General features: G+C 65.0%; 95 protein-coding genes, 2 tRNA genes and 1 CRISPR repeat array (2 of these 98 cut by a window edge). Of the genes, 41 read left to right on the top strand and 56 right to left on the bottom strand.

Going from position 1 to position 115,343, the window contains the following annotated elements:
* Positions 1–811, top strand: the final stretch of a protein-coding gene (locus SVXhr_RS10730; protein ID WP_275737193.1) for a DUF2070 family protein. It extends 1,046 nt beyond the left edge of the window; 811 of the gene's 1,857 nt are visible here — the last part of the coding sequence; its start codon lies beyond the left edge, outside the window; the stop codon is at positions 809–811.
* A 163-nt stretch (positions 812–974) separates the two neighbouring features.
* Here the strand turns inward: SVXhr_RS10730 and SVXhr_RS10735 are convergent.
* A tRNA-Ser gene (locus SVXhr_RS10735) sits at positions 975–1,059 on the bottom strand.
* A gap of 126 nt (positions 1,060–1,185) precedes the next feature.
* On the opposite strand from SVXhr_RS10735, the gene SVXhr_RS10740 reads away from it, so the two are divergent.
* A complete protein-coding gene (locus tag SVXhr_RS10740; protein ID WP_275737194.1) occupies positions 1,186–2,133 on the top strand; it encodes a MoxR family ATPase in 948 nt (315 codons plus the stop codon).
* A gap of 1 nt (position 2,134) precedes the next feature.
* Here the strand turns inward: SVXhr_RS10740 and SVXhr_RS10745 are convergent, their stop codons facing one another.
* Genes SVXhr_RS10745 through SVXhr_RS10755 form a run of 3 tightly spaced genes read right to left on the bottom strand, consistent with a single transcriptional unit; the run spans position 2,135 to position 5,417 of the window.
* A complete protein-coding gene (locus tag SVXhr_RS10745; protein ID WP_275737195.1) occupies positions 2,135–2,626 on the bottom strand; it encodes a hypothetical protein in 492 nt (163 codons plus the stop codon).
* Positions 2,626–4,539, bottom strand: coding sequence for a DUF58 domain-containing protein (locus SVXhr_RS10750; protein WP_275740938.1), 1,914 nt, complete (start codon positions 4,537–4,539; stop codon positions 2,626–2,628). Before SVXhr_RS10750 ends, SVXhr_RS10745 begins: the two co-directional genes overlap by 1 nt.
* Before the next feature lie 5 nt (positions 4,540–4,544).
* A complete protein-coding gene (locus SVXhr_RS10755; RefSeq protein ID WP_275737196.1) occupies positions 4,545–5,417 on the bottom strand; it encodes a DUF4129 domain-containing protein in 873 nt (290 codons plus the stop codon).
* Positions 5,418–5,596: 179 nt separating this feature from the next.
* On the opposite strand from SVXhr_RS10755, the gene SVXhr_RS10760 reads away from it, so the two are divergent.
* Positions 5,597–5,833 carry an HTH domain-containing protein gene (locus SVXhr_RS10760; protein ID WP_275737197.1) on the top strand — a complete coding sequence of 79 codons (237 nt, stop codon included), beginning with the start codon at positions 5,597–5,599 and terminating at the stop codon, positions 5,831–5,833.
* Positions 5,834–5,850: 17 nt separating this feature from the next.
* Here the strand turns inward: SVXhr_RS10760 and SVXhr_RS10765 are convergent, their stop codons facing one another.
* The 9 genes from SVXhr_RS10765 to SVXhr_RS10805 all read right to left on the bottom strand — a co-directional run bounded on the left by SVXhr_RS10765 (position 5,851) and on the right by SVXhr_RS10805 (position 16,065).
* Positions 5,851–6,342, bottom strand: coding sequence for a hypothetical protein (locus tag SVXhr_RS10765; protein ID WP_275737198.1), 492 nt, complete (start codon positions 6,340–6,342; stop codon positions 5,851–5,853).
* Positions 6,342–8,264, bottom strand: a complete 1,923-nt coding sequence (locus SVXhr_RS10770; RefSeq protein WP_275737199.1) for a DUF58 domain-containing protein — start codon at positions 8,262–8,264, stop codon at positions 6,342–6,344. The genes SVXhr_RS10765 and SVXhr_RS10770 overlap by 1 nt, the downstream gene beginning before the upstream one ends.
* The gene (locus SVXhr_RS10775; protein ID WP_275737200.1) at positions 8,261–9,166 is read right to left on the bottom strand and encodes a DUF4129 domain-containing protein; all 906 of its coding nucleotides are present in this window, start codon (positions 9,164–9,166) and stop codon (positions 8,261–8,263) included. The genes SVXhr_RS10770 and SVXhr_RS10775 overlap by 4 nt, the downstream gene beginning before the upstream one ends.
* 33 nt (positions 9,167–9,199) lie before the next feature.
* Positions 9,200–10,819, bottom strand: a complete 1,620-nt coding sequence (locus tag SVXhr_RS10780) for a hydantoinase B/oxoprolinase family protein (RefSeq protein ID WP_275737201.1) — start codon at positions 10,817–10,819, stop codon at positions 9,200–9,202.
* On the bottom strand, positions 10,816–12,810 hold the full coding sequence (locus SVXhr_RS10785) for a hydantoinase/oxoprolinase family protein (protein WP_275737202.1): 1,995 nt from the start codon (positions 12,808–12,810) through the stop codon (positions 10,816–10,818). Before SVXhr_RS10785 ends, SVXhr_RS10780 begins: the two co-directional genes overlap by 4 nt.
* A 37-nt stretch (positions 12,811–12,847) precedes the next feature.
* Positions 12,848–13,771 carry a thiamine-phosphate synthase family protein gene (locus tag SVXhr_RS10790; RefSeq protein WP_275737203.1) on the bottom strand — a complete coding sequence of 308 codons (924 nt, stop codon included), beginning with the start codon at positions 13,769–13,771 and terminating at the stop codon, positions 12,848–12,850.
* A 165-nt stretch (positions 13,772–13,936) separates the two neighbouring features.
* Positions 13,937–14,932, bottom strand: a complete 996-nt coding sequence (locus SVXhr_RS10795; RefSeq protein WP_275737204.1) for an aldo/keto reductase — start codon at positions 14,930–14,932, stop codon at positions 13,937–13,939.
* Between the two features lie 120 nt (positions 14,933–15,052).
* The gene (locus tag SVXhr_RS10800) at positions 15,053–15,211 is read right to left on the bottom strand and encodes a hypothetical protein (RefSeq protein WP_275740975.1); all 159 of its coding nucleotides are present in this window, start codon (positions 15,209–15,211) and stop codon (positions 15,053–15,055) included.
* A gap of 780 nt (positions 15,212–15,991) precedes the next feature.
* Positions 15,992–16,065, bottom strand: a tRNA-Tyr gene (locus SVXhr_RS10805).
* 150 nt (positions 16,066–16,215) lie between these two features.
* On the opposite strand from SVXhr_RS10805, the gene SVXhr_RS10810 reads away from it, so the two are divergent.
* The 3 genes from SVXhr_RS10810 to ftsZ all read left to right on the top strand — a co-directional run bounded on the left by SVXhr_RS10810 (position 16,216) and on the right by ftsZ (position 18,384).
* Entirely contained in the window at positions 16,216–16,752 is a 537-nt protein-coding gene (locus tag SVXhr_RS10810) for a zinc-ribbon domain-containing protein (protein ID WP_275737205.1), read from the top strand.
* A 225-nt stretch (positions 16,753–16,977) separates the two neighbouring features.
* Positions 16,978–17,166 (top strand): ribbon-helix-helix domain-containing protein, encoded by a 189-nt coding sequence (locus SVXhr_RS10815; protein ID WP_015790139.1) that lies wholly within the window; start codon positions 16,978–16,980, stop codon positions 17,164–17,166.
* 3 nt (positions 17,167–17,169) lie between these two features.
* Entirely contained in the window at positions 17,170–18,384 is a 1,215-nt protein-coding gene (gene ftsZ / locus SVXhr_RS10820; RefSeq protein ID WP_275737206.1) for a cell division protein FtsZ, read from the top strand.
* A gap of 24 nt (positions 18,385–18,408) precedes the next feature.
* Here the strand turns inward: ftsZ and SVXhr_RS10825 are convergent, their stop codons facing one another.
* Both SVXhr_RS10825 and SVXhr_RS10830 read right to left on the bottom strand, forming a co-directional pair.
* Entirely contained in the window at positions 18,409–19,368 is a 960-nt protein-coding gene (locus tag SVXhr_RS10825; protein ID WP_275737207.1) for a TIGR00269 family protein, read from the bottom strand.
* A gap of 34 nt (positions 19,369–19,402) precedes the next feature.
* On the bottom strand, positions 19,403–20,095 hold the full coding sequence (locus SVXhr_RS10830; protein ID WP_275737208.1) for an alpha/beta hydrolase: 693 nt from the start codon (positions 20,093–20,095) through the stop codon (positions 19,403–19,405).
* Positions 20,096–20,171: 76 nt separating this feature from the next.
* Here SVXhr_RS10830 and SVXhr_RS10835 point away from each other — a divergent pair, with 76 nt between their 5' ends.
* The gene (locus SVXhr_RS10835) at positions 20,172–20,825 is read left to right on the top strand and encodes a hypothetical protein (protein ID WP_275737209.1); all 654 of its coding nucleotides are present in this window, start codon (positions 20,172–20,174) and stop codon (positions 20,823–20,825) included.
* A gap of 21 nt (positions 20,826–20,846) precedes the next feature.
* Here SVXhr_RS10835 and SVXhr_RS10840 read toward each other — a convergent pair whose 3' ends face one another.
* Positions 20,847–21,635, bottom strand: a complete 789-nt coding sequence (locus SVXhr_RS10840) for a class I SAM-dependent methyltransferase (RefSeq protein ID WP_275737210.1) — start codon at positions 21,633–21,635, stop codon at positions 20,847–20,849.
* A gap of 48 nt (positions 21,636–21,683) precedes the next feature.
* The gene (locus tag SVXhr_RS10845; RefSeq protein WP_275737211.1) at positions 21,684–22,514 is read right to left on the bottom strand and encodes a deoxyribonuclease IV; all 831 of its coding nucleotides are present in this window, start codon (positions 22,512–22,514) and stop codon (positions 21,684–21,686) included.
* A gap of 156 nt (positions 22,515–22,670) precedes the next feature.
* Here SVXhr_RS10845 and SVXhr_RS10850 point away from each other — a divergent pair, with 156 nt between their 5' ends.
* Complete coding sequence (locus SVXhr_RS10850; RefSeq protein ID WP_275737212.1) at positions 22,671–23,579, top strand: serine/threonine-protein kinase RIO2; 909 nt, start codon at positions 22,671–22,673, stop codon at positions 23,577–23,579.
* Between the two features lie 174 nt (positions 23,580–23,753).
* On the opposite strand, the gene SVXhr_RS10855 is transcribed toward SVXhr_RS10850, so the two are convergent.
* The 15 genes from SVXhr_RS10855 to SVXhr_RS10925 form a co-directional block, all read right to left on the bottom strand.
* Positions 23,754–25,592: a hypothetical protein gene (locus SVXhr_RS10855; protein WP_275737213.1), complete on the bottom strand. Its 1,839-nt coding sequence runs from the start codon at positions 25,590–25,592 to the stop codon at positions 23,754–23,756.
* Positions 25,593–25,724: 132 nt separating this feature from the next.
* On the bottom strand, positions 25,725–28,667 hold the full coding sequence (locus tag SVXhr_RS10860; protein ID WP_275737214.1) for a glycoside hydrolase family 9 protein: 2,943 nt from the start codon (positions 28,665–28,667) through the stop codon (positions 25,725–25,727).
* Positions 28,668–28,765: 98 nt separating this feature from the next.
* Entirely contained in the window at positions 28,766–31,786 is a 3,021-nt protein-coding gene (locus SVXhr_RS10865) for a fibronectin type III domain-containing protein (protein WP_275737215.1), read from the bottom strand.
* A complete protein-coding gene (locus tag SVXhr_RS10870; RefSeq protein WP_275737216.1) occupies positions 31,758–31,928 on the bottom strand; it encodes a hypothetical protein in 171 nt (56 codons plus the stop codon). Before SVXhr_RS10870 ends, SVXhr_RS10865 begins: the two co-directional genes overlap by 29 nt.
* 6 nt (positions 31,929–31,934) lie before the next feature.
* Entirely contained in the window at positions 31,935–35,087 is a 3,153-nt protein-coding gene (locus SVXhr_RS10875; protein ID WP_275737217.1) for a fibronectin type III domain-containing protein, read from the bottom strand.
* A 5-nt stretch (positions 35,088–35,092) separates the two neighbouring features.
* The gene (locus SVXhr_RS10880; protein ID WP_275737218.1) at positions 35,093–38,767 is read right to left on the bottom strand and encodes a fibronectin type III domain-containing protein; all 3,675 of its coding nucleotides are present in this window, start codon (positions 38,765–38,767) and stop codon (positions 35,093–35,095) included.
* Between the two features lie 6 nt (positions 38,768–38,773).
* On the bottom strand, positions 38,774–40,732 hold the full coding sequence (locus SVXhr_RS10885; protein ID WP_275737219.1) for a cellulase family glycosylhydrolase: 1,959 nt from the start codon (positions 40,730–40,732) through the stop codon (positions 38,774–38,776).
* A gap of 124 nt (positions 40,733–40,856) precedes the next feature.
* Complete coding sequence (locus SVXhr_RS10890; RefSeq protein WP_275737220.1) at positions 40,857–42,647, bottom strand: PKD domain-containing protein; 1,791 nt, start codon at positions 42,645–42,647, stop codon at positions 40,857–40,859.
* A gap of 163 nt (positions 42,648–42,810) precedes the next feature.
* A complete protein-coding gene (locus SVXhr_RS10895) occupies positions 42,811–45,279 on the bottom strand; it encodes an endo-1,4-beta-xylanase (protein ID WP_275737221.1) in 2,469 nt (822 codons plus the stop codon).
* A 35-nt stretch (positions 45,280–45,314) separates the two neighbouring features.
* On the bottom strand, positions 45,315–47,579 hold the full coding sequence (locus SVXhr_RS10900; RefSeq protein WP_275737222.1) for an endo-1,4-beta-xylanase: 2,265 nt from the start codon (positions 47,577–47,579) through the stop codon (positions 45,315–45,317).
* Positions 47,580–47,754: 175 nt separating this feature from the next.
* Positions 47,755–49,407 carry a sialate O-acetylesterase gene (locus SVXhr_RS10905; protein WP_275737223.1) on the bottom strand — a complete coding sequence of 551 codons (1,653 nt, stop codon included), beginning with the start codon at positions 49,405–49,407 and terminating at the stop codon, positions 47,755–47,757.
* A gap of 88 nt (positions 49,408–49,495) precedes the next feature.
* Entirely contained in the window at positions 49,496–50,968 is a 1,473-nt protein-coding gene (locus SVXhr_RS10910) for a hypothetical protein (RefSeq protein ID WP_275737224.1), read from the bottom strand.
* Positions 50,969–51,263: 295 nt separating this feature from the next.
* Positions 51,264–53,573, bottom strand: coding sequence for a fibronectin type III domain-containing protein (locus tag SVXhr_RS10915; protein WP_275737225.1), 2,310 nt, complete (start codon positions 53,571–53,573; stop codon positions 51,264–51,266).
* 54 nt (positions 53,574–53,627) lie between these two features.
* The gene (locus SVXhr_RS10920) at positions 53,628–55,739 is read right to left on the bottom strand and encodes a cellulase family glycosylhydrolase (protein ID WP_275737226.1); all 2,112 of its coding nucleotides are present in this window, start codon (positions 55,737–55,739) and stop codon (positions 53,628–53,630) included.
* 412 nt (positions 55,740–56,151) lie between these two features.
* The gene (locus tag SVXhr_RS10925) at positions 56,152–57,225 is read right to left on the bottom strand and encodes a TrmB family transcriptional regulator (RefSeq protein ID WP_275737227.1); all 1,074 of its coding nucleotides are present in this window, start codon (positions 57,223–57,225) and stop codon (positions 56,152–56,154) included.
* A 243-nt stretch (positions 57,226–57,468) separates the two neighbouring features.
* Here SVXhr_RS10925 and SVXhr_RS10930 point away from each other — a divergent pair, with 243 nt between their 5' ends.
* Entirely contained in the window at positions 57,469–58,059 is a 591-nt protein-coding gene (locus SVXhr_RS10930; protein ID WP_275737228.1) for a 50S ribosomal protein L15e, read from the top strand.
* 176 nt (positions 58,060–58,235) lie between these two features.
* Here the strand turns inward: SVXhr_RS10930 and SVXhr_RS10935 are convergent, their stop codons facing one another.
* Together SVXhr_RS10935 and SVXhr_RS10940 are read right to left on the bottom strand one after the other, a co-directional pair.
* Entirely contained in the window at positions 58,236–58,844 is a 609-nt protein-coding gene (locus tag SVXhr_RS10935) for a 30S ribosomal protein S7 (RefSeq protein ID WP_275737229.1), read from the bottom strand.
* Between the two features lie 2 nt (positions 58,845–58,846).
* Positions 58,847–59,275, bottom strand: coding sequence for a 30S ribosomal protein S12 (locus SVXhr_RS10940; protein ID WP_008523925.1), 429 nt, complete (start codon positions 59,273–59,275; stop codon positions 58,847–58,849).
* 212 nt (positions 59,276–59,487) lie between these two features.
* Here SVXhr_RS10940 and SVXhr_RS10945 point away from each other — a divergent pair, with 212 nt between their 5' ends.
* Together SVXhr_RS10945 and SVXhr_RS10950 are read left to right on the top strand one after the other, a co-directional pair.
* Positions 59,488–62,220, top strand: a complete 2,733-nt coding sequence (locus SVXhr_RS10945; RefSeq protein WP_275737230.1) for a methyl-accepting chemotaxis protein — start codon at positions 59,488–59,490, stop codon at positions 62,218–62,220.
* A gap of 156 nt (positions 62,221–62,376) precedes the next feature.
* Positions 62,377–62,769, top strand: a complete 393-nt coding sequence (locus SVXhr_RS10950; RefSeq protein ID WP_275737231.1) for a hypothetical protein — start codon at positions 62,377–62,379, stop codon at positions 62,767–62,769.
* Between the two features lie 35 nt (positions 62,770–62,804).
* Here SVXhr_RS10950 and SVXhr_RS10955 read toward each other — a convergent pair whose 3' ends face one another.
* Entirely contained in the window at positions 62,805–63,071 is a 267-nt protein-coding gene (locus SVXhr_RS10955) for a hypothetical protein (protein ID WP_275737232.1), read from the bottom strand.
* Positions 63,072–63,177: 106 nt separating this feature from the next.
* Between SVXhr_RS10955 and SVXhr_RS10960 the strand changes: the two genes are divergently transcribed.
* Positions 63,178–63,477, top strand: coding sequence for a hypothetical protein (locus SVXhr_RS10960; protein WP_275737233.1), 300 nt, complete (start codon positions 63,178–63,180; stop codon positions 63,475–63,477).
* An 18-nt stretch (positions 63,478–63,495) separates the two neighbouring features.
* On the opposite strand, the gene cruF is transcribed toward SVXhr_RS10960, so the two are convergent.
* Genes cruF through crtI form a run of 3 tightly spaced genes read right to left on the bottom strand, consistent with a single transcriptional unit; the run spans position 63,496 to position 66,835 of the window.
* Positions 63,496–64,377, bottom strand: a complete 882-nt coding sequence (gene cruF, locus SVXhr_RS10965; protein WP_275737234.1) for a bisanhydrobacterioruberin hydratase — start codon at positions 64,375–64,377, stop codon at positions 63,496–63,498.
* Positions 64,378–64,400: 23 nt separating this feature from the next.
* Positions 64,401–65,279, bottom strand: coding sequence for a prenyltransferase (locus SVXhr_RS10970; RefSeq protein ID WP_275737235.1), 879 nt, complete (start codon positions 65,277–65,279; stop codon positions 64,401–64,403).
* Positions 65,276–66,835 carry a phytoene desaturase family protein gene (gene crtI, locus SVXhr_RS10975; protein ID WP_275737236.1) on the bottom strand — a complete coding sequence of 520 codons (1,560 nt, stop codon included), beginning with the start codon at positions 66,833–66,835 and terminating at the stop codon, positions 65,276–65,278. Before crtI ends, SVXhr_RS10970 begins: the two co-directional genes overlap by 4 nt.
* A 92-nt stretch (positions 66,836–66,927) precedes the next feature.
* Here crtI and SVXhr_RS10980 point away from each other — a divergent pair, with 92 nt between their 5' ends.
* The 11 genes from SVXhr_RS10980 to SVXhr_RS11030 all read left to right on the top strand — a co-directional run bounded on the left by SVXhr_RS10980 (position 66,928) and on the right by SVXhr_RS11030 (position 76,493).
* Positions 66,928–68,073, top strand: coding sequence for a hypothetical protein (locus SVXhr_RS10980; RefSeq protein WP_275737237.1), 1,146 nt, complete (start codon positions 66,928–66,930; stop codon positions 68,071–68,073).
* 154 nt (positions 68,074–68,227) lie between these two features.
* Entirely contained in the window at positions 68,228–69,001 is a 774-nt protein-coding gene (locus tag SVXhr_RS10985; protein WP_275737238.1) for a hypothetical protein, read from the top strand.
* A gap of 73 nt (positions 69,002–69,074) precedes the next feature.
* A complete protein-coding gene (locus tag SVXhr_RS10990) occupies positions 69,075–69,752 on the top strand; it encodes a hypothetical protein (protein WP_275737239.1) in 678 nt (225 codons plus the stop codon).
* 152 nt (positions 69,753–69,904) lie between these two features.
* A complete protein-coding gene (locus SVXhr_RS10995; protein WP_275737240.1) occupies positions 69,905–70,774 on the top strand; it encodes a ZIP family metal transporter in 870 nt (289 codons plus the stop codon).
* Positions 70,775–70,896: 122 nt separating this feature from the next.
* Complete coding sequence (locus SVXhr_RS11000; RefSeq protein WP_275737241.1) at positions 70,897–73,338, top strand: DUF5059 domain-containing protein; 2,442 nt, start codon at positions 70,897–70,899, stop codon at positions 73,336–73,338.
* A gap of 159 nt (positions 73,339–73,497) precedes the next feature.
* Positions 73,498–73,881 carry a hypothetical protein gene (locus SVXhr_RS11005; protein ID WP_275737242.1) on the top strand — a complete coding sequence of 128 codons (384 nt, stop codon included), beginning with the start codon at positions 73,498–73,500 and terminating at the stop codon, positions 73,879–73,881.
* Between the two features lies 1 nt (position 73,882).
* The gene (locus SVXhr_RS11010; RefSeq protein ID WP_275737243.1) at positions 73,883–74,101 is read left to right on the top strand and encodes a helix-turn-helix transcriptional regulator; all 219 of its coding nucleotides are present in this window, start codon (positions 73,883–73,885) and stop codon (positions 74,099–74,101) included.
* A gap of 2 nt (positions 74,102–74,103) precedes the next feature.
* Positions 74,104–74,958 carry an ABC transporter ATP-binding protein gene (locus SVXhr_RS11015; protein ID WP_275737244.1) on the top strand — a complete coding sequence of 285 codons (855 nt, stop codon included), beginning with the start codon at positions 74,104–74,106 and terminating at the stop codon, positions 74,956–74,958.
* Entirely contained in the window at positions 74,955–75,611 is a 657-nt protein-coding gene (locus SVXhr_RS11020) for a hypothetical protein (RefSeq protein ID WP_275737245.1), read from the top strand. The genes SVXhr_RS11015 and SVXhr_RS11020 overlap by 4 nt, the downstream gene beginning before the upstream one ends.
* A gap of 82 nt (positions 75,612–75,693) precedes the next feature.
* Positions 75,694–76,008 carry a ribbon-helix-helix domain-containing protein gene (locus tag SVXhr_RS11025; RefSeq protein WP_275737246.1) on the top strand — a complete coding sequence of 105 codons (315 nt, stop codon included), beginning with the start codon at positions 75,694–75,696 and terminating at the stop codon, positions 76,006–76,008.
* Positions 76,005–76,493 carry a hypothetical protein gene (locus tag SVXhr_RS11030; RefSeq protein ID WP_275737247.1) on the top strand — a complete coding sequence of 163 codons (489 nt, stop codon included), beginning with the start codon at positions 76,005–76,007 and terminating at the stop codon, positions 76,491–76,493. The genes SVXhr_RS11025 and SVXhr_RS11030 overlap by 4 nt, the downstream gene beginning before the upstream one ends.
* Positions 76,494–76,721: 228 nt before the next feature.
* On the opposite strand, the gene SVXhr_RS11035 is transcribed toward SVXhr_RS11030, so the two are convergent.
* The 7 genes from SVXhr_RS11035 to SVXhr_RS11065 all read right to left on the bottom strand — a co-directional run bounded on the left by SVXhr_RS11035 (position 76,722) and on the right by SVXhr_RS11065 (position 81,739).
* Positions 76,722–76,931, bottom strand: coding sequence for a hypothetical protein (locus SVXhr_RS11035; protein ID WP_275737248.1), 210 nt, complete (start codon positions 76,929–76,931; stop codon positions 76,722–76,724).
* Between the two features lie 132 nt (positions 76,932–77,063).
* A complete protein-coding gene (locus tag SVXhr_RS11040) occupies positions 77,064–77,453 on the bottom strand; it encodes a hypothetical protein (RefSeq protein ID WP_275737249.1) in 390 nt (129 codons plus the stop codon).
* A 207-nt stretch (positions 77,454–77,660) separates the two neighbouring features.
* Positions 77,661–77,984: a transcription factor S gene (locus tag SVXhr_RS11045; RefSeq protein ID WP_015790098.1), complete on the bottom strand. Its 324-nt coding sequence runs from the start codon at positions 77,982–77,984 to the stop codon at positions 77,661–77,663.
* A gap of 45 nt (positions 77,985–78,029) precedes the next feature.
* Positions 78,030–78,770 (bottom strand): hypothetical protein, encoded by a 741-nt coding sequence (locus SVXhr_RS11050; protein ID WP_275737250.1) that lies wholly within the window; start codon positions 78,768–78,770, stop codon positions 78,030–78,032.
* Positions 78,767–79,687: a hypothetical protein gene (locus tag SVXhr_RS11055; RefSeq protein WP_275737251.1), complete on the bottom strand. Its 921-nt coding sequence runs from the start codon at positions 79,685–79,687 to the stop codon at positions 78,767–78,769. The genes SVXhr_RS11050 and SVXhr_RS11055 overlap by 4 nt, the downstream gene beginning before the upstream one ends.
* 75 nt (positions 79,688–79,762) lie before the next feature.
* Positions 79,763–80,599: an HTR-like protein gene (locus SVXhr_RS11060; protein ID WP_275737252.1), complete on the bottom strand. Its 837-nt coding sequence runs from the start codon at positions 80,597–80,599 to the stop codon at positions 79,763–79,765.
* Between the two features lie 69 nt (positions 80,600–80,668).
* Positions 80,669–81,739 (bottom strand): hypothetical protein, encoded by a 1,071-nt coding sequence (locus tag SVXhr_RS11065; RefSeq protein ID WP_275737253.1) that lies wholly within the window; start codon positions 81,737–81,739, stop codon positions 80,669–80,671.
* A gap of 139 nt (positions 81,740–81,878) precedes the next feature.
* Between SVXhr_RS11065 and SVXhr_RS11070 the strand changes: the two genes are divergently transcribed.
* From SVXhr_RS11070 to SVXhr_RS11090, 5 genes are all read left to right on the top strand, one after another.
* The gene (locus SVXhr_RS11070; RefSeq protein WP_275737254.1) at positions 81,879–82,508 is read left to right on the top strand and encodes a ferritin family protein; all 630 of its coding nucleotides are present in this window, start codon (positions 81,879–81,881) and stop codon (positions 82,506–82,508) included.
* Between the two features lie 110 nt (positions 82,509–82,618).
* A complete protein-coding gene (locus SVXhr_RS11075) occupies positions 82,619–83,656 on the top strand; it encodes a saccharopine dehydrogenase NADP-binding domain-containing protein (protein WP_275737255.1) in 1,038 nt (345 codons plus the stop codon).
* A 76-nt stretch (positions 83,657–83,732) separates the two neighbouring features.
* Positions 83,733–84,500 carry a molybdopterin-binding protein gene (locus SVXhr_RS11080; RefSeq protein WP_275737256.1) on the top strand — a complete coding sequence of 256 codons (768 nt, stop codon included), beginning with the start codon at positions 83,733–83,735 and terminating at the stop codon, positions 84,498–84,500.
* A 141-nt stretch (positions 84,501–84,641) separates the two neighbouring features.
* A complete protein-coding gene (gene uvrB, locus SVXhr_RS11085) occupies positions 84,642–86,699 on the top strand; it encodes an excinuclease ABC subunit UvrB (protein WP_275737257.1) in 2,058 nt (685 codons plus the stop codon).
* A 51-nt stretch (positions 86,700–86,750) separates the two neighbouring features.
* Complete coding sequence (locus tag SVXhr_RS11090) at positions 86,751–87,782, top strand: alpha/beta hydrolase (RefSeq protein WP_275737258.1); 1,032 nt, start codon at positions 86,751–86,753, stop codon at positions 87,780–87,782.
* Positions 87,783–87,826: 44 nt separating this feature from the next.
* Here SVXhr_RS11090 and SVXhr_RS11095 read toward each other — a convergent pair whose 3' ends face one another.
* Positions 87,827–88,795, bottom strand: coding sequence for a beta-ribofuranosylaminobenzene 5'-phosphate synthase family protein (locus SVXhr_RS11095; RefSeq protein WP_275737259.1), 969 nt, complete (start codon positions 88,793–88,795; stop codon positions 87,827–87,829).
* Positions 88,796–88,888: 93 nt separating this feature from the next.
* On the opposite strand from SVXhr_RS11095, the gene SVXhr_RS11100 reads away from it, so the two are divergent.
* The 3 genes from SVXhr_RS11100 to ilvD all read left to right on the top strand — a co-directional run bounded on the left by SVXhr_RS11100 (position 88,889) and on the right by ilvD (position 92,325).
* Positions 88,889–89,641, top strand: coding sequence for a DICT sensory domain-containing protein (locus SVXhr_RS11100; protein WP_275737260.1), 753 nt, complete (start codon positions 88,889–88,891; stop codon positions 89,639–89,641).
* A 156-nt stretch (positions 89,642–89,797) separates the two neighbouring features.
* A complete protein-coding gene (locus SVXhr_RS11105) occupies positions 89,798–90,307 on the top strand; it encodes a hypothetical protein (RefSeq protein ID WP_275737261.1) in 510 nt (169 codons plus the stop codon).
* 278 nt (positions 90,308–90,585) lie between these two features.
* Positions 90,586–92,325: a dihydroxy-acid dehydratase gene (gene ilvD / locus SVXhr_RS11110; protein ID WP_275737262.1), complete on the top strand. Its 1,740-nt coding sequence runs from the start codon at positions 90,586–90,588 to the stop codon at positions 92,323–92,325.
* Between the two features lie 172 nt (positions 92,326–92,497).
* Positions 92,498–93,969: a CRISPR direct-repeat array (repeat unit 30 nt; unit sequence GTTTCAGACGGACCCTCGTGGGGTTGAAGC).
* 25 nt (positions 93,970–93,994) lie between these two features.
* On the opposite strand, the gene SVXhr_RS11115 is transcribed toward ilvD, so the two are convergent.
* Positions 93,995–94,645: a helix-turn-helix domain-containing protein gene (locus tag SVXhr_RS11115; RefSeq protein ID WP_275737263.1), complete on the bottom strand. Its 651-nt coding sequence runs from the start codon at positions 94,643–94,645 to the stop codon at positions 93,995–93,997.
* Positions 94,646–94,725: 80 nt separating this feature from the next.
* Here SVXhr_RS11115 and SVXhr_RS11120 point away from each other — a divergent pair, with 80 nt between their 5' ends.
* Complete coding sequence (locus SVXhr_RS11120; RefSeq protein ID WP_275737264.1) at positions 94,726–96,375, top strand: NADH-quinone oxidoreductase subunit D; 1,650 nt, start codon at positions 94,726–94,728, stop codon at positions 96,373–96,375.
* Between the two features lie 139 nt (positions 96,376–96,514).
* On the opposite strand, the gene SVXhr_RS11125 is transcribed toward SVXhr_RS11120, so the two are convergent.
* The 8 genes from SVXhr_RS11125 to SVXhr_RS11160 all read right to left on the bottom strand — a co-directional run bounded on the left by SVXhr_RS11125 (position 96,515) and on the right by SVXhr_RS11160 (position 103,578).
* The gene (locus tag SVXhr_RS11125) at positions 96,515–97,945 is read right to left on the bottom strand and encodes an MATE family efflux transporter (RefSeq protein ID WP_275737265.1); all 1,431 of its coding nucleotides are present in this window, start codon (positions 97,943–97,945) and stop codon (positions 96,515–96,517) included.
* 267 nt (positions 97,946–98,212) lie between these two features.
* The gene (locus SVXhr_RS11130) at positions 98,213–98,902 is read right to left on the bottom strand and encodes an urease accessory UreF family protein (protein ID WP_275737266.1); all 690 of its coding nucleotides are present in this window, start codon (positions 98,900–98,902) and stop codon (positions 98,213–98,215) included.
* Complete coding sequence (locus SVXhr_RS11135; RefSeq protein ID WP_275737267.1) at positions 98,899–99,576, bottom strand: hypothetical protein; 678 nt, start codon at positions 99,574–99,576, stop codon at positions 98,899–98,901. The genes SVXhr_RS11130 and SVXhr_RS11135 overlap by 4 nt, the downstream gene beginning before the upstream one ends.
* On the bottom strand, positions 99,576–100,481 hold the full coding sequence (locus tag SVXhr_RS11140) for an urease accessory protein UreD (RefSeq protein ID WP_275737268.1): 906 nt from the start codon (positions 100,479–100,481) through the stop codon (positions 99,576–99,578). Before SVXhr_RS11140 ends, SVXhr_RS11135 begins: the two co-directional genes overlap by 1 nt.
* Positions 100,481–101,104 (bottom strand): urease accessory protein UreG, encoded by a 624-nt coding sequence (gene ureG, locus SVXhr_RS11145; RefSeq protein ID WP_275737269.1) that lies wholly within the window; start codon positions 101,102–101,104, stop codon positions 100,481–100,483. Before ureG ends, SVXhr_RS11140 begins: the two co-directional genes overlap by 1 nt.
* Entirely contained in the window at positions 101,101–101,493 is a 393-nt protein-coding gene (locus SVXhr_RS11150) for an urease subunit gamma (RefSeq protein ID WP_275737270.1), read from the bottom strand. The genes ureG and SVXhr_RS11150 overlap by 4 nt, the downstream gene beginning before the upstream one ends.
* Positions 101,490–103,196, bottom strand: a complete 1,707-nt coding sequence (gene ureC / locus SVXhr_RS11155; protein WP_275737271.1) for an urease subunit alpha — start codon at positions 103,194–103,196, stop codon at positions 101,490–101,492. Before ureC ends, SVXhr_RS11150 begins: the two co-directional genes overlap by 4 nt.
* Positions 103,189–103,578 carry an urease subunit beta gene (locus SVXhr_RS11160; protein ID WP_275737272.1) on the bottom strand — a complete coding sequence of 130 codons (390 nt, stop codon included), beginning with the start codon at positions 103,576–103,578 and terminating at the stop codon, positions 103,189–103,191. The genes ureC and SVXhr_RS11160 overlap by 8 nt, the downstream gene beginning before the upstream one ends.
* Positions 103,579–103,987: 409 nt before the next feature.
* Between SVXhr_RS11160 and SVXhr_RS11165 the strand changes: the two genes are divergently transcribed.
* The 5 genes from SVXhr_RS11165 to SVXhr_RS11185 are packed head-to-tail and all read left to right on the top strand — an operon-like array spanning position 103,988 to position 108,910.
* Positions 103,988–105,274: an urea ABC transporter substrate-binding protein gene (locus tag SVXhr_RS11165; protein ID WP_275737273.1), complete on the top strand. Its 1,287-nt coding sequence runs from the start codon at positions 103,988–103,990 to the stop codon at positions 105,272–105,274.
* Positions 105,275–105,277: 3 nt separating this feature from the next.
* Positions 105,278–106,234 carry an urea ABC transporter, permease protein UrtB gene (gene urtB / locus SVXhr_RS11170; RefSeq protein ID WP_275737274.1) on the top strand — a complete coding sequence of 319 codons (957 nt, stop codon included), beginning with the start codon at positions 105,278–105,280 and terminating at the stop codon, positions 106,232–106,234.
* Between the two features lie 2 nt (positions 106,235–106,236).
* Entirely contained in the window at positions 106,237–107,436 is a 1,200-nt protein-coding gene (locus tag SVXhr_RS11175; protein ID WP_275737275.1) for an urea ABC transporter permease, read from the top strand.
* The gene (locus tag SVXhr_RS11180; protein WP_275737276.1) at positions 107,433–108,212 is read left to right on the top strand and encodes an ABC transporter ATP-binding protein; all 780 of its coding nucleotides are present in this window, start codon (positions 107,433–107,435) and stop codon (positions 108,210–108,212) included. The genes SVXhr_RS11175 and SVXhr_RS11180 overlap by 4 nt, the downstream gene beginning before the upstream one ends.
* Positions 108,213–108,214: 2 nt before the next feature.
* Positions 108,215–108,910, top strand: coding sequence for an ABC transporter ATP-binding protein (locus tag SVXhr_RS11185; protein ID WP_275737277.1), 696 nt, complete (start codon positions 108,215–108,217; stop codon positions 108,908–108,910).
* A gap of 5 nt (positions 108,911–108,915) precedes the next feature.
* Here SVXhr_RS11185 and hypF read toward each other — a convergent pair whose 3' ends face one another.
* Positions 108,916–111,216, bottom strand: coding sequence for a carbamoyltransferase HypF (hypF, locus tag SVXhr_RS11190; protein ID WP_275737278.1), 2,301 nt, complete (start codon positions 111,214–111,216; stop codon positions 108,916–108,918).
* An 83-nt stretch (positions 111,217–111,299) separates the two neighbouring features.
* On the opposite strand from hypF, the gene SVXhr_RS11195 reads away from it, so the two are divergent.
* The 4 genes from SVXhr_RS11195 to SVXhr_RS11210 form a co-directional block, all read left to right on the top strand.
* Positions 111,300–112,472 carry an MFS transporter gene (locus SVXhr_RS11195; protein WP_275737280.1) on the top strand — a complete coding sequence of 391 codons (1,173 nt, stop codon included), beginning with the start codon at positions 111,300–111,302 and terminating at the stop codon, positions 112,470–112,472.
* Positions 112,473–112,584: 112 nt separating this feature from the next.
* Positions 112,585–113,763, top strand: a complete 1,179-nt coding sequence (locus SVXhr_RS11200) for an MFS transporter (RefSeq protein WP_275737281.1) — start codon at positions 112,585–112,587, stop codon at positions 113,761–113,763.
* Between the two features lie 221 nt (positions 113,764–113,984).
* Positions 113,985–114,467, top strand: a complete 483-nt coding sequence (gene nrdR, locus SVXhr_RS11205) for a transcriptional regulator NrdR (RefSeq protein WP_275740940.1) — start codon at positions 113,985–113,987, stop codon at positions 114,465–114,467.
* A protein-coding gene (locus SVXhr_RS11210; RefSeq protein ID WP_275737283.1) for a ribonucleoside-diphosphate reductase subunit alpha crosses the window boundary here: on the top strand, positions 114,464–115,343 show its beginning. Its footprint extends 1,568 nt past the window's final position; 880 of the gene's 2,448 nt are visible here — the first part of the coding sequence; it begins with the start codon at positions 114,464–114,466; its stop codon lies beyond the right edge, outside the window. Before nrdR ends, SVXhr_RS11210 begins: the two co-directional genes overlap by 4 nt.

The following is a 115,343-nucleotide window of genomic DNA, read 5'->3' on the forward strand; positions in this document are numbered from 1 at the left end:
GGCGACGCCGGGCGAGCGCCTCCAGGAGGGTGATGCGACGCTCACCGGCCAGGCGTTCGGCGACCACGCGCTCGCGACCGTCACCTACTCGCCCGGGTACGCCGACGACATCGAGTACGCTGTCGGGCTCTCGGCCGCCGCCGAAGCCCGGAACGGCCACCTCTCGGAAGTGATGCTCGTCGACGCCCACAACTGCAACAACGGTCTCGAAGGCCAGAACCTGGGCCACGTCGTCCCCGGCGGAGAGCGATCGTTCGACCTGATCCACGGGGCGGACCGCCTGGGCGATCGCCTCGAAGCGGCCAAGCAGGGAACGCTTCGCCTCGGGACGGCCCACGACGAGACGCCCTGGGAACCCGAAGACGGGATCGGCCCGCTCGGTGTCCGTGTGGCTGTCGTGGCAGTCGACGGGCAAACGACGGCCTACGTCCTGGTCGACGGCAACAACATGGAACCCGGTCTCCGGGAGGCGATCGTCGACACTGTCGACCAGGTTGATCTACTGGAGGTGATGACCTCGGACACCCACGTCGTCAACACAGTCGAAGCTGAAAACCAGGTCGGTGACGAGATTCCAGGCGACGAATTGATCGACGTGATCGACACGCTGGTCGGGGACGCCCTCGACGACCTCGAACCCGTCGAGGCCGGGATGGCCAGCGAAAAAGCCAAAGTGACGGTCTTCGGGACGGATCGAACCGAAACGCTTGCGAGCACCGCCAACGCCGTCGTCTCGATGGGCGGCGCGCTCGCCGGCATGTTCACCGTTGCGGTCGTCACGATCAGTCTCCTGCTGTTCCTCCTGACGTGAGCGACGGAGCGCTTCGCTCGGCAGGTTGTGGCGAGAAAAACGCCGAGGGAGCGATTTGAACTACGTCCAGAGGGTCCTGCTCGGCCTTCGGCCTGCGCGGGCTACCTCTGGCCTCATTCAAATCTCCGAAAGCGTTTCCACTCGCGTATTTGCTCGTGGAAAACGCCGAGGGAGAGATTTGAACTCTCGAGTCCGTGAGGACACCTGCTCTCGAGGCAGGCGCCTTGGCCAGGCTAGGCTACCTCGGCTTACCCTCCGGTAGTTCGGGTCCGTGTTTATCGGTTTCGATCTGGACGCACCACGGCAGGCCGCCGCCGGCGATCCCGACAGGCCCCACCACGAAAACTAAGGGCGCGTGGAGCGATCATCGGTCCATGGATGTCTCCGAGGCGAGCGATACGTGTACTCGGCTGCTGGACGAACTCGAATCGGCGATCATCACCGATCAGGAGTTCCTCGAAACGGTCTTTCTGGGCGTGCTCGGTCGCGGGCACGTCCTGCTCGAAGACGTGCCCGGCACGGGCAAGACGCTGACTGCCCGAAGTCTCGCGGAGGCGCTCGGCCTCTCCTTTTCGCGCGTCCAGTTCACCCCGGACCTGCTCCCGACTGACGTCACCGGGACTCACATCTACAACGAGCGCGATCGGACCTTCGAGTTCAGCGAAGGCCCGATCTTCGCCAACGTCGTCCTGGCCGACGAGATCAACCGCGCCCCGCCGAAAACCCAGTCGGCGCTGCTGGAAGCCATGGAGGAGGGCCAGGTCACCGCCGGCGGCGACACCTACCAACTCCCGGATCCGTTCTTCGTCATCGCGACCCAGAACCCCGTCGAGATGGAAGGAACCTTCGAGTTGCCCGAAGCCCAGGTGGACCGCTTTGCGATCAAAGCGACGATGGGCTACCCCGAACTCGATGGCGAAGTCGAACTCCTCCGACGACGGGCCGGTCGCGACGACCAGAGCCCCTCGGTCGAGACGGTGCTCGACGCCGAATCGGTAACGGCGCTCCGGCAGGTTCCCGAAACGATCCGGGTCGAGGAGGACTTGCTGGAATACATGGCGGAAATCACGCGGGCGACACGCGAACACCGCCACGTCGAGGTCGGCGTCTCGCCGCGTGGCACCCAGCGGTTGTTCGAGATCGTGCGGGCGCGAGCGACGATTTCGGGCCGGGAGTACGTCACGCCGGACGACGTCAAGCGGGTCGCCCGGCCGGCACTGGCCCACCGGCTAGTACTCACGCCCGACGCCAGAGTCGACGAAGTGCCCAAAACAGCCGTGATCGACCGGGTTCTCGAAGACGTTCCCGTCCCGACGGTCTGACTCAGGCACGCATCGCGAGCAACACCAGCCCACCGCCCCCGAGGAAGGCGACGAGCGCGACGAGGGGCTGACCGCCGGTCGAGACCAGAAACGTCCCGTAGACGAGCACCATGGCGACCGCGCCGACGAACGTCGAGCCAGCCCCATGGATGACGATCGAGCGGACCATCGTGGCATCGGATCCGAGTTGGCGGGTCACGTTGATCGATTGCTCGCCGATATCCCACCCCAGGACGGCCCCGAGAATCCCGACGAGCAACAGCCCCGGCGAGAGCGAGGCCGCGCCGGCGACTACGACCGCGGCGAACTGCAAGAGGGCACCGAGCCCGAGTACGCGCTGGGAGCCGCGTGCGGTCCCGACGACGGCGATCAGGCCACCGGCGAACGCAAGCAGACCGGCAGACGGAACGAGGGACAGGGCCAGGGCGGCGATTGTGACCGCCCCGCCGGTCAACAGAAGGGCAAACCGGGGTGGGCGGATCGCTTCATCCATCACGACCACCGCCGTCCAGCGTTCGTCAGCGCAAGCGCGAGCGATTCGTCGCGGTCCCAGTCGACCACGCGAACGTTGGCACCGCGAAGCTCCGAGAGCCGCTTGCGACGTTCGAGACGTGCGAGCGTCCGTCCCGGGGTCCCGCTGCCGGAGGAATCCGGACTGATGATCGTTACCGGGTGCCCGCTCGCCTGGAGCTGTCGAACGACCCCGACGACCTCGTCGTCGACCAGCGGCGAAAACACGAGCAGCTGACTGTCAGACGGCAGTCGCTTCCGGAGCGCGGGCAGATTGATACGCTGGTAATACGGGAGCGTCGGCGGCGACGGGGCGAAGGCCTCGTCGGTCCCAAGCATGTCGTGGAGGCGCGCGAGATGCGTGTGACCGGCCCCCGGTGAGAGCCAGCATTGCCGGGGCGACAGGGCGGCAAGCCCGACCCGGTCGTCGGCAGCCAGCAGCGCCGACGCGAGTTTCGCAGCGGCGAGGACGCTCCGGTCGACAGCCGACGGCGAATCGTCGTCGCTGGCGACGTAGGCCTCCCGACGGGCATCGATAACCAACACGACCGTCGCCGCACGCTCCTCGTGGAACTGCAGCGTCGCCAGGCCCTCGCCACGGGCGGCCCGGCTCCAGTCGATGCGTGTCAGTGGATCGCCGCTGCGGTACTCCCGGACCGAGTGAAACTCCAGACCGCTCCCGGCAGAGTCAGTCAGGACGCGGCCGACGTGCATCGAGGCGTGCTTGCGAAGCGGGACCGACAGATCCAGCGCCGAGGCGACGTCGTAGGTAACCGATTGATCGCCGTCGACGTCGGTTTCCGCGACCCGTTCGAGCGTGCCCGGGAGGTTGCGCGAGACGAGAAACGCATCCTCGAAGGTGTGGTTCCCACGCACGCCACTGAGCGTGTAGGTGTATTCCATCGTCGCGCCGGGCCGGAGTGCGGTCCCGTGGCGGGGACTGTTGTCCTCGACAGTGAGGTCGGCGGGCACACCATCGACAATCCGAAGATCGGGGATGAGTTGCTCGCCGACGTTCTCGACTTCGACGGTGACGGACACGGAATCGCCGGGATGGGGATCGGTCGGCTGGATATCCCGGTCGATCCGAACCTCCGTCGAGGGCGACGAGCCGGCGACTGCATAGGCACCGAGGCCCGACAGGACAGCCCCACACAGGACCAGTCCGGGCTGGCTGAGGAGCACACCGAAGCCGACCGTCGTCAACGCCAGTGCCGTCAGTCCGTGCCACCGATCGGTCGCATGATCGCCCGGCTCCGTCGGCTCCCGGTCTTCGGATCTGTCCGGAATCTCGCCCCAGGAGACCTCCTCGCCGGCGAGACCCGCGAGTTGCTCGATCGCACTGACGATCCGACGCTGGAGCACCGGCGTCCCACTGACGAACGACGACACGCGATCGCGAACGCTGGTTCGTTGCCCCGAAAACAGCGCGACTGCGTCGGGGTCGTCGCTCCACGTGCCGGCCTGGAGTTGTTCGTCGACGTCCGCCCCATCCCCCTCGAACACAGCCTCGGCAACCGCCCGAATACGATCCTTGGAGGTACTCTTGACCTGCAGTCGGCCCATGGCGTTCTCCGCATTCTTGATGAGCATCTCGTCGAAGTCATCCCCCGGCACCGAGACCGTCGTCCGGCGTTCGACAGGCGGGGTCTCGGCGGTATCAACCGACGAAAGTGCGCGCTTGAACCACCGACGGGCAGCGAAGAACAGCAACGCCGCCCCGATGGCCATCACGACGAGATACTCCATCGAGAGCCCGCTCCCGACCCCCGGTGCGATCAACACCACGAAGCCGGCGGCAACCGCGAACACGCCGAAGACGCTCAGAAACCGCCGCAGCCCGACCGCCGAGGCCTCGTCAGTCTCGTCGTCGGGACGGCGGGACCGGGCGCGCATCCGGCTCACGTCTCATCACCAGCATAGGTCGACTCGATCCGTCGCAGCGCTTCGGTCGCCCGGCGTTCACGTTGCTCGGAGACGGACGCGTCGCCGTATCGAACGTCCTCGAACAGCCGTGTGAGTTCCTCGACGTCCCGGGGTTTCATCCCGGCCTCGATCGCCGCCTCGGCGAACTCGCCGGGCGTCGTGGACTGCCGGTTCGGGACCGCAAGCGCCGCAGTCATATCCACCCAGGCGCGGTAGACCACATTCGAAGTCGACGCTGTCCCGTCGGCGAGTTGGTCGGCCGCACGGCCGGCCGCGGCACCGACAGGCGTCAGTGTCTCCGGCGTGACGTCGTCGTCTTCGGATTCGGCTTCCGGTTCGGCGGGAGTCTCATCGGTCGACAGTCCGAACAGAACGACGAGCGCGAGCAACGCGACAAGCCCGATTGACCCCAACAGGAACGGCGACGGCGGCGCGGACTCGATAGCTTGGGGCCCAAACCCGCCAGCGCCACCCGGGATGCCAATACCAGTGTCCTCTGCGAACCCGAAATCGCCGCCCTCGCCACTCAGCGCCGAAATCACCTCCATGAACAGCCAGAAGGCGAGACCGGCCAGGACGACGGCAGACACGATCGTGATGAGATCACGAACGCTGAGAACGTAGACGGCAACGGCCGTAGTGAGCACGAACAGTCCCAGGAACAGGATCTGCACGACCGGGCCAACATCGGGGAGCGGCGACGAATCGATATCCTGCGGGTCGTCGGCCTGAAACAGGGTCGTGGAGTTCCCCTCGATGGAAAGCAGACTTCCCCCACCCTGCGCGGCAGGGCTGGTCAGCGTCCCGGCGGCGAACGCGAGCGCGAGCGCGCCAACGACGCCCACCATTACGACACCTACCGTCCGACGATCGACTTGCACTATCGGGGGCTAATCGATCGATCAATGTGAGTGTTGTCCCCATGCGAATAGCGCCCGCTATCGAAGCCACCCCACCAGCCACGCGGAAGGAACGACTGGGCTGGTACGCCACAAGAGAATAAATACGATCACGCCGAAAGACACGTATGAGTGAATCAGGACGCGAAACAGAATATACCGTCGAGGCGGTGACGGACATCTTCAGCGACCGGAGAGATTACGCCGAACCGCTGACGGCAAGCGAGGTCGCCGACACGCTGGGCTGTTCGCGCCGGACAGCACTGAACAAATTACACGAACTAGAGGAGACGACGGATCTGACGTCGAAGAAAGTCGGCGGGCGCTCTCGCGTATGGTGGATTCCCGTCCACGTCGACGGGTGAGATCACTGCGTCGCGTCTCAGAGGCGCGTCCCAGCCAGGACGGCCACGCCACCCCCCAACAGGAGGACGAGCGCGAGCAGGGGGCGACCGCCACCGGCCAGTTGATAGAGGCTGGAGATGCCGCCAAAGAGGAGGGTTCCGACGAGTACCGTCCCGGCTGCATGGACCACCAGCGGACGCGTCCCGCTGGCTGTCGTCCGTAACTGTTCGGCGACGGTGATCGCCTGTTCGCCGAAATCCCAGCTGAGAACGACCGCGAGCGACGCGGCGAGGACGAGTGCGATCCCAAGCCCGCCGAGGGCAGCCACGATCACAGCGCCGAACTGGACGGCGACGCCGATCCCGAGGGTGGCCCGTGATCCCCGCCGGACCCCCACGATCACCCCCGCGCTACCGACGACGGCCGCCAGTCCCGCGACCGGGACGGGACTCGTGGTCACGACGACGAGGATCCCAGCCGCGACGGCCGGGACGCTCAGCCGCCGGGTCGGCGTGGCCGGCCCCGCCATCACGACCACCTCCGGCCGGCCGCCGTCAGGGCCAGCGCGAGCGGTTCGGACTCATTCCAGTCGACGACGCGAACGTCGGCCTCGCGCAGACGCGAGAGGCGCAAGCCGCGTTCGATCCGGGCCAGCGTCCCGCCCGGCGTTCGCCCGCCCGTCGGGTTCGGGCTGATCACCGTCGTCGGATGGCCGCTCGCCTGGAGTCGACGCACGATATCGACGAGTTCGTCATCACAGACCGGCGAGAACACCAGCAGCTGGGCGACGCTCGGGAGTCGCTTCCGGATCGATTGCAGCCGGATCGCCGGCTTGAACGACTGGTCCGGCGGCCGCGGGCCGAACGCCTCCGCGTTCGCGAGCACCTCATGAATCCGTGTCCGGTGGGTGTGCCCGGAACTCGGTGCCACCCAGCACTGGCGGGGGGACAGCGCCCCCAGACCAACCCGGTCGTCGGCATCGAGCAACGCCGACGCGACGTCCGCCGCCGCGAGAACGCTCCGATCGACGGCTGACGGGGCGTCCGCGTCCGAAGCGATGTAGGCTTCCGCCCGAGTATCGACCAGCATGACGACTGTCGCCGATCGCTCCTCACGGAACTGTAGCGTCGCCAGTTCCTCACCGCGGGCCGCCCGACTCCAGTCGATCCGGTTGAGCGGATCGCCGGTCCGGTACTCCCGGACCGAGTGGAGTTCGATACCGCTGCCGCCGACGTCGGTGAGTACCCGCCCGACGCTTCGGGAGGTCTGTTTGCGCAACGGAACCGAGCGATCCATGGCCGCCGTCACGTCGTAGGTGACGGACGCGTCGCCCGCGGCAGTGACGTCCGCGACGCGTTCGAAGGTCCCCGAGAGGTTCCGGGTGACGAGAGACACGGCACCGAACTCGTAATGCCCCCGAACCGCCTCGACCCGGTAGGCGTACGTCGCCGTCGCGCCCGGTCTGAGCGCAGTCCCGTGGCGCGGCGAGCCGTCCGTGACCGAAAGGCCGTCCGGGACGCGATCGATAACCCGGAGGTCGGGCACGAACTGATCGCTCTCGTTTTCGACCTCGACGGTCACCCGGACAGTCTCACCTGGCGTCGGCTCGACGGGTTCGATCGAACGGGAGAGCCGAATCGAAGCCGTCGGTGGCGATCCCGCCGCGGCATAGACGCCAACGCCGCCGAACAGTGCGCCCGCGAGCAGCAGGGCCGCCGAGCCGAACACGACGCCCACGCCGACGGCCGTCAGCGCCATCGGCTTGAGTATTCGAAAGCGGGCGGTCGGCCCCAAGCCGGGTTCCGAGGGGATGATCGTCGATGTCTCCGCCGGTTCGTCGAGTTCGACCGACGCGCTCTCGCCATCGTAACGCGCCGCGAGTTCCGCGACGGCGGCGTTGACGCGACGCTGAAACGCCGTCTGTCCGGTTCTGGCGGCTGCCAGCCGGTCCGTCAGGCCCGCCGCAGTCTCGCTGTCGCCGTCCGCCAGCAGCGCCCCAGCCGCGTCGTCGCTCCAGAAGCTGTCGACCGACTCCGTCTCGGAGTTGCCACGCTCGCGGTCGCGGATCCGCTCAGCGACCGATTGCAGGCGATCGACGACCGCCTGTCTGGCTCGCAACCGCGTGATCGAAGCGACACGCCGATCGGCGATCGTCCGATCGAACGCCCCGCCCGGAATGGAGATCGGCGTGCGATCCTCGACTGCCGGTGGCGTCGCCGATTCGATCGGCGTAAGCACGAGTCCGATCCAGTACCGCAGACTGGCCGCCAGGATGACGACGCCCAGTAGCGTCACGAACCCGTATCCGAGTCCCGTCTCCGACGCGAGCGACGGTCGGACGATCGTCACGACACCGCCGAGGACCGCAAGCAGGCCGATCACACCCAGAACGCGCCCGATGCCCGGAGCGTGTCCGGTGCTTTCGACACCCGCCCCGTCGGCAGCGGTCACGACTGCTCACCCGCGTAGGTCGCCTCGATACGTTCCAATGCCGCCCGAGCGCGTTCGGCCCGCGCTTGAGAGACCGACGCGTCGCCGTAGCGCACGTCCTCGAACAGCCGGGTGAGTTCACGAACGTGCTCGGGATCCATGCCCGCATCGACGGCCGCATCGGCGAACTCACCGGACGTCGTCGTTTCCGGATCCGCGACCGCGAGGGCGTCGGTCATCTCGATCCAGGCCTCGTAGACGGCATTGTCCGCGGGACCCTCCGAGGCCGCGATGCCGGCGGCGGCACGACCGGCTGCCTCACCCAGCGAAACAAGTCGCTGCTCGCCCGCTGATTCGTCCGCATCGTCCGCCGGGATATCGATGGCCGTCTCGTCGCCCGAGCGTGCGAACAGGACGCCGACCGTGACCAGTATCACGAGTATCCCCGCACCGAGCAAATACGGTGAGAGGCCGCCGCTTCCCGGTGGCGCTGATTCGCCGGTCGACAGCGACATCCCGGTCTCGTTAGCGACGGTTCCGTTCATCGAAAAGATCGTGCCACCCATCCCGACGTTGCCCATGAGCAATCCGATGACCGCGCCGGGTATCACCACTGCCAGAGCCCCCAATACGATACGGACGAGTTCCTCCGTATCGAGGAGTAGCAAGCTGGCCAACAAAAACACCACCGCTGAGACAGCCAACGCGGTCCAGAGCACGTCGAGATACAGCGACGGGATCGGTAGATCGAGTGTCCCGCTGAAGAGTTCACCTTGCGGGTGCTCCCCCGACCCGAGATTGATCCACCCCGCCGAAGCTTCCTCCCCTGCCGGATCCGTCAGCATCGCTGCCGAAACCACCAGCGCAAGGACGCCGATCAATCCGACGACGAAGACGGCAACCGTGCGGCGATCAGCCCGCATTGTACGGATGTTCAAATCGGACGGCCATGAGTGTTATCCATTCCCAGAGTCGTCCACATCGGTTGGGCCCCTGACTACGGCACCGTAGCCACCGCCACCCGGCGTCAAAACGGTCACGACGGTGCCGGCCCCAACCTCGCGAGTGACCTTGGCCTCGACCGCCGCGCCGTCGATCAGGTTCCGACCGGTCGCCCCGTCACCGCCGCCCGCTCGGCCCGCCGGCGCGTGTCGCCGTCGCTCGGTCAGCAGCGACACCGTCGCCGCCGTCTCGACGCGGATCGACCGCCGGAGACCATCACCGCCCGCGCACTCGCCCTCGCCGCCGCTCCCCCGCCGGATCGAGTACGCCTCGACCCGAAGGGGGTAGGCCGCTTCGAGGGCCTCGACGGGCGTGTTCTCCGTGTTGGTCATGCCGACCTGCACGCCGTCGGCCCCGTCGGCGTCGGCTGTCGCGCCCCCTCCCCCACCGATCGTCTCGTAGTAGGTGAAGGTGGGCGAGCCGATCACGAGGTTGTTCATCGTCCCCTGGCCTGCCGCCGGGACGCGCTCGGGGGCAGCCTCGCCGATGGCCGCAAAGACCACGTCCGCGACGCGCTGGCTCGTCTCGACGTTGCCGCCCACGACCGCCGCCGGCGGGTCTGGGTTCAACAGCGAGCCCGCCGGCGCACTGACCGAGACTGGATCGTAACAGCCCTGGTTTGGCGGCACGTCCGGGTCGGTCACACACCGGACGACGAAGTAGACCGCGCTCTTCGCGACAGCGAGCGGCGCGTTGACGTTGCCCGCGACCTGCTCCGCGGTGCCGGCGAAGTCCACATCCAGGTGCTCGCCGTCGATCGTCACGGTCACCTCGATCGGGATGTCCGCGTCGGTGATCCCGTCCCCCTCGAGGACGTCGCTCGCCCCGTAGCGGCCGTCCGGCAGGGCCGCGATCTCGCTCTCGACGCGCTCGCGTGAGTACTCGATGACGGCGTCGAAAGCGTCCCTGAGTCGGTCGCCATGCTCGGCGAGCAGGTCGCCGATCCGTTCGGCACCGCGGTCGTTGGCCGCCCGCTGGGCGCGCAGGTCCGCCCGGCGCTCGTCGGGATTGCGGACGTTCGCGAGCAGCAGGTCCTCGACCTCCGCCCGCAGATCCCCGCGCGCCACGAGGCGCGTCGGGGGGATCACCAGCCCCTCCTGGTAGACGTCCCGCGCGCCGGCGGGCATGCTGCCGGGGGCCATCCCGCCCACGTCGGCGTGGTGGGCCCGGGAGGCGGCGTAGGCCACGATCTCGCCTCCGTCTCGCGGGCGCGGCCCGCTCGATCGTCCCGCGGCGTCGGCTCCCTCGCGGGAGATCGGCGAGACCATCGTCACGTCCGGAAGGTGGGTCCCGCCGGTGTAGGGGTCGTTCAAGACGAACACGTCGCCGGGGTCGGGATCGCGCTCGCGCACCGCCGCGACGGCGTCGGGCATCGCCCCGAGGTGGACCGGGATGTGCTCGGCCTGGGCGAGCAGGCGGCCGTCGGCGTCGAATATCGCCGTCGAGCAGTCCCGGCGCTCGGCGATGTTCGGCGAGTACGCGCCACGGATCAACACGTCGCCCATCTCCTCGGCGACGCCCGCAAGCTGGTTGCGGACGATCTCGAGTTCGATCGCGTCGAGTCGTTCGCTCACGCCGACCCACCTCCATCGAGGACGAGCGTCCCACGATCGTCCACCGAGCCCGTCCAGCCCGGCGGTACGACGACCGTGCTCTCGCCACCCGCGACGACGGCCGGTCCATCCACGGACGCACCGGCGGAAAGCCCCTCGCGATCGTACACCCGCGTCTCCCGATAGCGACCTTCGAAGGAAACGCGCCGCGTCGTCCGGTGTGGATCGTCCGTGCCCGCGCTCGACAGCGGCGGCTCCTCTCCAGGGATCGTCGCAGTCGTCCGGAGGGTGACGAGTTCGACCGGCTCGTCGGGGAGTCGATAGCCCCGGACGCGCTCGTGGGCGGCGTGGAAGCGATCCCGCATCGCCGTCGGATCGAACGGGTCTGTCGCGGGGGCAGTCACCTCGTAGCTCTGGCCGGCGTACCGGAGGTCGGCCTCGCGCTCGATCGTCGCGCGGTCGGGGTCGCTCGCGTCCCCGAGAACGCTCGCCTCGAGGTCGTCGTATCGCGCCTCGATCGTCGCAACGTCGGCCGCCGCAAGCCGGGTCCGGTGGGTGCGGGCGGCGTCGTGGGTCTCGTCGGCGGCGAGCAGCCCGTACGCCGAGAGGACGCCGCTGGCCGCCGGGACGAGGACGCGTTCGATCCCGAGGCGATCGGCCAGCGCGGCGGCGTGCATCGGCCCCGCGCCGCCGAAGGCGACGAGCGAGAACGATCGGGGGTCCTGGCCGCGCTCGACCGTCACCGACCGGATCGTCCGCGTCATCGTCGCGTTCGCGACGCGGTAGATCCCCCGGGCCGCCGCCACCGGCCCGTCCAGGTCGGCCTCGCTTGCGAGGTCGGCCAGCGCCGCCTCCGCAGCGTCGGCGTCGAGGTCGAGAGCGCCCAGCGATTCCCCGCCGAGATAGCCCAGCTGGAGGGCGGCGTCCGTGACCGTCGGCTCGGTGCCGCCGCGGCCGTAGCAGGCCGGGCCGGGCTCGGCACCCGCGGATTCCGGGCCGACCCGGAGCGCCCCGCCCGCGTCCACCCAGCCGACGCTGCCGCCGCCGGCCCCGACCGTCTCGACATCGACCATCGGCACGCCGACCGGGCGCTCGGCGATCGTCGCGTCGGTGGTTCTGGCCGCCGTGCCGTCGGTCACCAGGCCCACGTCCGCGGAGGTCCCGCCCATGTCGAAGGTGACCAGCCGATCGGCGTCCGCGACGGTCGACGCGCCGACGACGCCCGCTGCCGGCCCCGAGAGCAGCGTCGTCACCGCGTGCTCGCGGACGGTCGCCGCCGGGGCGATCCCGCCGTTGGATTGCATGACCCGCGGGGCGGGCAGTCCCCGCTCGCGTGCCCGCTCGGTCAGCCGACCCATGTACGCGTCGATGACCGGCGTCACATAGGCGTCCGCGACAGTCGTGGCGGTCCGCTCGTACTCCCGGAACGTCCCGAGCACCTCGTGACTCGTCGAGACCGACCACTCGCCCGCCGCTTCCAGGGCGTCGGCGACCGCCCGCTCGTGCTCGGGATGGGCGTAGGCGTGCAGGAGAGAGACCGCCACGCTCTGGACGTCTTCGGGGATCGAATCGGCGAGTGCCCGGACGGCGTCGGGATCGACCGCGCGCTCGACGCCCTCGGGCGTGGTACGCTCGTCGATCTCGAAGCGTCGGGCAGGCGGGACCAGCGGCTCGGGCTTCCTCGCGTCGAGGTCGTACAGCGCCGGCCGGTCCTGGCGGCCGATCGCGAGGACGTCCGCGAACCCCTCGGTCGTGACCAGCGCCGTCGTCGCTCCCGCCCCCTCGAGCATCGCGTTGACCGCCGCCGTCGTCGCGTGGCGGAACCGATCGACGGCCGCGACGTCGATCCCGGCCGATTCACACGCCGTTTCGATCCCCGCGAGGACACCTTCGCTCTGCTCGCCCGTCGTCGGGACCTTGGCCGTCGTGAGCGTCCCGTCGGCGATCAGTACAACGTCGGTGAACGTCCCCCCGACGTCGACGCCCAGCCAGGTCACCTCGCCCGCGTTCATGGCTCCAGGTCGGGGCAGCGACGGGGTAAACCCTCGGTCACGACCCGTCCTCGGCGTTGGCCACCAGCTCGATGGCCAGCCGGGTCGCCGCGACGGCGTCAGTGCCGAAGACGTAAGTGATCGGCTCGATCCCGAACGCCCCCTCGTGGTAGATGACCGGTGGAACCGCCCCTCGTTCGCGGAATGCGCTTTCGAGGCGCTCCGGGCGGTCGTCGTAGCCGGCGTCGAACGCGAGGGGGTCGATCCCGCGATCGCGGGCAGCATCGAGAACGGCCTCGTCAGTCGAGAGATTCAGGGCTGCCCGGACCGAAGCGTCGACACTGTTGGCTGCCAGGATCGTCCGGGCGACGTGCTCCGAGCCCCCGAACTCCGGGTTCGCGGGCACGTCGATCCGGCCGCGCATCGCATGGACCCGACCCGGGACGGCCGCCACGTCGAGTTCGTCGTCAGGCTCGGGCAGCGCCATCCCGACGTTCGTCCCGACGTTGGGGACGTACCCGACCATCACACTTGCATCGGCCAGGAGTCGCGTCGCCTTCCGGACGGCCGAGAGGACGGCCCGCTCGTCGGCGACCGACTCGTCGTAACCGCGCACGCAGAGATCACATCCGAGTCCCGCAAGCGCAGGGACCTCTTCCTCGTGGATCTCACAGATCGGTCCGCGATCCTCGAACGCCCGGATTACCGCGAGCAATTCCCCGAGCGCCTCGTAGGCATCCATCGACTCCTCGGTGAATCCAGTCGCAATACGGTCGACCGCGGACTGCATGCGCGGCTCCTCGCTGAATCGCTTCTCAGTCGTAACCTCGCCGCCGACGTACTTGCTGACCGCCGCCTGCGTGACCCCGAGGTGGTCGGCGATCTCCTGTTGAGTGAGGCCGCGATCGGCCAGTTCTGTGGCAAGCATCGCCCGGGCCGTCGGGAGAAACCGATCGACGACGATCTCGCTCGGCAATCGCATGCCCGGGGTTTCGATATCCCCCGATATAAGCGACCGCCTTGCGAGTCTCGTGTGCACACTCGGCATGGTACGCGAACCCATCCCTTCTGTATCGCAACATACAATTCATATCTGCGTTATAACACGTCACGCTACCGGCCAATTAGACAAAGATTTGTTAGAAACTCACCAGCGATGGTGAACGTCGTCGGAGACGAACTCCTCGTAGATGTCTCGAACCGCGCCGTGGATCTCGTGGCTCAGCGGTTCCATCTCGGCGGCTGCGACGTTGTCCCGGATGTGTTCGGGCGAAGTCGAGCCCGGGATCACCGTGGAGACGGCGTCGTGATCGAGGATCCACCGCAGCGCCATCTGGGCCAGGGTCATGTTCTCGGGGACGTGCTTTTCGACAGCCTCGACAGCATCGAGGCCCCGCTCGAAGGGCAGGCCCGCGAACGTCTCGCCGCGGTCGAAAGCTTCGCCCTCGCGGTTGAAGTTCCGGTGGTCGTTCTCGGGGAACTCGGTCTCGCGGTCGATCGCTCCGGTCAACAGCCCCGACGCCAGGGGGACGCGGACGATCACGCCCACGTTCCGGCGCTTGGCTTCCTCGAAGAACAGTTCCGCAGGGCGCTGGCGGAACATGTTGAAGATGATCTGGACGGTCTCGACGCCCGGGTACTCGATGGCTTTCAGCGCCTGTTCGACTTTCTCGACGCTGACGCCGTAGTGAGCGATCTTCCCGCGCGCTTTGAGGTCGTCCAGCGCGTCGAAGACATCAGGTTGGTAGTAGACCTCGTTGGGCGGACAGTGCAACTGGAGTAGATCCAGCGTCTCCGTGCCGAGGTTCTCGCGGCTTCGATCGACGAACCGCTCGAGGTTCTCGGCGTTGTACCCCTCGGCGGTGTGGGGTTCGAGACGCCGACCGGCTTTCGTCGCGACCACGACGTTCTCGCGGTCGTAGTCAGATTCGTCCAGAACGGCCCCGATGTGTTGCTCGCTGGTTCCATCGCCGTAGACGTCAGCCGTGTCGAGGAAATCGACGCCCGAATCGAGGGCTGTCCGGACGACCTCGCGGCCGGCCTCGTCCTCGACATCACCCCAGGCCGCGCCACCGATGTTCCAGGTGCCGAGTCCGATCTCCGTGACCTCGTAGCCGGTCTGGCCGAGTGGTCTCGTCTGCATAGTTCGAGGCGATGTTGGGTCTCAGCCCACTTGTAGCGACCGCTCCAGGTCGCCCGCGTCTGATCGGACAAACCGCTAGAAACCACACACTCGGCCGGCGACTGTCGAGAACGACCCGCCTCAGGCCTCGACCCACTTCACGTGACGAACGTCGTAACACCCACATTCCGGGCACGCGTGGTACTGGACTGAAAACCGCGTCTCACAGGACAGACAGATGTAGGGATCGACGGCTGCCTGCCCCTCCCGATCCCTGCTGAAGACACCCATTGGGACCACGGCTAATCTAGCGTGACCGGCCACCAAAAAACGATGCGATCGTTCATCCGGGTGGATCACCACTCCGTCTGTCGGTCGGGCCGCAGCGGCCAACCGGCTACTCACCCCCGGTATATATTGGATCAAATGGTCATATATCACATACTATTTTTCGCTGAATTGGAGAAACAGGTCCCTCCCTGTGGTCCGTCAGAGCCGCGAGGATCGGCCCGGATCGCCGACGGTGTCGCGCTCGACCAGCCACAATCGGGCAACCGACACCACAGCGTGTCAATACGTCCCAGATAGCAAGCCTTGGGTCGGTGATCGGTGGGGAGAGTGGAAAACAGACAACGCGACAGTCGATGGCCGGAGTTATTACCAGATTACTCAGAAACCACGTGGCGCTCTCGCCGGCGACCGCCCCGATGACCTGCAACTCAGTGACGAGCAGGATCCGGCGCTCGGTAGTCGAGACTCCCACAAGGTTCGAGTCTCGCAGTCCCCCACCCCGATTTGAACAGATGCCAGACGTTCCGGGGCTGCGACTGGCGTGTTCAAATCGGGTCAAGATGAATTTTTGACTGCTCACGTTGTTCGCAAAAGGGCTGCTCGCGGCTGCGCCGCTCGGTAGTCGAGACTCCCACAAGGTTCGAGTCTCGCAGTCCGCCCTCCCCGATTTGAACTCGCCGAGACAGTCCGGGCATGCGACTCGCTTCGCTCGTCGTTCCGGGCTGTGACTCGTCTGCTCAAATCGGCTCAGGATTGACTTTTGACTGCTCACGTTGTTCGCAGCAAAAGTCCGCCCTCCCCGATTTGAACGGGGGGCAAGTCGATCTACAGTCGACTGCTCTACCAGTCTGAGCTAAGGGCGGGCGTATCAGGACATTGGTCGGGTGTCGGACTTAACGGTTGCCATTCGGAACGAAATCCGGGCCCGACAGCCGCGTCCGATCGCGGCAGACGCACGTCAGACAGTCACGAAGATTGAAGTAGGCTGGCTGTCAACGAGTATGACAGGCCGTATGAGCAAGATCACGTTCCGCGCTGACGACGACCTCGTCGCGCAACTGGAAGCGTTCGACGCCTCCAAGAGCGAGGTCATGCGCGAGGCGCTCCGGACGTACCTCGAAGATGGGGACCGACAGCCGTCCGACTCCGAGCCGGAGCCCGAACCGGCGAGCGCCGAGGAGAGCCTCGACGACCTCATCGTGGAACGTGTCGACGCGGTACTCGCGGACCGACTCGGGGAGCGAAGGCAACCCCAGCCACAGGACGTCAACGTGAACATCTCCCTGGAGGACGCCGTCGCGTCCCAGTCGGCAACGCCGACAACGTCGGACGCCGAAGAGTCGACGGACACCGTCACCGAACGAAGCACCGAGCGGACGTGCTCCCAATGTGGCGAAACGGTGTCTGACGACCACGTCTACTGTCCCAACTGCGGCGAGAAAGCTGCCCGGCGTGTGTTCTGTGAGTGTGGCGACGAACTCCGCTCGGACTGGTCGTTCTGTCCGAGCTGTGGCAGGCGGACGGCGGCGGCTGACGTGCTCGATCCGTGAACGCGACGTAAACGCTGTTTAACCAGCGTTTTCGAGCGTTTACATCCAAACGTCTTACACTCGGGGAAACTTTTATAATGATTCAGTCTGTGGTACGGTATGCGTAAGACGAGTCGTCTTACACCGCGACGCCCCGTGCGTCACCGGCCGCCCTCTGGCGGTTTAATGGTGTAAGACAGGCGGACGTGCCATACCCTCGTCTTACCCAAAGGGGAACGATAACATATGGAGCGTGTGACACTACGGATTCCGAAGCAACAGATCGAGGAGGTCGAACGAATGGTCGAGACGGGGGAGTACCCCAACCGGAGTGAGGCGATCCGGTCGGCCGTTCGAGATATGCTCGCCGAGCAAGATACGGCAAAGGAACGTCCGTCCGAGAAGCGCAAGCGTCGGACGTGGGCAAAGGTGTAGACGATGCAGGACATCGTCAACTCCGCCCTGAAACACGAGGAGGAAGAACAGCGCGAGATGGACGCCGAGGGCGACGAGTTCGGCGATCCGCGGATCGTGATCGTCGGCTGTGGCGGCGCGGGTAACAACACCGTCAATCGCCTGTACAACATCGGCGTCGACGGCGCGGATACGATCGCGCTGAACACCGACAAACAGCACCTCAAGATGATCGAGGCCGACACGAAGATCCTCGTCGGCAAATCCCTGACCAACGGGCTCGGGGCCGGCGGCGACCCCTCGATGGGCGAGCGCGCCACGGAGATGGCCCAGGGCACGATCAAGGAAGTGCTGGGCGACGCCGACCTCGTGTTCGTGACGGCGGGCATGGGCGGCGGGACCGGCACCGGCGCGGCCCCCGTCGTCTCGAAGATTGCCAAGGAGCAGGGCGCGATCGTCGTCGGCATGGTCTCGACGCCCTTTAACGTCGAGCGCGCACGGACGGTCAAGGCCGAGGAGGGACTGGAGAACCTCCGCAACGAGGCCGACTCGATCATCGTCCTGGACAACAACCGGCTGCTCGATTACGTCCCGAACCTCCCGATCGGCAAGGCCTTCTCGGTGATGGACCAGATCATCGCCGAGACGGTCAAGGGCATCTCCGAGACCATCACCCAGCCGAGCCTGATCAATCTGGACTACGCGGACATGTCCGCGATCATGAACCAGGGTGGCGTCGCGGTGATGCTCGTCGGCGAGACCCAGGACAAGAACAAGACCCAGGAAGTGGTCTCAGACGCGATGAACCACCCACTGCTCGATGTCGACTACCGCGGAGCGAGCGGCGGACTGGTCCACATCACCGGGGGACCGGATCTCACCCTCGACGAGGCCGAGGGCATCGCGAGCAACATCACGGATCGCCTGGAGGCCAACGCGAACGTCATCTGGGGAGCCCGCATCGAGGACGACTACAAGGGCAAGGTGCGAGTCATGGCGATCATGACCGGCGTCCAGTCCGCACAGGTCCTCGGGCCGACGACCCAGAAACAGGCCAACAAGTCCCGCGCCGCGATCGAAGATGTCGACGTGAGCGAGGAGACCTTCGACGCGAGCGCGAACGTGGACACTGACTTCGGCGGCGGATCGGACGCTGGTGGCCGGAGTTTCGGTGAGACTGACGGCGGCCGCAACGAAGTCGAGAAGAACAACGGACTCGACGTCATCCGGACCGACTGAGTCCAGCGACTTTCTGCGTTTCTCTCAGCCCTCGAGAGCGGTCAGTAACTGGCACTTCCGGCAGCGACCGCCGGTCGTCGGCGCACCGCAGGTGTCACACGCGTCGTACGCACTGTCATCGGCGTCGGCGCGTTTTGCTGCATACCGTGCCAACTGCTCGTAGCCAGCCATGATCGAGTGACGCGTCCCCGGATGGGTTTCCTCCATCGAGTACAACAGCTCCTGGATCTCACCGCGGAACGATTCCGATGCGTGTGGACATTCGGTGATGTGCGCGGGCAGGTCGGCCAGGCGGGCGTATAGCGCGACCTCCTTCTCCGGAACGTCCCGCAGCGGCTTGGCACGCGGGACGTGCTTGTCGGTCAGCGAGCGCTCGGGCATGGGTCCGAGGCTGGCGTCGAAGTGCTTGGCCATCTGGTCGACGTCACCCTCGAAGAAGTTCATCAGCGCCGTCTCGGCCTCGTCGTCGAGGTTGTGGCCAGTCAACAGGAGATCGGCATCGTACTCGTCAGCATACCGCGAGAGGAGGTCCCGGCGGAACACGCCACAATAGGCACAGGCAGCCATGTTCTCGGGGTCATTCTCGACGACCTCGTCCATCCGGACGCCGAACTCCTCGCTGTAGCTGACGGTCTCGTGGCGGAGGCCGAGGTCCTCAGTAAGCGCCTCGGCGGCGTCGAGACTCTCGTCACGATACCCTTTGATTCCTTCGTGGATAGAAAGGGCAACGAGTTCGATCCGCGGGTCCTCGGCGAAGGTTTCGGCCAGGAGTTGGGTGAGGACCACGCTGTCTTTCCCGCCGGAAAGGCCGATCAGCCACGTCACCGGCTCCTCGGGCGTCGCATCCCGAGGGACGAGACCGTCCTCGCGGATCCGCCGGCGGAGTCGTTTCTCGACCGAGCGCCGAAAATGGTCCTCACAAAGGTGAGCTCCCGAGTAGGCGGCATGCATGACGGCGTCGCCACCGCATCTGTCGCAATCCATTCGCTCCGGGGTAGCGGAGGGGCACGGTTGACCGTTACGGCTCTAACGCGGTGGCCCCGGACTCGATGGCGTCCAGGACGAGTGGAAGGTACTCCTCGCGCACCGTCGAGGAGAACAGTTCGTGCCCGCCGTCGTAGGGGACGCGATTGGCCGCCGGCGCGCGTTCCTGTATCGCGGCCGGGCTGACAACTTGGTCGTCGGGAGAAAAGAAGACGACGGCGTCGGATCGGAACGACGGCAACGCCGCCTGTGCCCGTCTGATTTCCCGGAGAAACGTCGGCGCGACGGCGTCGGGGGCGTCGGCCAGTTGGTCCCCGGAAGCGAGCGTACCGATAGCCTCGGCGTCGATTCCCGTCGGGAAGAGCGGACGGGCGATCGGAAGCCGTGCGAACAGCCTGGCGAGGGGACCGTCCTGGTCCTCGTGGATCCCCCACCAGGGACTGAGATAGACCCGGGTGTCCGGCCCGGTGAGGAACGCACCGATGAGCCCGCCCGTGCTGTGGGTGAGCAGCCGATACGACGACAGCGTCGCGACGTACTCGGCGACCGGCTGGAGGTACTCGGCGTCGAAGTCGGTGATCGTCGTCGGGATCTCGATCGCGTGGACGCGATACCCAGCCTCGACGAGGTGATCGATCAGCCAGCGGACGGTCCCGTGTTCGGGCTTGTTCCCCCACCCGAGGACGAACACGAGGTCAGGCCCTGTCCCGTAGACCGCTGTGTTCATAGTTCACAATCGGGGAGTGTCGGCAAAAAGCCTGCGCGGGGTAACCGTTTTCGCGCCGCGAGCGGTAGCCCCGACGATGACTGAACTCGACCGTGCGGCTGCGGTCGATCGTCTCGAAACGCTGCTGGAGACGATCGAAGACGAGACAATGCCAGTCCCGGTCACAGAAGTGTGGGTGTACGGCGATCTCGCGCTCGGCGTCGATCCGGTCGAGCGCCTCGACGTCTATCTCACGAAGGACCTCCTCTTTGGCCAGGCCGACGACCGTGCGGCCGAATTGAACGACCGCTTGGGCGTCGACGGGATCGGTGAGACGGTCCGGGCCGAGTGGGCACGCGAGTACCCGGAGGCCGTGCGGGCAAACCCCAGCGGCCACGTCGCCCCGGAGAAGTGTCTCGGGGCTCACCTCTTGAGCGAGGACGAACCGGTCCATCTCGAAGTCTGTAACGCCTCCTTCGAGGACAACGTCACCCAGCGACTCGAGGGCGCACTCGCCCGGGAATCCTACGAACACATTCTCGATCCCCGAGGGGTCTGCCTGTGGATCGACGGCGAACGGTCGGCCGACGCCTTCGAGAAGCTCCGGGACGGAGAGTACGCTTTCCCGCCGCTTTCGGGCGCACTCGAGATGCTCGGTGCCGAGCCAACGGTCGCCAAAGAGGCAGCCAACGCCGTCGAAACGTACCGGGAGCGCGAGGACGGCGTCAGCGTCCGTGGCGACGTGGTCTGATGGACTGTCGGCGTCTCCCACTCAGATCTGACCCACCGCGACGTAGAAGGGGACGGTCTCCGTCCGCTCGTAGGTCCGATCAGCCATCTGTTCGATGACGTCGCGGCCCATCTGGCGCCACCGCTGTCGGAGACGGTCGTACGCTTCCGTCGAGAGCCCGCCGTCGAGCAACGTCTCTCGGTCCGTGGCGATCCCCGAACCGCTGGCCTTTCGACGGGCTGATTCGACATCGGCCTCGTCATACGGCGGCGAGATCGTGCGGGCGTGATCGTAGCGGGTGATCTTGACCGACGCCAGGCCGGCATCGGCAAGTAGCGACTCCACGTCCGACCCAAGTGTGACATCGGTGTCGACGCCGGCGAGATACCGATCGCGAGCCTCACCGGCGAGCGCCGATTCGCCGTCGACGGTCGACTCGACCGTCACGCTCCCGTTGTCCGGTTCGATCACCGCGACCGAATCCCGAGAGACACGGGCAAACTCCCGAACGGCGTCGACTGGTTCGGGGAGGTTGATCAGGAGTGCCTGACAGACCACCAGATCGAAGGTGTCGTCGGGAAAGGGGAGTCGGAACGCGTCACCGACGACTGCCGGTCCCTCCACGTGGTCGAGGAGTTGCGGATCCGCATCGACGCCGACTACATCGCCCGGCGTTTCCTCGCGGAGAACCCTGGTGAGCGCGCCAGTGCCGCTGCCCACGTCCAGCACCCGCTCGCGGGTTGACAGATCCAGGGCGGAAAGCGCTTCACGCGAGTCCGCCCACATGCCGCGGCGGGTGTGCGTGAGGTACTCGGCGTCGAACCGGCGCATACCGGTGATATCCCACGGGCGTCAAAAAGGTGCTCGAAACGTCCCGTGTCAGGCCTCGCGAAGCTCGCGTGCGCGTTCGACGTTCCAGGCGAAGCCCCGACCGTCCTCGGTCGGCGTCTCCAGGACGAACGGCAACTCCCGCAACGCGTCGTGGTTGACGACGGCCGCGATGCCCGCCTCGCCGATCTCACCCTCGCCGAGGTGGGCGTGTTCGTCCTTGTTCGTCCCGCAGGCGTGCTTGGAGTCGTTGAGGTGGAGACATTCGAGCGTGTCAAGACCCACCTTCTCGTCGAAGTCGGCGACGGTCTCCTCGACGGCGTCGGGCGTCGAAAGGTCGTACCCGGCGGCGAAGAGATGGGCCGTGTCGAGACAGATGCCGAGGTCCTGCTCGCTCGCCTCCAGGACCGTCGCGAGGTGCTCGAAGTCGCCGCCGAGTTTGGTCCCGCTGCCGGCGTCCGATTCGACGAGGACAGTCACGTCCTCGGGAACGTCGAGTTCGTCGAGTGCGCTGGCGGCGTTCGCCAGTCCCTCCTCGACGCCCGCGCCCGTGTGGGCACCGAGATGGACGTTGACGTACTCGATGTCGAGTGTCGCCGCGGCGTCGACCTCCTCCTGGAGACTCGCGATCGACTTCTTCCGAAGGTCGTCCTTGGGCGTACAGAGGTTGACCAGATAGGACGCGTGGATGACCCACGGTCCGACATCGGCTTCGATCGATCGCTCTCGGAAGGAGTCGGCCTCGCTGTCCTCGATCGAGGGTTCCTGCCAGACCTGCGGTGAGTGTGAGAAGATCTGGCCGCAGTTGCCGTCGTATTCGAGCTGTTCCTCGACAGCGTTGGAAACGCCGCCGGCAATGGAGGTGTGAGCGCCGATTTGCATATCTCGACCCTCGGCCCTGCCGGACATAGGCGCTTCGACGGTGACAGTCCGGCGGTTGCCGCGCTAACTGGACTTCGTATATCGAAATGCGATTTAATGCCGGGTGAACGCAACGACACGTCGGGCTTTTGCCGGGCAAACCCCTACCGGACTCTAATGGTCTCGAACGTCGCCCCGGTGATAGCCGAGCTCGAGCCGGAGGACTTTCATCTTCTCTCGGGGATCGAGCAGGGAATGCGGTTCTCGGAGTGGGTTTCCCGAGAAAAGATACCCGAATTCGCGAGAATGACCGTCGAGGACGTCGATTACCGACTCGACCGGTGTGAGGACCGGGGGTTAATCGAGCGAAAGACGATCCAGTACCAGGGATTTTCACTGACGTTCGAGGGCTATGACGCACTCGCGTTACACACCTTCGCCGAGCGCGAGTCGATCCAGGGAGTCGGTTCGAGTCTTGGTGTGGGCAAGGAAAGTGACGTCTACGAGGTCCAATCGTACAAGCCCCTGGCGCTGAAGTATCACCGCGAAGGCTATACGAACTTCCGGGAAGTGATGCGCGAACGCGAGTACACCGCCGATCGCGAGCACGTCTCCTGGCTGTACACCGCCCGGAAGGCCGCCGAACGCGAGTATACCGCGCTCGAAGAGCTATACCCCGGGGTAAGCGTGCCGAGACCGGTCGATCACAACCGTCACGCGATCGTGATGGAACGCATGGACGGCGTCGAACTCTCACGGACGAAACTCGAAGACGAACAGGTACGCCCGGTCCTGGATCTGATTCTCGACGAAGTCCAGAACGCCTACGAGGCGGGGTACGTCCACGCCGACATGAGTGAATACAATATTTTCGTCGGGGAGAGCGGCGTCACCGTCTTCGATTGGCCACAGGCCGTCCCGACAGAGCACGAAAACGCCCGCGAACTGCTCGAACGCGACGTCACGAATATTCTTGGGTACTTCACCCGGAAATACCCCCACGCGATCGAGGACGTGGAGGACACGACAGTCGCCGCTGCCATCGCCGAAGGGCGCTTCGACTCGATCGATTCGGACGAAACCTGAGAATTCGCCTATTGCTGCCGTCGAGCAGCAGTTACCACGGAGAAGAGTCCGACCCGCGCCACACGCATAAATCATTATTGGCTATATCAAATATGCCGCCGTCCCTGAGGCAGGGGAGGAAAACTGTGGGAAAAGTGGAATCTGTTTGCTGGGCGCGGTATGACCCGTCGACGATCAGTTCGGGACCCGATATTTCAGGTCGATGGCGTCGATGAGCCGGTCGTTCCGGCTGAGGTTGGTCTCCAGTTCGACGTGCAACGAGTCCAGCATCGTGTCGACCAGGTCCTGGCGCGCCGAGGACGAGGACCACTGCTCGGGGTTCGCGGGCGTCCCGATCTCCATGGCGACCTGCTGGTTCGGGTAGATCGTCCGCATGTGGTAGGGCTCGTCGTGATTTGCACACCGGACGGCGTAGGCCGACATGCCCTCGTAGTCGGGATGGTTGACCTCGATCACGTCGCGCTGGGGATGGCCAAGCGACTGACTCGGGCGGTGGGGGTTGTTCCAGTGGCCGTCCGCGAGGTTCGCGGCGTCACCCGACGGGCCGAGCCACGTGATGACCATCCCGTCCTGGAAGTACGGCACCTCGCTGGTGTTCTTCAGGACGATGTACTGGTTCCAGTAGCCGCCGCCGTTCTCGTGGATCTCGACGGACGCCTCCATCGGCGCGTTGGCAGTGAAGCCGTCGCCGCCAAGCGACTCGCCGGTCCGCGGGTCGACCTTGTCGGCCACCATCTCGTGGATGGGGTTGTCCGGGTTGTTGACGACGTCCTCTGGCAGGTCAGCCGAACTCCCCCACTCGCGGCTGTCGTCGTACTCCGGCTGGTCGTGGACGCGGTCACGCACGCGGACCTCGTCAGGCTGGTACGTTCGGGCGTCCGTCGGCCAGCGGTCCTGGATGAACTGATCGGGACCGTTCGTCGCTTGGGTCGGGCCGGCGGTCTCGTCCCAGACGTTGTCGGGGTCGTCGTGCGTGCCGGGGTCTTCGGTCTCGTCCGGCAACAGCGCGAGCCGCGGGAGGAGTTTCACGGTCGCGTGGGCGGGGAAGTCGTTGTCGGCGAGTTGCTGGACGTAGGGCAACGCCTGCGTGCCGAGTTGATCGAGGGTCAGCGACCCGTCGCTGATGTTGTTCTGGACGGCCTCGACGTCGTAGTTGAACTCCTCGGCCTTCTCGGCGTCCGTCCACGCCTGGCCGGTCGAGGACGTCTCGCCGGGCAGGTAGTCCGTGAAGTCCCGTGGGACGTAGTACGGATCATCGAAGTGTTCGTACAGTTCGGCGACCGTCGTGCTGCCAGTGATGTCAGACGGCAGGGTATCAGGCTCCGGCGGCCGGTCCGGGAACGGCACGTCCCAGGTCGGCTCACCGTCGTCATCGTCCGGTTCCGTCTCCGTCGGCGTGTCCTCTGGCGTCTCCGTCGGCGTGTCTGCGGGCGTTTCAGTCGGCGTGTCTTCGGGCGTCTCCGTCGGTGTCTCCGAACCGTCGTCGTCCGGGTCGGTCGTCACCGCGATCCGATCGATCTCGACGGCCCCTGAGGCCCCCTGCCAGAAGTTGAACCTGACTGCCTGTGGACTCGCCAGGTCAGCACCGACCGATTCAAGATCGATCGAGACGGTCGAGTAGTCGGTGCCGATCGAGTCATCCGTCAGGTTTTCCAGCAGATCCGAGGCGCCGCCGATCTTGAGCATGAAATCCGACTGCTCGCCGCCCTCGTCCCCACGGATTCGAAGCGTGAGATACTGGTAGTCGTCGATCGACTGGGAGACGTTGCTCCCGAACCAGCCGGCGTTGTCGTACTCCAGACGAAGCGCGCCGTCCTCGACCTCGCCCGACCCGCTCCCGTTGGCGAAACTCCCCGCATCCGCCCAGTTGCCGAGGTCGTTGGAGCCCGGATAGGTCCCCCCGTCGAACGAATGGACGACCAGCGGCGAATGTTCCTGGCCCAGGACTGACGTCGCCAGACCCAGGCTTCCGAGTGCGATGCTCCCTTTCAATACAGTCCTTCGTTTGACCATACCAGATGATAATAACCTTCTATTATTAAATAAACATCACGAACGAGGAGAATTTCCACCATAAATTAATAGACTGGTCGAATCCGAGACACCGAAACCCTGGATTTACGCTATAGAGCGGTCAAGACACGCCTACTCGAAGCGCACCGCCTCGATTTCGAGCGTGCTATTGCCTCCTTGCCAGAAGTTGAGCCGGACCGCAAGCCCCTCGGCGGTGGGGTCGATACCGGCCGACTCCATGTCGATCGCAACGTCGGTAACACTCGTTCCGATCGAATCGTCAGTCAGGTCTGACAGATATCCGCGCGTGCCGCCGACATCGACGATGAACTCCTCGCCCTCGCCACCGTTGGCACCGCGTACGCGCAAGACAAGTGTCTCGTACTCCTCGACACGCCGGTTGATCTGCTCCTGATACCACCCGCCGTTGTCGTACTCAAGCACCAGGGCACCGTCTTCGACATCGCCGCTCCCGTTCTCGAAGGAACCGGCCCCACACCACTGGCCGAGGTCGTTGCGATTGCTCGACCACGCCGGGTCGCCGTCGTAGTCGTTGACGACCAGCGCCTCGGTGGGTTGGTCCTCGTTCCCGCTGTCGTCTGCGTCGTCGGTCGTCACCTCGACGGACACGGTATCGGACTCGTTGCCGGCGCCGTCGACGGCCGAGACGCCGATCTCGTAGGTCGTCTCGGCGTCCAGTTCCTCGACGGTCGCCGTCGTCGTTTCGGCCTCGACCTGCTGATCGAAGTCGCCCGCAACGGAGACGGTGTAGTGATCGAGGCCGCTACCGCCCTCGTCGCTGGCGGCCCCCCACTCGATATCGGCCGAGGACGCTGTCGTCTCGACCACGGAGAGGTTCGAGGGAGCCGTCGGAGCGGTCGTGTCGTCGGGCTCGGACTCGGACTCACCCGGAAGCTGGCCGTAAACCAGTTCGCCGTCGAGGTAGACGGGGATCGCCTCGGTGACGGTCGCCTCCTCGCCGATGTCCTGGAAGCTCGGATCGTTCGATGGATCCCAGTTGCTCTCCCAGTTGTCGTCCTGTTCGGCGATCATCGAGATCTGAATCTCCCGTGCGCCATAGATCTGGTTGCCCGACCAGTCGAGTTCGATGTAGTAGATACCGGCATCCTCGTCCCAGGCGATCGGCCCCGAGACGTCGGCCGACCCATCGCCCATGGTTGATTGCTGGTCGTACTGGACCTCGACCGAGACGGCGTCGATCGACTGGCCGGCGTCGCGCAACTCGCTGACGTCGATGAAATAGCGGGCGCTGAGGCCGTCCTCGCGATGGGGCGGGTGGATCGATTCGTTGTGGATCGTCACTCGAACCTGTGTCCGGTCGGCGTTCTCCTGGAGGACCTCTCCCTCGGCGTAGTAGGCGTCGATCGGCTCCTCACCCGGCGGGAACTCCGCGACTGGCTCGCCGGTATCCTCGTAGAAGGTGTTGAACCCCGCGAGCGCACCGACCAGCCCCGCGTTGAAGTCGATCGCGACCTCGTTGTAGACGTAATCCGAGGTCTCGTCGACGTGGGTGTCGTCCTCGTCGGGCCCGCCGACCAGGGCACCCCACAGCGTGTGGCGATGCTCTTCGGGTTCCTCCATGCTGTTCTCTTTCGAACCGTGGGCAGCCCGGTGGTGGGGATGCTCGGCGTGGTCGTCGGTGAACCCGACGATCAGCGAGTAGCCGAAGGGGTTGTCACCCATGATGTAGTTCATCTGGGTCGCCGCCCAGTCGGTGAACGCGACCGCCTTCTCGGTGTCGCGGTACTTCCGGTAGACCATCGCCTGGAACTGCGCGGCGGCGTTGTACCGGGCCGACCCCCACGTGTTGAGCACGGTGAACCCAGCATCCGACGTCGAGGCGTAGTTCGTATCGTTGTCGTCTTCATGCTCGACCGAACCGCCCGAAAGATACTCCAGGTTCCAGCGGGCGATCTGCCAGTGCTCGGGGTCGTCGGTGATCGGCGCGAGTTTGAGGAAGACGCCGCCCCAGACCGTGTCCCAGGAGTGGACCCAGATGTTCTGCCAGTCGTCGTCGGTCGAGTCGATGATCTCGCCGAAATACCCAGTGTAGGTTCCCGAATCGTCGGTCGCGAGGATGTCATCCAGATACGCGTCGTCCTCAGTCGCGATGTGCAACCAGACCGCCGCCCAGGAGAGTTCGTCCTCGTCGTAACTCGAGTCGTAGAAACCCCCGTCGTACCCAAGTCCGCGGTTCTCGACGGCGAAGTCATACAGTGCCTTTGCGGTTTCGAGACACTCCGCCGCGTACTCCGAATCCTCGGACTCCAGGACGAGCGAGGTAATCGTCAGCGCCGCGGCCGCCCCGGCGCACTGGTCGCTGGCCGGATCCTCCGGCGTGGCGAAGTAGGCTGGCCGGGGGTACTCCTCGGATGACTGGAGTTCCGGCGGCCCCCAGTAGTTGTGGTCGATACTCCCCTCGCCGACGTGATAGCAGAAGGCGACGACGTTGCCTTCGTCATCCCGGAACGTCGACTTCAGGAAGTAATCGGCGAAGTGCCGCAGGATGTCGACCATGTGGTCGTAGACCCCCACGTCCCGGAAGGCGTCCTCGAACTCGTAGAGCGCCCAGGAAAGCGTCGAGGCGCTGTAGGACTGGGGGAGCCCGAACTTCATGTGGTCGCCGGCGTCGTGGAAGCCACCGCTGACGTCGACCGTCCCCGTCCCATCGGGATCGAGTACGTCGCTGTACTGATCGATAAAGCTTCCAGAGAGGTTCGTCCCGCCATCCTCGGTCGCCTCCGCGAGCGGGATCTTCGTGTCCGAAGGGTGGCACTCGCCGCGCCACTGGAGGCGATCGCCCATCGTCGTCGCACCACAGCGATTGGCGTCATAGAAGTACAGTGACTGCTGGAGCGCGTGGGCGTAGTCGAAGCCCAACTCAGTCTGTGCGGCTGCTCGGGAGACCACGCTCGGCGTGGCCACGTCCGTCCCGAGCGCGACCGATCCCGCGCCCAGTCCCATCGCCGCAAGCAGGTCCCGACGGAACAGATCGGTGTCCCGGTCAGTTTTCGTCCGCCCCATTCCCCGTGAGTTCGCGTCGTGTTCTGTCATGGATATCGTGTCGTTGGTTGTGCCACCGGACCCTGGGCCGTCATCACCCCATCCCTAACGGGCCCGGTCCGGTGGCGTCTGATCGAACGGTTCGATGTCTATTCGAGTCGGATCTCTTCGATTTCGAGCGTGCTCGCACCTCCTTGCCAGAAGTTCAGGCGGATCGAGAGTCCCCCGCCCGACGGATCGATCCCGGCCGCGTCCATGTCGATCGCGACGTCAGTGACACTCGTCGTGATCGAGTCGTCGGTCAGATTCGCGAGCAGGTCGCGCGCACCGCCCATGTCGAAGAGGAACTCGCTCTCCTCGCCGCCGTTCGCCCCGCTGACCCGCAACACGACCGTCGAGTAGTCGCTGACGTCTTGCTGGACCTGTTCGACGAACCACCCGGCATTGTCGTATTCGAGGACCAGCGCGCCGTCCTCGACGGCACCGCCTCCGGCAGTGCCATTCTGGAACGACCCGGCCCCGCACCACTTGCCGAGGTCGTTGCGATTGCTCGACCACGACGGGTCGCCGTCGTAATCGTTGACGACCAGGGCGTCTTCGGGCGGTGCTTCGTCCTCGTCGCCATCGCCGTCATCGCCTTCGCCGTCGTCGGCCTCGTCGGTCGTGGCCTCGACGGTCGCCGTCGCCGACTCGTTGCCGGCCGTGTCGATCGCCGAAACCCCGACCTCGTAGGTCGTCGCGGCGGTGAGGCCGTCGATCGTCGCCGTCGTCGTCCCTGCCTCAACCGCCTGATCGCGGCTCCCGTCGACGTAGACGGCGTAGGCGTCGACACCCGTGCCGGCGTCCGAAGCGCCACTCCAGGCGACGTCGATCGACGTGGCCGTCGTCCCATCGACCGAGAGGTCCCTGGGGACAGTCGGCGGGGTCGTGTCGTCGCCGGCGTCGGTCGTCACGTCGACAGTCACCGATTCGGACTCGTTGCCTGCCCCATCGACGGCCGAGACGCCGATCTCGTAGCTCGTCTCGGCCGCGAGATCCGCGATCGTCGCCGACGTGGTCCCGACCGGAACCTGCTGATCGAGACTCCCGTCGACGTACACCGCATAGTGATCGAGTCCGCTCCCGCCCTCGTCGGTCGCGGCGTCCCACGCGATCTCGGCGGATGACGGCGTCGTCGTGGTCACTGAGAGGTTCGAGGGAGCAGTCGGCGGGGTCACGTCCTCGCCGCCGTCGCCGCCAGTGAACTCGATCCAGTCGAAGTTCCAGCCGCTGGTCTCGACGACGATCCGGATGACGTGCTCGCCCTCGGGGAGGTCGACCTCGCCGACACGGATCTCCTCGAAGTTCTCCCAGCCGCCGGTCGGCCAGACGTTCTGTGTCGCCACCTCGGCGCGGTCGACCTCGATCCGGAGGTCGCCACCCGAATCAGCACCGTTGGCAACCCGAACGGTGGCCTCGTAGCTACCACCGGATTCGACGGTGACAGTGTACTCGAGCCACTCGCCGGTCTCGGTGTAGCCGACGTTGTACCCCGACTCGACGGCCGTCCCGATGTCGACGCCCGTCTCGCGGTAGTCGGCCCCGGCCTCGTTCGTGGATCCCGTATCGTAATAGGCGATTCCCTGGCCACCCTCGTCAAAGTCCTCGGCCTGGATGCGGCCCGGGAGTTCGTGCTCGACGAACGCCGACTGGCCGGCGTCGGTGGCGATCGTTTCGGCGACCGTCGTCGTCTGATTGGACTCGTTGCCCGCACTGTCGACGGCAGAAACACCGACCTCGTAGGTCGACGCCGGTTCCAGGCCGTCGACCGTCGTCGCCGTCCCGTCGATCACCTGCCCGCGGCGCTCGCCGTCGACGTAGACGTTGTAATGGGAGAGGCCGCCCTCGCCCTTGTCGGTGACGGCGCTCCAGGCGATCTCGACGCTGATCTCGGTCGAACGAGTTACCTCGAGCCCCGAGGGTGCCGGCGGTGCGACGTCGTCGTCGATCGTACTCTCCGGGATGTCCTGATCTTTGGTCGCCTCGAGCCAGGTCTTGATGTACCCGCCCATCTGGTCGGGGTCGTCCTTGAGCGTCCAGGGTTCGTTGGCTCCCGAGTCCGGCGACTCGAAGAAGGCCGGCTCCCAGGAGTCGTCGAAACACCACGAGATCCACCCCATGTTCTCGTAACCCTCGACCCACTCGCGGAAGGGCTCGCCCCACCCGGAGGTGGTGCCCTGATCGACGGATCCCCCGGCGGGTTCCCAGCCGAACTCCGTGACGACGACCGGGACGTCGTTTGCCGGTTCGCCGTACCACTGGTCGAAGTCCGCGGGCGGTCCGTTGTCGGGGTAGATGTGCGCCGCGTAGATCAGGTTCTCCCCATCGAAGGGATACTCCGGCGCCATGTGGGTCACCGACGTCCAGCGCGGCGAGCCGATGATGATCGGCGTCTCCGGGGCGTGCTCGCGGACGAGGTCGACCCACGGCTGGGCGGCGTCACGCCAGGCCTGAAAGGCACCGGCGTCGTCGCCGTACATCGCCGGCTGGGTCGGCTCGTTGAACAGCTCGTAGATGACGTGTTCGTCCTCGGCGAACTCCGGGGCGACCCGATCCCAGAAGGTCGTCATCACGTCGTCGATCGGTGCGAGGTCGTCGTCGTTCTCCTCGTTGTAGGTCTCAGTTGCTTCCTGCGTATAGGGTCTGATGAGGTGGAAGTCCACCAGCGCGTAGACGTCCCGGGCCGCCAGCAGGTCGACCGCGGGGCGGAGTACCTCGGTGACGTACGTCTCCAGGCCCAGCGCGTCGATCGAGTCCTGCGTGCAGGGCAACCGGACGGTGTTTGGATGCCAGCCGCGCTCCGTGTCCGTCGCCCACTCCAGGACTTCCTCGAAGCTCTTGGGGTGGTACTGCCGGTAGAAACCGGGGTCAGCGGGTGCCATCCCCCGGAGCGTCACGTCGTTGCCCGCCGGGTCGCGGATCCACCGCCCCTCGGTGTGCAGGCGTGGTGTCGGAACCCCGGCGGCTCCGGTCCCAGTGGCGGCCGAAAGCCCGGCACCGATCGTCCCAGCACTCGCCATCGCCCCGAGGAACGTCCGGCGTGACGGCGTGAGGCCGGGGTCCTCTCGGGCCGCCTCGTCAGTGTGATCAGTCGCCGATGCGTCAGTCGATTCGGTCAGTTCGTTCGTCATCTGTCGTCATGTGTTCGCGATCGTTCATCCCCCGATACAGTCGAAACAGCGACGCGCCCCCGGCCGGGACGCCGGCGACAGTCCGGGCCGGCGGCCGCCCGCCGCCCCCGCGTGCAATCGCTCTCCGTGAGTTACGTCCCATGCCTGTTCACTCGAATCGTATCGCCTCGATCCGGAGCGTTCCGCTCCCGGCGCCGCCCTCCCAGAAGTTCAGGCGGAGTTCGCCCGGCGACGTGGCGTCGATGCCCGCCGATTCCAGATCGATAGAGATCGGTTCCGGCGTGGTCCCGATCGAGCCGTCGGCAACGGTACTGAACGTCGCTCGATCACCGCCGAGCGAGACAACGAAGTGATCGCCTTCGCCGCCGCTTTCCCCGCTGAGGACGACCACCAGCTCCGCGTAGTCCGAGACGTCCTGCTGGACCTGCTCGACGAACCACCCGGCGTTGTCGTACTCGAGGACCAGCGCGCCGTCCTCGACGTCGCCGCCGCCGTTCTCGAAGGAGCCGGCGCCACACCAGTTCCCGAGGTCGTTCCGGTTGTCCGCCCACGCCGGATCGCCGTCGTAGTCGTTGACGACCAGGGCATTTTCTGGCGGTTCTTCCCCGCCGTCGTCGCTCTCGGCGGTCGTCACCTCGATGACGGCCGGGTCGGACTCGTTGCCGGCACCGTCGATCGCCGAGACGCCGACCTCGTAGGTCGTCCCGGCGTCCAGTTCCTCGACGGTCGTACTCGTCGTGCCGGCCTCGACGGAGTGGACCGTTTCGCCGTCGACGGCAACGACGTACTGCTCGACCCCAGACCCGCCCGAATCCGTCGAGGCGTCCCACGAGAGCGAGACCGAGGAGCTCGTGGTTTCGGTCGCCGTCAGGTCGGCGGGCGCCGTCGGTGCCTCGTCGTCGCCGTCCCCGGTCGTCGCCGTCACCGTCACGGTCCCGGATTCGTTGCCCGCGCTATCGACGGCCGAGACACCGATCTCGTACTCGGTAGCGGGATCGAGTCCGTCGACCGTCGCGGTCGTCGTGCCAGCGGGGACCTGCTGGTCGAGCGCGCCGTCGACGGAGACATCGTAGTGGGCAAGGCCCGACCCACCGTCGTCAGTGGCGGCGTCCCACGAGAGCGAAATCGAGGAATCCGTCGTCCCGGTCACTGCCAGATCGCCGGGCGCCGTCGGCGGCGTCGTGTCCTCGTCGCCATCACCGTCGTCCGTGGTGCCGTCGCCGGCGGTCGTCGCGCCGGCCACCGAAACGGGGCCGACGTCGGACGCCGTCCAGTCCTCTAGCCAATCGACTTCGTCGAAGCGGGCGGCGGCGAGTTCGCCCGCGCTGTTGGCGCTGACGAACAGCCCGACGTGGACGTCCTCGGGGAGATCGACGTCGCCGGACCCGATCTCCGTCCAGTCCGAGCCGTCCGGCGAGACTGACGCCGACACCGACGACCCCGACCGCTTGACGCGCAACCAGATCGGCGGCGTGCGATCGTCGCCGGCACGCTCGCGCCACACCGTCGAGTCGTAAGCCCGCGTCAGTTCGCTCCCCTCGCCGGGCGTGATCGTGGCGGCACCGAGCGCGCCGGGCGCGTCCGGATCGTCGGCCACCATCACACCGGCCTGGGTTTCGGGATCGACCGGTTCGAGATCCGCGACGCGGGCCGTGACCGCCACGTCGCCCGAGGCGGGCATCGACGCGAAGTGACACTGCTTGGTGTCGCGGTGGAACGTCTCGCCCGCGCCCTCGACGAGAAACGAGTCTTCCGGGATGCCTTCGACGGAAACTGACTCGGTATCGGCGTCAGTCGCGCCGCTGTCGTCGGTAACGGTCAGTTCGGCCTCGTGGGACCCGGTCTCGGCGAAGCGATGGGTCACCCGCTCGCCGGTCGCCGTCCCGCCGTCGTCAAACGCCCAGTCGTAGGCGGCGATCGAGCCGTCCGGATCGAAGGAGTAGGTGCCGCTGAAATCGCCGGACTCGCCGATTCGGAGCGAAGAGGGTGCCGTCGCGTCGGCCGACGGCGTCCCGTCGCTGTGCCCGGACTTTTCGCGGATCGTCGATGCGTACCCCGAGAGGATGTCACCGGACTCGCTCCGGTAGACCTGGAAGCCGTCGTGGTCTTCGGTGTCCTCGAGCACCAGTTGCCAGATCGCCGCCGCGCCCGCGTCCTGGCTGTCGAGGGCGTCGTACCACGCCGTCAACCGATCGTTGCGGGTCGCCAGGTCGTGCTCCTGGACGTTGACGTTGAACTCCCCCAGCAACACGGGCTTTTCGAGCGTCTCGCGGGCGTCGGCGGCGTGTTCGCGGATCCACTCGACGGCACTGACGACGTCGTCCTCGGCGAGTTGGCCCGCCAGCCCCATGCCGGGCCAGTGGTACGGATAGAGGTGGAACGAACACACGTCGATCGTGTCGATCTCGTGGTGGGCGAGGAAGTTCTGGCCGGTCCAGTCGCCGTACATCCAGTTTGGCCCGTCCGCCCGCGTGTAGAAGCCCTCCAGCCCGGTCGTCACCAGATGGTTGTCGTCGAGATCCTTGATGAAGCCGGACATGTCGGCGAACCATTCGGTGAGGGCAGCCTCCCGGTCGTCGATGGTCTCCGTGTCGTCGTCCTCCAGGCGGGGTTCGTTGGCGAGTTCCCACATCGCGATCGCGGGATCATTGCGGTACTCGACGCCGGTGATCGAGTTCTCCCGCGTGAGGAGCGTCTCGACGTGGGTGCGATACAGTTCCCGGCACTCCTCGTTGACGTAGAAGTCGCCGTGCTCGCTTGCGCCGTCCGCCCACTCGACGTACTGGGCGATGCCGCCGTAGTCGTCCCAGTTATTGACCAGCGAGAGGATGAGTCGCACCCCGTGTTCGCCGGCCTTCGCGACGAGATAGTCGAGGTGCTGCAGCGCTGCCTCGTTGAACACGCCGGGTTCCGGCTGGAGACACTGGCCGCCCTCGCCCGCACAGAACGCCCAGGTTCGCAGCAGGTTCTGATCCAGGTCCGCACACAGCGCCAGCACGTCGTCGATCCGCGAGCGATCGCTGTAGGGATCGGTCACCCAGAAGTTGTTCGTCCCGCTGAAGTAGACGGGGTCGCCGCCGAGGGTAAACTCCGGGCCGTCGGTGTCGACGAACTCGCGGTCCCCCGGTGCCGCCTGAACGCTTGCCGTCCCGATCGAGCCCAGCAGCGCCCCCGCTCCGATGGTGCGGAGGACGTCCCGTCGCGACGCCGCGAGTGCCGACCGTCGGTCGTCCGGACGAGACGTCCGTGCGTCGGGACGGCCCGAATCGCCGCCGGCGTCAGTGTGGTTGTCGCCTGCCATCGGAATCACTCCAGTCGGATCTCCTCGATCCGGAGCGTCCCGCTCCCGGAGCCGGCCTGCCAGAAGTTCAGGCGGAGTTCCCCGAGCGAGCCGGCATCGATGCCGGCCGCTTCCATGTCGATCGCGACGTCGGCGACCGAAGTCCCGATCGAGCCGTCCGCGACGTCGCTGAACGTCGAGCGATTCCCGCCGACGCCGACGACGAAGTGATCGCCCTCGCCACCGCTCTCGCCGGCGATCGAGAAGACGATGGAGGAGTACTCGCTGACATCCTGCTGGACCTGCTCGACGAACCATCCGGCGTTGTCGTATTCGAGGACGAGTGCGCCATCTTCGACGTCGCCGCCGCCGTTCTCGAAGGAGCCCGCACCACACCAGTTGCCGAGATCGTTGCGGTGGTTCGCCCACGCGGGATCCCCGTCGTAGTCGTTGACGACCAGGGCGTCTTCGGGCGGTTCTTCCCCGCCTTCGTCGGTCGTCGCTTCGACGGTCGTCGTCTCGGACTCGTTGCCCGCGCCGTCGACGGCCGAAACCCCGATCTCGTAGGTCGTCGCCGGGTCGAGACCGGTGACAGTCGCCTCCGTCGTGCCGGCCTCGATCTGCTGGTCCTGGCTCCCGTCGAGGAAGACGGCGTAGTGGTCCAGCCCGGACCCACCGTTGTCCGTCGAGGCGTCCCAGGAGACGGCGATGGAGGCGGCGGTCGATCCGGTGACCGAGAGGTTCCCGGGCATCGTGGGCGCTTGCTCGTCGTCGCCGTCGGTCGTCGCCACCGTCAGCGTCGCCGGAGTGGACTCGTTGCCGGCAGCGTCGACCGCCGTGACGGCGATGTCGTAGCTCGTTCCTGGCGAGAGCTCCGAAACCGTCGCGGTGGTCGTCCCCGCGTCAACCTGCTGGACCTGTTCACTGTCGACGGCGACGGTGTAGTGGTCCAGGCCGGACCCACCCTCGTCGGTCGAGTCGTCCCACGCGAGGTCGACGGACGTGGCGGTCCGGTCCGTCGAGGTGAGGTTCGCCGGCGCACTCGGTGCCTGTTCGTCGTCGCCACCGGCCGTCGAGACCGTCACCGTCGTCTGGCTGGATTCGTTACCAGCGCCGTCGACGGCCGAGACACCGATTTCGTAGCTCGACCCGGCGTCGAGTCCCTCGATCGTCGCGGTGGTCGTCCCAGCCGGCACCTGCTGATCGAGGCTCCCATCGACGTAGACATTGTAGTGATCGAGTCCGGAGCCCCCGTCGTCGCTCGAAGCGCTCCACTCGATCTCGACGGCCGTCTCCGACTGGGTCGGCGACTCGACGCTCGCGGGGGCCGTCGGGGCGATCGAGTCGCCGTCGTCATCGGGTTCGTCGCTGTCCAGCCAGAGTTCGTCGATCGAGATCGAGCTATCGCCGGCATCGTAGAACCGGAGGGTAAGCTGGCCGGGTGATTCGAGGTCAGCACCGGCCGCCTCGAGGTCGACGGAGACGATCGACTCGGTGGTCCCGATCGTGCCGTCTGTGACCTCCGAGAGCAATGGGTCGATGCCCGCGAACTGCAACTCGATGCCGCGGTGCTCGCCGCCGTTCTCGCCGGTCACCTTCATCCGCAGCGTCGGGTAGTCGGTGATGTCCTGGGAGACGCCAGTGCCGTACCAGCCACTGGCGTTGTAGTCGATTTCGAGGCGGCCGTCGACGACCTCTGCGCTCTCGAAGCCGCCGGTGCCGACCCAGTTGCCGAGGTCGTTCGAATCCGGCCAGGCCGGGTCGCCGTCGTAGTCGTTGATCAGCAGGTCGTTCGGCCCCGCGCGGGCGAGATCCGTCGTGACGTCGATGGTCGCGATGTCGGACTCGTTGTCGGCACGGTCGACCGCGCTGACGCCGAACTCGTAGGTGGTGTCCGAATCGAGGCTCCCGATCTGGACCTGCGTCGTCTCGGCAGCGACTTCGCGTTCGAGTTCGCCATCGACGTACACGTTGTAGCCATCGAGTCCCGCGGTCTCGGCGTCACCTTCGTCGGTGGAGTCGTCCCACGAGATAGTCACGGAGTTCCAGGTGTTCTCCGGCGAGGTGAGGTTCGCTGGGACGGACGGCGGCGTCGAGTCCTCGAAGGCGTCGGTCGTCACCTCGACGGTCACCGTCTCGGATTCGTTGCGCGCTCGATCGACCGCGCTCACGCCGATTGTGACGGTCGTATCGGATTCCAGTCCCTCGACCGTCGTGGCCGTGGTCGCTTCGGGCACCTGTGTGATCTTTTGGCCGTCGACGGTGACGGTGTAGTGAGAGAGGCCGGCCTCGCCCTGGTCGGTCGAGCCGTCCCACGAGAGCTCGACCGTCGTCTCGGTGACGTTCTCGGCGGTGAGGTTCGACGGGGTGGTCGGTGGCTGCTCGTCGTAGGGGACCGTCGGCGGGTTGGCGTCCTGATAGTCGATCAGGGCGTTCTTGACGGTCTCGCCCATGTAGCTGTCGCCGCCGAGCAACGTCCAATCGCAGGGCAGGTCGGCACAGTCCTCGGGCACGTCCTCCGCGTAGGGGTTGCCGATGTTGTCCTCGAAACTCTCTTCGGTGAACGCCCGGTCGAACATGACCGGCCGCCAGACGGGGTCGGCACACCAGGCCGTCCAGTGGATGGCGTCACTCTTCTCCAAAAATTCGAGGAACGGCTCGCCATAGCCGGAGGTCGTCCCGCCGATGTACTGGCCGCCGTTCTCCTCCCAGCCCCACTCGGTGACGAACAGGGGATACTCCTCGTAGACGCCGGCGACACCTTCGCCGTTGTTGGTGGCGTCCTCCCAGTCGTTGTCCTGACTGGAGTTGTGACCGGGATAGATGTGGAAGGTATAGGCGAGGTTCTCGCCGTCGAAAGGCTCGACCAGGGCCCCCTCGGGGCTCTGTGACCAGCTGGGCGACCCGATCAGGATCAGGTTGTCGGGCGCGTGCTCGCGGATGGTGTCGACCCATGGCTGGGCCGTCGCCTTCCAGTCCCGCCAGACGTCCGCCCAGTTCTGGCTCTGGGTCGGATCGCCCCACATCCCCGGCTCGGTCGGCTCGTTGTACAGTTCGTACATGACGTGGGGCTGGTCGGCGTACCGCGGCGCGACGGTGTCCCAGAACATTTCGACCTCTTCGCCCAGCGTCTCGTCGTTCCACTGGACGTCGCGGTGGCGGTGATAGTCGATGATGGCGTACGCCCCGCGCTGGAGACACCGCTCGATGACGGGATCGAGATGTTCCTCGAGATACGTCTCGAGTTGGCCCTCGTCGAAGGCGACCGGCGGCGGCCCTTCACCGGGTTCGTGCTCGCCGATGTCGACCGGCTGGACCGGGATCCGGATGACCCGGGAGTGCCAGTCGTCGTCCGTGTTCGTCAGCAGGTCGACCACGTCCGTCGCGGTCTTGCCCCTGGCCGGCGCGGTGACGTTGATCCGCTTGGGGTCGGCCATGTTGACCCCCCGGAGGTTGACCGTCGCGCCGTCGGGGTCCTTGATGAGGTTGCCATCGACGTGCAGCGGCGGCGTCGGGATGACGTCCGCGGCCGCACTCCCAACGAGGCCGCCACCGAAGCCGGTCGCGATCGCGCCGCCTGCCGCTGCTGCTTTCAGGAAATCCCGCCGTGACGCGCTCGCGATGCCGGCAGTTGACGGTGACTCCGTCGACTCGGTCGTTCGTCGGGCTGTACTGTCGTCGTCTGGATTGTTGTGTGTCATGGGTTGCTATTCGAACCAGATTTCGTCGATCTCGATCGTTCCATTCGTTCCGTCACCCGACCAAAAGTCCAGATATACCGCGCCGGGACTCGCCCCGTCCATCCCGGCGGCGGCCATGTCGATCGATACTGTCGAGAACGACGTGCCGATCGTGTCGTCGGTGATTTCGGCGAGCACGCCGCCCCCGCCGCCGAGTTCCACCGCGAAGGCCGACTCCTCGCCACCGTCGGCACCGCGAACCTGCAGATTCAGCGTCGAAAACGACGAGACATCCTGGCGAACGTACGACTGCAGCCAGCCGCCGTCGTATTCCAGGACGAGTGCGCCGTCCGCGACCTCGCCGTCGTCGTTTGCGAAGGAACCGGCGCCACACCAGTTGCCGAGTTCGTTGCGACTGTCCGCCCACGCCGGGTCGCCGTCGAAGTCGTTGAGGACCAGGCGCTCGCTTGCCGGTGGGTTGGTCGTAGCGGTAACCGAATCGCTCTGCGAAGACTCGTTGCCCGCCCCGTCGATGGCGCTGACCGCGAACTCGTAGGTCGTCTCCGGCAGCAGGCCGCTGACTTCTGTAGCGGTCGTCCCGGCAGTGACCCGATGATCCAGCGCGCCGTCGAGGTAGAGGGCATAAGTGGCGAGGCCGGAGCCGCCGGAATCACTCGCAGCGTCCCACGTCAGACCGACGCTCTCGCTTCCCGTCTCGGTCACGGCGAGGTTCGACGGGGCCGAGGGCGGCGTCTCGTCGCCACCGCCGGCGCTCGCCGGCAGGTCGTCGTTGCGCTTCTCGCGGAGTCGCTCCTTGAACAGCCGACCGTGGGGACTGTCGACCTCGTAGTCGCGATTCAACATCCCGGGCGACCAGGTGTGATCGAAACACCAGACCTGCCAGTGGATGTCGTGGGCGTCGAAGAGGTCGAGGAACTGCTGGCCCTCGACCTCGTTGGTCCCGACGAGGTAGGGCGAGCCCTCGGTGCCGTACCCGAACTCGCTCATGAACACCGGAACCTCCTCTGAGGGCTCGCCGAAATACGTCGACAGCGGCCGGAGGTTCTCGTGGGCGTAGACGTGGCCCGCATATGCGAGGTTGTCGCCCTCGAACTCGTGTTCGCCCGCCCAGTAGGTGAACTGACTCCAGCGCGGCGACCCGATGACGATCAGGTTCCGGGAAGCGTGCTCCCGAATGAGGTCGACCCACGGCTGGGCCGTCTCACGCCAGTACAGGTAGTTCTCCTCGGCACGGGGGTCGGTGACGCCGACGTCGTCAGTCGGATCGCCGGCCCCCGGATAGGGCGTGTTGGGTTCGTTGTAGAGTTCGTAGATGACGTGGGAGCGATCGCTGTAGCGTGGTGCGACCTCGTTCCAGAACAGCCGGATCTCCTCGTCGAGTGCCGGCGAGTCCCAGTCGGGGCCCTCCGGATAGTGGCGGTGATAGTCCAGCATGATGTACGCGCCGACCTCCTCGGCAGCGTCGACCGCCGGATCGACGTACTCCGCGAGATAATTCTGGAGTTCGGCCTGGCTGAACCCGGGCGTCGGGGCCGCCGTGCCCGGACCATGATCGCCGATGTCCTGAGGCTGCATCGGCAGCCGAATGACATGGGCGTGCCAGCCCTCGCCCGGATCGGTCGCCAGCTCGATCAACGGCTCGATGTTCTTGCGCCACTCCTCGGCGGCCCGCGCGGGGTCGATAACGTTCACACCCCGCAGTATCACCTTGTTGCCGTCGGGATCCCGCAGGAGGTTGCCATCGACTTCGAGCCACGGCGTTGGAATACCGGCTGCAGCCGCTGAGCCGACGGCACCGCTCCCGACGCCCAGGCCGGCCAGTCCCGCAACCGCCGTCGTCTGCAAAAACGACCGTCTGGACCTACTGGACTGTCGGTGTGTCTCGGACTCCTCGTCCGGAAGTTCGTCTCGGTCAGTCGTCGATTCGTCCGTCTCGGTTGGCTGTGTCGGCTGATCTGTTGTCATTGTGTATCCTGTGTCGTTGTTCTCGCCGATCGGAAGTCGACCGTCAGACCGTCCGGATCCGACTGGTATCGTCGAGCGAACCGACGGCCCCCTCTATCGATCTGACCGGAATCGAGCGACCGGCTCAAGAGATGGTAATGGTCACCTCGTGCGTCGTGGACGCCCCCTCGTTGTCGGTCGCGGTCAGGGCAACCGTGTACGTCCCTGTCGAGTCGTAGGCATGTTCGGTCCACCAGCCAGTCGCCGTCTCCCCGTCGTCGAAGTCCCACGCAAGCGAGTCGATCCAGCGAGTGCTCCCGGACATGTCCGTCACCGAAAACGTGATGCGGTCACCGACGCCGGCGTCGGTTGTACTCGGGTTCATCTCCGCAAGCAGATTCCCGGACGATCCATCGCCATCGTCTTCACCGTCGCTGGCATCGCCGCCATCAGCACCACCGCTGGCGTCTCCATCGCCACTCCCGTCATCGCCATCGGTGCCGCCCTGGTTGTCGCCACCATCGCTTTCACCGTCGCCCGCTCCATCACCGACGACGATGTCGACCTCGTGCGTTGTGGACACGCCGTCGTTATCGGTCGCGGTCAGGGCGACCGTGTAGGTCCCCGCTGCATCGAACGTGTGTTCGGTCCACCAGCCAGTCGCCGTCTCCCCGTCGTCGAAGTCCCACGCAAGCGAGTCGATCCAGCGAGTGCTCCCGGAAGTGTCCGTAACCGAGAAAGTGATGCGGTCACCGACTTCGGCGTCGGTCGTGCTCGGATGGATCTCGGCGATGAGATCGTCGGTCGTCCCATCGCTACCGCTTGCACTATCCCCACCATCGCCGCCGTCATCCCCAATGTCGCTCCCGTCGCCATCCCCATCGCCGCTGTCGCCGGTGCTATCACCAAGTCTGTCGTAGACGACGTCGAAATAGCCACTCGCCGTGTAGGAGTCGGCACCGCACTCGTCACCCCAGTACGGATCGGCCATGTTCATGGGGTCGTCCGACCCGTCGCCGTTCCAGGCCCAGCCGATCACCGGCCAGCCGAGTTCCTTCGCGTAGTCGATGATCGCCGACCAGTCGGCACCCGTGCTGTCGGCGTAGTTGCCAAACTCCCCGATCAGACACGGATAGCCCGTCTCGTCCAGCACGTCGAGATCCGCGGGGACGAGGTTCTGGCCGGTCGTCGCGTTCCAGGCGCTGGGGTAGACGTGCGCCGAAAGGATCAAATCATCGTCCTCGATCTGCTCGACCGCGTCGGCCAGCCGATAGGTGCCCTGTCCCCACCCCGGAGCGTCACAGACGATCGGCCCGGCGTAGCTCGTGCTTGCCCGGACAGTGTTGATAGCCTGGTCGTATGCCGCTGCGTATGCCTCAGCAGTAACGTCGTGATCACCCCATTCGTTCATCATGTTGATCGTGAATTCCGTGTCTTGGGAAAGTGTCTCGTAGTGTTCGACCCAGAAATCCGCAGCATTCTGGAGCGCCGATGCCTCCGGCGACCCGTTGTCCGGATAATGATGATAGGTCGCGATGATATCCTTGCCGTTCTCGCCGGCCTCGTCGATCCAGCGTTTGGCGTCCTCGACCGTCGTCGCCACCTCTGCAAAGGAGAACGGCTCGATCTCGATCCGGACGGTCTGGATGTCCGGGTACTGGTTCATCAGGTCCCAGCCAAGCGCTTGTTCGCCATCACAGAAGTACGACGGCTGGAGGTTTACCCCATCGCCGAACGTGGCCGGATCGGCGCTGGCGCTACCGGTCCCGAGGACACCGATCAGCGCCCCGCTACCGATGGCTTTCAGCACGTCTCTGCGAGCCGGCGACGGGAGCCCGCTCGAAACCGCCCGTGGCTCCTGGCCCCCCGTATCCCCGCTGGAAGTCGCTCGCTGGCTGTCCGCCGAATCCGTCGATTGTATCGTATTGTCGGTCATTTGTCGTCTTTGCCTCAGTTTGTTTCAGTCGTCCCCATCGAACTCGTCTCAGTTCACCCCCACATCGTCGCAGTCGTCTCCCCGACAGCGGGAGGCCGGCCGTGATCGGTCCCTATGAGTGTGCCCGGCCCAGTCCGGTCGCCGGCGGTTCGGCTTTGGCTGATCAGGAGACTGTGATGGTCACCTCGTCCGTAGTTGACTCGTCGTCGTTGTTGGTGGCGGTCAGCGTCACGGTGTAGGTGCCGGCCGACTCGTAGGTCGTCTCCGCATACCAGCCGCTCGCCGTGGACCCATCGCCCAGTTCCCACTCGGCGCCAGTGATCCAGTTCGCGGAACCGGATCGGTCAGAAACCCAGAACTGGACCGTCTCGCCGACACTCGCCTCCGTGGTGCTCGGGTTGATCTCAGCGATCAGGTCGTCGGTCGTGCCGTCGCCACCGTCGCCATCTCCGTCACCGTCGCCATCTCCATCGCTGTCTCCCTCTCCGTCGCCATCGCCGTCACCACCGCCGACGACGATATCGACCTCGTGGGTGGTGGACTCGTCGTCGTTATTCGTCGCCGTCAGCGCCACGGTGTAGGTGCCGGCGGACTCGTAGGTCGTCTCGGTGTACCAGCCACTCGCCGTGTCGCCGTTGCCGAGGTCCCACTCCAGGGAGCTGATCCAGTTGCCCGAGTCGGTCGTATCCGTCACCCGGAAGGTGACCCGCTCGCCGACCGCGGCGTCGGTCGTACTCGGATCCATCTCGGCGATCAGATCACCGTCGCCAGTTTCGTCACCGTCTTCTTCACCATCGCCATCGCCGTTGCCATCACCATCGCCATCTCCGTCGCCGTCGCCATCCTCGTCAGTCGTTGCCTGGACGGTCGCCGTCTCGGACTCGTTGCCCGCGCCGTCGACCGCCGAGACGCCGATCTCGTAGGTCGTGGCGGCATCCAGCCCGTCGATCGTCGCGGTCGTCATCCCGGCACCGACCTGCTGGTCCTCGCTGCCGTCGACGGAGACGACGTAGACATCCAGACCGGAGGTGCCGTTGTCCGTGACGCCGTCCCAGGAGACGGTGATCGAGGAGCTCGTGGAATCAGTCGCGGTCAGGTTCGTCGGCGTTTCCGGTGGCTGGGTGTCACCGTCACTGTCCCCGTCGCCTTCGAGAGTCACTGTCACCGTCGTCGTCCCCGAGGCGTCCGAGACCGAGACTGTCTCAGTCGTCTCCGCGCTGTCGGTGCTGACGGTGACTTCGTGGTCACCAAGGAACGCCGTCGTGGCGTAGGTTCCACTGGCGTCGGTCGTGCCGGAATCGTCGGTCCACCACTCGTCGTACACCAGTCCGGTCCAGACATCGTACGCCGGCTTTGTCGACCAATCATCGTAGAACAGCGGTGCCTCGTTCTCCCAGTGGCGGCCGTCCCAGAAGCCCCACATGATGAAGTCGTCACACCCGGGATGGCTGAACGCTCCGCGGAGGTAGTTCTCTAAGACCTCCGCGCGCTCCTCGTCGGAATTCCAGTCGTCGCCGTTGTACGTGTCGAACTCCGTGATCTTCAGGCGCGCACCGAGATCCGCCCACTTGTTCATCTCCTCGGTGACCTGTGCGGCGCTGATCCGGCCGTCCGGGCTGTCGTTCGAGTTGAACTCGCCCGTCCGGGCACCGGCGTGGGCCTGGAGTCCGACCGTATCGAGCTGGACGGCGTTGGTGTTGATATGTTGAATCTCGTTGACGTACCGGTTGTCGGTGTAGCCGTACGCGAACTGGTTGAAGTCATTGACCGCGATCCCGAGATCGAGGTCGTTCTCCTCGATCACCGACTCGGCCTGGTCGTACCAATCGGCCAGCAGTTCGGAGGTCCAGGGCACGACGTCACCGGTCCAGGGCTCCTCGGTGTCGATCTGGTCGCCGTAGACACCGATCTGGAGCTGGTAGGCGTGCATCGCCTCGTTGACGATCTCCCACTCGGTGAAGTCCTCGCCGTAGTGGGTGATGATCTCCTCGATGTGTTGCATGGAGCGCTCGCGGATCGTCTGCTCGTCACCCTCGTCGATCGCCGTCAGGATGTCGTCCGGGATCGCCGCGACATCCTCCCGGCCCCAGATGCAGACGTGCCCACGCATGTCCAGGCCCTGATTCAAGATCCACTCGGTCGCCTCGTCGGCCAGTTGCTGTTCGTTCTCCCAGAAGTCCCACTTGTGGCGGTTCTCCATCACCGCCTTGTTGAACAGTTCGGGGATGTACTCCCGATAGTTGTCGCCCTCGCTGGAGCTGTTGATCAGCGTGTTCGCGTTGACGGCCGTCCCGAAGCCAAAGTCGTGTTCCTGCTGGGAAACCGAAACGCTGGCATCCGAGACCGTCGAGCCGTCGGGGTTCTCGACGACGACTTCCAGATCGCCGGTCCGGTGTTCCTCGATGCGCTCGTCGATATCCAGCGAGGTGTCCGCGGTCTCTGCGGCCGCGCCACCCGTTGTGGCAGCGCCGAGTCCGGCCGCCGCGGCCGCTGCCGCGACGGTCTGGAGATAGTCTCGCCGGTCCATCGAGCCGACGGGGCCTTCCCCGTCGGTCGTGGGTTCGCTCGCGTCGCGGACGTCGTCTGATTCGTGCGTCGATGCGTCGATGTCGTGTGAATCGTCGTGTGTCATCGTGATGTGTTCGCCGCGTTTCGAGGGCGAATCCGCTACTGGAAGCGGATCTCCTCGATTTCGAGCGTGCCACTGCCGCCCTGCCAGAAGTTCAGTCGAACCGAGAGCCCCCCGGTCGACGGGTCGATACCTGCCGATTCCATGTCGACGGTGACGGTCGAGGCCGACGTTCCGATGGCGTCGTCGGTGAACGCAGAGAGGAGCCCCCGAGCGCCACCCACGTCCAGCAGGAACTCGTCCGCTTGGACGTCGTCACCGGCCAGGACCAACACCAGTTCCGAGTACTCCGAGACGTCCTGCTGGATCTGCTCGACGAACCAGCCGGCATTGTCGTATTCGAGGACCAGCGCGCCATCGTCGACCGCGCCGCCACCGTTCTCGAACGAGCCGGCCCCGCACCACTGGCCGAGATCGTTTCGATTGGACGACCACGCCGGGTCGCCGTCGTAATCGTTGACGACGAGTGCCTCGACAGGCGTCTCGCCGTCGTCGTCTTCGCCGTCGCCATCCTCGTCTCCATCACCGTCGTCGGTACCATCATCACTGTCCGCGGTCGTCGCCGATACCGTCGCGGCGTCGGACTCGTTGCCCGCACTGTCGACCGCCGAGACGCCGATCTCGTAGGTCGCCGCCGCGTCGAGCCCCTCGACCGTCGCGGTCGTCATGCCGGCACCGATCGTCTGATCCTGCGAGCCGCCCACGGAGACGACGTACTGGTCCAGCCCGGCGGTCCCGTTGTCCGTCACGCCGTCCCAGGAGACGGTGACCGTCGAGTCGGTCGTCGTCGACACCGAGAGATTCGTCGGCACCGACGGCGGCTGGGTGTCGTCCGCGGCGCTGCCGTCACCCGCGACGGTGACCGTGACCGTCGTCGTGCCCGAGGCGTCCGAGACCGACACCGTCTCAGTCGTCTCCGCGCTGTCGGTGCTGACGGTGACTTCGTGGTCACCCAGGAATGCCGTCGTGGCGTAGGTTCCACTGGAGTCAGTCGTGCCGGAGTCGTCGGTCCACCACTCGTCGTAGACCAGGCCGGTCCAGACGTCGTAGGCGGGTTTCTGGGACCAGTCATCGTAGAACAGCGGCGCTTCGTCCTCCCAGTGGTCGCCGTCCCAGAAGCCCCACATGATGAACGCGTCGACGCCAGGATGGCTGAACGCACCTCGGAGGTAGTTCTCCGTCACGTCGGCGCGTTCCTCGTCTCCGTTCCAGTCGTCGCCGTTGTACGTGTCGAACTCCGTGATCTTCACGCGTGCGCCGTGGTCGGCCCACGTGTTGATCTCCGAGACGACCTGGTCGGCGTCGATCCGGCCGTCCGGATCGTCGTTGGAATTGAACTCGCCCTCTCGGGCGGCAATGTGTGCCTGGAGACCGACCGTGTCCAGCTGTGCCCCGTTGGCGTTGATGTGGTCGATCTCCGACTCGTAGCGGTTGTCCGTGTAGGCGTAGGGGAACTGGTTGAAGTCGTTGACCGCGATCCCGACGTCGAGGTCGTGCTCCGCGATCACCGACGCGGCCGTCTCGTACCACGCCGCCAGGAGTGGGGAGGTCCAGGGGACGATCTCACCGTTCCAGGGCTCCTCGGTGTCGATCCGGTCGCCGTAGACACCGAGCTGGAGCTGGTAGGCGTGCATCGCCTCGTTGACGACGTCCCAGTCGGTGATGTCGTCGCCGTAGTGGGTGATGATCTCCTCGATGTGGGCCATCGAACGCTCGCGGATCGTCTCGGCGTCGCGTTCCTCGATCGCCGTCAAGATATCGTCCGGGATCGCCGCGACGTCCTCCCGGCCCCAGAGACAGACGTGTCCGCGCATGTCCAGTCCCTGATCGAGCAGCCAGTTCGTCGCCTCGTCGGCGACCTGCTGGTTGTTCTCCCAGAACCGCCACTTGTGGTGGTTGCCGAGCACCGCCGTGTTGAACAGCTCCGGGACGTACTCGCGGTAGTTGTCGCCGTCGTTCCCGTTGACGAGTCTGTCGGCGTTGACGGCGGTGCCAAAGCTGAACGCGTGTTCCTGCTGGGCGATCGAAACGCTGGCATCCGAGACCGTCGAGCCGTCGGGGTTCTCGACGACGACCTCAAGAGTGCCTGTCCGGTGTTCTTCGATCCGTTCGTCGATACTCAAGGAAGTGTCAGCCGTCTCGGCGGCTGCGCCACCCGTTGTGGCAGTGCCGAGTCCGGCCGCCGCGACCGCTGCCGCGACGGTCTGGAGATAGTCTCGCCGGTCCATCGAGCCGACAGAATCGTCGGCCTCGACGGGGCCGGCTGTCGATGTGTCGATGTCGTCGTTCGTGTCTGGTGTCATCGGTATCGTCGTGTGTTGTGCTCGCCGATCCCGATCGCCACTCGGTGACGTCGGGCGGGGATCGGTCACGCTGCGGTCAGTCGTCGGTTCGATCGGTCACCGAGCCGCGCCGTCCGGTGGGCCGAACCGTGATCAACCACGGAGTGGACGCGGCTGGTGGAGCCCGGAACTCGGTTTACGAGACCGTGATCGTCACCTCGTGAGTGGTCGATGCACCCCCGTTGTCGGTCGCGGTGAGCGTGACGGTGTAGGTGCCCGGCGAATCGAAGGAATGGACAGCCCACCACCCGGTGGCTGTCGTCCCGTCTCCGAAATCGAACGCCAGAGAAGTGAGCCAGTTGCTCGAACCGCTCGTATCGTTGACGCGGAACGTGACCCGCTCACCGACACTGGCCGCTGTCGTGCTCGGATCCATCTCGGCGTTCAAGTTGCCGGTGTCACCACCCGATTCCCCGCCGGTGTCACCGCCGGAATCTCCGCCGCTCTCACCGTCTGTACTGTTACCGGAATCGCTTCCGGAACCGTCGTCAGTGCCGGTATCGCCCCCGGAATCACCGGCGCTTTCGTCCTCGACAGGTTGCCAGACGTAGTAGTCCTCCTCGCGGGGTTCCTGATCCTGGGTGTACCACTGGGCCTCCCAGACGCGTCCGTCGTGGACGACCCGATCGCCGGTGCGATAAACGGCAGTTGAATCCCACGTGGGATACTCGCTGGAACCCCCTGAGTCGCTACCGGCGTCATCGCCCGAACTATCGCCGGTATCACTGCCCGAATCATCGCCGGAGTCGCCAGTGTCACTGTCCGAGTCATCATCGGAGTCACTGCCCGACCCATCGCCATCGTTGCCACCCGAATCATCACCGGAGTTGCCGCCGGATCCGTCGTCGGTCCCGCCGCTGACGTCGACGTGTTCCAGCATCTCCGCGGCGTAGCGGCGACCGAGTTCCCGATACGCGTCGGACGTGAAGTGCGCGTAATCCTGGCCGGCAAGTCCCTCAGCCGAGACGACGTGAGCGTTCTCGATGACGTCCGGGAGTTCGTTGACTTCAGTGTTGTGCGAGCCACAACACCCCCCAGCCGAGTCATAGAGCATCTCGCCCGCCAGGAACGGGACGTTCCCGATACCGAGGTCGGCGCGGAGATCCTCGACGATACCCTGGACCTGGTCGGTCCACTGCTGGTCGTTCGTGTTCGTCTCGCCCTGGTGGAACAGAATGCCCTTGAACGTCCCGACTTGCTGGGCCGTTTCGGCGAGATCGACCATCCACTCGTACCCGCCGTCGAACTGCGGTGGAATGTCGCGGTCGTTCCGCCCGATCGGTGCCCCCTTTTCGAAGAGGGCAATGTCGGCCCCGCTGACGGCTGCGGGGACGAGCCCGATCGACCGATCGTCCGGCAGCTCCTCGATCAGGGTCTTGGCGAAGTAATCGCCGGGGCCGAGTTGTCCATAGCATCGGTTGAGCGGCGGTTCGGCCAGATACCACTCGCCATACTCGCGATCGAGGTTCGGACAGGTCTTGTCAGCGAGGACGTGGATCCGCGGGTTCGTCCCTCGATCCTGCTCTTCGATCGGTCCCTGCCCCTCCATGTTCGACTGGCCAAACAGCAGGTACAGATCGAGATTCGACGGGTCAGTCGCCGTGGCCGCCGAGGCCTGCTGGCCCAGGCCGAGCGCAACCGTCCCTGCGCCGACCGCAACACCGCTCTTCAGGAACGCACGTCGAGACGTGTCCCCCTGGGATCCGGCCGCCTCGTTCGAGCGATGTTGCTCACCCCCACTCCCCGATGCCTCGTCCACGTCGTCAGTGTCGTGCGCGCGTCGTGTCATGTATCGCGTCGTATCATATTGCCGTATTTCCTGCCCCCCATCGTCCCCAGTGGGACGCCAACGGCAGGCGAATCGAGCGGTTACGTCCCTATTCGAACCGGATTTCGTCGATTTCGAGCGTACTGTCACCCCCCTGCCAGAAGTTCAGGCGGACCGAGAGCCCGCCGGCCGACGGGTCGATCCCTGCTTCGTCCATGTCGACGGTGACCGTCGACGTCGAGGTCCCGATGGTGTCGTCAGTGAACGCCGAGAGGAGCCCACGAACGCCGCCGACATCCAACAGGAACTCGTCCGCTTCGCCGCCGTTGGCTCCGCTGAGGACGAAGACGAGGTCCGAATATCCCGAAACGTCCTGATTGATCTGTTCCTGGAACCAGCCGGCGTTGTCGTATTCGAGGACCAGGGTCCCGTCTTCGACCTCGCCGCTCCCGTTCTCGAAGGAACCGGCCCCACACCACTGGCCGAGATCGTTCTGATTCGACGACCACGCCGGATCGCCGTCGTAATCGTTCACGACGAGGGCGTCGCCCGACGGCGTGTCGGTCTCCGTGGGCGTCTCCGTCTCGGTTTCGGTGGGCGTCTCGGTTTCCGTCGGCGTCTCGGTTTCGGTGGGCGTCTCGGTCGGAGTTGGCGTCGGCGTGTCCGTCCCGCTGCCACTGGCGTAGGTCGTCCCGTTGATCGTGACGTCGAAGGTGTTGTAGGTTGTTTCGCCGGAACTGCCCTCCCAGTACTCGTTGCCGAGTTCGACACCCGAGAGCCAGAGACTCTCGTCGACGCCGTGTTCCGCGGTCAGATAGTCGACGATCTCGGTCAGGTCGATCCGGCCGCCGTCGTGACCGCCCTGGATTCGGAAGATGTAGAACGTCGCGTCGGTCCCGCCGCCGGCGTAGGTCGTCCAATGATCGACGGTGTTGCCGAATCGGTCGGTCCAGACGTTCTCGGCCTCGACCGCGCCGTGACTGTGCTGGTCGTTCCAGTCCAGGAGGAGCATGATCTCGTACTGGTGGGTCCCGGTCTCCTGGCTCGGTGGCTGGTCCATCAGCCACCACTCCTCGGCCCAGTCCCACTCGCCGCCGGACTCGGAGTACTCGGCCTCGACGTCGATGACGAGTTCGTCAACGTCCCGACGCCGGATCGGGAACTCCGCCACCCCGGTGTCAGTCCCCCAGGGTTTCGTCCCACAGATCACCTCGGGATAGTTGATCCCACTGCCACCCGCGGCGTCGAAGTCATAGCCGTAACTGCCGTCGTCGTTGAGCCAGACACACTGATCGGCGTTTGAGTTCCCCCACTGGTTGTCCACCAGGGTGAACCCGTCGGCGACGTCGATCGACCCGTAGTCGTCGGAGTTACAGACCTCCTCGACCGTCGCCGCCGAAGCCTGGTCGCTCGCAGTCAGCGCGAGCCCACCCAACCCGACGCCCGCGCTCGCCAGGAGGAATCGCCGGCGGGTCTGGGTCGCGACGGACGGACGATCGCCGGACCGTTTCGCGGTGTCGGTGGTCGTGTCACTGGTAGTCGATTCTCCCGTCGATTCGTCCGTGTCGGTGTCGTGTGTCATGGCTGTGGATCGTGGGCTGTCCAGAACGGTCCCCAAACTGGGCCGGGCGTCTGTTACCCCCGTAACACGGCCGGCCGCAGGGTCGTTCTGACAGCCTGTGGTGGTTCGGAACGGCTCTCTGGAGCGCGTGGGGCTGTCTCTCGTTGGTCGCTGGATGGGTGATACGTCGATGCGTACGTGACTTCGGTCGGATTTCGTGTCGTGTCGATGGGTGCCGAACCCGAGGTCGGCGGGCCGGTCGGACGTGCGATCGTCGCCGGCCGCCGACGCTACGGAATCAGTCCTGACCGACGGCTCAGGAGATGGTCACCTCGACTTCGTCGGTGGACGTCTCGCCCTCGTTGTTGGTCGCGGTCAGCGTGACCGTGTAGGTACCCGGCGACTGGTAGCGCTCGTCGGTGTACCAGCCACGGCCGGTGGTGCCGTTGCCGAGTTCCCATTCGAGCCCGGTGATCCAGGTCTGGTTGCCGGTCTCGTCGGAGATCCAGAACTGGACCAGGTCGCCGGTCGAGGCCGAGGTCGTCCCCGGATCGATCGACGCGATCAGGTCACCGGTGGTCCCATCGTCGTCATCGTCGGATTCGCTCGTCGTGGCCCCGACGGTCGTCGCGGCGGACTCGTTGCCCGCACCGTCGACCGCGCTGACCCCGATCTGGTAGGACGTTCCAGCGGAGAGGCCGTCGACCGTCGCACTCGTCGTGCCGGCCGGGACCGTCTGGTCCTGGGAGCCGTCGACGAAGACGACGTAGCTGTCGAGGCCGGAACCGCCCGAATCCGTCGAGGCGCTCCAGCTCACGTCGACCGAGGTTTCCGTCGTCGACTCGACCGAAACGTTCGACGGGGCCGACGGCGCTTGCGTGTCACCGTCGTCGCTGCCGGCGTCAGTGTCGGCCGTGATCGTCGTCGTCCCGGACGTGTTACCGGCACCGTCCTCGGCCGAGACCGCGATCTGGTAGGAGGTGTCGGCAGCCAGCCCGTCGATGGTCGCACTCGTCGTCCCGGCCGAGACCGTCTGCTCCAGCGAGCCGTCGACGAGGACGTTGTACTGTGCGAGTCCGGAGGTACCCGAATCGGTCGACGCGGACCACTGGATGGTGATCGACGAGCTCGTCTCGTCGGTCACGGTGAGGTTCGACGGGATCGATGGTGCCGTCGTGTCATCGTCGTCGCCGCCACTCTCGGGCAGGTCGTTATTGCGGTTCTCATAGAGGTACTCCTGCCACCACTGGGCGGGACGGGCCTCGTAGTCGTGGATGACCCAGTCGCCGTCCTGACTCTCGTCGTGGACGAAGAAAGAGGGCTCCCAGGTGTGATCGAAGTTCCAGCAGATCGGGTGGACCGGGTACTCATCGAGGAAGCTCTCGAAGCCGTCGGCGTACTCGGAGGTCGTCCCTTCGAGGAAGTTGAAGCCGTCGCGACCGCCGCCCTCGGCCCAGCCGAACTCGCTGAAGAACATCGGTACCTCCTCGGCGGCCGTGCCGAAGGAGTCCGACAGGGGTCGCATCCCCTCGTGGGTGTAGACGTGACCGGTGTAACAGATGTTCTCGCCGTCGAACTCGTTGGTCGGTGCCCAGTAGGTGAGCTGACTCCACCGCGGCGAGCCGATCGTGATGAGGTTGTCAGGCGCGTGTTCGCGGACCGTGTCGACCCACGGCTGGGCGCGGTCGACCCACATGTCCCAGTACTCCTGGTTCGCGTCGGCGTCGTATGAGGGGTTGCCCTCGCCCTCCTCGCCGGTCCCGGGCAGTTCGGTCGGCGAGCCCCAGTCACCGGCGTAGGGACCAGTCGGCTCGTTGTAGATGTCATAGACCACGTGCGAGCGGTCGTTGTACCGCGGCGCGACGAAGTTCCAGTACATCTGGAGCTCCTGGTTGAGCTCGGCGGCATACTCCTCGGTGTAGCCATCGAGCTGGGAGGCCTGCTCCTCCGAGTGCCAGAGCACGCCACGTTCGCCACAGAAGCCGATGTCGTTCTCGAAGGACTCGTTCCCGCACTGATAATCTCCGAGATCCTCCTCGTGCTGGGGCTGGTGGAAGATCGGGAAGTGGCGGTGATAGTCGATCATGACGTAGAGCCCTTCCTCCTCGGCAGCGTCGACGATGGGATCGACGTAGTTCGAGAAGTACGTCTCCATGTCGGACTCGTCTATCTGACCGGGCAGCAGCGGGCCCCAGTCGTCTCCATGAGGCATGCTGCCGATGCTCCCGGACCCGGCGTCCCCGATGTCCTGGGGCTGGGTCGGAACCCGAAGGATGTTGTTGTGCCAGCCGCCGTCGTTTGACTCGTCGGTGTTCGTGGCTTTGTCGAAGACGCCCATCGAATCCTTACTGCGCCAGGACCGCGCCAGCCGGGCCGGATCGGCCATGTTGACCCCGCGAAGGATGACCTGATTGCCGTCGGGGTCCCGAAGCAGGTTGCCGTCGCGTTCGAGCCACGGCGTCGGAATGTCGTCTGCCGAAACCGAGCCGACGATGCTGCTTGCGAACCCGGCCGTGAGCGCGCTCGCTCCCGCCGCCTTGAGAACGTCCCGCCGTGAGACGTCGTCGATGATTCGACTGTCGTTCGTCGCCGATTCTACGCTATCGTGTGTGTTGTCGTTCGTCATCGTTGTGTCCGTGAGTCGTTGTGTTGTGAGTCGCTGTGATCGAAACGGAGCGGTTTATTCGAGCCGTATCTCCTCGATTTCGAGCGTGCTAGACCCACCCTGCCAGAAGTTCAGCCGGACTGAGAGTCCCCCAGCCGACGGGTCGATACCTGCGGATTCGAAGCCGACCGTGACGTTCGAGGCCGACGTCGAGATCGAATCGTCAGTCAGATTCGCGAGCAAATCACGCGTCCCGCCCATATCGAGAAGGAAGTCGTCTTCCTCGCCACCGGTCGCACCGCTGACACGAATGACAAGCGACGAATAGTCCGAAATGTCCTGCTGAATCTGCTCGACGAACCAGCCGGCGTTGTCGTATTCGAGGACCAGCGCGCCATCGTCGACCTCGCCGCTCCCGTTCTCGAAGGAGCCGGCCCCACACCACTGGCCGAGATCGTTCTGATTCGACGACCACGCCGGATCGCCGTCGTAATCGTTCACGACGAGGGCGTCTGCCGGCGTCGTTTCGTCGTCATCGTCTTCACCGGTACCGTCGTCGTCGGATTCGCTCGTCGTCGCCGCGACGGTCGTCGCGGCGGACTCGTTGCCCGCACCGTCGACCGCCGAGACGCCGATCTGATACGATGTTCCGGCGGAGAGCCCGTCGACCGTCGCCGACGTGGTTCCTGCCGGGACAGTCTGGTCCTCGCTGCCATCGACGGAGACGACGTAGCTGTCGAGGCCGGAACCGCCCGAATCCGTCGAGGCGCTCCAGCTCACGTCGACCGAGGTTTCGGTCGTCGACTCGACCGAGAGTGACGTGGGCGCCGTGGGCGGAGTGGTGTCCTCGTCGTCGCCGTTACCGTCGCCACCGCCGGTCCCCTCGCCGGGGATCCCGTCGTTGCGGTACTGTTCGAGGGCTGCCTTGATGTCGTCGCCCATGGCCCCGCTGCCGGTCGTGAGTTCCCACTCACAGGGCAACTCCGAACAGGCCTCGGGAACAGTCCCGTTGTAGGGGTCGCCGATCGAGTCGTCGGCGTTCTCGGCGAACGGCCGGCTGAACATCACCGGTCGCCAGACGGGGTCAGCACACCAGGCCGTCCAGTGGATGGCCTCGCTCTTCTCCAAGAAGTCGAGGAACGCGGTCCCGAAGTCGTCGGTCCCGCCGATGTACTGCCCGGCATTTTCCTCCCAGCCGAACTCGGTGACGAACAGCGGCGCTTGCTCGTAGACGCCGGCAACGCCTTCGCCGTTGTTCGAGGCGTCCTCCCAGTTCTGGCTTTGACTGGAGTTGTGACCCGGATAGATGTGGAAAGTGTAGGCGATGTCCTCGCCGTCGAACTCCTCGACGAGTGCGCCTTCCGGACTCTGTGACCAGCTGGGCGAGCCCATCAGGATCAGGTTGTCCGCGTGACTGCGGATCGTGTCGACCCACGGCTGAGCCATCTCGAGCCAGAGCTGCCAGATGTCGGCGACCCACTGGGTGGTCGTGGGGTCCTCCCACATGCCCGGCTCGGTGGGCTCGTTGTACACCTCATAGAGGACGTGTGATTGGTCGGCGTACCGCGGTGCGACCGTGTCCCAGAACATGTCGACCTCGTCCTGGAGCTCGGTGTTGACGGGGCCGTCCTGGCCCTCCGCCCACTGGACGTCCCGGTGGCGGTGGTAATCGATAATACAGTAGACGCCACGGTCGGCACAGCGCTGAACGACCTCGTCGAGGTGATTGCTGAGATACGATTCGAGCTCGCTCTCGTTGAACGCTGGGACAGGCGGCCCCGAGCCGGGTTCGTACTCGCCGATGTCGACCGGCTGGACCGGGACGCGGATCATCCGCGGATACCAGCCGTTTGACTCGTCGGTGAGCATGTCGATGACTTGCGTCGCCGTCATCCCGCGTGCCTGGGCGGTCTCGTTGATCCGCTTAGGATCGGCGATATTGACGCCCCGGAGGGTGACAGTGTTGCCGTCGGGATCTTTGATCAGATTCCCGTCACGGTGGAGCGGTGGCGTCGGAATCGCCGCGGATGCCCCCCCAAGCGCACCCGTCCCGACGCCGAACGCGAGCGCGCCAGTCAGCACGCTGCTCTTGAGGAACGCCCGCCGTGACTGTCCGTCGCCGCTCGTCACACGGTTGGTTAGCGATGCCACTCTGTCTCCCGTCGGTGGTCTGTCTGGATCTGTCATACTGCCGTTGAACGCGCACTAGTTGGCGCGTGTGAATTTGCAATGCATTGGCACTATATAATTGTTTCCCTTGCTGAGATGTGTTTCGTTTATCAAAACGTAAAACGGCATAGAAGCCCAGATACACCTATTTTCTGGACTAACTGTCGACGACGACATAGCATAAAAAATATTATATGATTTGGTTCCCAGGGAGACACATCAGGCGAGACCAGTAATTCAGTCGTGCAGTTATTCCAAACAATCAGTGGATAACGGCGCTAATTTGCTATTTCCATTTCCTTTTGAGATAGATCAAAACGAGTTACTGACACATGAGGAATTGCACAGATCGGTCCAAATAATCCGGGAGAGTCCACCCAACAAGGCAGAAGCGGCCGGGAAATCGTGGCCGCGCCCGTCGGGCCAACAGTTACCTGACCCACTCGATGCCGCGTAAGGTAATGCGGCGGGCCTCGACGTCCTCGATCAGCGCCCCCCACCCACCGACCGAACAGTGTCCAGCCGACGTCGAGAGAACCATCGACGCTTGCCCGGACAGTTCAGCCAGCGTCGGTTGGCGATCGTCCATCGTCTGTCCCGAATAGATGACCTCCCGCAGGACGCCGGAGACGGTCCGCTCGTCGCCGGAGTCAGTATCGATCCCTTCGACGGTGACGGAGATAATCGCCCCGTCCCACCAGAGCGGATAGACGTCACGGATGAATTCTTCGAGACAGACGTAGACCAGTGGATACCGCTGGCGTTTCCCGATCGGTTCCCAGACGGCCCACAGGCACGTCTGGAAGTACCACTGGAAGATAAACGAGATGATGTCGTCGTTGGCGACGATGCCGTACGGATCGGGCATCCGCGTGGTCGGAACGAGACACGCGTGGGTCCGATCGACCAACGCCAGAAACGGACTCCGAATGGAACGACGACGCAACTCGGTGACGAAATCGCCGACGGGATGGTCGGTGAGATCAGGGTCCTCACCAGCGGTTGGAAACACCGAAACACGCACGACCACGTCGTTCTCGAAGGCGGTCGTCAGCACATCTTCGAACTCCAGGAGCTGGGTGTCCGTGAGTGCAAGGTCGACTGTCGAGTCAGCCTCACGGATCAGGTCCTCGGCGTGATCGATCGTTGTCTCGGCCCGCTTGGTCACGTTCATCTCGTGTTCGCCCAACGGTGCCCGTTCCCAGCGGTCCTCGATCTCCTCGGCGACCGCCGTGAGACGCTCGCTCGTCACCTCGAGATCGTCGATGAGATCCGCCGGATCACAGGCGCGTGCGTGTAACGTTTCCCGATCGAGTGTCTCGACGTATCCCATCTGTTCGAGTTCCTTGAGCACGTCGTAGATCCGTGGTGCCGGAATCGAACAGTGTCTGGCGATGTCGACAGCCGGCGATACCCCCTGTTCGAGCAACGTGACGTACGCATCCGCCTGGTACGTCGAGAGCCCCGCGTCTGAAAGCCCCGATAAAAGTGTGTCCCTGTCCATCGTTCATACTCCACGTTATGTCTGTCCCATTTTGATATATAATTGTTTGGAAGCGGGAAGGCGACCCCGCCAGGAGACAGTGACGGGTTGTCCCGGTCACGAAGAGTTCGAACTGTTTAAGAGGACGAACGGAGTAGTTTCGATAACTCGCTGGTCGGCGGGCAGCCAGCGGGCACCTGTCTATGCAGGTCGGAATGTGGCCGGCCGAGCCGGCTGAACCACGCAACGCCCGCGGTGAAAGATATGGCACGAAGCTTCTACTCACACATCCGAGACGCCTGGAAGAACCCCGACGAAGGCAAGGTCGCCGAACTCCAGTGGCAGCGCATGCAGCGCTGGCGCGAGCAAGGGGCGATCGAACGCGTCGAGCGACCGACGCGGCTCGACCGCGCCCGATCGCTCGGCTACAAGGCAAAGCAGGGCATCGTCGTTGCGCGCGTGAGCGTCCGCAAAGGCAGCGCTCGCAAGGAACGACACACGGCCGGTCGACGCTCGAAACGCCAGGGCGTCACCCGGATCACGCGCCGGAAAAACCTCCAGCGCGTCGCCGAGGAACGCGCCACCCGGAAGTATCGCAACCTGCGCGTGCTCAACTCCTACTGGGTCGGCGAAGACGGGAGCCAGAAGTGGTTCGAGGCGATCCTGGTCGATCCGAACCACCCCGCGATCGAGAACGACGACGACCTCAACTGGATCTGTGACGACGATCACGAAAACCGCGCGATGCGGGGCCTGACCAGCGCCGGACAGCGCAACCGTGGCCTCAACGGTCGCGGCAAAGGAACCGAACACACCCGGCCGAGCAACAGCGGCGACAGCGGACGCGCGAAGTAACCGACGCTACCGCGTTTTTGCCGAGTCGTTTCGAGAATGCGACAGCGGCGGCTCCGCCGGCCACCTCACGGAGCGAAGCACTTGCTCGTTGTCGTCACCGATGGAACTCACGCTCCCCAGCGGAACGCGAGAAAATCGACACTGCGTGAGACGAAAGCAGAAGACGCTGGGATCGATTACCGGGCCGCAGCCGCGACGCGTTCTTTCTCCTCTTTCTGGTTGACGGCGTAGGTCTGGACGTCGTTGTTGGCGGCCCCCATCAGCTGCTGGGCGAGGGCCTCCTCGGCGTCCGTCGGGGTCTTGAACGACGCGTTGTGGGTCCCTTCGGCGATGAACTTCAGGGCCTGATCGACGCGGCGCTGCGGGGAGATGTCGACGGCCTTGGGCACGCTGATCCCACCGTACTTGAGTCGAACCGTCTCCTCGCGGGGCGCGCTGTTCTCGATCGCCCGGACAAGGATCTGAATCGGGTTCTCGTCGGTGTTTTCGTGGACGATCTCGAAGGCCTCACGGACGAGGCGCGTACTCTGCTGTTTCTTGCCCGTGTTCTCCTCGGTCTGCATGAGGCGGTTGATCAGCCGCTCGACGATGGAAATTTCGGACTTCTGGAACTGCTTTTTGGCGTGGCGACCCATCGTGTGGGCGATCGGCGTGACCGTGATGTACCGTTCGGTCGACGGATCGCGAAATTCAATGTCGTCTGTCGCCCAGCTACCGAACAACTTTGCGCCAGTTGTCTCCGTTTCGGCCTCGGCGTCGGCCTCGGCGTCTGTCTCGGCACTCATGGTTATCGCACCGGTTTCTCGGCGTTCCCGCGAACGAGTTCGATCATCGAGACGCCGTTGACTTTCTCGACCTTGTAGTTGACGCCCGAAAGGTCACCCATCGCCCGACCCTTCGCGCCACCGATGCCCGCGATCGTGACCTCGTCGTGCTCGTCGATGAAGGAGATAGCGCCGTCACCGGGGCAGAACGCAGTCACCTGTTTGCCGTTCTTGATGAGCTGGACCCGGACACACTTCCGGATGGCCGAGTTGGGCTGTTTGGCCTCGATCCCGACCTTCTCTAAGACGATACCGCGGCCCTGTGGTGCACCCTCGAGGGGATCCGATTTCGCGCCCAGGCCGCGCTCGCGGCGGGCGTACTTCGAGTCGGACCACCGATGTTGCTGGCGGTCCTTTTTGAGCTTGCGTGCGGCGTACTTGCCGTTTGCCATAGTGACCGGGAATACCCCGTGAAGCTACTTAAGCGTCTTCTTTTTCCGACACCGTCGACCGAATGATCGTGTCAAATGAGGGCAGGTCACACACCCGGGTGAGCAACGCCCTTAGAAAAATACTGACACCAATAACACTGTATTTTTTATTTGATACTGACGGGGCAACACTTAGGCGAACCCTCGGGAAACGGGGAAAGCAGTGACGAATAATGAGTAAGTCGTCAGGGATTAGTAATCAGGTCGAGGGGCTACTACCGGACCAGATCAGAAAGCGGTACGTACGCAAGTTTCTACTCGTTGTCGTGGTCGTGACGGCACTCGTGTTGGTCGTTGGACTGTTCGCACAGTCCTCGGTCGGGGCACAGCTGACGGACATGCGGACCCAGCAACTCGAGACATCGGCCACCCAGAACGCCGATTCGATGCACCAGTGGGACGAGAGACAGGGCGACACCGCGGAGATGATCGCCAACCATTACATGACCTCGCAGTTCAACGCCGATGGGATCGAGGACACCATCACCAGCGAGGTGATGTCACGCGACCTACTCACGGCGATCCATTACGTCGATATCGAAAACGCGGAGATAATCAGATCGACGGTCAACGGCCTCCAGGGCGAATCCCTCTCCGTCCGAAATCTGTCGTGGGAACGGGGTGGGATCTCCCCAGCGAACGCGGACGCGAGTGGGGGCGCTCGAACGTTTTATACCGTCGACGGGGAGACGAGACTCGCCTACATCAGTCGAACGCCGGAGGCTACCACCGGCATGATCCTGGTCTATGACGTTCACAGTCGTGCGAGCGCTCTCACCGCGTCGATCAAGAACGGCTCCACGACCGTCATCCACGAGGATGGGACGATTCTGTTCGACGAGGATCACAACGTGACGCTGACGTCATATGGCGGGGGCAACGAAACGGCGGCGATGATTCAGGCAGCCGAAAACGGGAGTGTTGGCGTGACAGAGCGCGCTGACGAACTGGTCGGATACGCGCCGGTCAACGGGACCGACTGGATCGTCCTCGAACACGCGCCGAAGTCGACGGCGTTTGCCCTCCGGGACTCGATCACCAACCAGTTGATCATCGTGATCGGCTCGACGCTGGCCGGGTTGCTGGCGTTGACGCTGTTCGTCCGCCAGGACATCATCCCGTCGATCAGATCCGTTAGCGAGGGTGCAAACGAGATTGCCGCCGGCAACCTCGATGTCGAGATCGCAGATGACGGCCGAATCGACGAAATCGGGCAAGTGCGGGATGCGTTCCGGGAGACGCGGTCGTATCTCGGCACCGTCGCGGAGCAGTCCGAGGCGCTGGCCCGTCAGGACTTCGAGGATCCGGCACTCGACGAGGATGTCCCGGGCGACCTCGGCGAATCTCTCGACACGATGCGAGCCGACCTCCAGGAATCCATCGAAGAGATCGAAGCCGCCAGAAAGCAGGCACAGGTGTCCGAACAGGAGGCCAACGAACTGGCCGAGTCACTCCAGGCCAAGGCCAACGAGTTCAGCGACATCATGGCCGAGGCGGCCGACGGTGATCTGACCCAGCGCCTCGACGAGACGGCCGACAACGAGGCGATGGCCGACATCGCGGTCGCGGCAAACGAGATGCTCGACGAACTAGAGGACGCGCTTTCCCAGGTTCGGACCTTCGCCGCGGAGGTCGACGACTCCGCAGGGGAGATCGCATCCAGCGCCCGCGAAGTCAAGCGGGTGAGCGAGGACGTGAGTTCCTCGGTCCAGGAGATCGCCAGTGGTTCCGACCGGCAAAACGAGAACGTCCAGCGCGCCTCCGACGAGTTGACGGATCTCTCAGCCGCGATCGAAGAGGTGGCCTCTTCGGCCGACGAAGTCGCCGAAAAGTCCCAGCAGGCTGCCGAACTCGGCGAAACCGGCCGCGAGTACGGTTCGGACGCGATCGCGGAGATGAACGCGGTCGAGAGCCAGGCCGAAGCCACGATCGAGGAGGTCGAGAGTCTCGAATCGGCGATGACCGAAATCGAGGAGATCGTCGAACTCATCGACGAGATCGCCGATCAGACGAACATGCTCGCGTTGAACGCCTCGATCGAGGCCGCTCGCGCGGGCGAAGCCGGTGAAGGGTTCGCGGTCGTCGCCGACGAGATCAAGAGCCTCGCCGCCGAGACCAGCGACGCGACCCAGGACATCGAACAGCGCATCGAAGAGGTCCAGTCGGCGACCGACCACGTCGCCGAGGACATGCACGACATGGGCGAGAGCGTCACCGACGGCATCGGGACGGTCGAGGACGCCGTCCAGCTCTTAGAGGAACTCGTCGAGCAGGTCGAGGAAGCCAACACCGGCATCCAGTCGATCAACGACGCGACCGACGATCAGGCCGCCTCGACCGAGGAGGTCGTCGCCATGATGGACGAGGTCGGTTCGATCAGCGAGGAAACCGCGAGCCAGGCCGAGAACGTCTCGGCGGCCGCCGAGGAGCAGACGGCCTCGATCACGGAAGTCACTGGCCGGATCCAGTCGCTGACCGAGCAATCCACCGAGCTCCGGGACGCCATCGATCGCTTCGAGCTCGACGCCGACGAGTCAGGCAACGACGGAGGCGACGACGTTGGTTTCGAGTTCGGCACTGTCGAGGACGGAGATACAGACACAGCAGTCCAAGCGGACAACTGGACGGAAGTCGGCGATGAGGAGCACGACGCCGACCTCGGCCTCGATGAGCCCGGGGAGAGCGACGAACCCGAAGCCGACGAGGAAAAACGGGACAGTGAGGAGGGCGAGACGAAAGACGCCGAGAACGAGGCCGACGATGAAGAGCAGGAACGCGATGAAACCGACGACGAAGACGAAGGTGACGCTCTCGACGGCGACGACGATTCCGGGCCGGAAGCCGACGAAGGAGAGTCCGTAAGCGACGTCGAAGCGACGCCCGACGGCGGCGAGACGGACCGCTGACGCTTCGATTCACCGTTCGGACCGCGGCCGAGTGATCGCCGCCGGGGCAATTTTCCGAAGCCAAGATCCGAGAGGGAGTTCGCATGTGCGCGGCAATGGGAGATCGCCGACTGATCCGGGCCGTACCTTCAAATCAGGGGGCGACCAACATCGCCTATGCCCGACGATCCCTCGTTTGCGATCGCGGCGCGGCCCAGCCGGGAGTACGACCGCGCGGGCAGGCTATCCTACGAGGGCGGGACGACGTTTCGTATCGAGCCACTCGGCGGCTCGATGCCGGAGCTACAGGCGGTGGTCGACCGGGTTCTCGATACCGGGCCGTATCGCCACGGCGATTTTCTGGAGCTCCCGATGGTCGTGTATCTGGTCCGCGACGAGGAAACGGGGGACGTCTTCCGGGTGTCAATCCGGAACGGAGCGGTCCGGCTACACGTCCTGCCGGAGACGGAAGCCGAGGGGCTCCGTCGGTTTTACGAGCAGTTGAGCGAGCATAGCGACTGCGAGTGGAACGTCGAAGATCGGGTCGAGAACGGAAGCAACTCGTCGTAGACGGCGTTGGGGACTATGAGAGCGTTCCGTGGGCCTTAGACGCCGTCGACGGTCGCCCGATAGTTGCTGATTTCCGTGCGTGCGTCCTCGATAGTCGCGGCCGTCTCGTCATCGACATCCTGCTGAATCTCGTCGAGCGCGGTCTGGATGCGTGCCATGCGGCCGTGATCCGGGCCGCGCTCGGCGTCGGCCAGCTGGTCGAGTTGGCCCGCAAGGTCCGCGAGTCGGTCCGTGTTGTCCCCGGCACTGTCAACCGCTGATTCGAGTTTGTCGCTCGCCGTGGCGAGTTCAGTTCGTGTCATGCTGTAGTCTGAGAAGGCAGCCTGAAAAGGTCTGGCGAAGGTGGTAGTTCTGTCCCGTTCCGATACAGATCATTGCATTTACAGTAGGCCGATCCGGAATCGAGACATGAACGATCCCTATGACGCCGTCCGTGAGTCTCCGGTAGATTTCTCGTTCGCGGTCGCATACGTTACCCAACCGACGGTCCGTCGGTTGCTAGTTCTCCAACTCATCGGCGCGATCGTCCTCCAGCATGGCGTGGGTTTCATGCATCCGAATCGCTGGCCGCATCTGTGGGGGCTCACCTGGCACGTCATCAATATGATCGACCTCGCCGCGTTCCTGACTGGAACCGCGATGGTAGTGACGGGAACGGTCGGTCTCCTGTTGAAACTGCTGACTGACGCGAATCGACTGGCAGCCTGACGGGCAATCTGATCGGTACTACCGTGAGCCGACAAGCGGCACCGTCTCCCGGACGGAAAAATCGAAGCGGTCGGTGGCGAGCAAGCCGACGCCGAACAGTCCGGCAACGCCGACCGCCAGCCAGTTGCCGAACCAGGCGTTGATCGCACCCCAGAGGATCACGAAACTCACCAGGTCATCGAGCATGAACCCAGTCCGGTCGAGTCTCTCGAGCAGGCCGGCCCGCTCAAAGCCCAGGTCAAAGGCGAGGACGGCGACGCTCGCGCTCAGGATCCAGCCGAGATAGTTCGACAGCGGCACGCCGTAGAAGTGGATGGCGGTTGCACTCGCCCAGGCACCGTCACCCGTCAGCGGCGGGGCGTACTCCCAGAAGCCCAGGCCCACGGCCCCCGGATCGAGCACGAGATCCATCGCGAGGACGGTCGCGACGACTGCCGGGAGGCGGATTCGTGTCAGCGCGGCACGGTCGCCAAGCAGGAGCAGACAGAGCAGGTAGGCGTTCAGGACCAGCGGGAAGAAGAAGATCGGCAGCGCTGCCGGCACTGTATCCAGCAGCATCGGCCCGAGGTCGATGACGTACTCGAAGTCGCCGTAGGGCAGCCCCGTGAGAACGCCGAGAAACTCGATCCCGTACGTGTAAAACGTCAGCCCGACGATCGCAAGGCCGGCCCGGCGGTCGATCAGCGGCGCGACGCCGGCGATCAGCGGGAGGCGCATCACGGCCGTCCCGAACAGGACGAGGTAGGGATTGAACTCCAGGATACCCGGGAACCATCCCTCCGCGCTGGCGACGAGCATGACGGCTCCGATCGCGGGGAAGAGGACCGCGATGGCAAAGCGGTTCTCGGCGACGTATCGGTCGAGTCTGGCCTCCAGCCGTCGGCGGTCGAATTCAGCCACCGGCGCTCACCCCCAGGCGATCCTCACCCATAGAGCAGCCTCCAGAGGTATCCCATCGTCAGGGCCATCCCGACGACAGTATTGATCGCCGGGAACCACCAGTAAGCGCGGTCGACCGCGACCCCCGAGACGGCGATGCCGACCTGCAGCAAGGGGTAGACCGCGAGTGTCGCGCCGAGCAGCGGGTGAATCAGAGCGAACGCCCCGGCGGCGAGCGCCCAGACGATCCCACAGTAGGCGTAGGTCCGACGTTGGCCCAGGACAGTCGCCGTCGTGGCGATCCCGGCGCGGCGGTCGGGTTCGATGTCGGGGATGGCCGAGAACGTGTGCATCGCCATGGTCCAGAGCCACCCCCCGACGATCGCCGGCGTGGGTGGGAGTTCGCCTGCAACTGCAGTGAACGCCAACACACCCGGCAGGACGTACAGGCCGTTCGACAGCGAATCGAGGCCGGGCGTCGTCTTGAAGCGGAAGGGTGGGGCGCTGTACTCGACAGCGAGGACGAGAAACGCCGCGAGCGTGACTTTCCCCGCAGGCCCAACGACGAGCGCGAAGGGAACTGCGAGCAGTCCGGAGCCGATCACGACGGCAAGGACCCACCGCTCGCCCGAAAAGCGGACTTCGGGTCCCTCGTCCTTTTTGGGGTTCTCGGTGTCGATGTCGGCGTCGAAGACGTCGTTGACGCCATAGAGGAAGACGTTCGCGGGCACGAGGAAGTACGCGAACAGCGCGACCGACAGCGGGGTGATGAGGTCGCCCCTCGAGCCGGCGGCGTAGACGACACCGATCACGACCGGGCCGGCCAGATACAGCCAAAAGCGAGGTCGGGAGAGAACCAGCAGGTACCGCAGCCGATCGAGCAGGCTCGACCGCCCCGCGCGTCCGGACGCTGTCGCCATCATCGACTGTTTTCGAGGACGGCCTGGGCTGCGTGTTCGCCGCTGATCAGACACATCGGCACGCCGACCCCGGGCGTCGAGTAGCCCCCGGTGAAGTACAGATCCTCGACCGCCGAGGACTCGATGGGCGGCCGGAGCATCGCCGTCTGGCGGAGGGTGTGTGCAAGCCCCATCGCAGTGCCCTTCGTGGCGTTGTAGCGGTCCGCGAACTCCGAAATGGAGAACTGTTCCTCGACGACGATCCGGTCTTCGAGTTCAACGCCGGTGTTCTCGGCGATGTCGGCGATGATTTTGTCGCGGTAGCGATCCCGCGTCTCCTGTGGGTCGTCGAGTTCGGTGGCGATCGGGACCAGCGCAAAGAGGTTGGTGTGGCCCTCGGGAGCCACGTCGTCGTCGGTTTTCGAGGGGACACACAGGTAGTAAGAGGGGTCCTCGGGCCAGGCCGGGTCCTCGAAGATGTCGTCGAAGTACTCGCCCCAGTCGGTCGGGAACACGAGTGAATGGTGTTCGAGTTCCGGGACCTCGCCCTCGATGCCGAGGTACAGCAGGAACGCCGAAGGGGCGTAGGTTCGGTCGTCCCAGTAGTCGGCGTCATATTGGCGTTCGTGGGCCGGCATGAGATCCTGCTCGGCGTGGGCGTAGTCGGCGTTGGCGACGACCACGTCGGGACGGCGCTGGTCGCCGTCGGCCGTCTCCAGGAGGAACCCGTCCTTTCGGCGGGTGATCTCCGTGACCTCGGTGTCGGTCTCGATCGTCACACCGAGTTCGTCGGCGAGATCGACGATCGCGTCGACGACGGCTCCAATGCCGCCCGGTCCACCGTCGACGGGCTGGGGATAGTAGACGCCGAGGTTGAAGTCGGCGTGGCTCATCATGTTGTAGATCGCCGGTGTGTTCGAAGGCGAGCCGCCGAGGAAGACCAGCGTGTACTGGACGATCTGCTGGAGTTTTTCGTTCTCGAAATAGTCCTCGACGTGGCCTTGCATCGACTGAAACAGTTTCAGTCCGAGTGTGCCAGTCTTCATGAGCGACGGGTCGATCCAGTCTTTCCAGGACGGACGGTACTCGTAGACGAAGTTCTCCATGGACATCTCGTAGTGGCGCTGACTCGTCCTGAGATACGCATCGAAGGCTTCCCCGGCCCCTTCTTCGTAGGATTCGAAGAGTTTGCGGTTCTCGTTTCGGTTCGCGCTGATATCGACCACGTCGCTCCCTGCCTGCAGGGCCTGTTCGCCCGACCGTTCCGAGGCGCTTCCCGCCTCGCTATCCTTGAAAAAGATCCGATAGTGCGGATCCAGTCGTTCGAGTTCGTAGTAATCCTCGGGTTCGTGACCGAAATGTTCGAAGAAGCGTTCGAACACCTCCGGCATGAGATACCACGACGGCCCCATGTCGAAGACGAACCCGTCACGTTCCAGTCGGGAGGCACGGCCCCCGACGGCCTCGTTTTTCTCGACGATCGTCACGTCGACACCGGCGTCGGCGAGGTGACAGGCCGCCGAAAGCCCGCCAAAGCCCCCGCCGACGATAGTGACCTCGGCGTCCGTTGCAGTGGTCATCGCGCTCAACCAACGAGTGGCTCCCGCTTAAATGTCGGCAACGGAGTCGATCGGCGATAACACCTATCCCTGCCAGCGACGAACGTGAGGTAATGGCAGCGACGACCCGGACTCGGAGACGGACACTCGGGCTGGTAGTGGGACTGATCGTCCTGACGAGCGGGGCGATCGTCGTCGCGAACGCCAGTGCCGTTGCCGTCGCCGATTCGGCCGGTGTCGAGAAACAAGGGATCAGTCGTTCACCGGGGACGATGGCTGATGATCCCGAGGTCAGCGGATTCATCGAAGCGACCGAGCAGATCGACCCGGACACGGTCCTGCTGGGTGTCGCACTGGGGCCGGACGGCGACGCGGCCTGGACAGTCGAGTATCGGGTTCGCCTGGACGACGCGAACACGACCGACGCCTTCGAGGTATATCGTGACGACATCGAGGCGAACACGACCGAGTATACCACGCGGTTCGCCGATCGGCTGGCCCCGACTGTCCGGACGGCCGAGAACACGACCGGCCGGGAGATGACGCTCCGGAACGTGACTGTCGACGTGGAGCGACGACAACTGCCCCAGGAGTACGGCATCGTCACCTATCAGTTCGCGTGGGCGAACTTCAGTGCGGTCGAGGGTGATCGGCTGGCGGCCGGCGACGCCCTGGCCGGGTTCTTCCTCGACGAGGAGACGACGATGACCGTCTCCTGGCCGGATGGCTACCACCTGGACACGGTGGATCCCGCCGCCGACGCCACGAGCGACGACAGCGTCACCTGGGACGGGACGCTGAACTTCGACACCGACGAACCGCGCCTCGTCGTGACGACCCAGCCAGCGACGACCGATGCTACCGGGAACGGTAACGACGGCGAACTCGTCCCCTGGTGGCGCTTCGGGCTGGTTGTGGTTCTCGTCGCCGTCACAGCCGTCGCCGCCTACTGGTACCGCGAGCACAGCGAAGACAGTGATGACGCGACCACGGGCGGAGACAGCGGCGGCGATGACGACAACGGCGGAGGAGACGACGGCGGGGTACCCCCGGAACTGCTGACCGACGAAGAACGCGTGGTGGCGCTCCTCGAGGAACAGGGCGGCCGCGTCAAACAGCAGGAGATCGCCGCCACGTTCGAGTGGACGGACGCCAAGACCAGCCAGGTCGTGACGAGACTCCGCGAGAACGACGACGTGGACGTCCTGCGGATCGGCCGTGAGAACGTCGTTTCCCTCCCGGACGAACCAGATATATAACTCCTTCGTCGATTCATGCCGAGGAAATTTGATAGTGCACGAGAACCGCCAGACATGAACGGAATTAAAATCGGCTTGATTGGCGTTAAGTGAGCGAAATTCGGGGTGACGGACTCGTATTTATATACTGGTGTGGGCCCTACGAAGAAACGCAATGAACCGAACTGCATCGATAGTGACGATCGCGCTGTTGGTCGTCGGGGCTGCGGTTGCGGTCCCGATGGCCGTGGCCGCCGGGTCGGCGGCCGACGGCGCGGAAGCGAACAGTGATTCGAACGAGCTGCGTGACACGAACGGGACGAACGTCTCGGCGAACGGGAGCGTCGCGCCCGGTGAACGCCTCTCGGCCGTCGTGAGTGCCCAGGAAGCCGAGATCGAGGGCGACGTCGACGTGCGGGCCTTCGGCATCCGGCTCGCACAGAATGCATCGAACGCATCCCAGAGCGCGGTCGTCGCCGACCAGCTTGAAGCGGTCCGCGATCGCCTCCAGAACCTCGAAACCGAGCGGGCACAGCTACAGGACGCCCGTGAAAACGGCTCGATGAGCCGCGGCGAATACGCTGCCCGCGCGTCCGAGATGGCCACACAGGCACAGAACGCCCGGGAGATGCTCAATCGGACCGAAGCCGCCGCTGACCGACTCCCCGTCGACCGCCTCGAAGCCAACGGCGTCAACGCGAGCGCCATTCAGACGCTCAAGACCGAGGCAAGCGAACTCACCGGGAGTGAAGTCTCTCGGATTGCCCGGGGAATCGCCGGTAGCGACATGGCCGAGCAGATGCGCGGCGGTCCCGGTGACCGCGGCCCTGGCGACCGCGGGCCCGCTGACAACGAAACTGAGCTGCCGGACGACGGAGCCGACGACCGGCAGCCGAACACGTCCGGCAACGAAACGGCAACGGACGGGAGCGAATCCGGGGACTACTGAACGATGTCGAGTACTCCCGGTACCGCATCGGCTTCGGAGGATTGTATCGAGTGGCGAATCCAGCGAGTGAATCATGCGTAAGGGCACCCGGATCGTCGCGCTCGTTGTGACAGCCACGCTGCTCGTGGCGAGCGTCGCTCCCGCCGGGGCGGCGAGCGGTGAGCAGCCGACGGACGCAGTCGTGGTCGACCTCGAAAGCGACGGCTCGGCGACGGTCACGATCCAGTCGACGTACGATCTGGGCAGTGACGCCGAGCAAGAGGCCTTCGAGGAACTCCGATCGGACGAGCAGGCACGCGAAGATATCCGGACGACGTTCCGAAATCGGATGGCACTCGTGGCCGAGAGCGCCGAGAACGCGACCGGCCGTGACATGGCCGTCGCCGACGCGTCGGTAGATCTCGGCGTCGTTGACAACACCGGCGTCGTGACGCTGTCGGTCACCTGGGACGGCCTGGCCGCTGTCGAGGACGACCGCCTGGTCGTCGACGAGCCGTTCGCCAGCGGATTCGCCATCGACCGACCGGTCACCCTCCAGTCGCCGGAGAACTATACCCTCGCTGACGCGACACCCACGCCGGACGACCGCGAGAATTCGCTCCAGTGGAACGCCGGAACCGACCTCGAGGGCTTCGAAGTGAGCTTCGAACGGACGACCGGTGACGGGACCGCTGCCAGCGGCCCCGGCTTCGGTCTGATCGCGGCGATCCTGGGGATTACGGCCCTCGGTGCCGTCGGTCTTCGGAGCTGAACGCGCTATTTTCGTCGCTTTGACCACTAAGCCGACTATTTTTTGGCCCTCTCGACGACACTGGGCCGATTTCCTCACCCGCTGCAGACGGGCCAGATCGGCGTCGATCCCCACCGACACGTTGATATCGATCGGCACGGAATGCCCAGGTAATGAATATTAAACCAAGAAAAATTCTTAATAATATTCGCCAGGAGACTCTGCTGGGGGGTGTCTCGACACTTTCGCTGGTCGGACTGACGATTCTGGCGGTATTAACAGCACAGCCCGAGGATAATCTGGAGAAGCTGGTCGTCATCGCCTGGGTTGCGTTCGGAGCGATGGCCGGCGGCGCGGCCGTCGGTGCGATGTCGAAGCGGAGCCATCCGCGGGGACTCGTCTGGGGATACGGGCTGGCCAGTGGGGCGATGATCGCGAGTGCCGCGGCGTTTCTGATCCCGCAGGCTATCGGCCAGCATGGAAAAGTCGGCGGATTCGGCATCGCCGCCGGGATCCTCGTCGGGTACAACGCTCACACGATCGGGCATCGGCTCTCCCATCTCGACCTGCCGATGGACACGACAGCCACGGAACTGGCCGCTCACGCGCTTTCGGCGGGATTGATCATCGGCATCATCTACGGCCAGATGCCCGAGCTCGGGATCCTGCTCGGGCTGGCGATCGTCTCGCACAAGGGGCCAGCGGGCTATGCGGCCGCGCGCCGACAGACGCTTGAGGGCGAATCAGCCCTCCCGCTGTTGTTGCCCTCGGCCGGCGTCGGCCTGACGGCGCTGCCGGTGGCCATGCTCTCGCTCCCGAGTTCGGCGACGATCAACGCGGCCATCTTCGGGTTCGCCTCGGGCGTGTTCCTCCACGTCGCGATGGACTTCCTGCCGTCCTGTGAAGTGGGCGGCGAGATCGACCAGGCTGCGGGCATCACCGAAACCTCACACGAACTGCTGGATCGCCTGCGCGTCCAGTCGCTGTTCTCGACGAGTCTGGGCGGCGTGGCGGTCGTGATCGCCTGGCTGCTGGTTCCCTGAGAGAGTCGGCGAGAGGCCGCGAATGACCGGATCAGCGGATCAATAGTAGGTCCGTCCCACATGGTTTTTGGCTAGCCTAAAGAACGATACGCTTTTGACTCTTTAGGCGAGCCTAAATGACGATGCCAACGAGACGCAATATCCTTTCGAGCGGCGTAGCGATACTGGGCGGTCTCAGCCTCGCCGGCTGTTCAGCCCCCAGCGATTCGACCGCTGGGGCCGATAGCGAAGGAACGGGGACGGGCGCGAGTCAGTCGATCGCTGTCGCCGCGGAGTGGACGGCGATGCGCGCACGAGTCCGGGACGCGCTGGTACTCGGCCGGGCCGGGGCGACCGGTCCCGGTGGGACTGTGGCACAAGACATCTTCGCGCGCTTCGAGAACGCCGGTGGCGAATACGGTGCCCACGAGCAACTGGAGCACACCGACGAGGCGGCCTACGAGGAGTTCGAGACCGCGCTCGGGGCGCTCTACACGGACGGGCTCGGAAACGGTGATCTCGACCGGGCAGGCGAGGCCGCGGAGACCGCCACGGCACGACTCGCCGACGCCCAGCAAACGCTGGTCGGCGAGAACGCTGCCGCAGTGTTCGATCTGGACACGCTGGCGGCGACGATCCGGGACGTCATGTTCCTCGCGGAGATCGACGCCCTGGATGCGGCGGCGACCGTCGCGAACAACGCCCGGACACGGTTCGAGGACAGCGATCTCGCTGACGCTCTCGAAGACGCCGACAGCGACGCATTCGATTCCCTGACGGGCGGGCTCGACGGACTGGCGTCGGCTGCCGAGGCTGGTGACAGCTCCCGGACGATGACGAACGCCGACCTGGCCTTCCAGGCGGCGATCCAGAGCAGTTACGCGCTGGCGGACAACGAGGCCGTGGCGGGTGCCGGTCACATCGCCATCCTCCAGGCGATGGGCTGGGACGCCGCCGCGCTGGCCGCCATGGGCGGTCCCTCGACGGGCGTCGCCCACGCCGCGACCTTGACGACCTACCGCGCCCGGATCGCGGACGCCGGCCGCCTCGCCGACGCCGGGGAGACCGAGCAGGCAGCCACCATGGTCCAGAACGTCTTCGCGCACTTCGAGGGCGCCCGCGCCCACGACGCGCTGGAATCCGCCGACGCCGAGACCTACGAGGCCTTCGAGTCGAGCCTGGAAGCGCTCCAGACTGCGATCGACGAGGAGTCGGGGGTCGAGGAGGCCGTCGCGACGGTCGACGAGCACCTCGTCACCGGAATCGACGCCCTGGCCGGCGAGGACGCGCCGCTCCTGGCGGCCGCATTCTTCCGAGCCCGCGTGGTCGACGCCCGCGAGCGCTACCGGCGCGGCGAGGCGGACGCTGCGGCCGCCATCGCCCAGCGGTTGTTCGAGCGCTTCGAGGAGGACGAACTCGGGTTCCACGAGACCGTCGAGGAGACGAGCGAGGATCTCTATCACGCCTTCGAGGAGGAGCACCTCTCGGGGCTGATCGACGCCTTCGAGGCCGGCGACGACGACGCCGTGGCGACCCACGTCGAGGGAATCCATGCGACACTACTGGAGTTCGCGACGACCGCGGCCGAGACGCCCGCGGTGAGTGCGGCCGAGGCCGCCTACGTCGCCGCCCGCGGGTTCGACGCCGGGACCCTGAGCGCGCGCGGCGAGAGCGACCGCGCCGCGGCGGTCGCCCAGTCGACCTTCGAGCACTTCGAGGGCGACCCCGGTGGCTATCACGAGGCCGTAGAGCACGCCGACGAGGAGATCTACGAAACCTTCGAGGAATCCCTGGGTTCGATCCGTCAGGCGGCCGCCGCCGGCGACTCCGTCGCGACACCGGTCGAGACGTTCACGACGGCAGCCCTCGACTCGGCCTACGCGATCGTCGAGAGTGCCGGTGGCCCCCAGCGCGATATCGCACACGGCATCGTCGAGGATACCTTCGCGCACTTCGAGGCGGCTCGGGTGCACGAACTCGTCGAGGAGGCCGATCGCAACGCCTACGAGACCTTCGAGGGCCACCTGGAGGCCTACGTCGACGCGCTGGACAGCGGGGGTGACGTGCCCGCGGCGGCCGCCGGCTTCGCGAACGCCGCCCAGTACGCCCAGTTCGCCATCGTCGACGCCAGCGAGGACGTGCCTCTGAATCTCGACCTCGCCGGATCGACAGTCAACGTCGAAAGCGAGGCCGGCGAGAGCGAGAGCGAGTCCCCCTTCGAGGGCGGGCCCAACGTCGTCGAGGGCGTCCCGGACGACGCCGACCACGTCGTCGACATGACGGCCGCCGCCTTCGATCCCAAAGAGCTGACCGTCTCGGCCGGCGACACCGTCGCCTGGGAGTTCGCGAGCGGCGAACCGCACACGGTGACTGCCTACGACGACGGCATCCCCGCGGATGCCGAGTACTGGGCCTCCGGTGACTTCGACAGCGAGGAAGCCGCCCGTGAGGGGTGGGAAAACGGCGAAGGTGCGATCCAGTCCGGGCAGTCCTACGTCCACACTTTCGAGACGACCGGCGAGCACGAGTACGTCTGTATTCCCCACGAAGCCGTGGGGATGGTTGGGACCGTCATCGTCGAGTAGCGAACCCGACCGGTAGCCGTTGTCCACCATTTTTGGCCGCTGACGCGTAGCCGCAGGAATTAAGTAGCAGTGTTAAACAAATCTAACGTAATGATGTTAGATCGAGTTAACACCCAGGGGACACAACGGCGGGTCTACCACGGTGGGAGAACAGCGTATATGCTGATCGACACGGCGGCGATGTACGTCGGCGTCTCGACCGAGTCCTGGCCGCTGATCGGGTTCGCGATCGTGCTGTTTCTCGGGTTCTTTCCGGTGAGTGGGTGGCTAGCAAGCCAAGCAGGAATACGGGAGCCCGACGAGCGGACGCGTCAATTGATCCGGACGGCGGCGACGCGCGCACTCTTCGGGCTCTTTGCTGTTGCGTTCACCCTGTACCTCGGCGGGGTTGCCGTCACGGCATGGGGGACGATACCCGAACCGTTGGGGACACTCTCCGAGCAGGCCGAAGTCGTCGCCGTCTGGACCGCCGCGGCGACCATCGCGTCCTCGCTAGTCCACAAAGTTGGCGACCAACTTCGCCGTCGTCGACTGGAGGGCTAGGATGGATTTCGAGACGACGATCAAGGACCGTCGCGAACAAGCAGGCCTGACTCAGGCCGAACTCGCCGATCGCGTTGGCGTCACCCGCCAGACGATCCTCTACGTCGAGAAAGGTGAGTACAACCCCTCGCTTGAACTGGCCTGGCGGATCGCCCGCGAGTTCGACGCCCGGGTCGAGGAGGTGTTCGACCTCCCCGAAACCACCCACGAACCCGAGTAACCATGCACGCGAACACTGCCACAACGACGGAGAACCGCGATGCACAGGGCGAGGACGGCGAAACCGTCCTCGAAGCGACCACTCTCGAAAAGACAATCGCTGGCACCCGGATTCTCGACGGCGTGGACCTATCCGTCCGCGAGGGAGAGACCTACGGCGTCGTGGGTCCCAACGGTGCCGGCAAGACCACGACTTTCCGGTGTCTGCTCGGTCTGCTGCCGACTGACGACGGGTCGGTATCGCTGTTCGGCGACGATCCCCGCGCCGACGATGCCGTGCTGGACAGGGTCGGCGTCGTCTTCGAGTACGAGACACTTCAGCCGCGATGGTCTGTTCGCGACGCGATGGCCCACGCCTGTCACGCCTACGACATCCCGACCGAACGAATCGAGACCTGCCTGGCCGAGGTCGGACTCGAATCCGACGCCCACGATCGCGAATTTCGGGATCTCTCGAAGGGGATGCAACGCAAGGCGTCGGTCGCGACGGCGCTGGTCCACGAACCCGATCTGCTCGTGCTCGATGAACCCATGTCCGGCCTCGATCCCGGCACCCAGGCCCGGATGCGGGAGTTGATCGACAGCCTGCGGGAGGCGGGCCGGACGGTCGTGTTCAGCTCTCACGACCTCCAGCACGTCCAGGCGCTCTGTGACCGCGTCGCCGTGATCGCCGATGGGCGGACGGTCGTCGAGACGCCGCTGTCGAAACCAGTGCGGGTGATCGAGGAGCCACGGCCCGAGATCGAGGCCGAACCGGCAGGCGAGGTGTACGTCGTCCGCGACGACGACCCGCCGGCGGAGGCCAGAACGATCGACCTCGAAGAACTGTATTTCTCCGCGCTGGGGGTCGAGACATGAATTTCCGCCAGCTCTGCCTGCTGGAAGCGCGCAATGTCAACTACCGGAGTCTCCTTCTCTCGGCGGTTGTGGTGGGGTTCCTCTTCATGGGGACGCCCCTGCTGGAGCTGTTGACCCGATCGGCTCTTCCACTCGAACTCCGGCGCTTTTACCTGTTCTTCCTCGGTTTCGAGGTGACCTACCTGCTCGTGTTGACACTGGGACTGACGGCGACGATCCGGGAGAAACAGGCCGACGTGTTCGATCGCGTGTTCACGATGCCCGGGGCGACCTGGCAGGTCCTCGGGGCGAAGGTCACGGCCATCGCGGCGATCAGCTTCCTGTTGGGGTACGGAACGATCGTCGCGCTGGGAATCGACGCCGGGTTCGCGGCGTGGCTCCTCGCCGGGTACGCGCCGGTCATCGGCATCCTCGCTGTCGGCCTCGCGGCCGGTGCAGTCGCCGCAGTGCTGTACTTCGAGACGCCGCGGCTGGTCTTTTTCGGCGGCATCGTCGCCTTCATCGGGCTGAACGCCCTCCCGGAGCGACTACTCGAATGGGGGCTATCGCTGGAGATGGCCGTCGCCGGGACGATTGGGCTGGCGGTTGTGCTGGCGCTGTTCGGACTGCTCGCACTTCGCCGGGTGCCGCCCGAGCGTGTCGTGCTGGCGTGAGTTGGGATCCATCCGCCTCCAGTTGCACCGACGAAGAAGCCGGCGAAACCGATTTGAATCTGTACATACAATGTACCCACACATGGGGACTAAACGGGTCAACTTTCGGTTGCCGGACGAACTGGTCGAGAAAGCCGACGTGGCCGCCGAGGTTAGCCACGCTGACCGGACGGAGATCGTCAAGGAAGCCCTCCGGGAGTATCTGGCCGAGGTCGAGGACGACGAGCGGTTCCGCGAGGCGGTCGTCGAACTCTATCTGGACGACGAAATCGGCTTCGACGTGCTGAAGGCGTTCGTCGGCCGGCAGGACGCCGAGTCCGTCCGGGCCTCGAAGTCGCTGCTTGAAGACGGCGAAGAGGTAGCTGCCGATCTCGCCGCGCTCGACGACGAGGCATGACCGTCGCGGACACGAGCGCGCTGGCCTCACTCGCGTCGATCAACCGATTGGATCTCCTCCTCGCGGAGTTCGATGTCCGCACTACGGAGACGGTAGTTTCGGAACTGAAAGAGATGGCCGACTACGCGGATAGCCACGGCAGGGCCGCCCAAGCGGTGCTCGACCGGCAGGAAACCCTTGCCGTCCACGAAGTCGACGAACCGATCGAGTCGGGACGGATCGATGTTGGCGAAGGGAGCGCGGTTGTCCTCGCCCGGGAACGCAACGCCGACTTCCTCATCACCGACGACCTGCGTGCGCTCCCGGAACTCCAGGCCGTGACAGAGACACGGATCGCCATCTCGCCGATCGTGTTGCGCGCGCTGGTCGAACGGGACGTGCTGGATGGCGAGGACGCACTGGCGGCTGTGGAACAATTGGCTGACGAGCGGGACTGGCTCGGCGCACCGATCTATCGGCGGGCGAAAGAGTTGTTTGAGGGATAGTTCTAATGAGAATTTGAAAAGAGCGACACCACTCTGAAAGCCCTCGTCAGTTCCGGTCCCGCGCCTCGCTGCGCGCTTCGAGCCTTTCAGGCTCTGCAGTGCTTACTTCGTCGAGGTTCCCGGAACTGACTCGCCCTTTCAGTCCTCCAGGGTTGATCTAGTTGGCACAAATTAGCTCTCTGCTCGATGATTATCTGAGAGACCTTAGAGTTGTTCGGTCATTCATGTTCACGAGAACCGGGATAATGCCCTCAATCCCAGAACTATTAGCAGTAGTAACCCCCCAAAGAACACTATTGAGCTGATGTCCGTAGCCACTTCTGAAGGAATGCCTATCTCAATCAAAAGCCTACTCACGCTATTTGCAAACATTTTCACCACTAGCATTACCGCTGCCAAAATCAGCACAGCGATCCATATCGTCTTATCGAGGCTCATATTCCCACGTATGTTACAGCTCGATATAAAACTCTAGGATAAAATTAAGTTCTATATACGAAAGAGAAAGATCGAGTAGACACTATCCCCCAGTTAGAAGAGTCAATAATCATACCGAGCCAAATTTTGATTTTAGCTATTGTATATGTGGTCAGGGTCTGTAAGATCTATGACGATCAGTTCTTGGTCACTATCCCATTCTGCTTTGTATCGTGTCGTTTTTTCAGGCACCAAGTCAAATTCATTCATGAACGCACGACAATTGACTTGTGCACCGTGACTCTCTTTTTCACTCTTTCTTACTTTGTACGAGTCATTGGTCTCGTCTTCATTTGGATGGAATCCGACTTTTTGGTTTACTGCATCATGAAAGCATTCGACGTAGTCTTTTCCTTCAAAATACTCCTCAACAGTAGCATGGTTGAACCCAACAGAACCGCTCTTCCGAAGTGAAATACGAGGTCCCATTCGGGATTTGCCACTTGCCTTACCACCTTTCTTTGTGAACTTTTTGAATCCCATGTATACTACAATAGAGTGGAGGCTAATAATACTTTCCCAAATGCGGTCGCTGTATTCACCTGCATTTCTACTTCTATCTATCTCTGTTATTATCTCACCATTAGCGGAGGGCCTACTTTCTCGCACCTTTAAATATCCACAAATCCACGCTCCATTCCGCCAAAATCCTTCGCTCAGTTCATTCTCAAAGTATTGTCAATACCAGGTTCAACTGTATCCCCGCCAGCGGTGCCCACACTCCTTACACTTGAAAAAGCGCGTCGGCGGTTCGTCCGCGGACCCGGTCTGTTTGATCGTATACCAGGCAACCCCGTGGCCACACTCGTCACAGACCACGTCGTCGGCGGTGGGCTTGCCCTCGAAGTTGGCGTCCTCCTCGGTCTCGATCAGGTCGTCGTCGGTCTGATCCTGCGTCGAGACGAAATCATCGGCCAGGTCCTGATCCTTGGCTTCCCGATAGCCACAGCTCTGACAGACCATCTCCTCGCCGTCTGCATGCATCATCGAACCGCACTCCTCACAGAACTGCATACGTGTCAAAAGGGGATTCTGAGTCAAAAGCCTGCCCGTCTGCGATCAGCGCTCGTCGTCCATCTCGGCGAGTTCCTCCCGTTCGACGACGACCGGACAGTCGGCGACCCGGACCGTCTCGTAGTCGACGAACTCGACGATGTTGGTCCCCTCGTGTGCACACGCGACATCAGGGGGCTCCGAGAAGTACTCGCAGTTCTCACAATAGCTGTGTTTGTCCACCTCGGCGAAGCGGCGCTCGCCGCGGGTTTCCGTCTCGGGTTCGGCGGCCGACCGCGAGAGGTTCTCCCAGAGGTCGTCGTCGATCTCGGCGCTCGTGGCGCGATCACGCGCCGTCTCCCCGAGCCCCTCGAAGGGATCACCCTGACGCGGCTGGCTTTCCAGTCGATCGAACGGATCCTCGGCAGCCGACTCGCCGGGGGTCGCCTCGGCGGACGCGTCCGCAGTCGACTCAGGGGCCGATTCGTGGCTGTCCTCGCCAGTCTGTTCGAATCCCAGGGCGTCGAACGACGAGGAGTCTGGCGTCTGCTCGGGGGCGGTCTCGTCGATCTCCGCGAACGGATCACGGCCCGGGGGGCGATCCGGCCCATCGAGGCGCTCGAACGGATCGGTCGCGTCGTCTGGCGTCTCCGCGGCCGGTTCCGCCGCTTGCTCGTTCGGATCGTCCGCATCGACATCGTCCCGATCCGACGCCGGAAATCCGAAATCATCTCGCTCCGATTGGGCAGGGTCGTCGTCTCGTGTGTCGGGGTCGTCGTCTCGTGGGTCAGAATCGTCGTCGCTCACGGTGAATCACCCCGTCGATCAGGGGCCTCGACGTCGCCGTCGGCGTCGTCCTCGACAGTCCCCTCGATCGGCGTGGCAGTGACGAGCCGGGGCTTGCCGAAGAACCCGCTCGACGGTTCGACGGTCGTGACCGCGGCCTCGCAATGAGGACAGGCAGCCCGGGTCAACAGCGCGATCTCGACCCCGTCGCCACAGTTCTCACAGACAGCCCGACTCACGTCGTGGCGACCGGCAGCGGCTTTGATCCGATCGACGGTTTCAGTTTCGTCTCGCGCCTGGGCCTCACGGAGGTCGCTGATCGCCCAGGCGACGGTCTGGAGTTTCTCCTCGACGTCATCGAGGCGGTCGTCCTGGGCTGTCAGCGACTCGTCGGTGGCCGCGACGTCGTCGGCCAGTTCCTCGAGCGCCGACTGGGAGGCACGCGAGTCGACGTCGGCGGAGAGGGCCGCAAAGTCGGCTTCGAGCGAATCCAGACGCTCCTCGATCACGTCGAGACGGTCGAACGCGTCGTGGTCGTGGTCCGCGGGTGCCTTCGCGTCGGCTTCCCGTTTGACCTGGACCACCCGCGAGCGGACATCGTCAAGCTTCTCCTGGAAGCGGTCATCGACCTCCTCGATGCGGTCAGTGAGCGCCTCGGTTGCGTCCTCGATCTCCCCACTGCCGTCCCGTGGCTCGCGCTCGTCGAGGACGTCCCGGACGATCGACTCGATGTGCTCATGGTCGAGGAGAACAGAGAGATCCGCATCGACATCGCCGTCACTGTCGCGTTCGGCGGTCGTCCGATACGTCGTAAGAAGTCGAGCCACGAGTACGTCCGGCTCGACATCGAGTTCAGCGGCGTGTTGGGCAAGCCATTCGTCAAGCTCAGGCGGCAACTGAACGGCGGCGTCCGGCGAATCCGTGGACTCGCTCGCCATCACCGGAGATTCCGCGAGCGGATAGTTAAGGGTTTGCCACCGATTCCCGCGATCGATACTGGCGGATGCGGAGCGTTACCTGATCTTCCGGACGTCGCTGATGTCGAAACCAGCGTCGTCGATCTCAGTTTCGAAGCGGACGATGTCCTCGTCTTCGAGCTGTGAGAGGACGCCCCGGAACTGCTTGATGACGAGCGTCCGGGCACGGGTACTGCCGCCGCTCTCCCACTCGAATCGCATCGTCCCGTTGACCGCGTCACCGAGCTGGCCGAGGCGTTCGGGCGAGATCGTCTCGTGGTTGACGTGGGCGAGGATCAAGCCGTCCCAGGAGTGGGCCGCCTTCTGGAGGCCCTTGACCACGTAGTTGATGTCGGACCAGGTGATATTCTCGCCGGTCGTGCTGATGAGGTCAGTCAGCGAGTCGATCACGACGAGGTTGTCGGGGGCATGCGCGGACATGAGATCGCCGAACGCCGACAATAGCTCCTCGCGGTCGGTCCGCGATCGGAGATCGGTCACGCTGGCCGTCCGCTCGGCGTACCAGTCCCGCGGGAGCGGGCTCTCGTGGAAGAAATGCGTCGAGAGATCGTGAAACGTCACCGCCTGCAGTCCGGCCTCGACGATCTCGTCGTCGATCGTCTGGGAGACCTCCCACCGGAACTGTGACTCGCCGGCGCTAAAGGAGACGTAGTGGATCTCCTCGGGGAGCGTCGCGTCGGCCGCGAGATCACCGTAATAGAGGTCGTGAAGTTCCGGATCACCGGCTGCCAGGCCGTTGATGAGCGCGCTGGTGTACATGAACTCGCGTGCGCCGGCCCCTGATTCGCCCGAAAGTAAGACGACGGTCCCCCGCGGGGCCCCGCCGTTGACGATCGAGTCCATCCGCTGGATTCCCAGGGGGATGCGTTCCATACCGATGGGTCTCGGCGGGCGGGCTTGTGTGTTACGGCGGGCATCGATGTCCATGAGGTCGAAGCCTGACTACTCACGATCCGTCTCGGTGTCAGCCGTGAGGTCATGGGTACGGTCGGTTTCTCGCAGGATGAACGGCCCGATGGAGAGCGTTCGTTTGGTGACTGTCACGATGCGGAGGACGTAGGCGAGCAGGAGCGCAAACGGGAGCAGCGAGACCGCGACGGCCCCGCTCACGACAAGGACACCGGTTCGGACGCCCAGCAGCGTCCCCGACAACACCGTCGGATCGAGGTAGAGGACGCCGACGACAGCGGTGAGAAGCGCCGGGATCGAGGCGTACAGCATCGCCCGCGAGAGGTCGATGAGTTCCCACTGGAAGTACAGCGTCTTGAAGTGCTCGCGCGCCGGGCCGAACAGTTCGAGCGCCTGGATCAACTCCGCCAGGGCGTCGTCGGCAGCCTCGGTGAGAACGTCGTCGTGCTCGGCCCGAATTCGCCGCCCAGCGTAGAGCTTCCAGGAGTAGTTGTAGTTGAGCGCCGAGAAGACGACGTCGAACTCGCCGAACTGTGACCCTTCGAGGTTGTGGGCCACCGTATCCGCGTTCTCCACGACGGTGTCGACGAACGGGTCGACCTGTTCGGTGAGCGCGGGATCGTCGATGGCCGCGACGGCGTCCCCGACGGCCTCGGCCCGGCGTCGCGTGAGTTCGACCAACGACCGGAGGAACGCCGAGGGCTGGGCCGGGCTCACCGGTTCCTCGATCACGTCCTCGACGTCGCGACGGAACGCCATCGCGCCCTCCATGCGCTCGCGCTGGTCGCCGATCGGCCCCTGTTCCTGTGAGAGGACGAGTTGGCTCAGGGTGAGCACGAGCGTGACGCCGGTGATGATCGCGGTGAGCAGCCCCTGAAACAGCGTCTCCAGTGGATCGCCCTGGGTGAACAGGGCCGGCGTGCCGGCGGGATGAAACTGACCGATGGCGACGAGCGCGAGAAAGATCGCGCCCACGATCCCGGCCGCGACGGCCGAGCGATCCACGACGAGCAACAGCCAGAACTTCCGGCTGCTCGCCGGCACCCGCTCGCGCATCGTATCGCTCGGCCGGTTCTCGCCGGCGTCCCCGCTCGCGTCGCCCATGAGAGAGTCCTCGACCGCCAGCCGGAAAGGCGTGCGGTTGCCCGGCTCTCACCTGGGAGAACAGGAAATGAAACGGCGACCACGATCCAGTTTTGCAGGCATCGGTGGCTTCTAACCCAGGGCGTACTAGCAACGGGACATGAACGCCGAGCAGTTCAGCCACCAAATCCGCGACGACAACGACACCGCCCTCTCGCGACTCGGGTCCTCGAAAGCCCTGTACGCCGACACAGCGGGAGAGATGGGCGAGGAAACCGTCCTCTCGGCCGCTGCCGACGCCGAACACCACGCCGCCGTCACGTACCAGCAGTGGGCCGACAACGAGGGCAACGACGAGGTCGCCGACGCCTTTGCGGAGACCGCCGCCGAAGAACGCGACCACTACGAGCGCGTCGCCGGGAAACTCGACGACCACGAGCCAAGCGAGGGCGTCCCCGCAATCCAGGCGTATCTCCGTGAGCTGGACGGCACGATCGAGCGTCTCGGCGGGTTCGTCGGCCGCACGATCGCCGCCGAGAAGTCAAAAGAGCAGTTCACCGGCTACTTCGTCGGCGAAGCCGACCCACAGACGGCACAGCTGTTCCGCGACGTGGGCAGCGACCTCGACCCGCAACTCGATCGGGCGGGGGAACTGCTGGAATCGGTCTGTGAAAGCGACGACGACTGGGAGCAGGCCGCCGAAGCGGCCTCCGGTGCGATCCAGACGGCCTACGACGCCTACACCGAATCGCTGGAGTCGATGGGCGTCAATCCGAAGCCCGTCTGCTGACCAGGAGAGCGAGCCTTCCGGGGTTCGTCGATCCGAGCGTCGGTATCCCTCGAATCGCCAGCGGTGATCGACAGGACCGGACTTTTGTCAGTGAAGACTGATATGGGACCATGACGGCACTCATCTACGGCGCGTATGGCTATACGGGCGAACTGATCGCCCAGGAGGCAGTCGACCGCGGGCTCGACGTCATTCTCGCGGGGCGCAACGGGACGAAGACCCGCGGACTCGCGATCCAGCTCGGTGTCGACTCCCGCGTGTTCGCCGTCGGGGAGGCCCGGAGCCATCTCGATGGTGTCGACGTGGTACTCAACTGCGCCGGCCCGTTCGTCGAGACCGCCAAGCCGATGGTCGAAGCCTGTCTGGCAACCGGAACCGACTACCTCGACATCACGGGCGAGATCCCGGTCTTCGAGGCACTGGCTGAACGGGACCGGGACGCCGAGGACGCGGGCGTCTGTCTGCTCCCGGGCGTGGGCTTCGACGTCGTCCCGACGGACTGCCTGGCGGCCCACCTCCACGACAGACTGCCGGAGGCGACCCACCTCAGACTCGGGATCGACGCGCCGGGGTCGGTCTCCGGCGGGACGCTGGCGACGGCGATCGGACAGGCCGGTGCGGGCGGGATGGTTCGGCGAAACGGGCGACTCCAATCGGAACCGCCGGGTTCGAAAACGCGATCGATCGACTTCGGACGCGGGCCGACCCACGCTGTCGGCGCGCCGATGGGCGACGTCTCGACCGCCTACTACACGACCGGGATCGAGAACGTCGAGGTGTATCTGAGCGCGCCGGAATTCGCGGAATATCTGCTTCGAGCGAGTGATTTCGTCACGCCACTGCTTGCCGTCCCCCTCGTCAAACCCGGGTTGCAGGCATTCGTGCGTGCGCTCGTGAGCGGGCCGTCCCCGGATGAGAGAGAACGCGAACGGGTCAGACTCTGGGGGGAGGTGACCGACGGCGAGACGAGCGTTCGCTCACGACTGGAGACGCCCGAAACGTACGCGCTGACGGTTGAGGCGGCGACGACGGCCGTCGAGCGGGTGGAAGCAGGATCCGACATCACTGGCTACCAGACGCCGGCGGCGGCGTTCGGCCCCGACTACGTCCTCGATCTCGACGGCGTCGAGGGGTTTCTCGACGAGTGAGTCCTTTGGCGGGTGAGTGCTGCCCAGTTCGGTGGACGGAAACACTAACCACCATCGAAGACCGAACGGGTCTACAATGGATGTCGCCGTACTCACCGTCGGCGAGGAGCTACTGGCCGGTGACACCGACAACACGAACGCCTCGTGGCTCGCCGCGGAATTGACTACCCGCGGCGTCTCTGTCCGGCGGATTCTCACCGTTCCTGACGACCGTGATGTCATCGCTGATCGTACCAGGGCATACAGTGATGCCTTCGATGCCGTGATCGTCACTGGCGGGATCGGTGGGACGCCTGACGACGTGACGATGGACGCGGTCGCAGCTGCCTTCGATCGAGGGCTTGTCGCCAGTGACCTCGCGATTGGCGAAGTCAAGCAACGACTGGCAGAAATCAGCGATTCAGTCCCCGAACTCGACATCGACGTCGAGGCGGAAGCCGCGATCCCGGCGGGGGCCGAACCGCTGTCCAACCCCGAAGGACTGGCCCCGGGCTGCCGGCTGGAGAACGTCTACGTGCTCCCGGGGATTCCAAGCGAAATGCAGGCGATGTTCGAGACGATCGCTACGGATTTCACGGGTACGTTGACCGAACGACTCCTCTACACTGTCGAACCCGAGGCGAACATCGTCGGTGCCCTGGCCGACGCACGCGACCGCTTCGACGTCCGGGTCGGCTGTTATCCGGATCGAGCGGCGCGGCACAACCGGCTGAAACTCACCGGAACTGACGAGACGGCACTCGACGATGCCGCGGCGTGGCTTCTGGAAGTGATCGACGCCAGCGAGACACCGGTCGAGCGCGACTGGGATCCAGACCACGGGCCGGCGGGCGGACCAGACTGACTGCGGGGTGGCCGGTTGCTGGTGCCCGTCCCGAATCGGCTCCCGTATTTGCAAACCGGTACCGGCAGGGTGGCGAACTCACGACGTCAGGGCTGCGTCGAGCGAGGCCGTCAAGTGCCTCAAGCGATTATGATAGGCACAATGAGCGACACCGGCGGCCCCCTCTCCCCGGACCGGCCCGACGCAGAGACCGACTTTCGCGTCGACGCGCCGTTCGAACCCGCTGGCGACCAGCCCGCGGCCATCGAACAGCTGGCCGACGGCTATCGGTCGGGGATGGACAAACAGACCCTGCTGGGCGTGACGGGATCGGGCAAAACCAACACCGTCTCGTGGGTTCTCGAAGAGATCCAACAGCCCACCCTCGTGATCGCCCACAACAAGACCCTCGCCGCACAGCTCTACGAGGAGTTCCGCGAGCTGTTCCCCGACAACGCCGTCGAATATTTCGTCTCCTACTACGATTACTACCAGCCCGAGGCCTACGTCGAACAGACGGACAAGTACATCGAGAAGGACGCCTCGATCAACGACGAGATCGACCGCCTGCGCCACTCCGCGACCCGCTCGCTTCTCACTCGCGATGACGTGATCGTCGTCGCCAGCGTCTCGGCCATCTACGGACTGGGCGACCCCGCCAACTACGTCGACATGTCCCTCCGGCTGGAGGTCGGCCAGGAGATCGACCGCGACGCGTTGCTGGGGCGGCTCGTCGACCTCAATTACGAACGCAACGACGTCGACTTCACGCAGGGGACGTTCCGCGTGCGCGGCGACACCGTCGAGATCTACCCGATGTACGGCCGCTACGCGTTGCGCGTGGAACTTTGGGGCGAGGAGATCGACCGCATCTCGAAGCTCGACCCCCTGGAAGGGGAGTTACAGAGCGAGGAACCCGCCGCCCTGATCCACCCCGCCGAGCACTACTCGATTCCCGAGCAGGAAATACAGAATGCGATCGAAGAGATCGAGGAGCTGATGGAACGGCGGGTCGATTACTTCGAGCGACAGGGCGATCTCGTCGCCGCCCAGCGCATCGAGGAACGGACGACCTTCGACCTGGAGATGCTCGAAGAGACGGGCTACTGCTCGGGCATCGAGAACTACTCCGTCCACCTCTCGGACCGGGAGTCGGGCGAAGCGCCCTACACCCTACTCGATTACTTCCCGGATGACTTCCTGACGGTCGTCGACGAGTCACACCAGACGATCCCCCAGATCAAGGGCCAATACGAGGGCGACAAATCCCGGAAGGACTCCCTCGTCGAGAACGGGTTTCGACTGCCGACGGCCTACGACAACCGCCCGCTGACCTTCGAGGAGTTCGAGGAGAAAACGGACCAAACACTGTACGTCTCCGCGACGCCGAGCGACTACGAGCGCGAGCAGAGTGATCAGGTGGTCGAGCAGATCGTCCGCCCGACCTACCTCGTCGATCCCGAGATCGAGGTCAGCCCCGCCGAGTCGCAGGTCGACGATCTCATGGATCGCCTCGACGCCCTGCCCGACGACGAGCGGGCCTTAGTGACGACGCTGACCAAGCGCATGGCCGAGGACCTCACCGAATACCTCGAAGAGGCGGGCGTCGCCGTCGAGTACATGCACGACGAGACCGACACCCTGGAGCGCCACGAGCTGGTTCGGGGCTTGCGCGCGGGGGAGTTCGACGTGCTCGTCGGGATCAACCTCCTCCGTGAGGGCCTTGACATCCCGGAAGTGAGTCTCGTCGCCATCCTCGACGCCGACCAGGAGGGATTCCTCCGCAGCGAGACGACGCTCGTCCAGACGATGGGCCGGGCCGCCCGGAACGTCAACGGCAAGGTCGTCCTCTACGCCGACGAGCCCAGCGACGCCATGGAATCGGCCATCGCGGAGACGAAGCGGCGGCGGCGGATTCAACGCGAATACAACGAGGAGCACGGCCACGAGCCGACGACCATCGAGAAGGCCATCGGCGAGACGAACCTGCCGGGGAGCAAGACCGACACCGGCGGGTCGGCGACGGCCGATCCCGAGGACGAAGAGGCCGCAGCCAGATTGATCGAGGAGTTGGAGGAGCGCATGGGGGAAGCGGCGGACAACCTGGAGTTCGAACTCGCGGCGGACATCCGCGATCGCATCCGGGAACTGCGCGAGGAGTACGATCTGGACGGGCCGGATGGACCCGGCGAGGACGGCGTCCCGGCTCCCGAGCGTTGAACCGGTCGAAACCCAGCACTATTATCTGGCTGTCACGTCTCACGGGCGAATATGACTGGTCCCCCGACCTGGACGCGACGTGGCGTGCTGACGGCACTGCTCGCCGCCGGTGCCGGCTGTACAACCGAGACGAACGACTCGACGACGAGTACCCAGGGTCCGGCAGCCTCTCCGTCCACAGACGAGCCTTCCGAGCGTTCGACGACGTCAGCACCGACGCCCACAGAAACCGCGACGACGACCGAGGAGCCGACGGCGACGGACGAACCGACGACCGAAGAGCCGACGACAACCGCCGAATCGATGGAAGAGATCACCGACGTCGCGTTCAGAGAGACGCCCCAGCGGACGCTTCGACTCGACCTCTATCTCCCATCGACCGAGGAGGCCAGTCCGTTCGTCGTCTATGCCCACGGCGGCGGCTGGATCGGCGGTGACAAGGGCCACCGGCCGATGTTCGATCGACTTGTCGAGGAAGGCTTCGCCGTCGCCGATATTCAGTACCGTTTGGCCCAGGAGAAGCAGTATCCGGCGGCGGTTCGGGACGTTGTCGCGGCCGTGAAATGGGTCCGGGCCAACGCCGGCGAGTATGGAATCGATAGCGATCGCGGGGCACTCATGGGATATTCTGCCGGGGCACACCTGGCCGCGCTGGTCGCTGTCGCGCCCGATCACGGGACCTTCCAGCCCGACGAGTTCCACCCGGACGTCCCGGTCGGCGTCGACGCGCTCGTCGGCTACAGCGGCCCCTACGACTTCACTGAATCCGGGATCGGAGAGAACCCGCTCGTCGCGGCCTTTTTCGGCGCGGACGCCCCGACGGAGCGTCTCGAGGAGGGATCACCCGTCAGTCACGTTGAGGGCGACGATCCGCCGGCACTGTTGATCCACGGCACCGATGACAACGTCGTGCCCTACCGCTCGACGACGGCCCTGGCTGACGCCTACCGGGACGCCGGCGCGACGGTCGAGGTTCTCACCGGCGACGACGTGGGCCACGGGATGATCGACAACGACGAGTGGCGCGAGGAGACGCTACCGAGCCAGGAGCAGTTCCTCGCCGACCACCTCTTGACGCAATAACTCGGTTCGTTCTCACGGTCGAGGATGGTGCCAAGAGAAGTCCATCAAGAGTCCAACAGTCGGTACCCTTCGTTGTCCGGGGCGACGATCCTGACATCTCCCTCGACGTCGTTCCGGGTAAGGGCGTCCTCGGCAGCTTCGCGGACGATATCCGCGGTCTCAGTGCCGGTGATGGCATAGACCGTCGGCCCCCAGGAGGACTGCCCGACGCCATCGACACCCGAGACGGCCGAGAGCGACTCGATGAGCCGGCCGGCTGGCGGGCGATAGACCCCGCCCTGTTCGTCGGCATACCAGGCCCCGTTGAGCCGGCCGAGCCGGGTAACCGCCTCGCCGAATGTCCGGCGGTCATCGTCGGCGATCGCCGGCAGGAGGCGCTGGGTCAGAAGGGGTGCGATCTCGTCGGCGATCCCCGGATCGGCCCCTTCGACGATCGAGCGCATGCTCGCGTCCTCCTCGTTCCCGTGCTGGCCGGTCTCGACATCGGGCGTGACGAGGACGAACCGCCAGGAGTCGGGAATCGCGTGGCGGGCGACGACCGGCGGCGTGGTCCAGGCACCCGTCTCGGGTGGACTGTGAGTGAAGCGCTCGACCGGATGGCCACCGTCGACGACGAAGCCACCGTCGAGAACGGTCGCGATCCCGACGCCGCTACGGCCGCCGCGTCCCAGGTCGGGCGCGCGGTCGCGGACGTCCACGTCGATGTCGTAGATGTCGGCGATGCCCACGAGCGTCGCCAGCGCGAGTCGTGTCCCGCTACCCAGCCCGGCGTGGCGTTCGAAGCGCTCCGCGACGGCGATCTCCGCGCCGGGCACGTCAAGCACCTCGATGGCCCGGCGGGCATAGGGTTCGACCGCTTCGTCCGGGCAGACGAGTTCCTCGGCCCGCTCGACGTCGATGACGAGCCGTGGCTCGTCGATCGACCACCCGATCCCGCCGTAGAGGCGGTCGCGCGCCAGCGAGAGGTTCTGGAAGCCCGCGTGCAGGCGAGCGCCGATCGAGACGCGCGTCATCGTGTCTCGATTGGGCGAGGCGTCTCTTGAAGGCTGGTGTCTCGCCCGCGGGACAGGGTATTATGCCGGTCGGGAACCGAGAGTGTCGTAGCGATGACGCTCGCCCGGATCGTCGAGGCGATACACGACCACGAGAAGGAGCTGACGCTGTTCAACTGCGACCGCGACGATCCGATCGCCGACGACCTCGCCGAGTTCTTCCGCACGCAGAACGTCCGCATCCGGACGGCGAAGACGGCCTCGGGACAGCCGGCCGAGATCGCCGTGCTCAGCGATCGGGACCGCGTCCGCTCGGTCGTCGCCGTCTCGACACTCAGGGACCTGCTCGACGGCGTCCTGCCGGGCGCCGACGCCGTCGGCATCGCGGACGGGGCATACGAGCCCATCCTCGAACCGCTCAAGGAGACGACGTTCACCGCCTACGACACCGAGGAGATGCTGTATACGTCCCGCGAGATCGAGGATCGTGCCCGGCGAATGCGAGACGGGACGATCCACGCCGGCTTCCAGCGGCTCTCGCTGTTTGCCGAGCAGCGATCGATCTACGCCGACCTCGCGGCACGGGGCGTCGATGTCCACGCCTACGGAGTGCCCGATACGCCACCGCCGGACATCGACGGCGCTGTCCACCCGATCGAGAACGACGAGATCGCCGAGACGTGGTTCGTCGTCTTCGACGGGGGCGAGCAGGACGGACAGAAGTCTGCACTGCTCGCCGAGGAACGCGACGAGGGGTCGTTCTACGGGATCTGGACGTACGATGCGACGATCGTCGACAAGATTCTCGAGCACCTCGAAGCGACGTACCTCTTTCCGGATCGGGCCCATCCACAGTCCGACAGCTGAACACGCGATGATGACGATCGGCGGGGCCGGTTCGTTTTCGCGCCGGATGATCGGGATGCCCCACGGCTGACCATGTGAATGTAACTCTATTAGTGTCCCGTCCCGAAATTTTGGTAAGAAATACAACTCGAGGCGAGCAGTCGAGAGGATACCGCTATGGATCCGGATCTCACTCTCCCCATCGATCGAATCGGGCGACTACTGAAGCCGAGATACATCTCTTGGTTAGTCGCAAACGTCCTCGTCTTTTTTCTCATCAGCAGACAATCCGAAGAAGTCGTCGTCGAACCTGGCCAGGGTGGATACGTCGAAATATTCGTCTGGCCGACGCTCCGGGACGGATATAGACTAACGGATACTGGTTTCGGTGGCCCAACCGTTGATTTTGCCGGACTACTCTGGAATTACGTTGTCGTCCTTCTGCCGGTATATCTGGCACTCACGGTCGCCGCAAATCTGGTGTACCCTAAAACGTTCAGAGCCATGGAAGTAACACCAATAGTCTATCGCGATCTCTGGCTCGTCAGTATTCTTGGGGGCGTTCTCACGTTCTTTCTCGCTGCAATCGTTGGATATGAAGGGACCATATTGTGGCTGACGATGGGCCTGATCATTTTCGGCACACTGCTCGGCGGCATTACCGCACGATCCGAAGACAAGAACTAGCGGTGTTGGGGTGTCGTAATTGCCCACGCAGAAACCACATTGTGGCCAGCATGTTTTGCGTTCGGCCCGCGACGGTCCAGTATGGCAACTGGCCGGGCCATCGAAGAAGTGAAAGTCAACAATCAGGGGCTCATACCGCTCGATTCGGCCACAGATCCGTTCGAGTGAAAAGTCGAGGTTCAAGCTAGCCGGCCGATCCGCGATGACGCAGGAAGGCGATATCGGAGACAATCGGCCCCACCGGGTCCTTTTTACTCGCTCCGGGACTCGAATAGGGCATGTCTAACGACGACAGGTTCTCACGCGACAAAGACGAGGACCTTCCGAGCACCGACGTCACTGAAGGACCCGACAAAGCGCCCCACCGGGCGATGTTCCGCGCGATGGGCTACGACGACGCCGACTTCGACTCGCCGCTGGTCGGCATCGCCAACCCCGCCGCCGACATCACGCCGTGTAACGTCCACCTCGACGACGTGGCCGAGACGGCCTGGGACGCCACCGACGAAGCGGGCGGGATGCCCGTCGAGTTCGGGACGATCACCATCTCCGACGCCATCTCGATGGGCACCGAGGGGATGAAGGCCTCGCTGATATCCCGGGAAGTCATCGCCGACTCCGTCGAACTGGTGGCCTTCGGCGAGCGCGTCGACGGCCTCGTCACCATCGGCGGCTGCGACAAGAACATGCCCGGGATGATGATGGCGATGATCCGCACCGATCTCCCGAGTGTCTTCCTCTATGGCGGGTCGATCATGCCCGGCGAGCACGATGGGAGAGATGTGACCATCGTCCAGGTCTTCGAGGGCGTCGGCGCCTACGCCACCGGCGACATGGACGCCGACGAACTCGACGACCTCGAACGCAACGCCTGCCCGGGTGCGGGGGCCTGCGGCGGGATGTTCACCGCCAACACGATGGCCTCGATCTCGGAGGTGATCGGCCTCGCACCGCTTGGCAGCGCAAGCCCGCCCGCCGAAGAGGAGAGTCGCGAAGACGTGGCCCGCGAGACGGGCGAGCTCGCTGTCGAAGTCATCGAGGAGCGCCGTCGTCCCTCGGATATTCTCTCACGGAAGTCCTTCGAGAACGCCATCGCCCTCCAGACGGCGATCGGCGGGTCGACAAACGCCGTCCTCCACTTGCTGGCGATGGCCGCCGAGGCCGGCGTCGAGCTGGACATCGAGGACTTCGACGAGATCAGCCGACGGACGCCGAAGATCGCCGACCTCCAGCCCGGCGGCGAGAAGGTGATGAACGACCTCCACGAGATCGGCGGCGTCCCGGTCGTCCTCCGGCGGCTCCTGGAAGCCGATCTCCTCCACGGCGACGCCATGACGATCACCGGCCGGACGCTGGCCGAGGAGATCGAGCACTTAGAAGAGAAGGGGCGACTCCCGCCCGAGGAAGAGATCGACGCCGACTTCCTCTACTCGATCGACGACCCGAAGGAACCCGAGGGCGCGATCAAGATCCTGACGGGCAACCTCGCGCCCGACGGCGCGGTGCTGAAGGCGACGGGCAACGACGAATTCTACCACCAGGGGCCGGCCCGGATCTTCGAGGACGAGGAGGACGCAATGGCGTACGTCCAGGAGGATCGCATCGAGTCCGGCGACGTGATCATCATCCGTGGCGAGGGGCCCAAGGGTGGCCCTGGCATGCGGGAGATGCTCGGCGTCACCGCCGCCGTCGTGGGCCAGGGCCACGAGGACGACGTGGCGCTGCTCACTGACGGGCGCTTCTCTGGCGGGACGCGCGGGCCGATGATCGGCCACGTCGCCCCCGAGAGTTTCGTCGGTGGGCCGATCGGCGCGCTCGAAGACGGCGACACCGTGACGGTGGACATTCCCGAGCGCTCGCTCGACGTTGACCTTAGCGACGCGGAGATCCAACAGCGTCTTGATGAGCGCGACGATCCCGAGCCGACCTACGAGAATGGTGTGCTGGCGAAGTACCACCGGGACTTCGACTCGGCGGCCAACGGCGCAGTGAGCAACCCCGGCGTCAAGCGGGAGTGAGTCACCGCAACAGCAGCGAACTGAGCACAGTGTAGCTCGTCTCTGTATCACGGTGCTGGGTGATTGGTGAGTTTTTCATCGACCCCCCGGGTCTCGTGGGCTATTGACGGTCGACGAAAACACTAACTTCCAGGCAGGGATATCACGCGCTATATGGCCGGTTTCGGCCATGGTTTCAGACGGACCCTCGTGGGGTTGAAGCCTCCTGGAGGAACGCGCGAACGTCCTCGATCTCGACACGTTTCAGACGGACCCTCGTGGGGTTGAAGCCGTATCGAAGGAATCCCGGCGACAGACTGGACCTACAGTTTCAGACGGACCCTCGTGGGGTTGAAGCGTAAAGTCCGGCGTGGCTCAGGACGTAGGAAACGACGTTTCAGACGGACCCTCGTGGGGTTGAAGCAGCGACATCGAGCGCGAGGAGTACAACCTCGACGAGTTTCAGACGGACCCTCGTGGGGTTGAAGCCTCGACAAGTGCGTCGTACTTCGGCTGGGTGACGAGGTTTCAGACGGACCCTCGTGGGGTTGAAGCGACCTCCGGGAAAACGACCTCATGGCCCAGCGGTGGTTTCAGACGGACCCTCGTGGGGTTGAAGCGACCTCCGGGAAAACGACCTCATGGCCCAGCGGTGGTTTCAGACGGACCCTCGTGGGGTTGAAGCTAAAGTTGATCGCACCACCACCGTAGAACAGGTGTGTTTCAGACGGACCCTCGTGGGGTTGAAGCCTGTTTGCCCATTGACGTGCTCACCCAGACTTGGTTTCAGACGGACCCTCGTGGGGTTGAAGCTGCATACGCTTTCACACGGCAAAACTCATGGTCCGTGTTTCAGACGGACCCTCGTGGGGTTGAAGCGTCCAGCTCGGGGCCGGTGGCTCGGCCCCGCTGATGTTTCAGACGGACCCTCGTGGGGTTGAAGCTCGTCGTAGTCGTCCCAGCGGTCCTGGACGAACAAGTTTCAGACGGACCCTCGTGGGGTTGAAGCTCGTTTCGAGCCTCTTCGACACGGTCCTCGCCGAAGTTTCAGACGGACCCTCGTGGGGTTGAAGCCAGGAGGCGACGGACGAGCGGGTAGCTCGTTACGCGTTTCAGACGGACCCTCGTGGGGTTGAAGCTGGCTGTACTCGTAGCCCACGATGGTCGCGCCACCGGTTTCAGACGGACCCTCGTGGGGTTGAAGCTATCGTCGCTGTCGTCGCCGGGTCCGACCGGTCGGGTTTCAGACGGACCCTCGTGGGGTTGAAGCTATCGTCGCTGTCGTCGCCGGGTCCGACCGGTCGGGTTTCAGACGGACCCTCGTGGGGTTGAAGCTCGGGGCGGGGGCCGTGCTCGACATGGCCGGCGGTTTCAGACGGACCCTCGTGGGGTTGAAGCGCGGAGGTGGCCGGCGATGCGTAGCCTGTTTGCCCGCGTTTCAGACGGACCCTCGTGGGGTTGAAGCATGGAGTGTTCGTGGGAGATGAGATGTCTATGGGGTGGTTTCAGACGGACCCTCGTGGGGTTGAAGCGCCGGCTGCCCGAGGGAGATCTTCGGCAGCTCGACGCCGTTTCAGACGGACCCTCGTGGGGTTGAAGCCGCGAGCAACTCGCCGAAGCTCTTCCGCTCTCCGTGTTTCAGACGGACCCTCGTGGGGTTGAAGCGCGACGAAAAATCCACCGAAGAGACTCACTCGAACAGCCCGGCCATCACGGCGCGTTCGGCTTTCCGGAGGTGATCCGAGACGGTACTGGCCGCACAATCGAGCCGTGCGGCGATATCAGCCACTGACGCGTCCCGAGGTACGTCGTAGTACCCCATCTCGACGGCCATCTGTGCGACCTCCCGCTGGCGGTCCGTCAGCTCAAGGGTCTCCCGGCCCGGGCCGCGATACTCACCGATCGACTCGATCGTGACGTCGATCGCGTCCGGAACGGCATCGATCACGCTTTCGAGGGCCTCACTGCGACCCACGATCCTGAGTCGCGTCGTTCCGTCGGCGTGGTAGATCACCGGCGGAACCAGGACGACGTGTTTGCCGTCGAAGGAATCTCGTAGCTGTCGGTCCATCTCACGAGTCTCGTGTTCGACGTAGGCGTAGAATGCGTCATCGTCGATCGGCGTGAGATCGTAATCGGTGACGAACCGCGCTGCATCGATCGCCTCACGGTAGGGATCGATCGGGCCGACGACGCGGAACAGCAGGACGTCGAGTTCGCTCCGCGAGAAGTTCCAGATCAACAGCTCCGCCCGCTCGAAGCCCGCAGTCTCCGTAATGAAGGTGTGCATCGGGTTGCGCCAGTCCGGCGGTTCCTGCATGGTGGCGGCGAGCGATTTCACAGCCGGCCTTGCCACCTGCACTTCAAGGGACTAGTGAATTCGGCAAAACCGGCTTTGCCTGAATGCCCCTTCGCCGGCATATGTGCGCCGTGCAGCGGACTGGTCGCGAGCGACGGGCGGACTGGGAGACAGTCGTCGAGGATCTCGATGGCGTGATCGACCGCGAGACCCACGAAAACGCGCCCGGAATCGTCGTCCGGGCCGATGCGGTCGCCGCCGTCCTCGAAGCGCTCCGTGACAGCGCCGGGTTCGACCACTGTGCCTGCGTCACGGGCCAGGAGTACGACGATCGCTTCGAGACGATCTATCACCTTCGGCGTTACGACGATCCGACTCGCGAGCTCAGCGTCGTCGTTCCGACGAGTGCCGAGAGCCCAGTGAGTCAGTCGGGCGCATCAGTGTACGAGACGGCCGACTGGCACGAGCGGGAGATCTATGATCTGCTGGGTATCGAGTACGAGGGGCACCCGGACCTCCGCCGAATTTTGCTCCCCGAGACCTGGCAGGGCCACCCGCTCCGGGAGGAATACGACCAGACCCAGTCACAGGTCGTAACCCATCGGGAGAACGTCAACCCGATCGCCGATGACCACCAGCAAGGTCCGGATACGATGTTGCTCAACATCGGCCCCCACCACCCCGCGACCCACGGTGTGCTCCACGTCCAGTTGACCCTCGACGGCGAGACAGTCGTCGACGCCGAACCCGACATCGGCTACATCCACCGCTGTGAGGAACAGATGTGCGAGCAAGGCACCTATCGCCATCAGATCATGCCCTACCCCGACCGGTGGGACTGGGGCGGTGGGGGGCTGCTCAACGAGTGGGCGTACGCCCGTTCAGCCGAGGACTTGGCGGACGTCGACGTCCCAGAGTACGCCCAGGTCCTGCGGACGATGAGCGCTGAACTCTCACGGATGCTGAGTCACTTCCTCGCAGTGGGTGCCTACGCGCTGGACGTGATCGGGGACTTCACGGCGACGTTCATGTACGCGATCGAGGACCGCGAACGGATCCAGAGCCTGCTGGAGGATCTGACCGGCCAGCGGCTCATGTTCAACTACTTCCGGCTCGGCGGTGTCGCCTGGGATCTACCCCAGCCACGCGATGCATTTCTGGAGAGTGTCCGGGAGTTCCTCGCCTACCTACCGGACCGCCTGGCCGAATACCACGACCTCCTCAGTGCCAACGAGATCCTCCAGTTGCGAACGCTCGACACGGGACATCTCGACCCCAACGTCGCGAAGTCCTACGGCGTCACGGGGCCAGTCGCACGGGGATCCGGGATCGACTACGACCTCCGGCGGGACGATCCCTACGGCTACTACGACGAACTCGACTGGTCGGTCGTCACCGAGGACGGCTGTGACAACTACGCACGCCTGCTGGTTCGGATGCGCGAACTCGAGGAGTCGGCGCGAATCGTCGAGCAATGTGTCGATCTGCTGGCGGACTGGCCGGAAAGCGATCGCTCTATCCAGTCGAACGTCCCCCGGACGCTGCGGCCCGAAGCCGACGCCGAGACCTACCAGGCTGTCGAGGCCGCAAAAGGCGAGCTTGGGATCTACATCCGTAGCGACGGCACGGACAAACCCGCGCGGTTCAAGATCCGCGGCCCCTCGTTCTCGAACCTCCAGGCCCTCCCCGAGATGGCCACCGGCGAGTACATCGCGGACTTCATAGCGACGCTCGGCAGTCTCGATACGATCATGGGGGAAGTCGATCGGTGAAACGGGGCCACACTCAACGCGCATCACAGATGTTCGCTCAACGAGGCCACGTCTGCAGGTACTCGAATGGCTTCTCCGTCGAGTGCGGTCACGTTGCGTCGGGTGGCTGATAAACCAGGGCGGAGGAGCGGAGATCCTCTCAGCCGGCGGCAGCACCCTCCGCTGACCCCTTGCTCTCCGTCCCTGACTCCTCGGCCTCGACGGCACTCTCGAACAGACCCCGCCGGCTGGTGTAGGCGAAATAGGCAAGCAGCCAGGTGGCGGCCGCGACGTTCGAGAGCGTGATTGCCCAGAAGACGGCCGTGACGTCGAAGGTGAGGACGTAGACGCCGACAATGGCAACCGGAACCCGCACCGCCCAGTACTGGGCCAGCGTCGAGACCATGCTGACCTGGGTCTCGCCCGCGCCGTTGAACCCGGCCTCGACGGTGTAGATCGCGCCCAGCGCCCAGTAGCCGTAGGCCAGGATCTGGAGATACGCGACGGTGTATGTGAGATCCGGCCCCGCCATCCCTGGCACGAAGACGTGTGCGATGAACTCGGGAAAGAGCCACTGGACGACGCCGAGGACGCCCAGGCCGACGGCAGCGATGGCGACGGCGATCCAGGTCGTCCGCCGGGCGCGTTCGAAGTGTGCGGCGCCGAGGTTCTGGCCGACAACGCTGGTCGCCGCCTGAGCGAGACCCTGGGCCGGAACGAAGACGACGGTCGCGACGCGTGAGCCGAGGTGGTAGGCCGCCAGGCCCGCCGCGCCGCCGGCGACGGAGACCACCGCGATCACGACGAGGCGGGCGAGTTGCCGACCGAGATTCTGGCCCGCGACCGGCGCGCCGACAGTGACGACCTCGCGAGCGGTCGCGAGGCGAGGTCTGACAGCGTCGGCGGTGAGCCGGAACCCCTCCCGACCGCGGAGGACGACCGCGATGGCGACCAGTGCACCGACGCCGTAGCCGATACCCGTCGCAAGTGCCGCGCCGAACACTTCCAGGCGTGGGAACGGGCCATACCCGAGGATGAGCAGCGGATCCACCACGACGTTGACGAGGATCGCGACGGCGTTGACGTACAGCGCGATCCGCGTCTGGCCCCAACCGGTGAAGCCGGCCTCGAGGGTGTCCGACAGCGACGTGGTGAAGAGGGCGGGGATGTAAGCCGTCAGGTACGCGACCGCGTACGTCGCGATCTGGGCCTCGTCAGTGAAACGATCGACGATCGGTTCGGCCCCGACGAGGACGGCAACGCCGACGACGGCAGCGAGGGGCATCGCGAGGGCAGCACCGGTAAACGGCACCCGCCGGGCGGCCGCTTCGTCGCCAGCTCCGACGCGCTGGGAGGTGATGACCTGCGTCCCGGTGAAGAGCATCATGAACGGGACCAACAGCAGACCGACGAAAACGGCGGCGAGGCCGACCGCGGCGACGGCCGTCCCGCCCAGCCGCCCCACCCAGAACAGGTCGACGACTTCCTGGGCGACTAGCGCGAAGTTCTGGACGACCAGCGGCGCAGCGAGCACGACCAGCACGCGCGAGAGCGACCCGCTGACGATGTCCTCCCGTGAGGCATCAAGCATGGGATGGTGACTCTCCTCCCGCATATGTTAAATATCCATTGTTTGTGTAGTGTTGACAAAACGCGATCCAAAATCGCCGACAGTGCACGACTCGGACGTGGGTCGCCGGTGGTCGAAGTGGGCACGGACAGATCGCGATCCGCACTACAACGATGTCGATCGGGAGGTAATTCCGGGGAGGATACCGCAGTGAAAGACGAGAGTCGGTCACAGCGAGGACAGTGTCGGAGGACCACTGGACGCCCGGTGAAGCGGAGTATGGCACGATCAGCTCAGAAACAGCCGCCGATCGGCGTCTTCGTGACGTGCCGCCGCGGTCTCAATGCCGGGCGTGAACGACTGGAGGTCGGCAGCCGATCGCTCGGCGCTGGTGGCCACAGCCCGGGTCATGGCCGGACGAAGGTCGACGAGCAGCCGCTGGAGATCGGTGTGGCCGACCGTGAGCAACCGCTGGGCGGCCTGGAGTTGACTCGCGACGAACGCGTGGACGAAGGCCCCAGCCGCTTGGCGGCCATCGAGCCCTTCGACGGCCGCCACGAGCCCGAACGCTGCGGGATGGGTCCCGGGAGCGGCCGCGTCGTCGACACGCGCTGCGTACGTCGAGATGCGGTCGTCTGCCAGCGTTTCCCGGGAGAGATCCAGAAGCCGACGACCGGACGCACGAGTACTCTCGCGAAACTCCGCCGGCAGCGTCACAGCGAGTACTCGCCGGTCGATCTCGACGACGCGGTCGAGATCCCCGGCTCCTGCCGCTTGTCGGGCGGCCCGAACGGCGACGGCATCACAGACTGCGAGTTGTCGAGCCAGGACCGTCTCGAGGAGTTGGCGGAGATCGGCGGCGTCGGTCACGCGGTCCTCGGCCACAAGCTGTTCGAGCCCATACGACAGCGAGTCACTGCCGGTCGGCAGCATCGAGTCGGCCAGCCGCATCGCGGCGAACGCGGGGCCGTCGCTCATCCGGACCCCCCTGTGTCGTCGAACCGACCGCTCCCGGTCGCGTCGTGGCCGTGCTCGTGTGCCGATCCGTGAGCGTGCTCGTGCGCGGGGCCGTGGGCGTGTTCGTGCCCCGATCCGTGCGCGTGGCCGTTCGGTTCGTGCTCGTGGGTCGATCCCCGGTCGCGGTCTCCGGAAGCGTGCGCGTGATCGGGACTCGAGTGGCTGTGTTCCGGTGGGTCCGACTCGTCGAACAGGGTCGGATCGACCGTACGGCGAGTCACCTCGGCGCCATCCGGGAGCCGCGCACGGATCGCATCGGCGATGGGACGGTCGGCTTCGACAGGGACGAACGCCGTTGCACCCTCAACCACGAGATCGTAGTGGCGGTTCCCGAGAAAGTGCCCCAGTTCGAGGAGACACCCGTGGGTCCCGCCGTCGTCCGCGAGGGCACTCACGTCGATCGCCAGTGCCGGCCGATCCTCGAACGCGATGGCGATGGCGCGGTCGTCGTCGGCGTAGACGACATCGCCCGCCTCGACGCTGGTGTCACCGAGCACCAGCCCGACGTCCGTGCCGGCATCGGTCGTCGTTCGGACGCGCGATCGCTTGCGTTCGGCGTCGCTCAACCGGACGTATTCGATCGTGCGGTCGTCGAACGCCGCGATCGAGCCGACGACCGTTTCGGCGACGATCATCAGTACTTTCTGAGCGCCGGCGCGGGAACGCCGAGCAGTCGCTGCCGTGCGCCGTCCCAGGCGTCGTGCAGCGCGTCGGTCACCGATTCGGTACTGTCCCCAACTACCCGCACCCAGGAACCGGCGTCGTTGGGGAGCGTCGAGACGCCGGCCTCGGGATCGCAATCGGCGACCCGGTTGGCCATCGCGTCGGCGAGGGATGCGGCCGGACACTCGGTCGTCGTGACGGCATACAGCGTCCCGAAGACATCGCCGCTGAGGACGCCGGTCGTCCGCGGTCCGGCTCCATCGTCGCCTGGCGAAAGGGTGAGCCGATCGGCGAACAGCCGCCCGTCCGGCCCGCTGGCCTCGACTCCGGCGGCGTAACGATCGAACTCGAAGGCCTCGCCGCGGGCAAGTCGGCCGGGGACGATCACCTCGCCGACGACCGCCGTGGCCGCCGATCCCAACTCGATCGTCAGCGACTGGGTGTACCTCGCGTCCGGGTAGAGAATCGTCGCCCCCGGGACGTATTCGAGATGGGTGCCGTCCCCGGCTGCCACTTCGATCTCCGCCCGGGCGAAATTGTGCGTCATCGACTGGACTTTCGTCGCGCTCTGGGTCGAGACCAGCGCGGTCGCGCCCTGACGGGCGCGGATCGAGACGTCGTGTCGGTCGCCCTGGGCGACGCCGCCGGTCGGCGACTGGACGTAGACGGCCGTCCCGTCCGCCGGCGGTGCGTGATCGAGCGTCCCCGAGACGTGAAAGGGGACGCGCGCGAAGTCGCGCTGGAGAACCGTTTCGCCGTCGGCGTCGGTCCCGAACGTGAGTTCTAGTCGGCCGTCCTTGCCCGGCGACCCCACGGCCGCCTGGGGGACCGCCTCGCCGGCGTACTGCTCGAACCCGCGGGGAACGTCAGCGGCCATCAGGCGAACAACACCTCCTCGGAGAGGTACTCGCGGACCTGCGCGATGCCGTCGCCGTCCTTGCAGTTGGTGAACACGGTCGGCCCCTCCCGGACGCGGTCGGCGTCGGCGGCCATGACGTCGAGGTCAGCACCGACGTGGGGGGCCAGATCGGTCTTGTTGATCACCAGCAGGTCGGCATCGACGACGCCCGGGCCGCGTTTGCGCGGGATGTCCTCGCCCTCCGCCGCCGAGATGACGAACGCATAGTAGTCGGCCAGTTCGGGATCGAACGTCGCCCCGAGATTGTCCCCGCCGCTCTCGACGATCACGACGTCCAGGTCCGGATGCGAGTCGAGAAAGGCGTCGATCTGTTCGAGGTTCATCGAGGGGTCCTCGCGGATACCCGTATGCGGGCACGCGCCGGTTTCGACCCCGGCGACCAGCTCGTCCGGGACGATCCCGGCGAAGCGCTCCCGAAGCGCGTCGGCGTCCTCCTGGGTGAGGATGTCGTTGGCGATGACGCCCACGTCGAGGCCGGCCTCGCGCAGGCGGGGAACGAGATCGGCGATCAGCGAGGTTTTGCCCGAGCCGACCGGCCCGCCGATCCCGACCGTCGCCACGTCGCGGTGGGTCGGACTCATGGCTGGAACCCCCCTGGTGGATCGTTCGTCCCGGTCGTGGCCCCGCCGTCGGTGACCGCCTCGCCCGTATCCTCGGCAGTCCCGTCCGACCGGACGGGGTCGTGGACTGTGACCAGTTTCGTCCCGTCGGGGAAGACCGGCTCGACCTGGATCATGTCGATCATCTCGGGGACGCCGGCCATGACGTCCCCCGGATCGAGCAACTGGGCCGCGCCCGATCGGATCTCGGCGACGCTGTCGCCCTCACGGGCGCGTTCGATACACCAGTCCGAGATGTACGCGACGGCCTCGGGGTGGTTCAGCGCGACGCCGCGGTCCTTGCGCCGGCGCGCGAGCTCTGCGGCCATGAAGATCGTCAACCGTTCTCGTTCCTTTGGCGTGAGGTTCATAGCAGGTACCGTTGTGCGAGCGGGAGTTCGGAACTCGGTTCGCAGGTCACGTTCTCGCCGTCGATGCGGACGTCGAAGGTTTCGGGGTCCACCTCGATGTCGGCCGGACAGTAGGCGTTGTAGTGCATGTCGTCCTTGCCGACCGAGCGGGTCCCGGAGACCGGGACGACCCGTGAATCGAGGTCGTATTCCTCCCCGACGCCGGCCTCGTGTGCGGCACCGCTGACGAACGTCAGCGACAGCGCCTGTTTCGCCCGGCCGACGGCCCCCGCACGAGGCCGTTGGACGATGGGCTCACAGGTCATCAGCGACCCGTTGGCCTCGCCCATCGCCGAGGAGACCGGGAATCCACCCTTGAACGTCATCTGTGGTTTGATCCCGAAGGAGTCGGGCTCCCAAAGCACGACATCCGCCAGCTTTCCCGGTTCGAGCGTCCCCACGTACGTGTCGATACCCGCCGAGATGGCGGGGTTGATCGTGTACTTCGCCAGGTAGCGCTTGATCCGGTGGTTGTCCCCCGACTCGCCTTCGTCCTCGGGCAGGGGACCGCGCTGGTCTTTCATCTTCGAGGCCGTCTGCCAGGTTCGGGGAACGAGTTCGGCCATCCGGCCCATCGCCTGGGAGTCGGTGGTCATCATCGAAATCGCACCCATGTCGTGGAGGACGTCCTCGGCGGCGATGGTCTCGGGCCGAATACGTGACTCCGCGAAGGCCACGTCCTCGGGGACATCCCGATCGAGGTGGTGACAGACCATCACCATGTCGAGGTGTTCGTCGAACGTGTTCTCGGTGTAGGGCATCGAGGGGTTCGTCGAGGAGGGAAGCATGTTCGATTGGCCGACCAGTTCCATGATGTCCGGCGCGTGTCCGCCGCCCGCACCCTCGATGTGAAAGAGGTGCATCGTCCGGCCGTCGACCGCAGCCATCGTGTTCTCGACGAATCCGGCTTCGTTGAGCGTATCAGTGTGCATACAGACCTGTAAGTCCGCACGCTCGGCGACCGACAGGCAGGTGTCGATCGCTTCGGGGGTCGATCCCCAGTCCTCGTGGAGTTTGAGCCCACAGACACCCGCCTCGACCTGCTCGCGGAGGGCGTCGGGATCCGAGGCGTTGCCCTTGCCGTAAAAGCCGACGTTGACCGGCCAGGCCTCGGCGGCCTGCAGGAAGCGCGCGACGTTCGTCGGGCCGGGCGTACAGGTGGTCGCGCCGCCGCCGAAGCCACCGCCCAGCATCGTCGTGATGCCCGACGCCAGCGCGTGCTCGTGCAGCTGTGCGGAGTTGAAGTGGACGTGAATGTCAAGCGCTCCCGGCGTGGCGATCATCCCCTCGGCGGGGTAGACGTCCGTCGAGGGGCCGACGACCATGTCGACGCCGTCCATCGTGTCGGGGTTGCCGGCCTTGCCGACGCCGGCGATTTCGCCGTTCCGGATGCCGATGTCCGCGGCGACGACGCCCAGGACCGGGTCGAGGATCGTCGGATTGGTGATGACCCAGTCGAGTGCGCCCGCCGACTGCGTGACGCTGGCGGTCATACCCTGGCCGTCCCGGAGTGTCTTCCCGCCGCCGAAGACGGCCTCGTCGCCGGGCGTCCGGCGGTCCGCCTCGACGGTCGCGAACAGCGCGGTGTCGCCCAGCCGAACCTGATCGCCCGTCGTGGGGCCGTAGAGGTCGGCGTACGCGTCCCGATCGATGTCCTTACTCATGGTCCGCCCCGTCGATCCCAAACCCGGCCGCCCGAGCGCGTTCGAGCGCCCGGTCGGTGCCGCTTTCGACGCTGCCGTTCGTCAGGCCGTTCATCCCGTAGACACGGCGCTTCCCGCCGATAGCGACGAGTTCGACCGTTTTGGACTCGCCGGGCTCGAACCGGACGGCCGTGCCCGCCGGGATATTCAACCGCATACCGTAGGCCGCCCGCCGGTCGAATGCAAGGGCCGCGTTGGCCTCGAAGACGTGGAAGTGCGAGCCGACCTGGACCGGGCGATCGCCGGTGTTGGCGACCGTGACACGCCGGGTTTCCCGACCCTCGTTGATCGTCACCGACCCCTCGCCGGTGCGCACTTCACCCGGAACGACGGTATCGGTCATGCCCCTGTCACCGCCATTGTCGTGACGTTCGTCCAGTTATGTCGCATATATCGAGACAGAAGTCCAGCTATCGATAAGATACCTCTATCGAACAAAAATTGCCGTTCCGCGAACCGGGAAGCTGACACTCGGGCACACTTCGCCACCCCAACCTCACAATTGCCCATCACATCTCCCGTACTGCGTTCGCAATTTTGGATATGCCTATTTTTGCGTGAAAATATAATCCCCTTATATTGTTGCCAGTTACATCTATATTACTGGGGTAAAGTTTTAGTGGACTACCCAATACCGGACGATTGTCGATATATGATCGAAGAACATTCCAAGATTTCGCGTTTGGGCGCGAGAGAGCCGTCGGATATCGAGTTATCCTTCCGTTTCGGCAGTGATTCCGGGGGAGATTCGGATGAATGAGCGACCGTCGGTCGGCCGCCGGGAGTTCCTCGCGGGGATGGGGACGGCGGGTGTAGCCAGTCTCGCGGGGTGTGGTGGAATCCTCGGCGGGAGTGGCGGGTCGGACACCGTCAAGATCGGTGTCCTCGAGGATCGGTCGGGGAACTTCGCGCTGAACGGGACGCCCAAGTGGCGGGCCTCGAAGCTCGCGATCGACGAAATCAACGACGAGGGCGGGATCGACGGCAAGGAGATCGAGCTGTTCGATCCGGACCCCCAGTCCGACGACACGCGTTACGCGCAACTCACCAAGCGGTTGATCAACCAGAACGACGTCGACGTGCTGTGGGCGGGCTACGCCTCCAAGACCAGGGAGACGATCCGGCCGACCATCGACAGCAACGAACAGCTGTACTTCTACACCACCCAGTACGAGGGCGGCGTCGCCGACGAGTACACCTTCTGTATGGGGGCAACGGCCCGCCAGCAACTGGGCAGCGTCGTGCCCTACATGATCGAGAACTTCGGCGACCGGATCTACACGATCGCAGCCGACTACAACTTCGGTCAACTGTCGGCCGACTGGGTGAAGGTCATCGCCGACGAGAACGGTGGGGAGGTCATCGGCGAGGAGTTCATCCCGCTGTCGGTGTCGAACTTCGGATCGACGATCAGCGACATCCAGGAAGCCGACCCGGACTTCGTGATGGCGCTTTTGGTCGGGAAAAACCACTCGTCGTTCTGGAATCAGCGGACCTCCGCCGGACTGGACATCCCGATGGGCACCTCGACAGTCATGGCCCAGGGCTACCAGCACCAGCGGCTCGATCCGCCCGCTCTCGAGAACGTTTACGGCGGGTTCAACTACATGGAGGAGGTCCCGACCGACCGCAACCAGGACTTCGTCGACCGCTACTACGAGAAGTACGGCGACGACGCCGCCTACATCAACGAGGAGGCCGTCAACAACTACGTCTCGACGTACCTCTACAAACAGGCCGTCGAGGAGGCCGGGACGCTCGACCAGGCGGAAGTCATCGCCACCTTGGAGGAGGGGATGGAGGTCACCGGCGACCAGTCCCCGGAGGGCGACATCAGCCTGCAGGGCGACGTCCACCACATGACCCACAACATGCGGGTCATGCGGTGTGATGCCGATCACAACATCACGGTCGAGGACACCCGGAAGATACCCGAACAGTTCCTCACCGAGACCGTCGACATCGATCTCAGCGGGGACGACGACGGCATGACCAAGCAGTTCACGCCCGTCGATTACTTCCCCGAAGCAGGAGGGTGACCGATGACGACAGGGAGCCCCGCGCTGATCGCCCAAAGCGGCTCCGCCGGCACCGTCGAGACGGTCCTGAAGACGCTTGATGGGGCCGGTGTGCCGATCGAACTCCTCCTGCAGATCGCCGACAGCTTCGCGTACATCACGCTCGCGGCGATCGGTCTCGCCGTCATTTTCGGCATGGTCGGCGTGATCAACCTCGCCCACGGCGAGTTCATCCTGATCGGCGCCTACGCGACGACGCTGTCGGTCAACGTCTACGGCCTGCCGCTGCCGATTGCGATGGTGTTCGGCAGCCTCCTGACGGGCCTGTTCGGGATCGTCGTCGAGCGGACGATCGTTCGTCGGCTCTACGGGCGGTTGCTCGACACGATGATCGCCACCTTCGGACTCGGGTTGATCATCACCCAGGGCGTCCGGATCGTCTACGGGAACACCATCGACTCGGTGTCGACGCCGTTCGGTGCGGTGCCCGGGTACACCTACTCGGCCTACCGGGTCTTCCTCGCGGTCGTCGCGATCGCGGTCCTGGTGGCAATCTACCTGCTGTTTACCCGGACGGAGTTCGGGGTCAAGGCCCGGGCCACCATCCAGGACCCCGACACCGCCCGGGCCATGGGCGTCGACACCGATCGGATGTACATGCTGACGTTCGGGCTCGGGTCGGCGCTGGCGGGCCTGACCGGCGCGCTGTACGCCCCGATGGAGTCGATGGTCCCCTCGATGGGCAACGGCTACCTCGTCGAGTCCTTCGTCGCGGTCGTCGTCGGCGGCTCCTCGGCGCTCGTGGGCACGCTCTCGGCCGGCGGCCTCCTGGGGACGATCCGTGGCGTCTTCGCCAGCGAGTTCGGCACCTTCGTCGCGAAGATGGCCTTGCTCGCGACGGCGATCCTCGTCATCCGGTTCCTCCCGGGCGGACTGTCCGGGCTGTACGATAGCCTGACCGATCGGGTGCAGGAGGAATGACGATGCCCGAATTCGATTTCGTTCCCGAGAAGCTGGATCGACTTCGCGACCAGTTGAGCGGGCCGAACACGGTCGGGGAAACGCCGGCCTTCTGGCGGACGTTCCTCGTCGCCGTGGCGGTGTTTGCCAGCCTCCCGTTCCTGCTTGGAAGCTACGGCGCAAACCAGTTCGCGCTGTTTATGGCCTATGGCCTGCTGGCGCTCTCGCTGACGATCGTCTGGGGGTACGCCGGTATCCTGAGCTTCGGCCAGATCGCCTTTCTGGGGATCGCCGGCTACACCTACGCGCTGGTGAGTCTCAACGTCGGCGGCGCGCTCGGGGCGACGGTCGCGATCCCCGCCGCCGTCCTCGCGGCGACGGTGTCTGCGTTCGTCCTCGGATACTTCATGTTCTACGGCGACGTCCGGGACGTCTACGTCGCGATCATGACGCTGGTCGTGACCCTGGTGATCGGAACGTTCCTCGGCCGAACCGCCGGCGACGGCTGGACGATCGGAAGCGTCCCGCTCGGCGGAGCCAACGGGATACCCGGCCTCCCGGATCTGACGATCGGGATCGGCGACGTCGCCGTGGTCTTCAGCGGGACGATGTACTACTGGATCACCCTCGTGGTCGTCCTCGGCACCTATCTTGGCCTGCGGGTGCTGGTCAACGGCCGCCTGGGGTACGCGCTGGTGGCGATCCGCGAGGACGAGGACCGCGCCGAGATGCTCGGATACGACGTGCGCCGGCTCAAACTGCTGGTGTTTACGTTCTCCGGGACACTTGCGGGAGTCGCAGGCGTGTTCTACGTCACGTATTTCAACATCGTCAACCCCGAGCCCTTTACGCTGCTGTGGGCGACCTACCCGGTGCTGTGGGTGACCTTCGGCGGGCGGGAAACGCTGACCGGCGCGCTCGTCGGGGCGATCTCGATCGAGTGGATCCGACTCACGCTGTCCCGGACCGTGCCCGAGTTCGCGATCGTCTTCGTCGGCGCGATCCTGCTCGTCTCGGTCCTGTTGGTGCCCCGCGGTGTCGTTCCCGGTATCCGGGACAGTTACGCCTTCTTCGAGAGGCGCGGACTCAGAGACGGCGTCGTCGTCGGTGGACGGCGGATCGCGGCCGGTCTCCGCAGACGGTTGCGGGCAGTCGGAGCCCGGGTTCGCGGGACGCTCCCGGACGCCATCGAGTCCCAGTCCCCGGAGGTGAGTCGCGAATGAGTTCGACTGACAGTAGCGACCCGTCGATCCGGAAGACGCCCGCCGGCGAGGCGACCGGACCGGACACCGACGCTATCCTCCAGACCGAGGGGCTCACCAAGCACTTCGGCGGGTTCACCGCCATCGACGGGGTCGACTTCGGTATCGACGCCGGGCAACTGCGCTGTCTGATCGGTCCCAACGGGGCCGGGAAGTCCACGCTGCTGAAGTTGATCACGGGTCGACACGACGCCAGCGAGGGTCGGATCTTCTTCGACGGCCAGGAGATCACCGATGTCGTCCCGCACGCCCGCGTCGACCGGGGTATCGGCATGAAGTTCCAGGTGCCAAGCGTCTTCGAGTCGTTTACGGCCGCCCAGAACATGCGCCTGCCGCTCCAGCGCGGCGAGGAGGACGACCTCGGGGCGGCGATCGACGAGCGCCTCGGTCGCGTCGGCCTTCGGAACGTGGCCGAGACGCGCGCGGGCGAACTCTCCCACGGCGAGCAACAGCGCCTGGAGATCGGGATGGCCGCCGCGCTCGACCCCGATCTACTCTTGCTGGATGAACCTGTCGCCGGCCTCTCGATCGAGGAGCGCCGGGACGTGGCCGAGCTCGTCACCTCGCTGAACGACGACGGCATCGCCTTCGTCGTGATCGAACACGACATCGACTTCGTCGCCCGGATCGCCGACGAGGTGACGGTGCTCCACCAGGGGCGGATCTTCCGGGAAGGACCGATCGAGGACATCCGGGCCGATCCGGACGTGCGGCGTATCTACCTCGGCGGTGATTGACCATGTTAACATGTAACTCACTCACAGTCGCCTACGACGCGACCCCGATCCTGCGAAACGTCGACCTGACCGTCGAAGACGGCGAGATCGTCGGCATCATCGGCAAGAACGGTGCGGGCAAAACCACACTGCTGAAGGCGATCATCGGGTTGCTGGATGCGCGCTCGGGAACCATCGAGTACCGCGGGACGCCGGTGGGCAGGCTGACGCCGGACGAACGGGCGGCCCGTGGCATCGGGTACATCCCACAGGGCCGGGATGTCTTCCCCGAGTTGACCGTCGAGCAAAACCTCGTCGTCGGGGAGTCGATCAACGACGGCGCGGAAAGTCGCTACGAAGCCGTCTACGACTATTTCCCCGTTCTCGAAGAGCGGGCCGACCAGGCCGCGGGGACGCTCAGCGGCGGCCAGCGTCAGATGCTCGCCATCGGGCGGGCGCTGGTTGGCAACCCGGATCTCCTCCTGCTCGACGAACCATCCGAGGGGGTCCAGCCGTCGATCGTCGAGCAGATCAGCGAGGACATGCGGGCGATCAACGCTGACCTCGGCACGACGATCCTCTTCGTCGAACAGAACCTCGGCGTCATCCAGTCGATGGCCGACCGCTGTTACGCGATGGAACGGGGGACCATCGCCGACGAACTCGACGGCGCGGCCGTCGAAGACGAGGACACCGTCGCCTCCTATCTGGCAGTCTGAATCGCCTATCGGGGTTCACGCGCGGCGGTCACCGCCACCTGCCCGTAGGCGATCCCGCCGTCGCCGGGCGGGACGCGGTCGTGGCCGAGGAAGTCCAGCCCGGCCGCCTCGACGCGCTCGCGGACCGTCCGCGTGATCGCGTCGTTGTACGCGACGCCGCCGGTAAACCCGACAGCGTCGACCCCACGATCCGCGGCGACCGCGACGGACAGCTCGGCCAGTCCACGTGCCAGCGCCCACTGGGCAGTCGCGGCCACGTCGGCGATCGGGTGATCGTCGGCCATAGCGTCGAGGTCACGAACGAGCTGTCGGGTGTCGAGCACTCGATTACCGTCCCGCGTCGCGTACGGAATATCGTAGTCGAGGACGGCACCGTCGACCGCCGCACTTTCGAGTTTCATCGCCGGTTCACCTTCGTAGCTGCGCTCGGTGCAAACGCCGAGAAGCGCACTCACCGCGTCGAGCAATCGCCCTGCACTGGTCGTCGTCGGGGAATTGATGTCCTGTTCGACCTGTTTCCGGACGGTCGCCGCCTCGCCAGCCGTCTCGACCGTACCGCGCTCAAGGAGCAACTCGTCGATCCGGTCGTCGTCATCGAGCAGACTCGCCAGGATGCGAGCCGGCCGTTCGATCGCGGCCGTCCCACCGGGGAGTTCGAACGCCGAGAGGCCGCCGACGCGATCGTGATCCGCGAGGGTGGCGTCCAGCACTTCACCGCCCCAGATCGACCCGTCCGGGCCGTAGCCTGTCCCGTCAGCGGCGATCACGATTGCGCGCTTGCGCTCGCGCTCGGCCAGCAAGCTAGCGGCGTGAGCGTGATGATGCTGGACCTGAATCGGTCCCGCCATTCCCTCACGGTCGGCGTATGCTCCCGCTTCCTGGGTCGTCAGGAAATCGGGGTGGGCGTCACAGGCCACCACGTCGGGGTCAGTACCGAGCAGGTCTCGCAGATGGGAGACGGTCTCTCGGAGATATTCGACCGTTTCGGGGTTGTCGACGTCGCCGATATACTGCGAGGGGACGACCGCACCGTCCTGGGTCAGCGCGACGGTTGCGTCGAACTCCGCCCCGAGAGCGAGCACGTCGTGGGCCGTCTCGGTCGAGGACGGCAGCGGGAGCGACTCTGGGACCCACCCGCGCGACCGCCGGACGAACCGCCGCTCGCCCCCGGCAAACCGAGCCACGCTGTCGTCACACCGCATCACGATCTCACGGTCGTGGACGAGGGCGGCGTCGATCACGCCATCGAGATCGGCGAGGATCGACTCACGGTCGGTCGCCATCGGCACGCCGGGCATGTTGGCGCTGGTCATCACCAGCGGGCCCTCGACGTGATCGAAAAGGCGGTGATGCAATCCGGAGTACGGCAGCATGACGCCGACGGTGTGCAGTCCCGGTGAGACGGTGTCAAACCAACCCGGTCGATTTTCTCGCCGTCCATCGAGCAGCAGGATCGGCCGGCGCGTGTCTTCGAGCGCGTCGCGTTCGGTATCCGAGACCTGGGCGACGGACTCTACCGCCTCCAGATCGGGGGCCATCAGCGCGAAGGGCTTCTCGGGACGGCCCGTTCGTTCGCGCAACGTCTCGACGACGGCCGGGTCGGTCGCGTCACAGGCCAGGTGGGTCCCACCGATCCCCTTGATCGCTACCAGTTCGCCGTCGGCAAGTCGCTGGCCAGCCCGCTCGATGGCGTCGTCACCGTCGGCGCGGGCATTCCCGTCGCCGTCGAGCAGCGAGAGCGTCGGCCCACACTCGGGACAGGCGATCGTCTGGGCGTGGTATCGGCGGTCGCTCGGTTCCTCGTAGTCCGCCCGGCACTGGCCACACATCGGAAAGTCGTCCATCGACGTGGTTGGACGGTCATAGGGCAACTCCCGGATGACCGTATATCGTGGGCCACAGTCCACGCAGGCGGTCGCCCAGTAGCCGTGAAACCGGGAATCGGGATCACGCAGGTCTTCGAGACAGCTGTCACACATTGCCGTGTCTGGCGGAATCGTCCCCGCTCCCCCCGTCGAGTCGGTCGAAGCGACGATCTCGAACCTGTCGAGACCCGCCGGCTCGCCGTCTTCGACAGTCACATCCTCGATTCGGGCCAGCGGCGGCGGATCCGTCCGGAGGGTCGCGAGGAACGCGTCGATGCCCGACTGGGGGCCCTCCAGAACGATCGTAACCCGTCCGTCGCCGGTGTTTTTCACCTGACCCGCGAGGTCATTGTCGGTCGCCGTCCGATAGACGAACGGGCGAAATCCCACACCCTGGACGACGCCTGTCACCGAGACGACCGCTCGCGTCCGTTCGCTCATTAGGTCGTAGGCAGCAGTCCGCAGTGTTGAATCTGCCGACCGGAGTTCAATGCGCTTAACTCGCCGAACGAGGAATATGAAACGTGGAAGAGATAGATAATCGTACGTACTGGCTGATCGCAGTCTTCCTGTTCGTCGGGGTCAGTGGTGCGACGATCCAGGCCCGCGGCGCGCTCGTCCCGACCTTCGAGGATTTCTTCGGGGTGACCAAGAGTACGCTGGGACTGATTACCCCGGTCGGGACTGTCGGGTACCTGGCCGCGATGCTGGCGCTGGGCTCGGCGAGCGGGCGGGTTGACATCCGGCGGTTTTTGCTCGTCGGCGTCGCGTTGACCGGGCTGTCGTTGCTGTTGATCGGTGCCGCACCGAGTTTCATCGTCCTCTTGGGGCTTGTCGGGATGCGGAGTCTCGCGACGGGGATCGTCCGGGCACTGGACCGCCCGACACTGAGTCATCTCTATCCGGAGTCGCGGGCGCGGATCTTCACCCTCCAGGAGATGACGTGGGCGGTCGGCGCGATGTTGGGGCCGATCCTCGTGACTGCGGTCTTGAGTCAGTACTCCTGGCAGGCGACCTATCTGGTGCTTGCGGCGCTCACCGTCCCCGTGTTCGTGCTTGTGTGGCGGCTCGACGCGCCGACCGGGACCACGAACGAGCGGACGTTCGAGCGCAGCGACCTCCGGCCGCTGTTGTCCCAGCCGAGCGTGTACGGGATGGTGATCGCACTGATCTTCGTTGGCGGCATCGAGAGCATCTACTTCACCTGGTTGCCGAGTTATGCGGACACGACGTTCTCCGGCTGGATCACCGGCATCGTTCTCTCGATTTACCTGGCGGCGTACGTCCCCGGACGGTTCGTTTTCAGTCAGCTCAGCGACCAATACAGCTTCACGCGAGTGCTCGTCGTGACGAGTATCCTCCTGACCGTACTGACCTATATTGCCTTCACCGCCGCGGAAGGGGCGTTGTTGCTCGGCTCGATCTTCGGCATCGGCCTCCTGATTTCGGGGCTGTTCCCGACGCTCATATCGATGGGCATCGAATCGATGCCCTCGTTCTCGGGTCCGGTCAACGTGGTCGCCAACGTCGCCACCCAGGTCGGGTTCTCCACCGCGCCAGTAATTGTGGGCGTGCTTGCCGACGCGACATCGATCGAGACCGCGATCCTCGTCCAGATCGGACTGGCAGGTCTGCTCGCCGTAGTCATGCTCGTCCTCGAGTTGGGACCCACGGGAACCGCTTCGGCGACCGCATGATCCGCACTCGATGTATGCAATCGCACAGACCACTCCCAGAAAGTGTCGGCAAACCACAGGAAAGTGACCCGTTTCAATGGGTTTACCCGCGTGCTCTCGGGAGGACTCGACAGTGAGTGAGCAAGCGTCTCGGCGGGCCTGGACCGTAGTGCTGTTCGCCTTTGTCGCGATCGACGGGGCGATCATCCAGGCCCGTGGTGCCCTGGTTCCGGTCTTCAAGGACGTCTTTCCGGTGACCGAGAGCCAATTGGGGCTGGTCACGCCGGTCGGCACCGTCGGGTTCGTGCTCGCGATGCTCGTCTTCGGGACGGCAAGCGGGCGGATCGACATCAAGCGCTTTCTCGTTATCAGCGTCGCGGCGACGATCGGTAGTGTCCTCCTTTTGGGCCTCTCGCCGACCTATCTCCTTTTGCTTGTGTTCTTCGGGATCCGGAGTTTCTCGACGGGCATCTTCCGGTCGCTCGATCGATCGGTGCTGAGTCATCTCTACCCGAACTCGCGGGCGCGGGTGTTGAGCCTGCACACGATGATCTGGGCCGTCGGCGCGACGCTCGGCCCGCTGTTGGTAACCGTCGTGATGTGGGAGTTTTTCTGGCGGGTCACGTATCTCGTGCTTGCGGTCGCGTTGGTCCCGGTCCTGGTCGCGCTCTGGCGGCTCGATCGCCCCGACTCACTCGACAACGAGCGCTCGCTCGAACTGGACGACGTGAGAGTCCTGCTCCGGGAGCCGGCGATATACGGCATGGCGATCGCGCTGGTCTTCGTCGGCAGCATGGAGAGCGTCTTTTTCAACTGGCTGCCCTATTACGCGGAGGGACTGTTCAGCGAAAACGTTGCCAATCTCACGCTGTCGATCTACCTGGCAGCGTACGTCCCCGGTCGGCTCGCGTTCAGCTATTTGGCCGAGCGCTATCGGTTCAGCGACCTGCTCGTCGGCGTCGGGGTCGTCCTCGTGGTCGCGATGTACGCGGCGCTCGTCCACGCCGCCGGGCCCACGCTGCTGGCGCTGATCTTCGTGATCGGCTTTTTCATCTCCGGGCTGTTCCCGACGCTCATCTCGATGGGCATCGAGTCCAGGCCCTCCTTTACCGGCCCCGTCAACGTCATCGCCAACGTCGCGGCCCAGACCGGCTTCTTCATCGCCCCGGCCACCGTCGGCGTGATCGCCGAAGCGACGACCATCGGCACCGCAATGAGTCTCCAGATCGGTCTGGCCTCGGCGCTGGTCGTGATCGCCATCGCACTCAAGCTAGGTCCATTAGCTGGGCAGTCCGCCCCGAAGCAAGCCTGAGTGCCGACGGCTCGACCGGTGGACCACCACTCCCGATCGCCACCCCGTACGCTCTGTTGGCACTGCCGCCGCGAGTTCTCTCCCCACTAATACAAGTTTATTTGTCCTAGAACAAGCCGGTTGGCAAAGATTTATCGGCGTCACCCACACACCACATATTGCGGCTGCTTCGCGTTGACCCCAAGATATAGGGCCTCAACGGGGGTTCAATAGTGACAACCATGGACTGCCCCGACTGCGGGAACAATCGCACGCACGTCCTCGACACGGAACCGAGTGCCGACGGAACCTCGATTCGGCGACGGCGGGAGTGCCAGGAGTGTGGCTTCCGGTTTACCACCTACGAACGCCCCGAATGGGAGTCCCTGCAGGTGAAAAAACGCGACGGAGCCATCGAACCGTTCGACCGCGAGAAACTCAGGGCGGGCATCGAACGGGCCGTCGAAAAGCGACCGGTCGACGAGCAGGCCGTGACAGCGATCGTGGATGCCATCCACGACGCACTCACCGAACGCGAGGGACGGATCGTCACCACGACCCAGATCGGCGACCTGGTCTCCGAGCATCTGCGCGAGCGCGACCAGGTCGCGTACCTCCGCTTTGTCTCGGTGTACGAGGCGTTCGCCGACCCGGAAGAGTTCCGACGGGAGCTCGACGCCGTCCTCGACGCGGAAACTGACCCGCCCGACGATTCAGACACATGAGCCACCAGACACCAACTCAAACGGACCGAATCGCATCGATACTCGATCGCGCCATCGACGGCGAGCCGACTGTCACCGAGTCGGATCGGACCGCCCTCCGGCGGGCGATCGACGAGAACTGCTATGCCGGTGCCGACCGCGCCGAGGTGTACGAAGCCATCCTCGGGACGCTCTCGGCCCGCATCGAAGCGAAACCGGCGTACAAGCGCGTCGCTGCGCGCGTCTTCCGACAGCGCTATTACCACGAGGTGATCGGCGAGGACCTGACCGGCAGCGAGCTGGATTCCGCCTATCGGAATACCTTCCGGGAGAACATCGAGCGCGGTGTCGCGACCGACCTCCTCGACACCCGATTGGTCGATCGCTTCGACCTCGACGCGCTGGCGGAGTATCTCGAACCCGGACGCGACGAACACTTCGAGTACCTGGCGATGGAGACGCTGTATCAGCGGTATTTCCTTCGAACGAACGACGGCGAGCATCTGGAACTCCCCCAGGCGTTCTGGATGCGCGTCGCGATGGGACTGGCGATCGAGGAGGACGACCCGAATGCCCGCGCCAAAGAGTTCTACGACGTCCTCTCGAAGCTCGAATTCACCCCTTCGACGCCCACCCTGTTCCACAGCGGAACAACCCACCCACAGCTGTCCTCCTGTTATCTGACGACCGTTCCGGACGACCTGGAGGGGATCTTCGAGGCCTACAAACACCACGCGCAACTCTCGAAGTGGTCCGGCGGCCTGGGCAACGACTGGACGCCCCTGCGAGCTGAGGGCGCGCTGATCGAGTCTACGGGCGTCGAGTCGACCGGCGTCGTCCCGTTCCTGCGGATCTCCAACGACGTGACGGCGGCGATCAACCGCTCTGGCAAGCGCC

The sequence above is a fragment of the Halorhabdus sp. SVX81 genome (assembly GCF_029207715.1).
Lineage (GTDB): Archaea > Halobacteriota > Halobacteria > Halobacteriales > Haloarculaceae > Halorhabdus.

Excerpts from the sequence above, each read along its gene's own strand:
- SVXhr_RS10740 (WP_275737194.1), top strand. The coding sequence starts at position 1,186 with ATGGATGTCTCCGAGGCGAGCGATACGTGTACTCGGCTGCTGGACGAA.
- SVXhr_RS10745 (WP_275737195.1), bottom strand. The coding sequence starts at position 2,626 with ATGGATGAAGCGATCCGCCCACCCCGGTTTGCCCTTCTGTTGACCGGC.
- SVXhr_RS10750 (WP_275740938.1), bottom strand. The coding sequence starts at position 4,539 with ATGCGCGCCCGGTCCCGCCGTCCCGACGACGAGACTGACGAGGCCTCG.
- SVXhr_RS10755 (WP_275737196.1), bottom strand. The coding sequence starts at position 5,417 with ATGGTGGGCGTCGTTGGCGCGCTCGCGCTCGCGTTCGCCGCCGGGACG.
- SVXhr_RS10760 (WP_275737197.1), top strand. The coding sequence starts at position 5,597 with ATGAGTGAATCAGGACGCGAAACAGAATATACCGTCGAGGCGGTGACG.
- SVXhr_RS10765 (WP_275737198.1), bottom strand. The coding sequence starts at position 6,342 with ATGGCGGGGCCGGCCACGCCGACCCGGCGGCTGAGCGTCCCGGCCGTC.
- SVXhr_RS10775 (WP_275737200.1), bottom strand. The coding sequence starts at position 9,166 with ATGCGGGCTGATCGCCGCACGGTTGCCGTCTTCGTCGTCGGATTGATC.
- SVXhr_RS10785 (WP_275737202.1), bottom strand. The coding sequence starts at position 12,810 with ATGAACGCGGGCGAGGTGACCTGGCTGGGCGTCGACGTCGGGGGGACG.
- SVXhr_RS10790 (WP_275737203.1), bottom strand. The coding sequence starts at position 13,771 with ATGCGATTGCCGAGCGAGATCGTCGTCGATCGGTTTCTCCCGACGGCC.
- SVXhr_RS10795 (WP_275737204.1), bottom strand. The coding sequence starts at position 14,932 with ATGCAGACGAGACCACTCGGCCAGACCGGCTACGAGGTCACGGAGATC.
- SVXhr_RS10810 (WP_275737205.1), top strand. The coding sequence starts at position 16,216 with ATGAGCAAGATCACGTTCCGCGCTGACGACGACCTCGTCGCGCAACTG.
- SVXhr_RS10815 (WP_015790139.1), top strand. The coding sequence starts at position 16,978 with ATGGAGCGTGTGACACTACGGATTCCGAAGCAACAGATCGAGGAGGTC.
- ftsZ (WP_275737206.1), top strand. The coding sequence starts at position 17,170 with ATGCAGGACATCGTCAACTCCGCCCTGAAACACGAGGAGGAAGAACAG.
- SVXhr_RS10825 (WP_275737207.1), bottom strand. The coding sequence starts at position 19,368 with ATGGATTGCGACAGATGCGGTGGCGACGCCGTCATGCATGCCGCCTAC.
- SVXhr_RS10830 (WP_275737208.1), bottom strand. The coding sequence starts at position 20,095 with ATGAACACAGCGGTCTACGGGACAGGGCCTGACCTCGTGTTCGTCCTC.
- SVXhr_RS10835 (WP_275737209.1), top strand. The coding sequence starts at position 20,172 with ATGACTGAACTCGACCGTGCGGCTGCGGTCGATCGTCTCGAAACGCTG.
- SVXhr_RS10840 (WP_275737210.1), bottom strand. The coding sequence starts at position 21,635 with ATGCGCCGGTTCGACGCCGAGTACCTCACGCACACCCGCCGCGGCATG.
- SVXhr_RS10845 (WP_275737211.1), bottom strand. The coding sequence starts at position 22,514 with ATGCAAATCGGCGCTCACACCTCCATTGCCGGCGGCGTTTCCAACGCT.
- SVXhr_RS10850 (WP_275737212.1), top strand. The coding sequence starts at position 22,671 with ATGGTCTCGAACGTCGCCCCGGTGATAGCCGAGCTCGAGCCGGAGGAC.
- SVXhr_RS10855 (WP_275737213.1), bottom strand. The coding sequence starts at position 25,592 with ATGGTCAAACGAAGGACTGTATTGAAAGGGAGCATCGCACTCGGAAGC.
- SVXhr_RS10860 (WP_275737214.1), bottom strand. The coding sequence starts at position 28,667 with ATGACAGAACACGACGCGAACTCACGGGGAATGGGGCGGACGAAAACT.
- SVXhr_RS10865 (WP_275737215.1), bottom strand. The coding sequence starts at position 31,786 with ATGACGAACGAACTGACCGAATCGACTGACGCATCGGCGACTGATCAC.
- SVXhr_RS10870 (WP_275737216.1), bottom strand. The coding sequence starts at position 31,928 with ATGGGACGTAACTCACGGAGAGCGATTGCACGCGGGGGCGGCGGGCGG.
- SVXhr_RS10875 (WP_275737217.1), bottom strand. The coding sequence starts at position 35,087 with ATGGCAGGCGACAACCACACTGACGCCGGCGGCGATTCGGGCCGTCCC.
- SVXhr_RS10880 (WP_275737218.1), bottom strand. The coding sequence starts at position 38,767 with ATGACACACAACAATCCAGACGACGACAGTACAGCCCGACGAACGACC.
- SVXhr_RS10885 (WP_275737219.1), bottom strand. The coding sequence starts at position 40,732 with ATGACAACAGATCAGCCGACACAGCCAACCGAGACGGACGAATCGACG.
- SVXhr_RS10890 (WP_275737220.1), bottom strand. The coding sequence starts at position 42,647 with ATGACCGACAATACGATACAATCGACGGATTCGGCGGACAGCCAGCGA.
- SVXhr_RS10895 (WP_275737221.1), bottom strand. The coding sequence starts at position 45,279 with ATGACACACGACGATTCACACGACATCGACGCATCGACGCACGAATCA.
- SVXhr_RS10900 (WP_275737222.1), bottom strand. The coding sequence starts at position 47,579 with ATGACACCAGACACGAACGACGACATCGACACATCGACAGCCGGCCCC.
- SVXhr_RS10905 (WP_275737223.1), bottom strand. The coding sequence starts at position 49,407 with ATGACACGACGCGCGCACGACACTGACGACGTGGACGAGGCATCGGGG.
- SVXhr_RS10910 (WP_275737224.1), bottom strand. The coding sequence starts at position 50,968 with ATGACACACGACACCGACACGGACGAATCGACGGGAGAATCGACTACC.
- SVXhr_RS10915 (WP_275737225.1), bottom strand. The coding sequence starts at position 53,573 with ATGACGAACGACAACACACACGATAGCGTAGAATCGGCGACGAACGAC.
- SVXhr_RS10920 (WP_275737226.1), bottom strand. The coding sequence starts at position 55,739 with ATGACAGATCCAGACAGACCACCGACGGGAGACAGAGTGGCATCGCTA.
- SVXhr_RS10925 (WP_275737227.1), bottom strand. The coding sequence starts at position 57,225 with ATGGACAGGGACACACTTTTATCGGGGCTTTCAGACGCGGGGCTCTCG.
- SVXhr_RS10930 (WP_275737228.1), top strand. The coding sequence starts at position 57,469 with ATGGCACGAAGCTTCTACTCACACATCCGAGACGCCTGGAAGAACCCC.
- SVXhr_RS10935 (WP_275737229.1), bottom strand. The coding sequence starts at position 58,844 with ATGAGTGCCGAGACAGACGCCGAGGCCGACGCCGAGGCCGAAACGGAG.
- SVXhr_RS10940 (WP_008523925.1), bottom strand. The coding sequence starts at position 59,275 with ATGGCAAACGGCAAGTACGCCGCACGCAAGCTCAAAAAGGACCGCCAG.
- SVXhr_RS10945 (WP_275737230.1), top strand. The coding sequence starts at position 59,488 with ATGAGTAAGTCGTCAGGGATTAGTAATCAGGTCGAGGGGCTACTACCG.
- SVXhr_RS10950 (WP_275737231.1), top strand. The coding sequence starts at position 62,377 with ATGCCCGACGATCCCTCGTTTGCGATCGCGGCGCGGCCCAGCCGGGAG.
- SVXhr_RS10955 (WP_275737232.1), bottom strand. The coding sequence starts at position 63,071 with ATGACACGAACTGAACTCGCCACGGCGAGCGACAAACTCGAATCAGCG.
- SVXhr_RS10960 (WP_275737233.1), top strand. The coding sequence starts at position 63,178 with ATGAACGATCCCTATGACGCCGTCCGTGAGTCTCCGGTAGATTTCTCG.
- SVXhr_RS10970 (WP_275737235.1), bottom strand. The coding sequence starts at position 65,279 with ATGATGGCGACAGCGTCCGGACGCGCGGGGCGGTCGAGCCTGCTCGAT.
- crtI (WP_275737236.1), bottom strand. The coding sequence starts at position 66,835 with ATGACCACTGCAACGGACGCCGAGGTCACTATCGTCGGCGGGGGCTTT.
- SVXhr_RS10980 (WP_275737237.1), top strand. The coding sequence starts at position 66,928 with ATGGCAGCGACGACCCGGACTCGGAGACGGACACTCGGGCTGGTAGTG.
- SVXhr_RS10985 (WP_275737238.1), top strand. The coding sequence starts at position 68,228 with ATGAACCGAACTGCATCGATAGTGACGATCGCGCTGTTGGTCGTCGGG.
- SVXhr_RS10990 (WP_275737239.1), top strand. The coding sequence starts at position 69,075 with ATGCGTAAGGGCACCCGGATCGTCGCGCTCGTTGTGACAGCCACGCTG.
- SVXhr_RS10995 (WP_275737240.1), top strand. The coding sequence starts at position 69,905 with ATGAATATTAAACCAAGAAAAATTCTTAATAATATTCGCCAGGAGACT.
- SVXhr_RS11000 (WP_275737241.1), top strand. The coding sequence starts at position 70,897 with ATGCCAACGAGACGCAATATCCTTTCGAGCGGCGTAGCGATACTGGGC.
- SVXhr_RS11005 (WP_275737242.1), top strand. The coding sequence starts at position 73,498 with ATGCTGATCGACACGGCGGCGATGTACGTCGGCGTCTCGACCGAGTCC.
- SVXhr_RS11010 (WP_275737243.1), top strand. The coding sequence starts at position 73,883 with ATGGATTTCGAGACGACGATCAAGGACCGTCGCGAACAAGCAGGCCTG.
- SVXhr_RS11015 (WP_275737244.1), top strand. The coding sequence starts at position 74,104 with ATGCACGCGAACACTGCCACAACGACGGAGAACCGCGATGCACAGGGC.
- SVXhr_RS11020 (WP_275737245.1), top strand. The coding sequence starts at position 74,955 with ATGAATTTCCGCCAGCTCTGCCTGCTGGAAGCGCGCAATGTCAACTAC.
- SVXhr_RS11025 (WP_275737246.1), top strand. The coding sequence starts at position 75,694 with ATGGGGACTAAACGGGTCAACTTTCGGTTGCCGGACGAACTGGTCGAG.
- SVXhr_RS11030 (WP_275737247.1), top strand. The coding sequence starts at position 76,005 with ATGACCGTCGCGGACACGAGCGCGCTGGCCTCACTCGCGTCGATCAAC.
- SVXhr_RS11035 (WP_275737248.1), bottom strand. The coding sequence starts at position 76,931 with ATGAGCCTCGATAAGACGATATGGATCGCTGTGCTGATTTTGGCAGCG.
- SVXhr_RS11040 (WP_275737249.1), bottom strand. The coding sequence starts at position 77,453 with ATGGGATTCAAAAAGTTCACAAAGAAAGGTGGTAAGGCAAGTGGCAAA.
- SVXhr_RS11045 (WP_015790098.1), bottom strand. The coding sequence starts at position 77,984 with ATGCAGTTCTGTGAGGAGTGCGGTTCGATGATGCATGCAGACGGCGAG.
- SVXhr_RS11055 (WP_275737251.1), bottom strand. The coding sequence starts at position 79,687 with ATGGCGAGCGAGTCCACGGATTCGCCGGACGCCGCCGTTCAGTTGCCG.
- SVXhr_RS11060 (WP_275737252.1), bottom strand. The coding sequence starts at position 80,599 with ATGGAACGCATCCCCCTGGGAATCCAGCGGATGGACTCGATCGTCAAC.
- SVXhr_RS11065 (WP_275737253.1), bottom strand. The coding sequence starts at position 81,739 with ATGGGCGACGCGAGCGGGGACGCCGGCGAGAACCGGCCGAGCGATACG.
- SVXhr_RS11070 (WP_275737254.1), top strand. The coding sequence starts at position 81,879 with ATGAACGCCGAGCAGTTCAGCCACCAAATCCGCGACGACAACGACACC.
- SVXhr_RS11075 (WP_275737255.1), top strand. The coding sequence starts at position 82,619 with ATGACGGCACTCATCTACGGCGCGTATGGCTATACGGGCGAACTGATC.
- SVXhr_RS11080 (WP_275737256.1), top strand. The coding sequence starts at position 83,733 with ATGGATGTCGCCGTACTCACCGTCGGCGAGGAGCTACTGGCCGGTGAC.
- uvrB (WP_275737257.1), top strand. The coding sequence starts at position 84,642 with ATGAGCGACACCGGCGGCCCCCTCTCCCCGGACCGGCCCGACGCAGAG.
- SVXhr_RS11090 (WP_275737258.1), top strand. The coding sequence starts at position 86,751 with ATGACTGGTCCCCCGACCTGGACGCGACGTGGCGTGCTGACGGCACTG.
- SVXhr_RS11095 (WP_275737259.1), bottom strand. The coding sequence starts at position 88,795 with ATGACGCGCGTCTCGATCGGCGCTCGCCTGCACGCGGGCTTCCAGAAC.
- SVXhr_RS11100 (WP_275737260.1), top strand. The coding sequence starts at position 88,889 with ATGACGCTCGCCCGGATCGTCGAGGCGATACACGACCACGAGAAGGAG.
- SVXhr_RS11105 (WP_275737261.1), top strand. The coding sequence starts at position 89,798 with ATGGATCCGGATCTCACTCTCCCCATCGATCGAATCGGGCGACTACTG.
- ilvD (WP_275737262.1), top strand. The coding sequence starts at position 90,586 with ATGTCTAACGACGACAGGTTCTCACGCGACAAAGACGAGGACCTTCCG.
- SVXhr_RS11120 (WP_275737264.1), top strand. The coding sequence starts at position 94,726 with ATGTGCGCCGTGCAGCGGACTGGTCGCGAGCGACGGGCGGACTGGGAG.
- SVXhr_RS11125 (WP_275737265.1), bottom strand. The coding sequence starts at position 97,945 with ATGCTTGATGCCTCACGGGAGGACATCGTCAGCGGGTCGCTCTCGCGC.
- SVXhr_RS11130 (WP_275737266.1), bottom strand. The coding sequence starts at position 98,902 with ATGAGCGACGGCCCCGCGTTCGCCGCGATGCGGCTGGCCGACTCGATG.
- SVXhr_RS11135 (WP_275737267.1), bottom strand. The coding sequence starts at position 99,576 with ATGATCGTCGCCGAAACGGTCGTCGGCTCGATCGCGGCGTTCGACGAC.
- SVXhr_RS11140 (WP_275737268.1), bottom strand. The coding sequence starts at position 100,481 with ATGGCCGCTGACGTTCCCCGCGGGTTCGAGCAGTACGCCGGCGAGGCG.
- ureG (WP_275737269.1), bottom strand. The coding sequence starts at position 101,104 with ATGAGTCCGACCCACCGCGACGTGGCGACGGTCGGGATCGGCGGGCCG.
- SVXhr_RS11150 (WP_275737270.1), bottom strand. The coding sequence starts at position 101,493 with ATGAACCTCACGCCAAAGGAACGAGAACGGTTGACGATCTTCATGGCC.
- ureC (WP_275737271.1), bottom strand. The coding sequence starts at position 103,196 with ATGAGTAAGGACATCGATCGGGACGCGTACGCCGACCTCTACGGCCCC.
- SVXhr_RS11160 (WP_275737272.1), bottom strand. The coding sequence starts at position 103,578 with ATGACCGATACCGTCGTTCCGGGTGAAGTGCGCACCGGCGAGGGGTCG.
- SVXhr_RS11165 (WP_275737273.1), top strand. The coding sequence starts at position 103,988 with ATGAATGAGCGACCGTCGGTCGGCCGCCGGGAGTTCCTCGCGGGGATG.
- urtB (WP_275737274.1), top strand. The coding sequence starts at position 105,278 with ATGACGACAGGGAGCCCCGCGCTGATCGCCCAAAGCGGCTCCGCCGGC.
- SVXhr_RS11175 (WP_275737275.1), top strand. The coding sequence starts at position 106,237 with ATGCCCGAATTCGATTTCGTTCCCGAGAAGCTGGATCGACTTCGCGAC.
- SVXhr_RS11180 (WP_275737276.1), top strand. The coding sequence starts at position 107,433 with ATGAGTTCGACTGACAGTAGCGACCCGTCGATCCGGAAGACGCCCGCC.
- SVXhr_RS11185 (WP_275737277.1), top strand. The coding sequence starts at position 108,215 with ATGTTAACATGTAACTCACTCACAGTCGCCTACGACGCGACCCCGATC.
- hypF (WP_275737278.1), bottom strand. The coding sequence starts at position 111,216 with ATGAGCGAACGGACGCGAGCGGTCGTCTCGGTGACAGGCGTCGTCCAG.
- nrdR (WP_275740940.1), top strand. The coding sequence starts at position 113,985 with ATGGACTGCCCCGACTGCGGGAACAATCGCACGCACGTCCTCGACACG.